Genomic DNA, 113,755 nt, shown 5'->3' on the forward strand with positions numbered 1-113,755 from the left:
GGTCGTCGGGCAAGCCGCAGGCGATCAGCGAGGCCGAAGCCGCGCGCATCCTGAACAGCAAGGAAGAGGCCGCGGCGCGTCCGAAGACGGAAATCCGCGTCGATTATGAAATCGGCGATCAGGTCAAGGTGCTCGAAGGCCCGTTCGCCAGCTTCAACGGCGTCGTCGAGGAACTCGACTTCGACAAGGCGCGCGTCAAGGTCAGCGTTTCGATCTTTGGTCGCGCCACGCCGGTCGAACTCGATTTCGAGCAGGTGGAACGGATGAAATAAGCGTCGTCCCCGCGCAGGCGGGGGCCATCGGCCGCGTTGCGCTATGCCGACGGCGGCCCCCGCCTGCGCGGGGCGACGGATCAGGGGCAGGCCGTCATATGAGTTCCCTTTCTCCCGACGCGATTCAGGCCCGCATCGAACGCGCGCGCGAAATCCAGGCCGCCTTTTCGCCCGAAAAGGTCGTCGCGGCGGTGACGCGGCTGTTCGACCTCGAACCCGTGCCGGGGCTGGAGGATGAGTTCACCTTTCCCGCCTTTGCCAAGCCGACGCGCCAGCGAATCTTTGGCGGCCAGGTGATCGCGCAGGCGCTCGTCGCGGCGGCGCGCACCGTCGAACCCGGCAAGGCGGCGCATTCGCTCCACGCCTATTTCCTGCGCGGCGGCGACGAGGCCAAGCCGCTCCATTTCCGCGTCCACCGCGATTTCGACGGGCGCAGCTTCGCCAACCGCCGCGTCGTGGTTCGACAGGATGGCAAGGTGATCTTCAACCTGACCGCATCCTTTCACGCGCCCGAGCCGGGCGCGATGCACCAGGCGCCGATGCCCGACCTGCTGCCGCCCGAACAATGCGCCGAGTTCGTCGAGAATATGGCCGCCGACCCCAATGTCAGCGACGCGCAGCTTGACCGCATGGCGCGGCTGCGGCCGTTCGAGATCCGCAGTTTCCGTCCGCCCTCGACCGAAAAGGCCACAGCACATTATCAATGGTATCGGCTCGCGGCGCCGATCGGCGACGATCCGCTGCTCCACCGCGCTTTCCTTGCCTATGCCTCCGACATGGGGCTGCTCTCCTCGTCGCTGTTGCCGCACGGTTTCACCTGGTCGACGCCGGGGCTGTTTTCGACCAGCCTCGACCATGCGATGTGGTTTCACGACGACATCCGCGTCGACGACTGGTTCGTCTATGTCATGGACAGCGACTGGACCGGCGGCAGCCGCGGCATCAATCGCGGGCTGATCTACCGCCGGGACGGCACGCTGATCGCCTCGGCGATGCAGGAAGGCCTGCTGCGCCTCACGCGGCCCGAAGGCGCGGCTGGCGGATAGGCAGCGATCGCGTCGGCGACCAATGCTTGCGTTTTCCAGCCATACCCGCTAACGGCGCCGCTTCGCATCAGACACGGGTGCGATTCCGCGCGGGAGGAGGGGTGATGCCCTCTGCTTGACCGCTTATTTTGAGCCCCGGACCCAGGTTCGGGGCGACAGAAAGAAAGGAGGCCGTCATGGCCAAGAAGATCAGCGGCTATATCAAGCTGCAAGTTCCGGCGGGGACCGCGAACCCCTCGCCGCCGCTCGGGCCGGCGCTCGGTCAGCGCGGCGTCAACATCATGGAGTTCTGCAAGGCGTTCAACGCGGCGACCGACGGGCTTGAAAAGGGCACGCCGACGCCGACGATCATCACCGTCTATGCCGACAAGAGCTTTTCCTTCGTCACCAAGACGCCCCCGGCGACCTACCTCATCAAGAAGGCGGCGAACCTGAAGTCGGGATCGAAGGAACCCGGCAAGATCAGCGGCGGCAAGATTGCGCGCTCGAAACTTGCCGAAATCGCCGAGATCAAGATGAAGGATCTCAACGCCAACGACATCGAACAGGCGACGAAGATCATCGAAGGCAGCGCCCGCTCGATGGGCCTCGAAGTGACGGAGGGCTGACCATGGCCAAGCTGACCAAGAAGCAGAAGGCCCTCGAGGGCAAGGTCGACAAGGCCAAGCTGCATGGCGTCGACGAAGCGATCAAGCTGGTGCGCGAACTGGCATCGGCCAAGTTCGACGAAACGCTGGAAATCGCGATGAACCTGGGCGTCGATCCGCGTCACGCCGACCAGATGGTCCGCGGCGTCGTCACGCTGCCCGCCGGCACCGGCAAGGATGTCAAGGTCGCGGTGTTCGCGCGCGGCGACAATGCCGAAAAGGCGCTGGCCGCCGGCGCCGACAAGGTTGGCGCCGAAGACCTGATGGAAGACATGCTCGCGGGCAACCTCGACTATGGCCGCGTCATCGCGACGCCGGACATGATGGGCATCGTCGGGCGCCTCGGCAAGACGCTGGGTCCGAAGGGGCTGATGCCGAACCCGAAGCTGGGCACGGTCACCCCGAACGTCGCCGAAGCCGTGAAGGCCGCCAAGGGCGGTCAGATCGAGTTCCGCGTCGAAAAGGTCGGCATCGTCCACGCCGGCCTCGGCAAGCTGTCGTTCGGCGAGGAAAAGCTGCGCCAGAACTTCGACGCCTTCGTCGACGCGATCGTCAAGGCGAAGCCGGCCGGCGCCAAGGGCAAATATGTCCGCAAGGTCGCGCTGTCGTCGTCGATGGGTCCCGGCGTGAAGGTCGATACGGCCGAACTGACCGGCGCCTGATCGAAGCGTATCGGATTTGGGGAAGGGCCGGGGGAAACTCCGGCCCTTTCCTTATGGCTGCCAGCCGACGGCGCTCAATAAATGCCGCTGGTCCCCGGCGTCGTGACGCGCACCGTCGTTTCGACCGTCGGGACGACCGGCGGCGCCACCGGCGCGATCACCGTTGCGGCCGGTCTGCCGGGCTTGGCGAAGCTTGCGACGACGGGTGCGTCGCGCTCGTACAGGTCGGCCAGCTTTTTCACACCGCCCTTGCCGTCGGGCACGACGGTCCAATAAGCGACATAGACGGGGAAGGGCTGGTCGAAACCGAAGCGCGTCGTCTTGCCGCTGGCGATGGCTTCGCCGAACTCCTCGGGGCTGCGACCTGCGAACATCACGGCCATCAGGCCCGAAAAGTGCAGCGCGCGTTCGGTGCGGATGCAGCCGTGGCTGAAGGCGCGCGCCGCGGCATTGAACGCTTCCTTGGACGGCGTATCGTGAAGATAGATGGCATGTTCGTTGAGCATTTCCATCTTCATCACGCCGAGCGCATTGTTCGGTCCCGGTTTCTGCACCACCGACAGCGTCTTGCCGCTGCCGGTCCAGGTATAGCCCTGCGCGCGCGCGGCCGCCGGGTTGCGCGCGATCGTCGCGCCGATGCCTTCGTTGATGATGCTGCGCGGCAGCGTCCAGTTCGGGTTGACGATGATGCCGGTCGCCATCGGGTTGAGCTGCGGCGTCGGGGTCGATTTCTTGCCGACGACGGCCTTGTGCGTCGCGATGACGGTGCCGCCATGGACGACGCGCGTCAGATATTCGGGGACATTGCTGACGACATAGCGTTCGCCAAGGTCACGCGGCATCCAGCGCCAGCGTTCCATATTGACGCGGATGGCGTTGGCGTCGGCGCTTGTCTTCGCCTTTTTCAGCGACGCCCTGAGCGCCGCGAAATCGGGATGGACGGGGTTCAGGCTCGCCAGCGTTTCGGGCACCGTCCCGGCGCCGAGCGCGGCGGTCAGAAGCGCGGGAAGCGGTTCGGTTTCACCATCGCTGTCGGTCATAAACCATTGTTTGCGCGCCGCATTGGGCGTGCGCCCGTCGCGCAGATGTGTGGCGAGCAGCAGGAAGGTATCGGTCGCGAGCTTGTCGAGCCGGGCCTGATCGTCGGCCAGGATCGCAGCGGCGAGCGCATCGGGATTATAATCTCTGGCGAACAGCCCTTCGTCGCCGACCCTTTCGATAAAGCTCAGCAGCGCGGTTGCATTCTCCTCCGTCCAGCTCGGCATTTCGATCTGCGCCGCGACGACCGGCGCGTCGTCGGTCACCTTGTCGGGCTGGAGGACGACCGAATCTTCCTTGACGTCGGTTTGCGCAAGCGCGGGGGCCGCGAGCAGGCCGAACGAAAGGAGGATGAGCGCAACGGGACGCGCGGCAAAGGGAGCGTTTCTGGCCATGGGCAAAGCCCATAGCCAAAAAGAAGCGCTGGCGAAAGGCGGCTACGGCACGGCTGACCGCAAGCCAGAAGCGCATTCGTCATTCCGGTGAAGGCCAGAGGCTCGACGGTGGAACCCCGGCCCGCGCAGGGGGCGACGGCCTGACCCTAGGCCGCGCCGCCCTCATCCTGCTTTGCCAGCCATTCTTCCAGCCATTTGATCGTATAGTCGCCGTGGATGACGTCGGGGTCGGCGAGCAGCGCCTGATGGAGCGGGATGTTCGTCTTGACGCCGCCGATCACCATTTCCTCAAGCGCGCGGCGCATCCGCATCATGCAGCTTTCGCGGCTGCGGCCATAGACGATCAGCTTGCCGATCATGCTGTCATAATAGGGCGGGATCGAATAGCCCGCGTAAAGCCCGCTATCGACGCGAACGTGCATCCCGCCCGCGGGATGATAGGCGGTGACCTTGCCGGGCGAGGGCAGGAAAGTGCGCGGATCCTCGGCATTGATGCGGCATTCGATCGCATGGCCGCGGAACTCCAGCTCGTCCTGCTTTACCGAAAGTCCGGCGCCGCCCGCGATGCGGATCTGTTCGCGCACCAGGTCGAAACCGGTGATCATCTCGGTCACCGGATGTTCGACCTGGATGCGCGTGTTCATCTCGATGAAGAAAAATTCGCCATTTTCCCAGAGGAACTCGATCGTGCCCGCACCGCGATAGCCCATCGCCGCCATCGCGTCGGCGCACACCTTGCCCATGCGGGCGCGTTCCTCGGCCGAAATCACCGGCGAGGGCGCTTCCTCGAGCACCTTCTGGTGACGGCGCTGGAGCGAGCAGTCGCGCTCGCCGAGGTGGATGGCATTGCCCCTGCCGTCGCCGAACACCTGGAACTCGATGTGGCGCGGGTTGCCCAGATATTTTTCCATGTAAACGGTCGGGTCACCGAATGCCGCAGCCGCTTCGGACGAAGCCTGACCCATCAGGCTTTCGAGGCTGTCCTCGTCGGGCACCACCTTCATGCCGCGTCCGCCGCCACCGGAGGCGGCCTTGATGAGCACGGGATAGCCGATGTCTTTGGCGAGCCGCTTCGTCTCGTCGTTGAATGTGACGGCGCCCGGCGAGCCCGGAACGACGGGAAGGCCCAGCGCGACCGCGGTGCGCTTTGCCTCGACCTTGTCGCCCATTGTGCGGATATGTTCGGGCTTGGGCCCGACAAAGATCATGTCATGCGCTTCGATGATCTCGGCGAAGCGTTCGTTTTCGGACAGGAAACCATAGCCCGGATGAATCGCGTCGGCGCCGGTGATCTCGGCGGCCGAGATGATCGCCGGAATGTTGAGATAGCTGTCCTTCGCCGCGGGCGGGCCGATGCACACCGCCTCGTCGGCGAGGCGGACGTGCATGGCATCGGTGTCGGCGGTCGAATGGACCGCGACCGTCCGAATGCCCATTTCGTGACAGGCACGGTGGATGCGCAGCGCAATCTCGCCGCGGTTGGCGATGAGCAGTTTTTCGATGGCCATGGGCGGACCTTATCCGATGGTGAACAGCGGCTGGTCGAACTCGACCGGCTGGCTGTTCTCGACATGCACGGCTTTCAACGTGCCCGCCGTCGGCGCGGTGATCGGGTTCATCACCTTCATCGCCTCGATAATCAGGATCGTGTCGCCTGCCTTCACAGCCGAGCCGACGGCGGCAAAGTTCGGCGCCCCCGGCTCCGGCGCAAGATAGGCGGTGCCGACCATCGGCGACTTGACCGCGTCGGCGAAGCTGTCGGCAGCGGGCGCTGCGGCAGCGGCGGCGGCAGCGGGCGCCGGAGCGGTGGCGGCGGCGGGCGCGGCTGCCGCGGACGGCGGCGCATAGGCGACGGGCGCGGCGGCGGCGGTCAGGTTGCGCGCGACGCGCACTTTGCGGTCGCCGTCTTCGACCTCGATTTCGCTCAGCTGCGTGTCGTCGAGCAATTCGGCGAGCGCGCGAACGAAAGCCGGATCGATGTTGATGCCATTGTCTTTATGGTCACCCATGAGATTTGTCCTGTTGTTGCGGCACCATTGCAAGGCGCCTGACCCCGTTTTTGACGCGTCCTATTGTCAGAGACGGGCGGCGGCGTCCAGCGCCAGCGTGTAGCTGTTTGCGCCATGCCCCGCAAAATGAGCCGCGGCCGCCATGCCGACATAGCTGATATGACGAAAGGGTTCGCGCTTTGCCGGGTCCGACAGATGCACCTCGATCACCGGCACCTTGATCGATTTGATCGCGTCGTGGATCGCAATCGACGTGTGCGTATAGCCTCCCGCGTTCAGCAGCACGGCCTTGGCGCCCGATATATAGGCTTCGTGCAGCCAGTCGATCAGCACGCCTTCATGGTTGGTCTGGCGGCATTCGACGCGCAGGCCCAGACCGGCCGCCTGCGCCTCCAGCCGGGCGTGAATATCGTTCAGCGTGTCATGGCCATAGATTTCGGGCTCGCGCGTGCCGAGCAGGTTGAGATTGGGGCCGGACAGGACGAAGACGGTGGGCAGGTCGGGCAAAGGCTTGGCTTTCGGTTGCTACGATGCGCACTCCCCCTATATGGGCTGCTTGGCAAAAGGCAAAGCGAGGCGCTTTCACGTGATTTCGGTCATCCTCAACGGCGAACCCCGGCAGGTGCGCGAGGGCAGCATCGCCGATTTGGTCGCGTCGCTGGGCCTTGATGTGATGAAAGTCGCGGTCGAACGCAATCGCGCGATCGTGCCGCGCTCGACGCTCGCCGACGTCGCGCTTGCCGAAGGCGATGCGCTGGAAATCGTTCATTTCGTGGGAGGCGGTTGAGTTGTCATCGGATCAATGGAGTGTCGCCGGGCGGACATTCACGTCGCGGCTGATCGTCGGCACCGGCAAGTACAAGGATTTCGAGCAGAATGCCGCCGCGGTCGCGGCGTCGGGGGCGGAAATCGTTACCGTCGCGGTGCGCCGCGTCAATGTGTCCGATCCGGCGGCGCCGATGCTGACCGACTATATCGACCCCAGGAAGATCACCTACCTTCCCAACACCGCAGGCTGTTTCAACGCCGACGACGCGATCCGCACGCTGCGCCTCGCGCGCGAGGCGGGGGGATGGGATCTGGTGAAGCTGGAGGTGCTCGGCGAGGCGAAGACGCTCTATCCGAACATGCGCGAGACGCTCGAGGCGACCGAGGTGCTCGCCAAGGAGGGTTTCCTGCCGATGGTCTATTGCGTCGACGACCCGATCGCGGCGAAGCAGCTTGAAGATGCGGGCGCGGTCGCGATCATGCCGCTGGGTGCGCCCATCGGGTCGGGCCTCGGCATCCAGAACCGCGTGACGATCCGCCTGATCGTCGAGGGCGCGTCGGTGCCGGTGCTCGTCGACGCCGGCGTCGGCACGGCGAGCGATGCTGCCGTGGCGATGGAACTCGGCTGCGACGGCGTGCTGATGAACACCGCGATTGCCGAAGCCAAAGACCCCGTGCGCATGGCGCGCGCGATGAAACTGGCGGTCGAGGCGGGGCGCGATGCCTATCTGGCGGGCCGGATGGGCCAGCGCCGCTATGCCGACCCGTCGAGCCCGCTGGCGGGGCTGATCTGATCGCAGAGTCGTTCATTCCGGCGGTTGCAGCAGACTGAGTTCGTTGGTCAGCTTGATCCGGTCGATCTGCGCCTTGAGCATGGCTATGTCGGCGTTGACCTGCGCCAGTTCGGCAGCGGCAAGCCGTTCCGCCGAATCGTCGCGCGCCGCTTCGATCAGGGCTTTTTGCTTGGTCAGCATATCGAGTTGATATTGCAGTTGTGCCAATTCCTCGGCGCGCGCGGCTGCGGCGGTCTCGCGGAGATATTTTTCGTCGGCGCGCCGCCGGTCCTCGCGCTTTTCGGTGTCGCTGCGCACTTGTTCGGCGATGTTCGCGGCGCTCGTCGCCAGCCGCGCAAGCGCGGCTTCCTTGGTTTCATATCGCTGCTTGTCGATCCGGCCGTCCTTGCGCAGTTCGACCGACAGCAGTTCATTTTCGAACGGACCGCTCGCGAACTTCAGAAAACGCAACGTACCGAGCTGGGGCACCCACAATGGTTCGTCCTTCAGCGCGGTTTTCCAGTCCGCGGACCCGGCAACACGATATTCGGCGACAAGGCTGGCGCGAACCGGCTCGCGAATCAAAAGGCCCTTGGCCGGCGCGCCGGATGGCAGACGGTAGGCGAGATTGGCGGCGGCGTCGGCGGACCGGCGCGTCTGAGTGACGGGGGCGAACCGCAGCCGGACGTCGATCGATTTCTGGAGGACCGCAATCACCGCTTCGCAATGCGCGTCGAGCGCCGCGTCATCGCCGACCAGGGTTGCAGGATCCAGCGGCACGCCGCTGATGCCATTCCAGGCGACAAGTTGAAAATTGGCGCAGAACTTTCGTAGCTTGCGCGAGGAATCCGAAAAGCGGACGTCGTGCTGGAGATCCTCTGCACGCGGCGTCGCCGACGAGGCGGCCGGCCAGCGAAGCTCGGTTTTCGCGCTGAGTGCGGCGGTTGCGTCGGCCAGCGTCGTCTGGGCGGTCTTGATCGCGGCAGCAAGCTGCTGCTGCTTCTGGACCTCCTGATACAGTCCGTCCATCATCGCCTTGTCGAACCGGCGGAACACCGCGAGTTCTTTCAGGCGCTCGACATGGGCGTTGACGGCATCGAGCTGGGCGTTCAGCCGTTCGAGATTGTCGGTTTCGACCTCAACCGCGGCCAGACGCTTCCGCGCCTCAGCCGAGCACCACAAGCGGATGGACTGCGAGCTTTCAAGCACATTTTTCCAGGGCGAGGACTCGCCGACCGCATCCAGCGGCACCGGGATGCCCGCGGTCGCCCCGGCAATCGCGATTCCGGTTCGCGCGACCGCCGACAGGATGTCGCCGGTTCGGTCGTCGGCGCTGGCGTTGAACGATTTGAGCGTGTCGAGATCGTCATATTTCTCGATCGCGAGCGAGGATGTCTTGAAAACCGAACTGAGCGCGGAGGGGTCGATCTCGAACCTTTCGCCTTCGACATAGGATTCCTTTGCGGTCGCCTTGACCGCGAACACAGGCGCGGCCGTCGCGTCGCAGGAGGAAAGCGACCGGGCGAGTTCCAGATCGAACTGGACCATCGGAAGGGCGTAGGAGGCGCCCTTCAACGCTTCGCCCTCTGCGGGCGCGGCAACGTCCTGCGTCCGAAAAGTCGCAACATGGGTACAGGCCGCAAGCGGCACGATCATGGCAGCGGGAATGAAATTGCGCATCGCCGACCCCCCTGAACAGGACAAGAAAGGAACTGTTTTTGCGATGCCCAGAGGCCGAGGGTGCCTGAACCGGCGCTGATTGCAACCGATATCGTTGCCACATTGGCACGAAACACGATCTGTCCCGGCGCGGCGTCGCCTGATCGTTGCCGACGGAACGATGGCAGCATGCGGGCGTTGCCTTATCAAGAGGTTGGTCGACAGCCTCTTGGAAAACAACGGAGAATTATCATGGGTGAACTCACCGAAAAAGCGAAAGGCCTGGCCAACGAAGCCGTGGGCAACGTCAAGCAGGCGATCGGCAAGGCGACAGACAATGAGCGCCTTCGTGCCGAGGGCGAATTGCAGGAGCGCAAGGGCGAAGCCCAGAATCTGAAGGGCAAGGTCAAGGGCGCGCTAGGCGACAAGGTCTGACGCGCGACCGTCCATATGCTTGAGAAGGCTCCGGGGCGCCGGTCCCCGGAGCCTTTTTCGCTTGAAGGAAAACCTATTTGCCGCCTGATGCCACCAGGTCGACGTCGGTCATCCCGCCGTCGCGGCGCAGCATCAGCACATAGGCCAGATCGCCCTTGGTGCCGCCGAGCATATGTTCGTTGCCGTTGACGCGGTGGTCGCTCGTATAGCCCGCGCGGATCGCCATGGTGTGATAATAATCGAGCACCGCCTGCATCGAGGCGGCGGTCTGGAAATTGACGACGCGCAGGTTGCACTTGCCGCCATCGACGCCCGCGGCTTCGCGCAGCGTCGCGCGCGGATAGATTTTGAATGCCGCGGGCAGGCGGTTTGCCCAGCCATTGCCATAGGTCAGCTTGGCATTGCAGCCGCCCTTTTGCTGGTCGCGCGCCAGCGCGCCGATGGTCACCGGGCGCGCCTGCGCCTCGCAGCCGTCACAGCCGGCTTCCAGCGGCAGCGCCTTGGGCGCGGAGAGCAGTTTGCCCGCCTTGAGCGCCGCGGCGGCCTCTGCCGCCGTCGCCGCCTTGCCGCCGGCAAGGCCGGGAACGCCGCCGTCGATTGGATGGTTACCGGGTCCGGCGGCGTTGCGATTCGATTGCCCCGCAAGCTTGGGGTCCACCATGATCCTGTCTTCGAGCGCGCCCCTGATCGCGGGATCGCCGCTCGCCGCGTCGCCGTCGAGCGGAGCGAGATCGGATTTGGCTTCGGGTTGGTCCCGGCACCCGCCGAGCGGCATCGCCGCCATCAGCAGCCCGGCGACCAGCCATTTTCCGCGCACCATCATCGCTAACACTCCCTTAATCTTTTCCCCGGATTGCCCGATCCTGGTTAAAAAGGGGCAAAGAAAATGCGTTAACAGGTAAGGCTTTATTAGCCAAAACCTGTCTCGGACCGAGACGTTTTCGGTGCGCAGCGAATGAGCCGCGAGGTTGCGACCGCCGCCTGGCGGTGGACGACGGCGGCGCGATAGACGGGATCGGTGACCATTTCCAGAAAGGCGCCGCTGTTCGGATATTCGGCGATAAACACCGCATCCCAGCGCTCGGTCGCGGGTCCGATCACCATCGCCTCCATCGTGCCTGTCCAGACGATATGGCCGCCGACACGGCGAAAGACCGGGGCGCTGTCGGCGCCATAATGGCGATAGGCCTCGGCGCCGGTCAGGCCTTGCCCCGCGAGCGGGTGATCGTCCGCATAGGCCGCCTTGTCGCGGAAGCGGACGAGGTTGAGCATGTGAATGACGGTATCGCGCGGCAGCGCCTTGAAGGCGTCGAACTGCACGCGTTCGGGATCGACATGCTGGTCGGTCACGGTCGGAACCCCTTTCGCTTGATACGCCAGGCGTCGGCACTTTGCGTCCAGGCATCGACAGGTGCGTCCTCAAAGGGCGCGGGGAGGCGGGTCGGTCCGCTGTTCATCGCCCCCAGCCGCATCGCCAGCGCCTGCGACCGCGTGTTCGCGGGGTCGATGCTGTGCATCAGTTCGGGCCATTTCAGAAACTCGACCGCAAAGTCGCACGCCGCGATACAGCCTTCAAAGGCATAGCCCTGACCGGCGAACTTCGCGCGCACGCCGTAACCGATTTCGGGCGCGGGCCACCCGTCCGGCTCCCAGGGGCCAAGGCGGCCGACCCATTCGCCGCTGGCGCGCTCGATCACCGAGAACATCGAAAAGCCGCGGATATGCCAGGCGCCGGCGAGCGTGCACCATTGACGCCAGGCGGCCGACCGCGGGCAGGCGCCGCCGATGAAGCGCATCGTCTCCTCTTCGGCGCACATCGCGGCAAAGGCGTCGAAATCCTCCGCCGCGGGCGGACGAAGAATCAATCGCTCGGTGACGAGCAGGGGGCCGTTCAGCATGACAATTCCCTTTCCCGCAGCGTTGGACGACGCTTGTGGGGCAAGAACGGTCGATGAACAAGACGCACATGCTTGAGGGCACCGGCGTTTAACCGGTGCCCTCGCCATCAACGTGTGCGGGTGGAGGGGTCTCAAACCCGCACGCGAGACGGTTTCTGTTCGTCAACGGCAGCGATATTTGTCGCGATCAATCTCGCGGCCGAGCAGCGCACCGCCTGCGGCGCCAAGCACGGTGCCGAGCAACTTGTCGCCGTCGCCCGCGATCTCGTGACCCGCGAGGCCGCCGACGGCGCCGCCGATCAACAGGCCAGTCGTGCCATTGTCCTTTCGGCAATAATAGCGACCGTCATTGCCGCGCCAGATGCGCGAATCCCGGCCAAGACGTTCGCCACGCGCATAATAGCGGCGATCCTTGCGCTTGCGGTGAAAGTCCGACGCCTGGTCGAACGCGTGATAACCCGGCGCCTTTGCCGGGGTGGTCACACCCGCATGGAGCGGCGTGGTGCCAAGGACACTGGCGGCGACGAATGCGCCCATCAGGCCTTTGCTCAAGATACGCATGACAAATCCTTTCCTGGTTCGGCGCCTTCACCCCGCAGGACGGGATCGGGCGCTTCGGGAAGGAAAACGAGCCAGGTCCGAATCCCGTTGCATGAACCAGAAACAACAAGATGAATCGACCGCATCCATCGACGAACCGAAAGCCCCTTGCCGCATCGGCGGCGGCGTGCGAGAACCCCGATCATGCTCAACATCGCTTCGCTCGCCATCGGGGTTATCGCGCTCATTCTGGCGGTTTTCGCTTTTATTCCGCTGCTCGGCTGGGCCAATTGGGTGATCGTGCCTTTCGCCGTGGTCGGCCTCGCGCTCGGCGCGATGTCGGACAAGACGAGCGGGCGGAACCTCAACATCGTGGTCGTCATCATCGGCGTCATCCGCCTGATGCTGGGCGGCGGCATCATCTGATCCTTTAGAAGCGCGGCGTCATGGCACAGGCAGCGGCCCCCGCGGGGAGCGATCAGGGCGGCCTGCCCTTTGCGATCGCCGCCTATGGCATCTGGGGATTTGTCCCGCTGTTCTTCAAGCTCGTCGACAGCGTCCCGCCGGTCGAAGTGCTGACGCAGCGGATCATCTGGTCGCTGCCGCTCTGTTTCCTCATCATGCTTTTCCGCCGCCAGATCGGCGAATATGCGGCCGCGCTGAAGCATTGGCGGACGCTGCGCCTGCTGCTCGCGAGTGCGCTGCTGATCGCGGTCAACTGGCTCGTCTATATCTATGCGATCTTCACCGACCATGTTCTTGCCGCCAGCCTTGGCTATTATCTCAATCCGCTCGTCAACGTGATGCTGGGCATGATCTTCCTCGGCGAACGGCTGTCGCGGATGCAGCTGCTCGCGGTGGTCATCGCGGGCATCGGCGTCGCGATCCTGCTCGCGGGCGCGCTCGATACGCTGTGGATCAGCCTGACGCTGGCCTTTTCCTTCGGCGTCTATGGTCTGCTGCGCAAGGTTGTGCCGGTAGGGTCGCTTCCCGGCCTGTCGGTCGAAACGACGGTGCTGCTGCTGCCGTCGCTCGCGCTGTCGGCCTGGTATATCGGCATCGGCGACGGTCGCGGCTTTGCTTCCGACATGTCGATCAGTCTGCTGCTGATGGCGGGCGGGGTAGTGACCGCGGTGCCGCTGCTGCTCTTTGCGACGGCGGCGCGGCGGATGAGCTACGCGGCGCTCGGCTTCGTGCAATATCTGGCGCCGACGATCCAGTTCCTGCTTAGTCTGTTCGTTTTCGGCGAGCCAATGAAAGCCGCCCAGCTTGCCTGTTTCGTGCTGATCTGGATCAGCATCGCGGTGTTCAGTTTCGACATGTGGCGCAAGATGCGCGCCGAGCGGATCGTGGCGGCCTGATCATCGTTGCCCCCTTGAAGGCGGGGGGCGCTGGATCAGACCAGCCGCCAGCCGATCGTTTCGCCCGCATGAAAGGGCACGACCTCGCCGATCCGGTCGGGGACGACGACGTCGGCGCGCTCGAGCATCACCGTGCCTTCGTTGAGCGGCAGGCCGTAGAAGCGCGGACCATGCTCGCTCGCGAACCCTTCAAAATTGGCCAGCGCGCCGTCCTGATCGAATGCCATTGCATAGCTTTCGAGCGCATAGGGCGCATTGAAAATGCCCGCGCAGCCGCACGACGCTTCCTTGGTGTGGACCGCGTGCGGCGCGCTGTCCGTGCCGAGAAAGAATTTGGGTGAGCCCGATGTCGCCGCGGCGCGCACCGCGAGCCGGTGATGCTCGCGCTTGGCGACGGGCAGGCAATAGGCATGCGGCCGGATGCCGCCGACAAGCATCGCGTTGCGATTGATGTGGAGATGCTGCGGCGTGATCGTCGCGGCGACATTGGCGGGCGCGTCGGCGACGAACTGCGCGGCCTCGGCGGTGGTGATATGTTCGAACACGATCTTGAGCGCGGGCAGCGCGCGCACCAGCGGTTCAAGCGTGCGGTCGATGAACACCGCCTCGCGGTCGAAGATATCGACGTGCGCGTCGGTGACCTCGCCGTGGATGAGCAGCGGCATGCCGATGTCCTGCATCCGTTCGAGCACACCCATGATGTTCGCGACGTCGGTGACGCCGTGCGCACTGCCCGTGGTCGCATGCGCGGGGTAGAGCTTGGCGGCGGTGAACACCCCCTCGGCATGGCCGCGCGCGATTTCGTCCGCGTCGGTGGCGTCGGTCAGATAGGCGACGATCAGCGGCGTGAAATCAAGCCCGGCGGGCACCGCGGCATTGATACGGTCGCGATAGGCGCGGCCTTGCTCGGCGGTGGTTACCGGCGGCGACAGGTTGGGCATGACGATCGCGCGCGCAAACTGGCGCGCGGTATAGGGCACGACATGGGCCAGCATCGCGCCGTCGCGCAGATGGACGTGCCAGTCGTCGGGGCGGCGGATTGTCAGGCGGTCGGTCATGTCATTCTCCCCCCTCTCCTTCAGGGGAGGGGCTTTAACTTGGTTCCCGCGCTCCCTATTGTCCGCGCATGGCTAACACAACCCTTGTGGACCGCGCGCTCATCCGTCTGTCGGGCGAGGACGTTCGCGGCTTCCTTCAGGGCCTTGTCACCAACGATGTGGCAGGCAATCTGCCTGTCTGGGCGGCGCTGCTGACGCCGCAGGGCAAGGCGCTGTTCGATTTCCTGATCTGGGCGGACGGAGAGGATCTGCTGATCGACTGCGAGCGCGACGCCGCGGATGACCTTGCGAGGCGGCTGACGCTCTATCGTCTGCGCCGCGCGATCACGATCGAGCGCGAACCCGATCTGTGCGTCCATTGGGCGCCCGACGGCGACCTTGGCGTCGTCGATCCGCGTCTGCCCGAACTCGGCCAGCGCTGGCTCGCTCCCGCGGCTGAAGGCGAGGGCGCCGACGCCGCGTGGCGCGCGCACCGACTGGCGCTCGGCGTCGCCGAGGGGCGCGGCGAGCTGGGCGACGGCACGACGCTATGGCTCGAATGCAATGCCGCCGAACTGAACGGCGTCAGCTTCGCCAAAGGCTGTTATGTCGGACAGGAAAATACCGCGCGGATGAACTGGCGGCAGAAAGTGAACCGGCGGATCGTCGTGCTGCCGCTGAGCGAGGCGGACGAGAAAAGGCAGGTGGTCGCCTATCCCGACCTTGGCTGGTCGGTCGAGCATCGGCGGATCGAGGCGATCGATCCCGCCACCGCGCCGGCGTGGATGCGCGAGGGTCTTCTCGCCAGTTCATGACAGGTGCAGCCACGGCTGCTATCATCGTGTCGATGCGCGCCCTGCTGATCTTGTCGGCGTTCGCCGCCGCTATCGCTTCCACCGCGCCGCTGGCCGCGGCGCCCGAATCGCTGCTGCCGACCGCAGACGAAGCGCCGCGTCCGCTCGCGCGGCTCGCGCCGCTTGCGGCCGATTCGCCGTGGACCCCGCGTTTCGCGGCGGCGGCGGACGAACTGGCGGCGGCGCTGCGCGCGCGCGACGAGGCGCGCTGGGCGCCGATGCTCGGCGGTCAGTGGCTCGCGCCCGCCGATCGCGCGCGGGTTCGCGCGATGCTTGCCGATCACGACAGCCCGTTCGGTGAAGCCTTGTGGGGCCGGACGCCCCCGTATCGCGCGATCTTCGGCTGGAGCGCCCCCGCTTCATTGAGCGCCGACGAGCGCGCGGCAATCGAGGCGGGGCAGGAGGCCGAGGCACTGGTGTGCTGGTCATCGCGCGGCGAAGGCGTGTGGCCGGTTACCGCATCCGAGGCCGACAACCGCCCCGGACGTCCCCACGCCTGTGTGCGCATCGCTTACAGCATTCGCGGCGAAACGCCCAGGTGGCGCGCCTTCATCGAACAGGGCGATGGTGCGCCTGCCCGTCCGACCGCGCGGCGCGACCCCGTTTAACCAATCCCCAACCCCTGTTTGCGACAATATGCCCATGATCGGGCGGTTTCTTGGTCTGGCGGTCGCCATCACGGCGGTGTCGGTCGGCGTGGCGAGTGTCGCCAGTCGTTCGGCGGGCGATGACGGCGCCGAAACGGCGGCCGTCGATTCGTCCGCCAATGGCAACTGGACGACCGAGCGCGGCAAGCGCGGCGGCTGGACGTCCGCGCCGGGGCCGGCTTCGTCCGGCGGCGAGGTGCGTCTCGCGCGGGCGGGCGATTCGCATTTCTATGCCGATACGCAAGTGGACGGCACCGATATACGGATGATGGTCGACAGCGGCGCGTCGGTCGTCGCGCTGACGCGGCGCGACGCCGAGGCGATCGGGATCGACGTTGACCGCCTGCCGATTGGCGGCATGGCGCGCACCGCGGGGGGCGATGTCCCGTTGCGCACGGTGATGCTGGACCGTGTCGAGGTTGAGGGGATTGCGGTGCGCGATGTCCGTGCTGCGGTAATCGACGCCGACATGGGCGTGTCGCTGCTCGGACAGAGTTTTTTGTCGAAGCTCGACGCGGTGAATGTCGAAGGCGACACGATGACGCTGCGCTGAGGCGCCCGTGCGACCTATTTCGCCGTCTTGTCGATCAGCACGGCCTGCTGCCAGCGGCTCGGTGCCTTGTCGGTGCGATGAATACATCCGGCCCAGCAGCAGGGGCGTTTTTTTCCTTCGTGCAATTCCTCGACGGTCCGCGCGATCCGGCGCGCGCGCGTCTTGTCCTGCCTGGCGTCGTCGACCCAGCAGATGAACTCGTTACGCCCCAGGGGAGTCAGCGCCTGCCACAGCGCCAGCGTCGATGGATCGGCGGTGATGGCCGCCTGCATATCCTCGCGCGCGTCGTGCACGGTGCCGTGAAGGAAGGCATGGGTCATGGCGCAAGGTCATAAGCCCGCCCCGCCGCCGGGTCAAACGACCGGGAGGGAGCGGCTTGCCATTTCCGCTGCTTTTCCCCACATCGGCGCCATGAACGCTCCCAATCCCCCGATGCGCGCGGCGATCGTGCCCGTCACCGCCTTTCAGCAGAATTGCACCTTGCTCTGGTGCACCGAAACCAACAAGGCGGCTTTCGTCGATCCCGGCGGCGACCTGCCCAAGCTGAAAGAGGCGGTGCGTCAGACGGGGGTGGAGGTCGAGAAGATCCTTGTCACCCATGGCCATATGGACCATTGCGGGCAGGCGGGGATGCTGGCGAAGGAACTGGGCGTACCGATCGAGGGCCCGCACGAGGACGACCGGTTCTGGATCGAACGTTTTGCCGAGGATGGCGCGCGTTTCGGCATGGTTGGCGAGCCTTTCGAGCCCGACCGCTGGCTGGTCGATGGCGACACGGTGACGGTCGGCAATCTGACGATCGACGTCATCCATTGCCCTGGACATACGCCGGGGCATGTCGTGTTCCATCATGCGCCGTCGAAGCTGGCGATCGTCGGCGACGTCATCTTTCAGGGTTCGATCGGGCGCACCGATTTTCCGCGCGGCAATCACCAGCAACTGCTCGCATCGATCACGCAGAAATTGTGGCCGCTCGGCGGCGACACGACCTTCCTGCCGGGGCATGGCGCGCACAGCAATTTTGCGCACGAACGCCGCACGAACCCGTTTGTAAGCGATATGGCTTTGAACAACTAGGTCGTCATCCCCGCCTTTGCCGGAATGACGGATGGCTAGCGAAAGTCGGCAGGGTCGAAGTGGGCAGCAAAGGCGGCCGCCAGTTTATGCGGCGTCAACGGATCGATGATCGGCAGGCGGCCCAGCCGACGGACCCCGCCGATTTGCGCGATGATCGCCTCGCTGTCCTCCACCGCGTCGCCGAGGAAGGCGAGCCCGTGGATAGGCACGCCGCGCGACCGGAGCGCCTCGATCGTCAGCAGGCTATGATTGATCGTGCCAAGACTGGTCCGCGCACAAAGGATCACCGGGATTTGCCAGCGCGCGAAAAGGTCGGCGTAAAGGGTCGCACGCGTGACGGGAACGAGCGCGCCGCCCGCCCCCTCTATGATAAGGTCGCCGGGCGGCGGGACGAGGGTTGCGACGTCGATCTCGACCCCGTCGATTTCGGCGGCGCGATGCGGCGATGCGGGGGTGACGAGGCGGTAGGCTTCGGGCAGGACGGGGACGCCCGCAAGGCGCCCGACGGTCGCGCTGTCGGTTTCTTCTTCAAGCCCCGATTGGATCGGCTTCCAGTAGGACGTGCCGGTCGCCTGCGCCAGAGCGGCGGAAAAGACGGTTTTTCCGATGCCCGTGTCGGTGCCGGTGACGACGAAGCGCGTCATGCGACGGCCATCGCGGTGGCGAGTGCGTCGGCCAAATCGTCGATATCGCCTTCATCGACGTTCAGCGTGATTGCGATGCGCAGGCGTGCGGTGCCTTGGGCGACGGTGGGTGGACGGATGCCGCGAATGTCGAAGCCTGCACGCTGAAGCTGGTCCGCGATGCGCATCGTGCGGTCGTTGTCGCCAATGATCACCGGCAGGATTTGCGTGCCGCTCGCCGGGATGCCCAGCGGGACAAGACGTTCAGCGGCATGGCGGACGCGTGCGTGGAGGCGCGCCTGACGCTCTGGCTCGTTCGCGACCGTCTCGATCGCCTGTCGGACCAGCCACGCGATCAGCGGCGACGGGGCGGTCGAAAAGATGAAAGGGCGCCCGCGGTTTATGAGGAAATCGCGGACGATTGCGGGCGCACAGAGCAGCGCGCCTTCGACGCCCAGTGCCTTGCCGCAGGTGTGCAGCGTGATAAGGTTGTCGCGGCGTGCAAGACCGTGCGACAGGCCCGCACCGCCGGGACCGAAGACGCCCGTTGCATGGGCTTCGTCGACGATGAGGATAGCGTCGTGACGGTCGGCAATGGTGGCGAGGTCCGTGAGCGGGGCGCGGTCGCCGTCCATCGAATAGAGGCTTTCAACCGCGATCCACGGTGTTCCGACGCCGCCGCCCGCGCGCCAGCGGACGATGATATCCTCGAACGCCTGCGCGTCATTGTGCGCGGCGGCGACATGGCCCGCACGGCCAAGCTTCATTCCGTCGTGCGCGCTCGCATGGATGAGTTCGTCGTGGACGACCAGGTCGCCGCGCTGCGGCAAGGTTGCAAAAAGTGCGGCATTGGCGGCGAATCCGGTCGCGAAAAACAGCGCCGCCTCGCTGTCGTAATGACGCGCGGCCTGCGCTTCGAGCGCTTCATGCTCTTCGTGATTGCCGCGCAGCAGCCGCGAGCCGCCCGATCCGACGGGGATGCCGCGTTCGATGCCCGCGGCAAGCGCGGCGCGCAGCGCGTCCGAGCTGGCGAGGCCCAGATAGTCGTTCGATGCGAAATCGCGCCCGGCGCGCGGCGCAAGGGCGCGGCGGCGGCCGTGGTCCGCGAGGGCGTCTAGATCCTTGCGTTGGGTGTCGAAGGGAATGGTGAATCTCGCGGCCATGTGGACCCCATGTCATACACCCCTCCTGTTCAGGCGAGGGGTTGGGGCGGGACATCGAAATCTTGCGCGAGGCCGATGGCCCCACCCGCTGCGACGAGCGGGCAAAGCCCGCAAGTCTCGCTGTCCCTCCCCCGAAGGGGAGGGGGTTTGAAGCTCGTCAGTTCTTCGCCTTGTCCACCAGCTTGTTCTTGGCGATCCACGGCATCATCGCGCGCAGCTTGGCGCCCGTCTGTTCGATCGGATGTGCGGCGGCGGCCTTGCGGCTCGCTTTCAGTTCGGGCTGGCCGGCCTGATTGTCGAGAACGAAATCCTTGACGAAGCGGCCCGACTGGATGTCGGCGAGGACGCGCTTCATTTCCTTCTTCGTTTCTTCGGTGATGATGCGCGGGCCGGTCTTGATATCGCCATATTCGGCGGTGTTGCTGATGGAATAGCGCATGTTCGCAATGCCGCCTTCATAGAGGAGGTCGACAATCAGCTTGGTTTCGTGGAGGCATTCGAAATAGGCCATTTCAGGGGCATAGCCCGCCTCGACCAGCGTTTCGAAACCCGCCTGGATCAGGTGGGTGATGCCGCCGCAGAGCACCGCCTGTTCGCCGAAAAGGTCGGTTTCGCATTCTTCCTTGAAGGTGGTTTCGATGATGCCGCTGCGGCCGCCACCCACTGCGGATGCGTAGGAGAGGGCGAGCGCCTTGGCATAGCCATTGCCCGACGCCCCCGGCCCCTGTGCTTCCTGCGCCACCGCGATCAGGCAGGGGACGCCGCCGCCCTTTTGATATTCGCTGCGCACCGTGTGGCCGGGGCCCTTGGGCGCGACCATGAACACGTCGATATCGGGGCGCGCTTCGATCAGGCCGAAGTGGATGTTGAGACCGTGCGCAAAGGCGAGCGCGGCGCCGGGCTTCATGTTGGGGCCGATGTCGTCGGCATAGATTTTCGCCTGATGTTCGTCGGGGGCGGCGATCATGATGACGTCGGCCCACGCGGCGGCCTCCTTGTTCGACATGACCGTGAAGCCCGCGGATTCGGCCTTTCTGGCAGTCGGCGAACCGGGACGAAGCGCGATCGCGATGTCCTTGACGCCGCTATCGCGCATATTCTGCGCGTGGGCGTGACCCTGGCTGCCATAGCCGACGATGGCGACCTTCTTGCCCTTGATAAGCTCCTGGTCGGCGTCGCGATCGTAATAAACCTGCATGTTCTTTCTTCCCCATAGTGCGTCCCCGCGAAGGCCGGGACCCATTTGATGTTGACTGGACCCCCGCCTTTGCGGGGAAACACGAAAGTGAAGCTAAAGCGCCTCCGGCCCGCGGGCGATGGCGACGACGCCGGTGCGGCCGACCTCGACCAGCCCGCATTCGCGCATCAAGGCGATGAAGCGGTCGACCTTGTCGCTCGTCCCGGTGATCTCGAAAATGAAGCTGGTCAGCGTCGTATCGACCACCTTGGCACGGAACACGTCGGCCATGCGCAGCGCCTCGATCCTTTTGTCGCCGGTCCCCGCGACCTTCACCAGCGCGATCTCGCGTTCGACGTGCGCGCCGCCGTCGGCCAGGTCGGTGACCGAGTGGACGGGAACGAGCCGGTCGAGCTGCGCGATGATCTGGTCGATTACCGCGGGCGGGCCGCTGGTGACGATGGTGATCCGCGACAGCGCATGATCGGCGCTGATGTCGGCGACGGTCAGGCTTTCGATATTATAGCCGCGCGCGGAGAAGAGACCGGTGATCTTGGCGAGAATGCCGGCTTCGTTGTCGACGGTGACGGCGAGCACGTGGCGCTCGCCCGCTTCGGTTTTGATTTTCATGGCGGTTACTCCGCCTCCCGCAAGCGGGAGGGGCTAGGGGTCGGGCGAGCGAAGCGAGCATGCGACGTGGAGAGGCCCACCCCGCTGCGACTAGCGAACAAGTTCGCAAGTCTCGCTGCCCCTCCCGCTTGCGGGAGGGGATGAAAAGCGTTCGGTTTCATCACACCAGCGCTTTCGCTTCGTCGTCCATCGTGCCGGTGATGTCGTTCGGCTGGAGGATCATGTCGGTGTGGGCGGCGCCCGACGGGATCATCGGGAAGCAGTTGGCCAGCTTGGCGACGCGGCAGTCGACGATCACCGGGCCGGGGGTTTCGATCATCTTCGCGATGCCGTCCTCTAGCTGGCCCAGCGTGTCGATCCTGATGCCGGTCCAGCCATAGGCATCGGCCAGCTTCACAAAATCGGGCAGGCTGTCCGAATAGCTGTTCGAATAGCGGCTTTCGTAGGTGAGTTCCTGCCACTGGCGGACCATTCCCATCCATTCATTGTTGAGGATGAAGATCTTCACCGGCAGCCGGTATTGGCTGACCGTGCCCATTTCCTGAATGTTCATCTGCAGGCTGGCTTCGCCCGCGATACAGATGACGAGGCGATCCGGGTTGGCGATTTGTGCCCCGACCGCGGCGGGGAAGCCATAGCCCATCGTGCCGAGCCCGCCGGATGTCAGCCAGCGGTTCGGCGCGAAGAAGCCGAAATGTTGCGCGGCCCACATCTGGTGCTGACCGACCTCGGTGGTGATGATCGGGTCCATCCCGCGCGTCGCGTCGAACAACGCCTTGACCGCGCGCTGCGGCATGATGTCGGCGTCGGTTTCCGTCTTTTCGGGGAAATCCAGACAGCGCGTCGCGCGCCATCCGTCGACGCGGCGCCACCATTCGCCAAGGTCGCGCGCCTTGTGGCCCTTGTCGCTCCACGCCGCGATCAGCGCGTCGAGCGCACGGCCCGCGTCGCCGACGATCGCGATATCGACGGGGACGATCTTGTTGATCGAACTGCGGTCGATGTCGATGTGAATCTTTTTTGAATCGGGCGAAAAAGCGTCGAGGCGACCGGTCACGCGGTCGTCGAAGCGCGCGCCGACCGCGATGATGAGATCGGCGCGGTTCATCGCCATATTGGCTTCGTATGTGCCGTGCATGCCGAGCATGCCGAGCCATTTGGGGTCATCGGCGGGAAAGGCGCCGAGCCCCATCAGGGTCGAGGTGATCGGCGCGCCGGTCAGCGACACAAGCTGGCGCAAGGCAGCACTCGCGTCGGGGCCGGAGTTGATCACGCCGCCGCCGGTATAGAAGATCGGACGTTCGGCCGCGGCAATCATCTCGATCGCCCGCGCGATGGCGTCGGCGTCGGGTTCGACCTGCGGACGATAGCTGTTGTGCTGGATGAACTCGGGCACATTGTAAGTGCCGGTCGCGACCTGCACATTTTTCGGAATGTCGATCACCACCGGTCCGGGGCGGCCGTGCGTCGCAATATAGAAGGCCTCGTGCAGGATCGGCCCCAGGCGGTCGGGGTCCATGACGAGATAATTATGCTTGGTGCAGTGCCGCGTGATGCCGACCGTGTCGCATTCCTGAAAGGCGTCGGTGCCGATCAGCGTCGTTGGCACCTGCCCGGTGAGCACGACCATCGGGATCGAATCGAGCAAAGCGTCGGTGATGCCGGTGACGGCGTTGGTCGCGCCGGGGCCGGAGGTGACGAGCACGACACCGGGCTTGCCGGTCGAGCGCGCATATCCTTCGGCCGCGTGGGTCGCGGCCTGTTCGTGGCGGACCAGAATGTGCTTGATCGTCGGGTGCTTGTAGAGCGCGTCATAGATGGGAAGCACCGCGCCGCCCGGATAGCCGAACACCGTATCGACGCCAAGGTCGACCAGCGCCTGAACCACCATGTCGGCACCGCTCATTTCCGTCACGACGAAACACCTTTCCACACAAAAACGCAGCGCTTGTGCGCTGCAACAGGGCTGCGGGCAATAGGTGCATGATTCTATCTTGTCAACACCGTATCACGTAATTTTGTTGCTAAACAATCGATGCTGTCGTTGTTTAATGACTCTGTGAAGCGTGACCAGCTTGTCGGGGGCTGGTGGCGGAACCAGGTGAACTGGCGCTTGGCATATTGGCGCGTCGCGGCCTGCGCGGCCGCCAGCGCCTCGTCGCGGCTCGCCGTGCCATCAAGAAAGGCCGCGATCTGCGGGACACCGATCGCGCGCATGACGGGAAGATCGGGGTGGAGGTCGCGGGTCAGCAGGGCTTCGACCTCTTCGATGGCGCCGCCCGCGAACATCTGACCAAGCCGCGCATCGCAGCGTTGCCGTAGCCATTCGCGCGGCGGCAGGAGGACCAATGGCGCAAGGACGACCTGGTCGGCAATGCCGCCCGCGCGTGCCTGCTGCCAGCTTGCCAGCGTGCGCCCTGTGGCGCGCACGACTTCGAGGGCGCGCGCGACGCGCGTGGCGTCGGCAGGGTTCAGACGCGCCGCCGCATCGGGATCGGCGACGGCCAGCGCCGCATGGGCTTCGGCCACGGACAGGGCGCGCACCGCGTCGCGGACCTCGGGTGCGATGGCGGGCACGGGCGCGATACCGTCAAGCAGGGTGCGTAGATAGAGGCCGGTCCCGCCGACCAGGATCGGAATGTTGCCGTCTGCATGCGTGTCGGCAATCGCATCGCGCGCTTCGGCGGCCCAGCGGGCGGCATTGTAAGCTTCGGCGCCATCGACATGACCGAACAGCCGATGCCCGACACCGCCCATCTCCTCGGCGGAGGGGCGGGCCGACAGAATGTGCAAATCGGCATAAATCTGGCTTGCATCGGCATTGATCACGACCGCGCCGCGGCCGCTTTCGGCAAGCTTTTTCGCAAGCGCGACCGCCAAAGCGCTCTTGCCGCTGGCGGTGGGTCCGGCGATAAGTGCGAGCGGGGGCCGCCCGTCGGCGCAAGGGAAAGAAGGAGATGCCATGTTCGTCGCGACCCTGATAGCAGCCGGAAAGCTGACCGACGAGGTGGTTCGCGAAGCGATCGACCGGCTCGACGCGACGGGGCACGATGTCGGTGCGCCGCACTGGCTCGACGAGCATGATGCGGCCGACATCGTCTTTCACGGCAGCCTGGTCAGCGCGCGCAAGGAACTGGCGTTGATGGACCATGGCGTCCTCGACATCGTCGTTCAGCCGCTGGGCGATCGCACCAAGAAGCTGATCGTTGCCGACATGGATTCGACGATGATCACCGTCGAGTGCATCGACGAGCTTGCCGATTATGCCGGGCTGAAGCCGCAGATTGCGGCGATCACCGCGCGGGCGATGAACGGCGAGCTCGATTTTCGCGCCGCGCTGGAGGAACGCGTCCGCCTGCTCGCGGGTATGGACGAGGCGGTGCTGGTCGAATGCCGCATGGAGCGCGTGAAACTGACGCGCGGCGCGCGGACGCTGGTTCAGACGATGAAGGCGCATGGGGCATTTTCGGTGCTGGTGTCGGGCGGCTTCATGCCCTTTGCCGGGCCGGTGGGCGAAGCCGTCGGCTTCGACAAGGTGGTCGCGAACGAGCTGGAAGTTGCGGGCGGCAAGCTTACCGGCAAGGTTCTTGAACCGATCGTCGACAGCAAGGCGAAGCTCGCGACGCTGAAGGCCGAGGCGGCGCGCCACGGCCTGCCGCTCGCCGAAACGCTTGCCGTGGGCGACGGTGCCAACGATATTCCGATGATGACCGCGGCGGGGCTCGGCATCGGCTATCATCCGCATCCAGCCGCCGCCGAAGCGGCAGCGGCGGTGATCCGGCATCACGACCTGACCGCCTTGCTGTGGGCTCAGGGCTATCCCCGGCGCAGTTGGGTGCTTGGATAAAAGGAACCCGGCCGATGGCCGGGCCGAGGAGGAGTTCCGCAAGCGGAGATCCAGCGGATCGGAACCTTATTCGGCGGGCGCCGCAGCGCGGCCGGTAACCATGCCTGTGGCCTTTGTGCCGTCGGCGCGCATCGGATCGTGGGCAACGTCACGGTCGTCGAAGGTCTTGGTCCAGGCGGCAAACTCCAGGCACACGCCATCGGGATCGAAGAAATAGACCGACCGCACAAAGACATCGTCGTTCATCTCGTCGGACGATTGCGTCGGTGAATTGTCGTGGTTGAGGATCCTGGTGACCTCGACGCCCTTGTCGACCAGCCGCTGATAATATTCATCGAAGCGTTCGGCGGGGACATTGATCGCGATATGGTTCATCGACCCGTGCGCCGAAACGAAGCTGCCCTTCGTTGGCAACGCGGCGGGGGCCGAAATGCCGGGCGCGGCTTCGGGCGCGTCGGGGAACCAGAAGAAGGCGAGGCTGTCGCCATTGCCCATGTCGAAAAAGAAATGCTGGCCGCGTCCCCCGGGCAAATCGATCGTCTTGGTCAGCGGCATGCCAAGGATGTCGCGATAAAAGGCGACCGTTTTCGCCATATCCTTGCACACGAGCGCGAGGTGGTTGACCCCGCAGAACTCGAATTCGCTGTTCGTTGCAGCCATCATCCATCTCCTTGATCGTTCGGCTTCTGGTGACGCTGGGGCGGCTTTTCATCCACGCGTGCCAGTCGATCGTCGGTCTTGTACCAGTATCGGCCTTAATCGTCAATTTAATTGACGATATATGCTGGCGCGCCGCCGCCGTTCAATCCTTCGCCGGGCGCGGCGCGCTCAGGAAGTCGGCGGCATTGAAGCCTTCGGGAGCGGCGATCTCGACGATCGGGTCTTCGCGCGCATCATATTCCATGCGCAGCGCGCGGGTTATCACCGCGTGCATGTCGTAAAGGCAGGTGATATAGGTGAACTCGAAAATCTGCTCATCGTCCCAGAAGGTCTTCAGCTTGTCGAACACCGCCAGCGGGACGCGCCCGCCCGCCTGGCTCAGACAATCGGCATAGGCGAGCACGGCGCGTTCCTGTTCGTTGTAGCAGTCGGCGACTTGCCAGTGCGCGATCGCCGCGATCTTCTCTTCGCTGACGCCAAGGCCGCGGAGCGACTTGCAATGCTGCGAGAAGACGAACTGGCTGCCCTTGACCCAGCCGGCGCGCGTCTGGCCGAGTTCGCGCAGCACCGGGTCGATCTTGCGCGCCGGGTGGCGATAGACGGCAAAGCCGTCGACCGCATGTTTGAAGATGTCGGGAGCGAGCGCGTAAACCGTCCACCAATCGCCTGGCGTGCCGGTCGCCGTGCCCGGTTCGGCGACAGGGTCGCGGTCGCCGAACAGGCGGTTGTAATAGGCCAGCACCGTATCGTCGGTGACGTCCGAACGGGGAACCTGACGCAGAACGGGCATGGGATACTCCTGAAAAATCCTGGGAACCTAAATCCTCGTCATCGCAAGGAGCCCAAGGCGATGCGACGATCCAGAGCACAGTAAACGGCCGTGCACTGCCTGGCCTATGGCAGCCATCGGCCCGCTTCGTTCGCCATGACGCGTGGTGAGGTCAAGCATGGGCGAACTTGCGAAACTCGGCGACGTGCGCGCTGTCGAAATATTCGTCGAGCCGCGTGATTCTGCCCTGCTCGACCGTGCAGATGATTGCGCAGGGCAGGCGGACAGGCGCGCCGTCATGAACCCGCCGTCCCTTCAGCACATGCTGCTGAACAAAACCGCCGGGAAAGACGTTGAGGCGGCGGTCGGCATATTCGCGATCGCTGATCCGGGCGACCATGCCGGTCAGCGTGGCGGCGGTCTGATCACGGGTGACGATCAACTCGTCGCTATTGTGCCAGATTTCGGCATCGGGAGTGAAGCTGTCGCGCATCGTGGCGATGTCGCCCGCCTCGATCGCGTCGAAAAAGCGCGTTGCCAGTCTGCGGATGTCGTCGAGGTCGATCATGGACTTCTCCTGCCCTCTATTCGGCGAAATCATTGTCGAGATGACGCGTCATCGCGAACTGCGCGATGCCTGCCGCGGCGGCAAAGGGCATCAGCGCCATCAGCGCCCAGCGCAGGCTCGCGTCGCCGAACTGGGGCCTCAGGACATCGCTGACCATGCCGGCGAAAAGCGGGCCGAGGCCAAGGCCGACGATGTTGAACATCAGCATCAGCAACGCGGCGGCCGTCGCGCGGCTGCGCGGTGGGGTCAGATTCTGCACAAGCGCGAGCGCCGGGGCAATATAGGCGGTGCACGCCGCCATCGGGATCAGCATCAGCGCGAGCGACGCCTGCCAGCTGTCGACGAGCAGCGCGGCGATGAAGGTCGGGACGAGCACCGCCGTCGCGCAGGCTGGAATCGTGCCATAGGCGCGCGCGGAGCCTTTGGCCCGGTGGCTGACGAGCCAGCCGCCGCCAAGGATGCCGATACCAAAGGTGATGCCCGCGGCGGGTGCGAACCAGGTCGCCATGGCCTCCAGCGGCATTTTTTGCGTGCGCATCAGAAAAGCGGGGATCCAGTTGAGCATCCCGTAACTGACGAAGGCGGCAAGCCCGCTGCCGATCATCACCACGCGCAGCGAGGGGCGGCGAACGAACATCGCGAGGCTCTGGCCGAAGGGTAGCGCCTTGTCGGCGGGCTTGAGCGTATCCATGGCGCCGCGCGTCGGCTCGCGAACCAGCCAGATGAGCAGGGGGGCGATCAGGATGCCGACGATGCCAATGACGACAAAGGCGTTTCGCCAGCCGATATTGGCGGCCGCCCAGGCACCGAATGCGGCGCCGACGAACACGCCGAAGGGGCCGTTACAGGTGAAGAGGCCGATCGCGAGCGGGCGCTGCGCGGGCGGATAATAGTCGGCGAGCACCGAAAGCGATGGCGCGGTGCCGCCGGCTTCGCCCGCGCCGACGCCAAACCGCATCAGTGCCAGTTGCCAGAAGGTCGATACCAGCCCGCACGCGGCGGTGAAACCGCTCCACACGACGCAGGCGATGCCGATCAGCCGGATGCGGTTCCAGCGGTCGGCGATCATCGCGACGGGCACGCCCATCGCGGCATAGAATAGCGCGAAGGCAAGGCCGGTCAGCAGGCCGAACTGCGTATCGCTGAAGTTCATGTCGGCACGGATCGGTTCAACAAGCACCGACAGGAGCTGGCGGTCGACGAAATTGATCGTGCCGACGATGAAAAGCATCACCAGCGCGACGTTGCGACGCAGCGCAAGGCCGCTGTCGGACGCTGCGGCGCCGGAAGAAACGGCGGTGGCCTCGGTCATCATATTCCCCAGATTGCGGCGTCCGTCAGGCAGGGAACGCGGCGCGCGGCGCCGATCCCTGGGCGGGTTCGGGCCGCGAACGCCGTTGGCCCATGGTCAGAAGCTCGCCCCCAGCGTCAGACCGAAGGTGCGCGGCGCGTTGTAGAAACGCTGGGTAAAGAATTGCGCGGTCGGCGTCAGCGCGGCCACATAGGTCTTGTCGGTCAGATTCTTGCCCCAGAGCATCGCCCGAAACCGTCCGTCGGCGCTTTCCCAGCCCACCGAGCCATCGACCAGCGTGAAATCGCCCGTCTTGCCGGCAAGATCGTTCGCGACGCTGGAATAATAGGTGCTGCGATAAAGCATCGCCGCGCGGAAACTCAAACGACCCGCGCTGCCAAGCGGGACGTCATATTCGGCCGAAAACTGGGTCTGCCATCGGGGCGCGCGCACGAGCTTCAGTCCCGTGAGATCGCGGTCGACGAGATAGGTGCCGTTGGGCAGCAGCGTGACGTTGCCGCAGGTCGATGTTGGCGGCGTTGCAAAGGCGGATGGACCGTCGATATCCGCGCAGAAATCGGTGTATTTCGCATCGAGATAGCCGATGTTCGCCGAAAGACGGAAAACCTGCGAAGGTTTCAGCGTGGCTTCGAGTTCAAGCCCTTTCGTGGTCGCCGACCCGATGTTGAGCTGCGCCGTTTCCTGCCCCGATGCGACGTTGGGATTGGGAAAGAAAACGCCGAACTCCAACTGTTTGAACTTGGTCACAAAGCCGGTAAGGTTGAGGCGAAGAAGATTGTCGAAAAAGTCGCCCTTGAATCCCGCTTCATAAAGGTCGGCGGTATTGTCCCGCGTCGGCCCCGCCGTGGTCGTCGTTGCCGATCGCGCGCCGAAACCGCCGCCCTTATACCCCTGGCTGAAACCCGCATAGACCATGACATCGTCGGTCAGACGATAATCGACGCCCGCCTTGAAGGTCATGCGATTGCGGTCATAACCGAGCTTGAACGCCCGCCCGACCGCAAAATTGGCATTGGCGATCTCCTCCATTTCGGCGAGCGATTTCACCGTCGCGCGGGTGTTGAAGAAGGCGGGCGAGAGCAGCGTGCCCGTCGGATCGCGGAAATAATCCTTCGATTCCCAGCTTTGCCGCACGCCAAAGGTCAGGTTCAGCCGGTCGGTCACACCATAGATGGCCTGCCCGAACAACGCCTTGGCGCTATTGTCCTGGGTCACGAAGTCCTGGCTGCCGAAGCGCAGGGTGGGCGCGAGCAGGACGGGAAGCGTCGGGAATGCCTGGGTGAGTTCGAAGCTCTGTTTCAGATAATAGCCGCCGAACACCAGGCTGAGCCGCGCCAAGGCGTCGTCGCGGTCGGAGAAATCGGATTGCAGGCGCAGTTCCTGACTGAACTGGCGGTGCGATTGCAGGCGAAAGGTCGGAAAGAAAAAGATTTCGGACTGGTCGAAGTCGCTGTCGTTGAAATCGTCGGTTTCGATATAGCCGGTGATCGACCTGGCCTGCCACGATCCCATGTCGAACCCGATATTGCCGATCAGGCCGAGCTGGTCGGTGTCATGGTCGGCGGGGAAATCGCGGCCGATCGTATAGGCGCCGTCGTCGGGCTCCTCGAAGCGGAACACCTGCCAGAGCAGCTGGTTGCGGTTGGGCGCGGCGTCGCCGCCGGGCGCGCTCGACCGGTCGCGGACGAGAAAGGCCTTGAGGTTCACGTCCAGCGTCTCGGTCGGCGTGAACACCACGGTGCCGCGCAGCGTCAGCCGGTCCTGCCCGCCGACCTTCTTGCCGTTCAGCCGGTTGGTGAAATAGCCGTCATAGGTTTCCTTGTTGAGCACCAGACGGACGCCCAACCGATCCTCGACAAGCGGCATGTCGAGCGCCGCGCGCGCGTCCATCCGGCCGTAGTTGCCGACGGTCACTTCGGCCTGCACGCCCCAGTCACGACCGGGGTTCTTGCTATAGGCGGCGATACCACCTGCAAGCGAGTTCTTGCCGAACGAGGTTCCCTGGGGGCCGCGCAGGACTTCGATCCGGTCAAGGTCGAAGGTGTCGAGCATCGTCGCCACCGGGCGCGTGATATAGACGCCGTCGATGGACACGCCGACCGGGCTCTCTTCGGTCGATTCGATCCCTTGTGCGCCGAGGCCGCGAATGAAGATCGCCGCCGAGTTGGAGAAGGTCGCAACCGGCTGGATGCTGATATTGGGAGTCGACGGCGCCAGATCGGTGATGTCGCGCGCGGCAATCTTGGTCAGCGTCTGCTCGCCGAAGGCCGAAATTGCTTGCGGCACGTCCTGCAACGATTCGTCGCGGAAACGGGCCGTTACGATGATTTCGTCATTGGCGGCCCCGGTTTCGTCGGTGCCGGATGGATCGAAACTGTCCTGCGCCACCGCCGGTGCGGCGCTCAAGAGCATCGCGAGCGGAGCCGCGCCGGATAACAGAAACTTGTTGCAAGCTTTCATGTTCACCCTCCCATAGAAGCTGTTGCTGCCGGTTTCTGGCGTGATGCCGTTCCGTCAATCTGATTGACCCTTAGTATACTAATTGTTTTATGCTTGTCCATAGGCAGGACGGAGATTCGTGGCATGACGACGGAAAATCGCACGGCGGCGCCGACCGCGCTGGCAAGCCGGTATCTGTGCACCGCCGAGTTCGAAGTGGGCGGCGGGATCATCGGGATCGGCGCGTCGCCATTCGGCGAGCAGCGCCTCGGCTACATCAGCGGCGGGCGCTTTTTCGGTCCGCAACTCAGCGGCATGGTCCTGCCGGGCGGTGGCAACTGGTCGCGCAGCGGACGGCTGGGAGAAAGCGCCTCGGTCGGAACCTTCGACGCGCGCGCGGTATGGCAGGCCGACGACGGCGCGCTCATCTATGTGAGCTATACCGGCCGCAGCCTCATTCCCGACGACGTACGCGCGACCTTTGCCGACCCGGCCGTGTCCGACGCGCCGCCCTCGCGCTATTATTTGCGCATCGCGCCGGTCTTTGAAACCGCGAGCGCGAAATATGGCTGGCTCAATGGGATGCTCGCGGTCGGGGTCGGCGAGCGAACCGATTTTGGCGTCCGTCATGTGATCCACGAGATATTGTGAACGAATGCCGCCTGTTTCGGGCAGCGATCGCGATGCGGGGGGCTGTCGGCCATGCCGGACGCGCGATGCGCTGTTCCCCAGTGCTTCAGGTCTCGCGGCCGAGCCAGCGTTTGAGCACATCGGCGCTATCCTGTCCGACGCCCAGCGGAGCAGGGCGGCGCACCCTGCCCGGCGTCGCCGACAGTTTCGGGAAAACGCCCTGCATGGTGATCTCTCCGAACTCGTCGTCGGCGACTGTCACCAGCGCCTCGCGCGCGGCGAAATGCGGATCGGCGAGCATGTCCTCGGCGTCGAACACGCGGCCGGCGGGCACGGCGGCTTCATCCATCTTGGCTTCCAGATCGGCGATGGTCAGCGTGCGCGTCCATTCGCCGATCAGTGCGTCAAGCTCTTCCTGCCGTGCGCCGCGGGCGCGGTGCGTGGCATAGCGTTCGTCGCTCGCAAGCTCGGGCCGCCCCATCGCCGCGGCAAGCCGGGCAAAAACCGCGTCCTGGTTGGCGCCGATCAGATATTCGCCATCCTTGCAGGGATAGACGTTCGACGGCGCGATGCCGGGCAGTGTCGATCCGGTGCGGCGCCGTTTGGCGCCGCTCGCCGAATAGTCCGACACGGTCGACTCCATCACCTGCAACACCGCTTCATAAAGCGCCGCATCGACGATCTGCCCCTCGCCGGTCTTGCTGCGGTGATGGAGCGCGGCGAGCGCGCCCAGGCATCCATAAGTCGCGGCAAGCGTGTCGCCGATCGACACGCCCATGCGGGCAGGCGGCCGGTCGGGATAGCCGACGATGCCGCGCCAGCCGCCCATCGCCTCGGCAATCCCGCCGAACCCCGCGCGCGCCGAATAGGGTCCGGTCTGACCATAGCCCGACACGCGCACGACGATGAGTCCGGGGTTGGTCTTGCGGAGTTGCTCAGGATCGAGGTTCCATTTTTCGATCGTTCCGGGGCGGAAGTTCTCGATAAGGATGTCGGCCCTCGCGATCAGGTCGCGGGCAAGCGCCTGACCGTCTTCAGACCGCAGGTCGCACGCGACCGAATATTTGTTGCGCGCGATGACCCTCCACCAGCTGGGCTTGTCGCCCTGGCCCCAGTGGCGCATCTGGTCGCCCGTCACGGGCGGTTCGAGCTTGACGATCTCGGCGCCCATGTCACCGAGCAACTGGCCGCAGAAGGGACCGGCGATCAGCTGCCCCATCTCGACCACCCTGATGCCTTCCAGCGCGCCCCCGCTGCCCGTCTCGCCCATATCGTTCCTTTCGCGGCCGGCTCTGACAGGGGCGGCCCATATCACCCATGGCCATCTTATACTTAGAATGCTATGTAATTTTCAACCTGCTAAATGACTCGCACGGGATCGAGGCCAGGATGTTGAAAAATCATGCCGTGGAAATCGTCGAGGTCGGCCCGCGCGACGGACTGCAGAATGAGGCGGCGATCGTCGCGACCGCCGACAAGCTGGCGCTGATCCGCCGCGCGATCGATTATGGCGTGCGCCGCATCGAAGTGACAAGCTTCGTCAATCCGAAAAAGGTGCCGCAACTCGCCGATGCCGAACAGCTTGTGGCGATGTTGCCCGATCGCGACGATGTGACCTTTATCGGCCTCGTCCTCAACCGCCGCGGCGCCGAACGGGCGGTCGCCACCGGGCGCATAGATGAACTTGGCGCCGTGTGCGTAACGAGCGACAGCTTCGGTATCCGCAATCAGGGGCAAAGCTCCGACGAATCGCTGGCCGCCGCGATGGAGATTGTCGCGCTGGCAAAAAAGGCCGGCCGCAGCGGCCAGATCACCATTGCAACCGCCTTCGGCTGTCCCATCGAAGGCCGGGTGGCGATCGGCCGCGTGGTCGAGCTGGCGAAGCGCGCGGCCGATGCGGAACCGCGCGAAATCGCGCTCGCCGACACGATCGGGGTCGGCGTTCCCGCGCAGGTCGCCGAGGTGGTCGGCCGCGTCCGCGAAGCAATCGGCGGCGTTCCGGTGCGCGTGCATTTCCACAACACGCGCGGCACGGGCATCGCGAATGTCTGGGCGGCGGTGCAGGAAGGTGTCGCGACGGTCGATGCGTCGCTCGGCGGCCTCGGCGGTTGCCCCTTTGCTCCCGGCGCGGCGGGCAATGTCGCGACCGAGGATGTCGTCTATATGCTCGAAAACAGCGGGATCGGGACGGGACTCGATTTGCCGCGGGCCGTGGACGCGGCCGGGTGGCTGACCGGCGTGATGAACCGGCCATTGCCCGCGATGGTCAGCCGGGCGCCCGCTTTTCCCTAAAGCGTCGCGATCAGCGCCATCACCACGCCGCCGACAACGAGGAACAGCCCCGCAATCTCGTGCCAGCGCACCGGTTCGCGCAGGTAGAAACGCGCAAAGCCGACGGTGAAAACAACCTCGACCTGGCCGACGACGCGAACCAGCGCTGCGGGTGCGGCGGCGAAACCGACATACCAGCAGGCCGAACCCAGCGCCGAAAGCAAGCCGACCTGCCCCGAATTGCGCCAGGTCCGAAAGACGGCGGCGAGCGTCGCGCGGTCGCGCACGGCAACCCAGAGCAGGTGCAAGCTCGTCTGGATCGCCATCACGGCGACGAGCGTGACCAGCGCCGACCCGATGAGGTCGACGCCCTCCAGCTCGGCGGTCGCGAGTTTGACCGCGATCGCCGCGAGCGCGAACATCGCCCCCGCACCGAGGCCGCAGAGCGCGGCGGGCTGGCCCAGCGCGCGGCAGACCTCGCCCGCCGAAACGCCGCGCCCGGCCAGCGCGAGCATGAGCACCCCCGCGACCCCGGCGACGATGCCGAACCAGGCGATCAGGGGCAGTCGTTCGCCGAGAAATAATGCCGTCACCAGCGCTGCCTGTATCGCCTCGGTCTTGGAAAAGGCCGTGCCGACGACAAAGCCGCGGTGCCCGAATGCCATGATGAGCAGGATTGTGCCCGCCATCTGCGTGATCGCCCCGGCGACAGCGAAGCCCGCAAAGACGTTGTCAAGGGTGGGCGCCGCATCGCCCTGCATCGCGAGCCAGGCCGCCGCGAAAAACAATGCGAAGGGCAGGCCGTAAAGATAGCGAACCAGCCCTGCGCCGCTGACGCTGAGTTCGGCGCGCAGCCGTTGCTGGAGCGCGGTGCGCCATGCCTGAAACACGCCGCCGAGCAGCGATGCGGGAAGCCAGATCGGATTCACCGTCCCGTCTCCTCTGCGCCTCGCGGCGCCGCTGTCCCGATTCGTCCTGCCTTGTGCATGGCGCCCCATGCAATAGTTTTATTTCTAAGTATATGGCGGCGCGAACGTCGGTGCGACCTGACACGCGCGTCAGCTAGACCCGCGCCGCGGACCGCGGCACAAGCGGGGCGGGAGACACAATGACCGATAGCATCATCCGCGCGCCCGCAACCGACGCGGCCATATTCTGACATGGCCACGCTGGACCTTCCGCTCAGCGACGAGCAGCGGGTGCTGCTCGAAAGCGTGCAGCGCTTTCTGGCCGACCATGCGCAGCCCGGCTGGCGCGCGTTGTCGGATGCGCTTGGGCTTGCCGGTCTGGCCGTGCCAGAGGCCGCTGGCGGCTTCGGCGGCGGCGCAATCGACATCGCGCTGGTGATCGCCGAACTCGGGCCGGCGCTGGCGGGCGCCGACTGGCTTTCGCACGTCGCCGCGACGATGATCCTCGGCGCCGTCGCGCCGACGCACCGGGCCTTGCCCGGCCTTGCGACCGGCGACCGCCGGATCGCGACCATCTGTGCCGCGTCGGCTGCGTCGATGCCGGTCTGCGACGCGGGCGCGGTGCGCGGCGGCGCGGCGCTCGTCGCGGGCGCGGCCAAAGCCGATTGGCTGCTGCTTGCCGATCCCGACGCACTGATGCTGATCGCCGCCGACCATGACAAGGTCGAACAGCGCCATCGTATCATGCATGACGGCAGCGTGACGGCCGATCTGAGCGTCGCGCTGAAATCCAATGATGCGGAACGGCTCGCGTCGGGCGACGCCGCGGTGTGCGCGGCAGATCTGGCGACCGATCTGATCCTTGCGGCGCGTTGCGCCGAAGCGGTCGGGCTGATGCAGCGGATGATCGCCGACAGCATCGACTATATGAGCCAGCGGCGGCAGTTCGGGGCGCCCATCGGGCATTTTCAGGCGTTGCGCCACCGCGCCGCCGACATGCAACTGGCGATGATGAAGGCGGCGGCGCTGACCGAGCAAGCAATTCTCGCCGTCGACAGGGCGCACGCCGATCGCGCGGCGGCAGTCAGCGCGGCGTGCATCGAAGTCGCCGACGCGGTGCGGGTCGTCGGGGAAAGCGCGGTGCAGATTCACGGCGCGATGGGATTGACCGAGGAACTTCGCCTTGGCGGCCATTTCAAGCGCGCGCTTGCCATCGTCGCGGCTTTCGGCGCGCGTGCCGGCCATCTGGCGCGTTCCGCGGCCGCCTAGCCCAGCAGCGTTCGCGCAATCAGGTCGCGCTGGATTTCGTTCGACCCGGCATAGATGGTCGCGGCGCGGTCGTTCAGATAGCGCGGCACCGCGACGGCCAGTTCTTCGGCCACTTGTCCGTCGGCCTCCGCCCACGCAGCCTGGCCCATGGCTTCGCATGCCAGTGCGTCGATGCGCTGCGCTGCCTCTGTCCCGAGGATCTTGAGCGCCGAGGCATAGAGCGCCGGACTGCCGCCGACCCCGCGCATGGCCTTGAGCTCGAGCGCTTGCAGCGCCCGCAGCGCCACGGCCTCGCGGTCGAACGCGGCGCGCAGCACCGGGTCGTGGCCGCCGAACGCGCGCAGCCGTTCGAGCCGCCCGATCAGGCCCGGCGCATATTTGCCCCCGCGTTCAAAGGTCAGCAGATGTTTCGCGACCGACCAGCCGGCATTTTCGGCACCCAACCGGTTCGCCTGCGGCACGCGGACCTCGTCGAAAAAGACCTGGTTGAACTCATGGTCGCCCGCTAGCGTGCGGATCGGTTCGACGCTGATTCCCGGCGTCGCCATGTCGAGCAGCAGGAAGCTGATCCCTGCCTGCGGCTTGCCTTCGGTCGAGGTGCGCACCAGCGCGAACATGCGGTTCGCGAAATGCGCGTGCGTCGTCCATATCTTTGACCCGTTAAGGACATAATCGTCCCCGTCGGGCACCGCGCGCAATTGCAGCGCGGCAAGGTCGGACCCCGCGGCGGGTTCCGAAAAACCCTGGCACCAATAATCCTCGCCCGACAGGATGCGCGGCAGATAATGGGCGCGCTGTTCGGCGCTGCCATAATGCATGATCACCGGCGCGACCATTTTGAGCCCCATCGGCGCGAGGTTCGGCGCACCCGCGCGCGCGCATTCGGCCGCAAAGATATAGCGCTCGATCTCGGTCCACCCCGGACCGCCGAACTCGGCGGGCCAGTCGGGCGCTGCCCAGCCCTTGCGATGCAGGATGCGTTGCCAGGGCAGCGAGATGGCGGGGTCGATGAAGACGCTCGTTGCGCGCGCCGCGCCGCGGCGGATGTCGTCGGGCAGGTTTTCGCGCAAAAAGGCCCGAACCTCGTCGCGAAAGGCCAGCAGCGCGGGGTCGTTGAACATGTCCATGCGCCCGGATTAGGACATCCTGCCGCGCGCCGCAAAGCTGGCACCCGCGTCAGGCCGCGCGCGCGCCGACATAGCCGAGTCCCGCGGCGATCTGAATCGACTGCGCGCGTCCGGTGGCGCCCAGCTTGCCGGCGGCATTGCGAAGGTGAAAGCGCACCGTCGACACCGACAGCGACAGGATGATACCGATCTCTGCGTCGGTCTTGCCTGCCGCGGCCCAGCGCAGACACTGGACCTCGCGCCGGGTCAGCGTCTGCGGCACCATGGCGTTGCGCGGGCGGCCGCGCGCTTCATTATGCGTGGCGACCAGGCGCAGCGCGAGCATGTGCAGCCGCGCGGCATGTTCATCGAACAGCGCCTCGACCCCCACCGGCTCGCGCGAGCACCAGAAGACCGCCCCGACCAGCCCGCGCGGCAGGTGAACGGGTGCGATGATCGCTTCGCCGAAATTGGGGGTGTTGCGGGCCTGCGAACAATCGACCGCGTCGAGCAGCGCGGTCGGTCGCCAGGTGCCAAGGCGCCCGTCGCTGTAATAAAAGGGCTCGGCAATCAACCGCGCCGCGGTCAGGAAAGCGACGTGCAGCGCCAGCTTGCGGTCGCGCCAATAGGCATAGTCGGGGCCGATCCAGCGAAAGCTGGTCTCGGCATAGGGACGTCCCTCGATATCGCTCATCGGTTCGGGGTCGCCAAGGTCGGCCTGCGCCGCCACATGGGGCAGGCCCAGCATATCGCCCGCTGTTTGCACCGCCGCGATCAGCCGCGGCATGTCGGCCCAGCATTCGGCCCTGCGATCGGTCACGCGTTCGGTCCTCCGCGCTTCATGGACAGCGGTTGAACCCTGCTCCGCGCACCGCGCGTCCCGGCATTGCGCCGCCATGTTCGCCGTCCTTCAGCACCTGTTTGCCGTTTACGAACACATCGCGCACGCCCACCGAATATTGGTGCGGCTTGTCAAAGGTCGAACGGTCGGCGACCGTCGCGGGATCAAACACGACGACATCGGCATAATAGCCGGGCTTCAGCGCGCCGCGATCCGTGATGCCCAGATTGGTCGCGGGCAGGGTGGTGAGCCGGTACACCGCCTGTTCGAGCGGGATCAGCTTTTCGTCGCGGACATAGCGTCCGAGCAGCCGTGCGAAATTGCCATAGGTGCGCGGGTGTGCGCCCGATTTCAGGAATACGCCCTCGGTCGCCTGCGACGCGGCATCGGACCCGAAGCTCATCCACGGCAGCCGGATCTGCTTGCGGACATTGTGCTCGGACATCAGGAAATAGACGGTGCCGACACGCGAGCCATCCTCGATGACGAGGTCCATCGCGGTCTCCTCCGGCGATTTGCCGCGCATCGCGGCAACCTCGGCGAGCGTCTTGCCGGTGAGCGGCTTCAATGCGTCGCGCTTGAACCCCGACAGGATCATCTTGTCGGCGCCGGCGCCGAAATAGAGATTTTCCCAGTCGCTGCCCGGCTTTTTCATTTCCGCGGCAACGCGCGCGCGGATCGCGGGGTCTTTCAGCCGCTCGATCCACGCCTCCAGCCCGCCCGCCTGCACCCAGGTCGGCATTGCGGCATCAAGCCCGGTCGCGCCGGCGGTATAGGTATACATGTCGGTCGTGATGCGCAGCCCTTCGGCGCGCGCATCCTCGATCTTCTTCACGATGGTATCGAGCTTGCCCCAGTTGTCGCGCCCCGCCATCTTGAGGTGATAGATTTCGGCAGGGGCGCCCGATCGGCGCGCGATCTCGATCAGTTCGTCGACGGCCTCCTCGATCCGGTCGCCTTCGGATCGCATATGGCTGATATACATGCCGCCGCACTTCGCCGCCTCGCTCGTCAGCGCGACAAGCTCGTCGGTTTCGGCATAGGAGCCGGGGGCATAGATGAGCGAGCTGCCGACGCCCATCGCGCCTTCGTTCATCGCCTGCCGCACCAGCGCGCGCATCCGGCCGAGCTGATCGGGCGTCGGATCGACATCGCCTTCGCCCAGTTCGTGCACGCGCACCGTCGCTGCGCCGACGAAGCTTGCGATATTGGTCGAAATGCCGCGCTGTTCGAGCCAGTCGAAATAGTCGCCGAGGCTCGTCCATGCGATCGCATATTTGATGTCGCCCTGCCGCGCCGTTTCCTGCGCCTTCATCGCCGCGTTCAGGGGACCCATCGACCAGCCTTCGCCCATCACCTCCAGCGTCACGCCCTGCCGGATGTTGCTCTGGCTTTTCGGATCGGCGATCAGCGATTCGGTGGCCCAGCTCAGCATGTTGATGAATCCCGGCGCCACCGCCATTCCCTGCGCCGACATTTCGCTTCTGGCCGACCCCGCAACCCGGCCCACCGCCACGATGCGATCATCCTTGATCGCGACATCGCCGACGATGGGCGGCCCACCAGACCCGTCGTAGATCGTCCCGCCGCGAATGATCACGTCATAGGCGGGCGGTTCGGCCGCGATCGGCGCTGCGAGCAGCATCGAACCGCTCAGCAGCAGGGCCGGGGTGAAGCGCCGGGGGATGGTCATCGTCTCTCCATCGGTTGGCGAGGCGCTGCCGCGAGCCGCCCGGCCGCCAACCCTTCCATTTCCTGTTTGACAATCGCCCGATCAGGATCATCAATTTGCATCGGCTTCCCTCTCGCTGACCCATTGGTAAGGGGGCGCCGGGCCTTTCGCAAGGCCGGGGCCCGCGCGCCGACAAAGGGGATCGACCCGTTTCATCCTTGATGCCGCCGATCACAGCGATTGGCATGGCCACATCCGCCGGTTCGTGGAGAATGATGTTGAAACCTGTCTCGATCCTGCTGGCCGCCGCAACCCTTGCCGCCTGTTCGACAGGCGACGACAAGCCAATGCCGTCCGAAGCGCCGCTGCACAGCCGGATGCTCGTGCTCGACGCCCACCTCGACACGCCGCTTCATTTCGGGCGTGCAGGGTGGAGCTTTGCTGATCGTCACACATTGGCGGACGATATGGTCCAGCTCGACATTCCGCGGATGAAGGACGGCCATCTCGATGGCGGCTTTTTCGTCATCTATACCAGGCAGGGGCCGCTGACGGCCAGGGGCTATGCCGACGCGCTCGCCTTTGCGCGGCGAAGGTCGGACCTGATCGACCGGACGCTCGCGAACCATCCCGGCGCGATTGCCGCCGCGCGCACCGCGGCGGATGCCGGCCGGCTGATGCGCGCGGGCAAGCTGGTCGCCTTCAAGTCGATGGAAAACAGCTATCCGATCGGCGAAGATCTGGCGCTGCTCGAAGAGTTTTATGCACGGGGCGTACGCATGGCGGGCCCGGTGCATTCGCGAACCAACCAGCTTGCCGACAGCGCGACAGGCGAGCCGCGCTGGAAGGGGCTGAGCCCGCTTGGCAAGCAATGGGTGGCCGAAATGAATCGCCTCGGCATCGTCATCGACGCGAGCCATGCATCCGATGCCGCCTTTGACCAGATGCTGGAGCTGTCGAAATATCCGATCATCCTTTCGCACTCCAGCCTGCGATCGGCCTACGACCATCCGCGCAACCTCGACGAAGCGCGGCTGAAAGCGCTTGCGGCGAAGGGCGGGGCGATGTGTATTTCGACGATCTTCATGTCCGAAATGAACATGACCCCGGCGCGCGGCGAACTGTTCGGGCAATATGAGCGGATCGGCACCATGACGCGCGCCGAGCAGGCCGAGCTGAACCGGAAATGGCGCGAACTCGACAGGCACGAGCCCTTGTGGGCGGCGGATTTCAAGGATTATATGAAGATGGTGCTGCGCGCGATCGAGGTGGCTGGCCCCGATCATATCTGCTTCGGCGCCGACTGGGACGGCGGCGGCGGGCTGAAAGGCATCGAGGACATCACTGCGCTGCCCAAGGTCACGGCCAGGCTGAAGCAGGCGGGATATTCCGACGCCGACATCGAAAAGATGTGGAGCGGCAATGTCCTGCGCATCCTGGCGGCGCAGGGCGGGTAGCGCGTGCCGGGTCGATGGCGGCCCCATATTCCCCGCCGCATATTCCATCGTCATCCCGGCCTTCGCCGGGATGACGGCATGGAATCAATAGCGATAATGGTCGGGCTTGAACGGGCCTTCGACCGGCACGCCGATATAGTCGGCCTGTTTCTGCGTGAGCCTGGTGAGCTTTACCCCCAGCTTTTCGAGGTGGAGTGCGGCGACCTTTTCGTCGAGATGCTTGGGAAGGACATAGACGTCATTCTTATACTGCTCGCTGCGCGTCCACAGTTCGATCTGCGCGAGCGTCTGGTTGGTGAAGCTTGCCGACATCACGAAACTCGGATGGCCCGTCGCGTTGCCCAGATTCACCAGGCGACCCTTCGACAGGATGATGATCTGCTTGCCGTCGGGAAACTCGACCAGGTCGACCTGCGGCTTCACTTCGGTCCATTTGTAATTGGCGAGCGCCGCGATCTGGATTTCGCTGTCGAAATGGCCGATGTTGCAGACGATCGCCATATTCTTCATCGCCGCCATATGTTCGGCGGTGATCACATCGGCGTTTCCGGTCGCGGTGACGAAGATGTCCGAGCGTTTGACGGCCTCGTCCATCGTCACGACCTCGAACCCCTCCATCGCCGCCTGCAAGGCACAGATCGGGTCGATTTCGGTGACGAGCACGCGCGCGCCACCGTTGCGGAGGCTCTGCGCGCTGCCCTTGCCGACATCGCCGAAGCCGGCGACGGTCGCGACCTTGCCCGCCAGCATCACGTCGGTGCCCCGGCGGATCGCGTCGACCAGCGATTCCTTGCAGCCGTAAAGATTGTCGAACTTCGACTTGGTGACGCTGTCGTTGACGTTGATCGCGGGGAAGGGCAGCTCGCCCCTCTTGGCGATGTGATAGAGCCGGTGGACGCCGGTGGTCGTTTCTTCCGACACGCCCTTGATCGCCTTGACCGTTCTGGTGAGATAGCCGGGCTTGGCGGCGATGAACGCTTTCAGCGCACGCTGCATCTCGACCTCTTCCTCATTTTCGGGCGCGGGCATCGTCTCGCCGGCTTCGAGCTTTGCGCCCCACAGCGCGAACATTGTCGCGTCGCCGCCATCGTCGAGGATCAGGTTCGCGGTCTGGCCGTCGCCGTCCTTTTCCCAGTCGAAGATGCGGCCGACATAGTCCCAATAGTCGGCGAGGCTTTCACCTTTCACCGCGAACACGGGCACGCCCGACGCGGCGATCGCGGCGGCGGCATGATCCTGTGTCGAAAAGATGTTGCAGGTGGCCCAGCGCACTTCGGCGCCAAGTGCGGTGAGCGTCTCGATCAATACCGCGGTCTGGATCGTCATGTGCAGCGATCCGGTGATGCGCGCGCCTTTCAGCGGCTGCGCCGCGCCATATTCGGCGCGCAGCGCCATCAGGCCCGGCATTTCGGTTTCAGCGATGTCGATTTCCTTGCGCCCGAAATCGGCAAGTCCGATGTCGGCAATCACATAATCGCGGGTGTCGGCGGCGAGAGTGGCCACGGGGGATTCTCCATATTGGCATGAACGACCGCAGGCGAGCGGCCACGAAAATCGTGTAATTTTCTTGCGCGCTCTAGCCGAAAGCGCGTCGCCGATCAAATATAAACTATTCTTTATATCGCAAGCGGGGTGCCGCCCGGCGATTGATGGCGGACATGCGATTCGGCGCGCGACAGGAAGGCCGCGCGTAAAAAAATCATTCCGGCCGCAATTGTGACAGTCCGCGCCGCACTTTTGTGACACGGAGTTGCAAAGTCCAAGATCATGAAAATCCGGACTTATAATGCGCCTTGCGATAAGCATAATGCGCTAATATGACAACAGTGTTACAAACCGCCGAAAACATTGACTTTTCCTGTCATGCGCGAGAAAATCGGCGAAAGTTTTCGGGGAGATAGTCGAGATGAAAAAAATCCTGCCGCCGCTGATCGCACTGGCTTTCGCAAGCCCGGCCGCGGCGCAATCCATCGTGGTCGTCACCGCGCCACAGACCGATTCGCAGGTGCTGCCGGTTGCTTATGCCGAGCTGAAGGCCGGCGAAAACCAGGCCGCAATCGACAAGCTGACCGGCGATTCCACGCTCGACAAGCGCGATCCGTCGCGCCTCATCAATCTTGGCACTGCCTATGCCCGGCTGGGCCGCACGGCCGAGGCCGCCGCCGCCTATGATGCGGCGATCGGCAGTCCGATCCGCTACGATGTCGAACTGGCGAACGGTCGCTATGTCGATTCGCGCTGGGCGGCGCGGATGGCGCTTGCCAATCTGGAACAGGGGCGCCCGCTGCTCGCGCTCGCCCGGTAACGATCATTGTCGCCCCCGCGCAGGCGGGGCCGCTGTCGACGCAGTGCAAGGCTTCAAGCCTCGCCGCCCTCGGTTGTCAGCAGGCGGGCGTCCACTCCCGCCTCGGCAAACGCCGCCTGCCAGCGCCTGGCGGGCGGCGTGTCGAACAACAAGGCGTCGCTGCCCGGCGTGACGTGCCAGCCGTGGCGCACCATTTCGCCCTCGAGCTGTCCCGGCGACCAGCCCGCATAACCCAGCGCGACGAGCCAGCGCGACGGGCCGCGGCCCTCGCCGATCGCGCGCAATATGTCGTGCGAACTCGACACCATCCAGCGATCGGCGACCTGCACCGCGCCTTCGCCGCCCCAGTCGCGGCTGTGGAGGACGAAACCGCGCGACGGTTCGACCGGACCACCCAGGAAAACCGGCTGGTCGAGTGGTGCCTGATGCGCGATTCCGACTTGGTCGAGCACTGCGCCGACGGTCATCCCCTCGATCGGGTCGGCGATGCCGATTCCCATCGCGCCGTCCTGGTCGTGGCTGATCATCGCGATCACCGAATGTTCAAAGCGGGGATCGCCGATTCCGGGCAGCGCGAGCAGCAGCTGGCCGGTGAACCAGGCGGGGGCGGTTTCCATCGCGCCATCATGCCGCGTGCGGACGGGGCGGTCCAGTAGCTTTGGGGCGGGACGGCGGTTCCGCGGTGGATTCGCGACCTTCCCCGCCTTCCGTTCGTGTCGAGCGAAGTCGAGACACAGATCGACACCGCGCCACGCCGAGGGGCATCTCGACTTCGCCCGATGCAGAACCGATTGTCTATGCTGTCATGTCCGCAACCGGTCGCAAGCGGTCAGTCCGTCCAAACTCCTGCCCACCCGCTTCGCCATCCTTGACTCCCGCAGCGCCCGCCCCAATGTCTCGCCGACCCGAATCCCCTCGATCGAAAAGGATGCCACGATGACGATCCAGCCCGGCGACAAGCTGCCCGACGCGACCTTTGTAAAGGTCACCGAAAATGGCCCCGAACAGGTCAGCAGCGCCGATTATTTCAAGGGCCGCAAGGTCGCGCTTTTCTCGGTCCCCGGCGCCTTCACCCCGACCTGTTCGGCGAAGCATCTGCCCGGATTCGTCGAAAAGGCGGACGAACTGAAAGCGAAGGGCGTCGACGAAATCGCCTGCACGGCGGTCAACGACGCCTTTGTGATGGGGGCATGGAGCAAGAGCGCCAATGCCGGCGACGCCGTGACGATGCTCGCCGACGGCAACGGCGCCTTTGCCGAAGCCGTGGGCCTGACCATGGACGGCACCGCCTTTGGCATGGGCAAGCGCGGCCAGCGCTTCTCGATGATCGTCAACGACGGCATTGTCGAACAGCTGAACGTCGAAGCGCCCGGCGAGTTCAAGGTGTCGAGCGCCGATCACATGCTGGAACAGCTCTGAGGATCGGGAGGGGTGGCGCGATAATATGCCGCCCCTTCGCTTCTTGTCATCCCGGACTTGATCCGGGATGATCCAGGAAGACCGATCAGGGGGGACCCTCTTTCCTTTTGTCACAATTTCGTGCAACAGCGTCGCGATGACATCCAGATCATCGCAAGAAACCGCCGATCCCGCCGCACGCGTCGACGCCATCATCGCCGAGCTTCAAACCGCGTTCCGCGCGTCGGTCGCCAACCTTAAATCCGCCATTGCCGCCTATGTTCGCGACCGCCGCCTGCCGCCCGCCGATGCCGCGGCAACGGGGCTGTTCGACTATCCCGCGATCCGCCTGACGACGACGGGCGAGCAGCGCGAGGGGCAGGCGGGGCATAATCTCTCCTTCGGCCGCTTCGAGCGCGCGGGCACCTTCGTCACCACGGTGACGCGCCCCGACCTGTTTGCCGATTATCTGCGCGAACAGCTGATGCTGCTTGCGCGCCATTATGACGTCGAGATCGAGGTGACGCGGACGGGGCAGCAGATTCCCTTTCCCTATGTGCTCGATGCCAGCGACGGTTCCGACATGGGCGGGGTCACCCCGCTCGAACTCGCGCGCCATTTTCCGACGACCGAACTCGCCGACATCGGCGACGAGCTCGCCGACGGACTGTTCGGGCTCGATCCGACCGAGCCGCAACCGCTCGCGCTATTCGATGCGCTGCGCACCGATTTCAGTCTCGCACGGCTGCGCCACTATACCGGCACCGCGCCCGAACATTTCCAGCGCTATATCCTCTTCACCAACTATCATCGCTATGTCGACGAATTCGTCGCCTGGGCGGGCGCGCAGGTGGGGCAGGGGCGCTATACCGCGCTCGCGGGCGCGGCGGGGCTCTATGTCGACCAGCCGGGAGTGAATGCGAGCGCGCTCGTCGCCGACAGCGCGTGGCGGCGGCACCAGATGCCCGCCTATCATTTGATCGCGCCCGACGGCGACGGCATCACGCTCGTCAACATCGGCGTCGGCCCGTCGAACGCCAAGACGATCTGCGACCATCTTGCCGTGCTGCGGCCCGAAGCCTGGCTGATGATCGGCCACTGCGGCGGGCTGCGCCCCAGCCAGCGGATCGGCGATTATGTGCTCGCGCACGCCTATTTGCGTGACGATCATATCCTCGACGGCGTGCTGCCGCCTGAAATCCCTATCCCGCCGATCGCCGAAGTGCAGCAGGCGCTGGCGAGCGCCGCCGAAAGCGTGTCGGGAACCAGCGGCGCCGACCTCAAGAAGCGGATGCGCACGGGCACCGTCGTCACCACCGACGACCGCAATTGGGAATTGCGCTACACCGACTCGGCGCTGCGCTTTTCGCAGTCGCGCGCGATCGGCATCGACATGGAAAGCGCCACCATCGCCGCGCAGGGCTATCGCTTCCGCGTGCCCTATGGCACCTTGCTGTGCGTCAGCGACAAGCCGCTCCACGGCGAGCTCAAGCTGCCCGGACAGGCGAACCGCTTTTACGAGGAAGCGATCGCCGCGCATCTCCAGATCGGCATCCGCGCGTGCGAAACGATGCGCGACGAAGGCGCCAAGCTGCACAGCCGCAAATTGCGTGCGTTCAACGAGCCGCCGTTCAGATGAGCGGCGGGGGCAACGAGCCGCCGTTCAGATGAGCGGCGGGGGCAACGAGCCGCCGTTTCGTTAACCATAACGCAAGCCTGTCATCATAATTTCACACGCGCTGCCGCTTTTCCCTTGCGGTGCGGCGACGGCATCGCCACCTTCTATTCCAAGGGGGCCGCTCTCCCCGGCCTGGTCCCCGCAAGGAGATAGACCCATGCCGTCCTTTTCGGAGAGCCTCGAAAAGACCCTGCATAACGCGCTGAAGGCCGCTTCGGAGCGTCACCATGAATATGCCACGCTCGAACATCTGCTGTTCGCGCTGATCGACGACGATCATGCCGCCGAAGTGATGCGGGCGTGCGGCGTCGCCCTCGGCGACCTGCAATCGGCCGTGGTTCATTATCTCGACACCGAACTCGACAGTTTGAAGGTCGAGGGCCACAGCGACCCTTCGCCGACGAGCGGTTTCCAGCGTGTCGTCCAGCGGGCGATCCTGCACGTCCAGTCGTCGGGCAAGGATGAGGTGACGGGCGCCAACGTCCTCGTCGCGCTTTTTTCGGAGCGCGAAAGCTATGCCGTCTATTTCCTTCAGCAGCAGGATCTGACGCGCCTCGATGCCGTCTCCTATTTGAGCCACGGCGTTGGCAAGGGCGGCAAGCCCGCTGCGCAGGCCGAACCGGAGGAAAAAGAGGAGGCGAAGGACAAGGACAGCGGCGGCAAGAACAAGAAGGAAACCGCGCTCGACCAGTTCACCGTCAACCTCAACGAAAAGGCAAAGACGGGCAAGGTCGACCCGCTGATCGGCCGCAGCGCCGAGGTCGACCGCACGATCCAGATCCTCTGCCGCCGCAGCAAGAACAACCCGCTCTATGTCGGCGATCCCGGCGTCGGCAAGACCGCGATCGCCGAAGGGCTCGCGCGCAAGATCGTCGAGGGCGACGTGCCCGAAGTGCTGTTGCCCGCGGTCATATATTCGCTCGACATGGGCGCGTTGCTTGCGGGCACGCGCTATCGCGGCGATTTCGAGGAGCGGCTGAAACAGGTCGTGACCGAACTCGAAGCCTTGCCCCACGCAATCCTGTTTATCGACGAGATCCATACGGTGATTGGCGCGGGCGCGACGTCGGGCGGCGCGATGGATGCGTCGAACCTCCTGAAACCCGCTTTGTCGGGCGGCGTGATCCGTTGCATCGGCTCGACGACCTACAAGGAGTTTCGCAATCATTTCGAAAAAGACCGCGCGCTGCTTCGCCGCTTCCAGAAGATCGACGTGATCGAGCCGAGCCTTGAGGACACCAAGAAGATCCTCGCGGGGCTGCGCGGCGCGTTCGAGGCGCATCACCAGGTGCGCTACACGCCCGACGCGATCAACGCCGCCGTCGACCTTTCGGCGCGCTACATCAACGACCGCAAGCTGCCCGACAAGGCGATCGACGTGATCGACGAGGTCGGCGCGATGCAGATGCTCGTCGCCCCGTCGAAGCGCAAGAAGACGATCACCGCGAAGGAGATCGAGGCGGTGATCGCGACGATGGCGCGCATCCCGCCCAAGTCGGTCTCGACCGACGACAAGGCGGTGCTCGCGAGCCTGGAGACCGACCTGAAGCGCGTCGTTTTCGGCCAGAACACGGCGATCGAGGTGCTGTCGTCGGCGATCAAGCTGTCGCGCGCAGGCCTTCGCGATCCCGAAAAGCCGATCGGCAATTATCTGTTCAGCGGTCCCACCGGGGTCGGCAAGACCGAAGTGGCGAAGCAGCTCGCGTCGATCATGGGCATCCCGCTCCAGCGCTTCGACATGAGCGAATATATGGAGCGCCACAGCGTCTCGCGTCTGATCGGGGCGCCGCCGGGCTATGTCGGTTACGATCAGGGCGGCCTGCTTACCGACGCGATCGACCAGAATCCGCATTGCGTGCTGCTGCTCGACGAGATCGAGAAGGCGCATCCCGACCTGTTCAACATCTTGCTTCAGGTGATGGATAATGGCCGTTTGACCGACCATCACGGCAAGACGGTCGATTTCCGCAACGTCATCCTCATCATGACGACCAATGCGGGCGCCAGCGACATGGCGCGCGAGTCGATCGGTTTCGGCCAGCAGACGCGCGAGGATGCGCAGGAAGAGGCGGTGAAGCGCATGTTCACTCCCGAGTTCCGCAACCGTCTCGATGCGATCGTGCCGTTTGGCTATCTGCCGCCAGAGGTCGTCGCGCGCGTTGTCGACAAGTTCATCCTCGAACTCGAATTGCAGCTTGCCGACCGCAACGTTCACATCCAGCTCGACGACGCGGCGCGCGAATGGCTGACCGGCAAGGGCTATGACAAACTCTATGGCGCGCGTCCGATGGGCCGGTTGATCCAGGAAAAGATCAAGCAGCCGCTCGCCGAGGAACTGCTCTTCGGCAAGCTGGTCCACGGCGGCGAGGTCAAGGTGAAGATGAAGACCGGCGAGGACGCCCATGTCGGCAATCCGCTGGCCTTTGAAATCACGCCTGCGGCGCCCAAGGGCGCCAAGGGCAAGGCGAAAGCCAGGCCGGCGAAGGCGACCGAATAGCGCGGCAGCGTTTCCGGCAGGATCGAAAGAAACAAGTATCCCCGCGAAGGCGGGGATACATCACCGACCGGTTCAAACTGGCACCGGCGGGACATGGGCGCGCGTCTTCGCGGGCCCGCACGCTTGTTTCAATGGGTCATGGTCAGGATCGTGGCGCTTACCCTGCCTCAGCCCGCAGCGCCTTGCGGTCGAGCTTGCCGATCATCGTCTTGGGCAGCGCGTCCCGCACCTCGACCGCGACCACCCGCTCATGCTTGCCGAGCTGCGGGTTGAGCCAGGCGGCGAGCGCGTCGCCGCTGATCTCGAACCCTTCCTCCAGCGTCACAAAGGCCTTGGGCGCCTCGCCGCGATAGGCGTCGGGCACGCCCAGCACGATCGCCTCCTTGACCGCGGGGTGCTCATAGAGATGCGCTTCGATCACGCTTGGATAGACTTTGAACCCGCCGACCGCGATCATGTCCTTCAGCCGGTCGACGATGCGGATATAGCCGCCGTCCTCGACCACCGCGACATCGCCGGTGCGCAGCCAGCCGTCGGCGGTGAAGCTGTCCTTGTCGGCGTCGGGGCGGTTCCAATAGCCCTGCATGACCTGCGGGCCTTTCACGGCCAGCTCGCCCGGCTCGCCTTCAGGAGCGTCCCTTGTCGGGTCTTCCTTGTCGAGCAGGCGGATGTGGGTTGCTGGCAAAGGCTGGCCGATCGTGCCGGGACGGACCGGGCCGTCATAGGGGTTGGTCGCGACGACCCCCGAACTTTCGGTCAGGCCATAGCCTTCGACCAGCGACGCGCCCGTTGCGGCGACGAACTTCTCGCGCAGCTCGGCGGGCATCGGCGCGCCGCCCGAGATGCACACGCGCAGCGAGGAAAAATCGGTGCGCGCCAGGTCGGGATGGTCGAGCAGCGCCTGATACATGGTCGGCACGCCGGGTAGCGCGGTCGTCTTTGTCCGGCCGATCGCCGCCAGCGCCTGCTTGGCGTCGAAACGCGGCAGCATGGTGATCGACCCGCCGTTGAGCACCGTGCGGTTGAGCACGCAGGTGTTGGCAAAGACGTGGAAGAAGGGGAGGACGCCGAGAATGCGGTCCTCCGCGTCATGGTCGGGGTCGATCGCATTCACCTGCCGCGCGTTGGCGGTCAGATTCTGATGCGTCAGTTTTGCGCCCTTCGGCGTCCCCGTCGTCCCGCCGGTATATTGGATCAGCGCGATGTCCTTTTCGGCATCAATGGCGACCGGTTCGGGCCGCCCGTCATTGTCGGTGAGCGCCGAGAAGCGAATGACACGCCGGTCGTTCGGCAGCGGCGCGACCTCGCGGCGCTTGAACAGGCGATAAAGCATCGCCTTGGTCCTGGGCAGACCGCCCGCGACCGAGCCGACGATCAGCCGCTTGAGGCTCGATCCGTCGAGCACTTTCAGCGCCGTCGGCAACAATGCCGCGGCGCTCAGCGTGAACAGCGTATCGGTGCCCGAATCCTCGACCTGCGCTTCCAGCTCGGCGACGGTATAGAGCGGCGAGAAGTTCACGACGGTCGCGCCCGCCATCAGCGCGCCATAATAGGCCGCGACATAATGGGGGACGTTGGGAAGGAAAAGTCCGATGCGGCTGCCCTTGCCCAGCCCCAGCTGCTGAAGTCCACGCGCGACGCGCGCCGCGCCGCGTGCGACCTCGGCATAGCCGAACTGCCGCCCCATGAAATCGAGCATCGGCGCGTCGCCTTTTCGCGCCACGCTCGCCGCGAGCATGTCGGGCAGCGACAGCGGCGCGAAGCTCTGGTCCCAGTCGGTGGGGTGACGATAATCGGTCGACCAGGAAAAGGGGCTGTCCATCGGGTGTGGCGATCCTATCGAGTGTTTTCTTACACTAAGGTCAGCAGGATGCGATTGGCAACCGCGCTTGCTTGCCGCGCGCCGCGGGGAAGGCTAGGCAGCGCAGATCGTCTTTGCACAGGGGCCTTGCCATGCCGCTATCGCGTTTCGCCATTCCGACTTTGCTCATTGCCTTTGCGCTCGCCGCGCCGACGGCTGCCCGGGACAAGGAATCGCCCGTGGCTCCGGCGCAGATCCGCGAACTCTATGCCTGTCGCGACATTACCGACGCCGCCCAGCGGCTCGCCTGCTTCGACCGCGAGGTCGGCGAACTCGCCGCAGCCGACGCGGCGCGCGAGATCAGCTTCACCGACCGCGAAACCGCGCGCAAGGCGCGCCGCGGCCTGTTCGGCTTTTCCTTTCCCAAACTCGGCGGCCTGTTCGGCGGCGACGAGGATGAGATCAGGGAGATCGAAACCACGATCCGTGCGGTCAGCATGAACCGGTCGGGCCTGTATACGCTGGTGATGGACGACGATGCGGTGTGGACGCAGATCGACACCACACGGTTGCCGCGTCAACCCAAGCCGGGACAGAAAGTGAAGATCAAGACCGCGAGCATGGGCAGCTATTTTGCGACGATCGACGGCGGCCGCACGATCCGCATGAAGCGCGACCGCTGATTGCGGCCGGACAGGGCGCGATGCACACGGGGCGGGATGGCGCACAGGATTCCCCTTCCGGGGCCGGATAGCCCGCCCTTCGTGCTGTTCGACGACGCGCGCGCCGACGGAGCGGTGGCGGCGCGGCTGTTCGTCGATCCGGTCGAGGTGCTGACCGCGGCAACGGCTGCCGACGTGCCCGCGTTGCTTGCGAAGCTGGAAGCCGCCGTGGCGCATGGCCTCTACGCCGCGGGCTTCCTTGCCTATGAGGCGGGGAAGGGGCTTGCGTCCGCCTGGCGCGGCGCGTTCGACGCGGCGCCCGGCGCCACGCCGCTTGGCTGGTTCGGCCTGTTCGCCAGGGTGCAGCGAATAGACGCCGGCGAGGTCGAGCGGCTGCTGCCCGATCCGGCATCGGCGTGGGTCGGCCGGGTGGCGCCGCGGATCGCGCGCGCCGACTATCTCGCCGCGGTCGAGGCGGTGCTCGCCTTTATCCGCGCGGGCGACATCTATCAGGCGAACCTGACCTTCCGCGCCGACGTGCCGGTGGCGGGCGACCCGCTGGCCGTTTATGCGCGGCTGCGGCGAACGGCGCGTGCAGGATATGGCGGCTTTATCTGGACGGGCGAACGGGCGATCGCGTCGCTTTCGCCCGAACTCTTCTTTGCGCTGCGCGGCCATGAGGTGATCGCGCGGCCGATGAAGGGGACCGCGGCACGGCACGCCGATGCCGCGGCCGATGTGGCGGCGGCGCGGGCGCTTGCCGACGACGCCAAGCAGCGCGCCGAAAATCTGATGATCGTCGACCTCATCCGCAACGATCTGTCGCGCGTTGCGGAGCCGGGTTCGGTCGCGGTGCCCGACCTGTTTCGCGTCGAAAGCTTCCCGACCATTCACCAGCTTGTATCCGATGTCGGCGCGCGCCTGCCCGCAGGTGCCGGGGCCGTCGACGTGCTGCGCGCCGCCTTTCCCTGCGGGTCGATCACCGGCGCGCCCAAGGTGCGCGCGATGGAAATCATCGACGCGCTGGAGGCCGAACCGCGCGATCTTTACACGGGGTCGATCGGCTTCATCGAGCCGGACGGCGATGCCGCGTTCAACGTCGCGATCCGTACGCTCGTCTTTCCGCCTGCCGATGCGCAAGGCGGGTTGCAGGACGCGGCGTCATGCGCCACGCTGGGCCTGGGATCGGGAATCGTCGCCGACAGCGTGCCGGGCGAGGAATGGCGCGAATGTCTGGCCAAGGGGGAATTTGTGGGCGCAGCGGGCGAGAGCTTCGACCTGATTGAAACCATGTTTTTTGATCCCGTGGACGGGATCCAGCGCCTTGAAGGGCATCTGGCGCGGATGAAGGCGAGCGCGGCGGCGCTCGGCTTTTCCTTTGATCGCCATGGCGCGCGCAACAGCCTGCAATCGGCGACCTTTCGCCTGCGCAGCACGGCGCGGGTGCGGATGCGGCTTGCGCCGTCGGGCGCGCTCGCGGTCGAAGTGTCGCCGCTGCCGCGCCTTTCCGATCTGCCGGTGCCCGTGGCGGTGCGCCCGGCGCCGATGCGGCCGGGCGATTTTCGCGTGGCGCACAAGACCAGCCTGCGCGCGCCTTATGATATTGCGCGGCGGAACAGCGGCGCCGCCGAAGTCGTGTTCGTCGACGAGCCGGGCTTTGTGACCGAAGGGAGCTGGAGCAACATTTTCGTCGAACGCGACGGCGTTCTGCTCACCCCGCCGCTCGCGCTCGGACTGCTTCCCGGCGTGCTGCGCGGCGAACTTATCGACAAGGGGCGCGCCGTCGAATCGCATTTGCGGCTTGCCGACCTCTCGGACGGCTTTTTTCTCGGCAACAGCCTGCGCGGCCTGGTGCCGGCGCGGCTCGCCGATCGTGCCGACAATGCGAATGGCTGAATCGCGCGTCGCATAGGAAATTATCGCGCCGCCGCCTTGCGATTCGCGAACGGACGCTTTAGGCGCGGCCGCGCGCAATTTTCTGTCAGTCCGCTCGCGAAGGAACGCCTCTCCATGTCGCTGAAGCCGCATATCTCCGCAGCCCTCGGGCGCATCCAGCCCTCCGCCACGCTCGCGATGACCGCGCGCGTCGCGAAGCTGAAGGCCGACGGCGTCGACGTCATCGGCCTGTCGGCCGGCGAGCCCGATTTCGACACGCCCGATTTCGTCAAGGAAGCGGCGATCGAGGCGATCCGCGCGGGACAGACCAAATATACGCTCGTTGACGGCACGGTGGCGCTCAAGGAAGCGATCCGCGGCAAGTTCCGCCGCGACAACGGCCTCGACTATGGGCTCGACCAGATCAGCGTCAATGTCGGCGGCAAGCACAGCTTGTTCAACGCGCTTGTCGCGACGGTGGACAAGGGCGACGAGGTCATCATTCCCGCGCCTTATTGGGTAAGCTATCCCGACATCGTCGCCTTTGCGGGCGGCACGCCCGTCTTTGTCGCCGCGTCGGCGGCCCAGCGTTACAAGATCACGCCCGAACAGCTCGACGCCGCGATCACGCCCAGGACGCGCTGGGTGATCTTCAACTCGCCGTCGAACCCGTCGGGCGCCGCCTATTCGCCCGAGGAACTCGACGCGATCGGCGAGGTGATCCGCCGCCATCCGCACGTCATGGTGATGACCGACGACATGTACGAACATGTCTGGTACGCCGATTTCGCCTTTGCGACGATCGCGCAGCGTTGTCCTGATCTGATCGACCGCATTCTCACCGTGAACGGCTGTTCCAAGGCTTATGCGATGACCGGCTGGCGTATCGGCTATGCGGGCGGCCCGGCCTGGCTTATCAAGGCGATGGGCAAGCTTCAGTCGCAGTCGACCTCGAATCCCTGTTCGATCGCGCAGGCCGCCGCCGTCGCCGCGCTTGGCGGGCCGCAGCAGTTCCTCGACGATCGCAACGCAGCGTTCCGCAAGCGCCGCGACATGGTCGTCGCGATGCTCAACGACGCGCCGGGGCTGAGCTGCCCCGTCCCCGACGGCGCCTTTTACGTCTATCCCGATGCTTCGGGCTGCATGGGCAAGAAAACCCCGTCGGGCCAGCTGATCGACAGCGACGAGGCGCTGATCGACTATTTCCTCGATTCGGCGCGCGTCGCCGCGGTGCATGGCGCGGCCTTCGGCCTGTCGCCCGCGTTCCGCGTTTCCTATGCGACCTCTGAAACGGTGCTGAAGGAAGCTTGCGTGCGCATCCAGCAGGCGTGCGCGGCGCTCAGCTGAAGGCGCATAGACTGTCTCCGGTCACCCCGGCGCAGGCCGGGATGACAAAGCAACGTGCGATATTTATACCGATCGGTCTTGAAATCGTTGCGGCGGCGTCTATTTGAACCTGAACCACGGTTAAGCGCCCGGTTCACCGGATGGTAAGCGATTGCGGCTACAGTGACTTCGCTCACTGCACGGATGATCGGGGCGCGTCATATCGTCGGTGTAACCAGGGCGGCCACGGCCGCGAAACAGATATAATGACACGAGGCTCCCATGCTCTCCATGCTCCGCTCCGACTGGTTTCTGACCATGCTCGCCGGCTTTGCGATCGGCGCGACCTATATCGTGCTGAGCCAGTCGGCGTTGCCAGTTGCTTCATAATGCCGTGGCGCGGCCGCCCGCTGCTGCGTGCGCTCATGGCGCTCGCCCCGGCGGCGCTGCTCGCGCAATGCGCGCCTGCGCAGGCCGAAAATGTCGTCAAGCTCCCCGCCGCGCTGATCGACCCCGCCGTGCCCGCGAAGCGAGCGACCGCGGTGCTCGCGGGCGGATGCTTCTGGGGCGTCGAGGGCGTCTTTGCGCATGTGAAGGGCGTGATTTCGGTCGAATCGGGCTATCATGGCGGCAGCGCCGCGACCGCCCGATACGAGTTGACGCACGACGGCACATCGGGCCACGCCGAGGCTGTCCGCATCGTCTATAATCCTTCGCAGGTCAGCTATGGCACCCTCCTGCGCATCCTCTTTTCGGTGATCGCCGACCCGACGCTCAAGGACCGGCAAGGCCCCGACGTCGGTTCGCAATATCGCGCCGCGATCGTCCCGCTCGACGCGATGCAGCGCCAGGTCGCGGCCGCCTATCTGGCGCAGATCGGCCGTGGCGGATATTTCGCCAGGCCGGTGATCGTGCCGATCGAGCGTTACAAGCGCTTCTATCGGGCCGAAGCGAACCACCAGGATTTCATGCGCCGCCATCCGCGCAACCCCTATATCGTCCGCTGGGATGCGCCCAAGCTGGCGGCGCTCAAACGGCTCTTCCCCGACAGGGTGCGCGCGACGCCCGCGCCTTGACGCGACGGCCCCCATGGTTCCACAATTGGTCGCGGCGAAAGAATCGTTCGTCGCAAATCGCTGGTCCGGCGCGGATCGCTGCGCGACCAAAAGGGCAACCAACGGGGTTGGGACATAGACAGGTCGCGTGCGCGGGGTTCGAATGAAGATTGAGTTTTCCGGCAGGCCGCTCCTCGCGATGGCGATGAGCGCCGCGGTGCTCGCCGGCTGCGTCAGCAGCGCCGCCGTCATCCCGCTACCGCGCGCGCAGGCGTCGGCCCCGCAGCAGCCGCAATCGCAGCCGCAGGCGGTTCGCGGGCCGTCCGGATCGGTGACGGTGCCGATCGGCCAGCCCGTTTCGTCGGCCATGCCGCGTCCCGCCGGACCGCTCGATCCCGGTTTTCGCCGTGCCCCCGCCGGATTGCAGGACCGTATCCATATGTTGTGGCGCGCCTTTCCGGGCAAGGCGGGACTCGCCGTGCAGCGGATCGACGGCGAATGGACCGTGTCGCAACGCGGCGGCGAGCTGTTTCCGCAGCAGAGCGTTTCGAAGCTGTGGGTCGCGCTGACCGTGCTCGACGCGGTCGATCAGGGGCGGATGACGCTCGATCAGCGCGTTCGGATCGGGCCGGAAGATCTGACGCTTTTCTATCAGCCGATCGCATCGCGCGTCCGCGCCGAAGGGTCGGTGACGATGAGCGTCCGCCAACTCATCGAGATTGCGATCACGCAGAGCGACAATACCGCAAATGACAGTCTGCTGCGCACCGTTGGCGGCCCCGACGCGGTGCGACGCTTCATTACGAAGAAGGATCTGGGCGCGATTCGCTTTGGTCCTGGCGAGCGGCTGCTCCAGGCGGGGACCGCGGGGCTGAAATGGCAGCAGGCCTATTCGGTGGGGAGCGCCTTTCAACAGGCGCGCGCCGCGCTGCCCGATGCGACGCGCCGCGCGGCGCGCAACGCCTATCTGGCCAATCCGCCCGATGGCGCCAGTCCGGCGGCGATCGCCAACGCGTTGACGCGGCTTGCGCGCGGCGCGTTGCTGTCGCCCGAATCGACCGAATATCTGCTGGGGGTGATGAGCCGGACCAAGAGCGGCCCGCGGCGCCTGAAGGCCGGGTTGCCCCCCGATTGGAAGTTCCTGCACAAAACGGGCACGGGACAGGATTACAAGGGTGCGACCGCGGGTTACAACGACGTCGGCATCGCTACCGCCCCGGATGGAACGCGCTATGCCATTGTCGTGCTGCTCGGCGACACGAGCGCGCCGGTGCCCGCGCGCATGGAATTGATGCAGGCCGTGTCGCGCGCCGTCGCCGAATATCACGGCAAATGACGCGGCGATGAAAAGCGCCATGCTTCCGGTCGCCGCGCTGGCATGTCTCCTGTCGGCATGCGCAACGCCCGAAGCGCGGCTGCGCACGGGGCTTAACAATGCCGGCCTGTCGAAAGCGATGTCGGCGTGCATGGCCGAACGCATGGTCGACCGGCTGTCGCTGCTCCAGCTCCGCCGCCTTGCCGCGCTCGGCAGCCTCAGGGACAAGCATATCACCGACTTGTCGCTATCGCAGTTCCTGCACAAGGTGCGCGCGCTCAAGGATGCCGAGATATTGGCGGTGTCGACCAGTTCGGCCGCGATCTGTGCGGTGCGCTAGCCCGTTGTCGCCGGGATAACGGAAGGGAAAGATGACCGGTTTCCCGCGAAAGAATCTCTTGGCGCGGCAGGGGTAGCCTTGCCGCGCAACTTGGCTTATGCGGCGCCAAACTTCACCCTCGTCACAGAGTCGAAAGGCCCGGCAGACCTCATGAACATTCACGAATATCAGGCGAAAGAACTGCTCGCGAAATTTGGCGTCGCGGTGCCCAAGGGCATCGCTGCGATGAGCGTCGAGGAAGCCGTTGCGGCGGCAAAGCAGCTTCCCGGTCCGCTCTATGTGGTGAAATCGCAGATCCACGCGGGCGGCCGCGGCAAGGGCAAGTTCAAGGAACTCGGCCCCGACGCCAAGGGCGGCGTGCGCCTCGCCAGGAGCATCGAGGAAGTCGAGAGTCATGCGAAGGAGATGCTCGGCAACACGCTGGTGACGATCCAGACCGGTGAAGCCGGCAAGCAGGTCAACCGGCTCTACATCACCGACGGCGCCGACATCAAAAAGGAATATTATCTCGCGCTGCTCGTCGATCGCGCTTCGAGCCGCATTGCCGTCGTCGCCTCGACCGAAGGCGGGATGGACATCGAAACCGTCGCGCACAACACGCCCGACAAGATCCACACGATCACCATCGACCCCGCAACGGGACTGATGCCGCACCACGGCCGCAGCGTCGCCGCGGCGCTGGAACTCGAAGGCGACCTTGCCAAGCAGGCGGCCAAGGTGCTCGCCGGGCTTTACGACGCCTTCCTTGCGACCGACGCCGAGCAGATCGAGATCAACCCGCTCGCCGTCTGCGACGGCCCGAACGGCGACGAGCTGCTCGTGCTCGACGCAAAGCTCGGCTTTGATGGCAATGCGATGTTCCGCCACAAGGACATCGCCGAGCTGCGCGACCTTACCGAAGAAGATCCGGCCGAGGTCGAGGCGTCGGAATATGACCTCGCCTATATCAAGCTCGACGGCAACATCGGCTGCATGGTGAACGGCGCGGGCCTGGCGATGGCGACGATGGACATCATCAAATTGAACGGCGCCTTCCCGGCGAACTTCCTGGACGTCGGCGGGGGTGCGAGCAAGGAAAAGGTCACTGCGGCGTTCAAGATCATCCTGAAAGACCCGGCGGTCGAGGGCATTCTCGTCAACATCTTCGGCGGCATCATGAAGTGCGACATCATCGCCGAGGGCATCGTCGCCGCGGCGAAGGAAGTGAATCTGTCGGTCCCGCTCGTCGTCCGGCTCGAAGGCACGAACGTCCAGCAGGGCAAGGACATCCTGGCCAATTCGGGCCTGCCGATCGTGGCGGCCAACGACCTGGGCGACGCGGCGAAAAAGATCGTCGCCGAGGTTGCCAAGGCGGCGTGATGGTCAGGCCCTCTCTCCTTCGGGAGAGGGGATAGCGGACCACTGGTTGACGTTTACGTAAACGCCAATTATGGCGCAGTGCACAATTTGCTTGAGAGGAGCTTTGAGCCCATGAAAATCCTCGTCCCCGTGAAGCGGGTGCTCGATTACAACGTCAAGCCGCGGGTGAAGGCCGACGGCACGGGCGTCGACCTCGCCAACGTCAAGATGTCGATGAACCCGTTCGACGAGATCGCGGTCGAAGAAGCGATCCGGTTGAAGGAAAAGGGTGTCGCGACCGAGATCGTCGCCGTTTCCGTCGGCCCGGCGAAGGCGCAGGAAACGCTGCGCACCGCGCTCGCGATGGGCGCCGACCGCGCGATCCTGGTCCAGACCGACGATGAGGTCGAGCCGCTGGCCATCGCCAAGATCCTCAAAGCCATCGCCGACGCCGAAACCCCCGGCCTTGTCATCCTCGGCAAGCAGGCGATCGATGGCGACAACAACCAGACCGGCCAGATGCTCGCTGCATTGACGGGTTGGGCGCAGGGCACCTTTGCCAGCGCGGTCCAGGTCGAGGGCGACCATGTCAACGTGACCCGCGAAGTCGACGGCGGGCTCGAAACTGTGAAGCTGAAGCTTCCCGCGATCGTCACCACCGACCTGCGCCTGAACGAGCCGCGCTATGCCAGCCTGCCGAACATCATGAAGGCGAAGTCGAAGCCGCTCGATACCAAGACGCCCGCCGATTACGGCGTCGACACCAGCCCGCGCGTCAAGACGCTCAGGGTTTCGGAACCGCCCGTCCGCTCGGCGGGCGTCAAGGTCGCCGATGTCGATGAACTGGTCGCCAAGCTCAAGGCGATGGGCGTCCACAGCTAATCTGCCCCCGTCAGTGTCGGGCGGAATCGAGACACTCATCGGGACAGCGCAAGGTCGAGCAGCATCTCGACGTCGCTCGATGCGAACGGCAAGGGATAAAGGATCAAGGTTATGAAAACTCTGGTTTGGGTCGAACATGACGGCAGCGCCGTCAAGGATGCCACGCTCGCCGCGGTGACCGCCGCGTCGAAGCTCGGCGAAGTCCACCTGCTCGTCGCGGGCGAGGGCGTCGATGGCGTCGCGAGGGCGGCGTCGGAAATCGCGGGCGTGGGCAAGGTCCATGTCGCCGACAATGCCGCCTTCGCGTACAACCTGCCCGAAAATGTGGCGCCGCTTGTCGCCGAGCTGATGGCGAGCCACGACGCGTTCGTCGCGCCCGCGACGACGACCGGCAAGAATATCGCCCCGCGCGTCGCCGCGCTGCTGGACGTCATGCAGATTTCGGACATTCTTTCGGTCGAAGGGCCCAAGAGCTTTACCCGTCCCATCTATGCCGGCAACGCCATCGCAACCGTCGAATCGTCGGACGCAAAGCTCGTCCTGACCGTGCGCGGCACCGCGTTTGAAAAGGCGGCGACGTCGGGCGGATCGGGCGTGGTCGAAGCCGTTTCGGCGGGCGGCGACGCGGGCATATCGAGCTTTGTCGGCGCCGAAATCGCCAAGTCGGAGCGCCCCGAACTCACGTCGGCCAAGGTGATCGTGTCGGGCGGCCGCGCGCTGGGGTCGAGCGAGAAATATGAAGAGGTCATCGTGCCGCTTGCCGACAAGCTCGGCGCCGCGCTCGGCGCCAGCCGCGCCGCGGTCGATGCCGGCTATGTCCCCAACGATTATCAGGTCGGCCAGACCGGCAAGATCGTCGCGCCGGAGGTTTATTTTGCCATTGGCATTTCGGGCGCGATTCAGCATCTTGCGGGCATGAAGGATTCGAAAACCATCGTCGCGATCAACAAGGATGAAGACGCGCCGATCTTTCAGGTCGCCGACCTCGGCCTTGTTGCTGACCTGTTCAGCGCGGTGCCCGAGCTTACGGCCAAGATCTGACGCGCCGCGCCATGGCCGGCCATCATCCTGGCGTGCCGGGCCTCGGTGATGCACCGTTCGACGCCGGTGGTCGCCGTTCGGCACGCCCAGGGGTCGGCCGCGAGTTCGATGACGACGACAATGGCGTCGGCGACGATCACGGCCGCGCGCTGGTGCTGGCCAGCGTTGCGCGCGATGCGCGGCTCAACAAGAAGTTTCTGCTGCTGATCACGCTGTCGGCGACGATCGCGACGCTCGGACTGTTGCAAAGCTCGGCGGCGGTCGTGATCGGGGCCATGCTCGTGTCGCCGCTGCTTGGCCCGATCATGGGCATCGGCTTTGGTCTTGCGACGCTCGAAAGCAACCTCATCAAGCGCTCGCTGGTAACGATGGCGGCGGGCATGGCGGTCGCGATCCTTGTCGCGATGTTCATCATCTGGCTGTCGCCGATCCGCGACGTCACGCCCGAACTGCGCGCGCGGACGCAGCCGACCCTGCTCGACCTGGGCGTCGCGGTCGTCGGCGGCATCGCGGGCGTCTATGCGATCATGCGCAAGCTGTCGGGGGTGATGGTCGGCGTGGCGATCGCGACGGCGCTGGTGCCGCCGCTCTCGACAATCGGCTTTGGCCTTGCCACGGGGCGTTTCGACTTCGCCGTCGGCGCGGCGCTGCTGTTCCTCACCAACACGCTCGCCATCGCCTTTGCCGCGACGGCGGTGGCGCGGTTCAACCGTTTCGGCCCGTCGCTGACGCCGCAGCATACGGCAATGCAGGTGGTGGGGATCGTCGTCACGCTGGGCATATTGTCGATCCCGCTTGCGCTCACGCTCAACAATCTGGCCGGCGAGGTGCGCGCGCGCTCGGTGGTGCAGGCCGAATTGCGGAGCCTGCTCGACGAAAGCGACCGCGTCGACAGCATGAATGTGCGCATGGAACGCGACGCTGTGGCGGTCGACGGCGTGGTGCTCGTCGATCGCTATGCCGCCAAACTCGACACCGAACTTGCGGCGCGTATCCGCAAGGCGCTCGACCGCGACGCGCGCGTCAGCATCGTCCAGCTCCGGCAACAGACCAACGCCGCGGTGCAGGTGGAGGAACAGTTCAACCGCCGCCTCGCGACGCTCGAACAACGCGAGGAGGATGCGCGCGCGATTCTCGCGGGTCTCACCGTCGGCGAACTCGTGCGCCGCGACCGTGTGCTGATCGACGCGCAGGCGCGCCGCGTCGTCGTCCAGCGCGACCGCGAGGCCGAGGGCGAACAGGTCGCCGCCGCGGTCGACCGCATCATGGCCGCGGTGCAGGCCATGCATCCGCGCTGGCTTGTCCAGAACGGCGACCTGACCGCCGCCGCGGCGCCCGATGCAAGCGCGTCGCAACCCGCGCGGCAAGCGCCCTAGACAGCCCGCCAGCGGCCCCGCGTCCGCGGGCCGGGTTCCTTGCGTATACGTATACCCTATGGCGGTCCGGCGCGATTGGTTTCAATTGCGAGGCTCAAGATGGGAAAGCCCACGCGTCGGAGAGGAGCTTCAGGGACATTCGCGTCCCCGGTCCGACACGCGGTCGTCACCGCCCGTCTGTGCCAGGGGAGCCTTTTATGACCATGCCGACCAGCCTTCGTCGCGGCGCCAGCGCCATCGCGATGGGCCTTGCCTTGACCGCCATCCTGCCCGTTGCCGCGATGGCGCAGGACGCCGATCCCGCCGAAGCGGGCGCCGATGAGGAGATCGTCGTTTCGGGTTTCCGCGCCAGTCTTGAAAGCGCCGTCGGCGCGAAGAAGGAGCGCGACCAGATCGTCGAATCGATTTCGGCCGAAGACATCGGCAAGCTGCCCGACGCCTCGATCGCCGAATCGATCGCGCGCCTGCCGGGCCTGACGTCGCAGCGCGTGTCGGGGCGGTCTAACTCGATCTCGATCCGCGGCTTCGCGCCCGACTTTTCGACGACGCTGCTCAACGGCCGCGAACAGACGTCGACCGGCGACAATCGCGCGGTCGAATATGACCAGTATCCCAGCGAAGTGATCAACCAGGTGCTCGTCTACAAGACCCCGATGGCGTCAATCGTCGGGCAGGGGCTTTCGGGCACCGTCGACCTGCGCACCATCCGCCCGCTCGAATATGGCAAGCGCGTCATCTCGATCGGCGCGCGCGGCAGCCTCGCCGACCTTGGCAAGCTCAACGCGGGGTCGAAAAAATATGGTTATCGCGTCAACGGCGTGTTCGTCGACCAGTTTGCGAACGATACATTGGGTGTCGCGTTGTCGGCGAGCTATGTCGACGAACCCTATCAGATCCAGGAGTTCAACGCCTGGGGCTATGCGGGCAATGGCACCGCTGCCAGCCCGGTGGTGATCGGCGGGTCGAAAAGCTATGCGACCTCGACCCAGCTCACGCGGCTTGGCCTGCAGGGCACGCTCCAGTGGCAGCCGCACCCCAATTTCACCTCGACGCTCGATGCCTTTTATTCCGATTTCAAGGATGACCAGATCAAGCGCGGGATCGAGCTGCCGCTCGCCTTTGGCGGCGCCGGGGTCAATGTCACCGACATCGACGATGGCGGCGAGTTTGTCTTTGCCCGCGCGGGCACGTTCACCAATGTCGAGGGCGTCGTGCGCAACGACGTGTTCGAACGCAACGCCAAGCTCTACAGCTTTGGCTGGAACAACCGCTGGGAAGGCGACGACGGCTGGAATGTCACCGCCGACATCAGCCTGTCAAAGACCGACCGCAACGAGCTGATCTTTGAAAGCAACGCCGGTACCGGTCGCGGCGGCGGCGTGGGCGCGGTCGACACCATCGGTTTCCGCAGCGACCGCAACGGCACCGTGTTCAGCCCGACGCTCAACTATGGCGATTATGGTCTGATCCAGCTCACCAGCCCGCTCGGCTGGGGCGGCGACCAGACGAGCGTCGACGGCCGCCGTATCCTGGGCGGTCAGGACGGCTATTACAACAACCGCATCATCGAGGACGAGCTGTGGCAATATCGCGTCGAAGTCGAACGCGAGCTCGAAGGCTTTTTCCGATCGGTCCAGTTCGGCGTCAATTACACCGATCGGTCGAAGAGCCTCGTTCCCGACGAAGCCTTTGTCGGGCTTGTCGCCAATACCGACGGGCTGACCAGCGTGCCGGTGCCCGAACAGTTCCGCCGGGGCACCACCAACCTCGAATATCTCGGGCTTGGCCCGGTCATCAGCTATGACCCGCGCGACCTGCTTGCCGCCGGTCTCTATCAGCTGGTGCCAAACCCCTATGGCGACGTGGTCGTAAAGGCATATGACGTCAGCGAAAAATTGATGACGACCTATGTTCAGGCGAACATCGACCACGAAATGGGGTCGTCGCTGCTGACCGGCAACATCGGCGTGCAGGCGATCTTCACCGACCAGAATTCGAACGGCGCGAGCGCGTCCTTCATCGGCACCAACCCCAACGGATCGCCCAATATCCAGGGCATTCCGCAGCGCCGCAGCAGCGACTATGTCGACGTGCTGCCCAGCCTGAACCTGTCGCTGCGCACGGCGAACGATTTCGTGATCCGTTTCAGCGCGGCGCGCGAAATCATCCGCCCGCGGCTCGACGACATGCGCGCCTCGCTGAGCTATGGGACGACGGTGGGCGATCCGGGCGGCATGACCTGTCCCCCCGGCCGCCTGTGCGCCGTCGTGCGCGGCGGAGCGGGCAACCCGGATCTGCGTCCCTGGCGCGCCAACGCCGTCGACCTGACGTTCGAGAAATATTTCGGGTCGAAGGGCTATCTGGCGCTCCAGCTCTTCTACAAGGATCTGAAGAGCTATATCTACAATCAGGACATCCCGTTCGACTTCACCGGCTATCCTATTGCGCCCGTGGGCAATGACGCGAACGGCAACCCGATCATCGTCAATTACATGGGCACCGTGAACGTGCCGATCAACGGCGAGGGCGGCGAACTCTATGGCGCAGAGGTTGCGGGCACGCTGCCCTTCGGCGAAATCGTCGGCGCGCTCGACGGCTTTGGCGTAACGGGCGGTGCCTCCTATACCAAGACGAAGATCGCGCCGACCCCCGGCGCGCCGGCCGAGGACATCCCCGGCTATTCGAAATGGGTCGCGAACGGCACCATCTTCTTCGAAAAATGGGGCTTCAACGCGCGCGCCAGCGCACGTTACCGGTCGAGTTTCGTTGGGGAACTGTCGGGCTTCGGCGGCAATCGTGTGCGCCGCCGTGCGCGGCCGGAGACGATCATCGACGCGCAGATCGGCTATGACTTCCAGCCGGGCAGCGCGCTCGAAGGCCTGTCTATCTTTGTTCAGGGGCAGAATCTGACTGACGAACCCTTCGTCACCGACGATCCGCGCGATGCGCGCGCGGTGATCGATTATCAGATTTATGGCCGCCGCTTCCTGGCGGGCGCGACCTTCAAATTCTGATCCATCCCGATGGGGGCGGCGGTGTCATGCCGCCCCCATCATCCTGTTGCGTAAAGAGGCGATGGCCGATCAAATGAGCCCCATGCGGATCATCATCATCGGCGGCGGGACGGCGGGCTGGATGGCCGCGGCCTGTTTCATCCGCTTCCTGCCTCCCGGTTGGTCGGTGACGCTGGTCGAATCGGACGCGATCGGCACCGTTGGCGTGGGCGAGGCGACGATCCCGCAGATTCGCCTGTTCAACCAGGCGCTCGGCATCGACGAGGACGAGTTCCTTACCGCGACGCAAGGCACGATCAAACTCGGCATCGAATTTACGGACTGGACGCGCCCCGGTCACCGCTACATGCACGCCTTTGGTGCGATCGGGCGCGGGCTCGGCCTGCTCGAGTTTCAGCATTATTGGCTCCGCGCGCGCGCGGCGGGGGTCGCGGGTGGGCTGGGCGCCTATTCGCTCAACGAAAGTGCGGCGCGCGCGCGGCGGATGCAGCGCGGCGCGCCGCGCACGTCGCCTCAGCTCGCCGAAATGCCCTATGCCTTTCATTTCGACGCCGCGCTTTACGCGGCCTATCTGCGTCGCCGCGCCGAGGCGGGCGGCGCGCAGCGGGTCGAGGGCAAGGTTGCCGACGTTCGCATGGCGGGCGATAGCGGGAACGTCGCCGGGATCACCCTGGATGATGGCCGCTGCATTGATGGCGACCTTTTCATCGACTGTTCGGGGTTCCGCGGTCTGCTGATCGAGGGCGCGCTCGCGACCGGTTATGACGACTGGTCGCACTGGCTGATCAACGACCGCGCGATCGCGGTGCCGTGCGCGCACGGTGACACGCCGCAGCTGCCATGGACCGGCGCCACCGCGCGCGACGCGGGCTGGCAATGGCGCATCCCGCTCCAGCACCGCATCGGCAACGGCTATGTCTATTCGTCGAACCATGTCGCCGACGAAGAGGCCGAGCGGACGCTGCTTGCCCATCTCGACGGCGCGCCGCAGGCGGAACCGAACCGGCTGCGCTTCGTCAGCGGCAAGCGGCGGAAGCTATGGAACCGCAACGTCGTCGCGCTCGGCCTCGCCAGCGGCTTCATGGAACCGCTCGAATCGACGAGCATCCACCTTGTCCAGTCGGGCATCTCGCGGCTTTTGAAGATGCTGCCCGTCGGCGCGGCCGACCCAGCGGTCGCCGCCGAATATAATCGCCAGAGCGATTTCGAATGGGAACGCATCCGCGACTTCATCATCCTGCATTTCAAGGCGACCGAGCGGCGCGACACGCCCTATTGGCGGGACCGCGCCGCGATGCCGATCCCCGATACGCTGGCGGCCAAAATCGAGCAGTTCCGCGCACAGGGGCTGATCTTTCGCGAGCATGAGGAATTGTTCACCGAATCGGGCTGGCTCCAGGTGCTTGTCGGGCAGGGGATCGAACCGCGCGCCTGGCACCCGCTTGCCCACGGGATCGGCGAGGGCGACCTTGCCAAATATATGGCGGGGATTTCGCTGATGATCGAACGCGAGGTGGCAGCAATGCAAAGCTATGACGATTTCCTTGCCGCGACGCGGCGGGCTGCGGAGGCCGCGGCGTGATGCGCCGTCTTGCCGCGCTGGCGCTGTTGCTTGCGCCGCTCCCCGCGGCCGCCGACGAGGCGGGGCTGCGCGCGCGTCCGGCGAGCGACGAGATCATCTATTTCGTCCTTCCCGACCGGTTTGAAAATGGCGATCCGGCGAACGATCGCGGCGGCCTTACGGGCGACCGCCTCGCCACCGGCTACGATCCCACGGACAAGGGCTTTTTCCACGGCGGCGACCTGGCGGGCCTGACGAAGCGGCTCGACTATATTCAGGGGCTCGGCGCCACGGCGATCTGGTTTGCGCCCATTTTCAAGAACAAGCCCGTGCAGGGTGCGCCGGGACAGGAAAGCGCGGGCTATCACGGCTATTGGGTGACTGATTTCACCCAGGTCGATCCGCATTTCGGCACCAATGCCGAGTTCAAGGCCTTTGTCGATGCGGCGCATGCGCGCGGGATGAAGGTCTATATGGACATCATCGCCAACCACACGGCCGACGTCATCACCTATAAAGAGGGCGCGGCCGAGGATTTCCGCTACCGCAGCCTTGCCGACTTTCCCTGGTCGCGCCGCGGCGGCATCGACGGTCCGGCGATCAATACCGGTTTTGCGGGCGACGAGGACGCGAGCATGGAGAATTGGGCACGGCTCACCGATCCCGCCTTCGCCTATACACCCGTGGTGCCGAAGGGCGAGGAGCAGGTCAAGGTGCCCGCCTGGCTCAACGATCCGATCTATTACCATAATCGCGGCAACAGCGACTGGGCCGGCGAATCCGCCCTTTATGGCGATTTTGCCGGACTCGACGACCTGGCCACCGAAGATCCGCGCGTCGTGCGGGGTTTCATCGACATATTCGGCCGCTGGATCGACGAATTCGGCATCGACGGCTTTCGCATCGACACCGCCAAACATGTGAACCCGGCGTTCTGGCGCGCCTTCGTTCCGGCGATGCAGGCGCGGGCGAAGGCACGCGGCATCCCCCATTTCCACATTTTCGGCGAAGTCTATATCGACGGGGTCGATCCGGGGTCGCTCGCCGCCTATACGCACAGCGCCGCGCTGCCTTCGGTGCTCGATTTCAGCTTTGCACGCGCGGTGATCGACAGCGTCAGCGGCACGAAGGGCACCGACCTGTTCGCGCGCCTGTTCGACGGCGATGTGCTTTACAAGGGCGGCGCCGAGGCCGCGCTTCAGCTGCCGACCTTTCTCGGCAATCACGACATGGGGCGCTTCGCGATGTTCGTGAAGCAGGCGAACCCGCAAGCGGACGATGCCGAACTGCTCGCGCGCACGATGCTCGGCCATTCGATGCTGATGACGCTGCGCGGGGTGCCGACCATCTATTATGGCGACGAACAGGGCTTCGTGTCCGACGGCCACGACCAGCTCGCGCGCGAGGACATGTTCGCGTCAAAGGTAGCCGTTTATAACGACAACGACCTGATCGGCACCGACGCGACCACCGCCGACGCCAATTTCGACACCGCGCACCCGCTCTACCGCCATATCGCGACGCTCGCGGCGATCCGCCGGAGCAACCCGGCGCTGATGCGCGGCGCGACCAGGCTGCGTGCCTTTTCCGACAAGCCCGGTCTGCTCGCGGTTTCGCGATTCGACCCGGTCACGGGGCGCGAGGTGGTGCTCGCCTATAATACGTCTGCGGCGCCATTGTCGGCGACCATTGCCGTGGATATGAAAAGCGCGGCCTTTACCGCGCTCCATGGTGATTGTCCGGCGCGCGCCGCGGCGCCGGGCAGCCTCCGCCTCTCTCTCCCCGCCTTCGGCACGCTCGTCTGCCAGGCCAGCGAATAAGCGACCATCGCGTGACACCCAACCAGCCCCTCGTTCAGGACCAGCCCGAAGCCGTCGCGGACGCCGATACGCCGTGGTGGAAGGGCGCGGCGATCTATCAGGTCTATCCGCGCAGTTTTGCCGATTCGAACGGCGACGGCGTCGGCGATCTCGCCGGGATCACCGCGCGGCTCGACCATATCGCCTCGCTTGGCGTCGATGCGATCTGGCTCTCGCCCTTCTACCCCTCGCCGATGGACGATTTCGGCTATGACATTGCGGACTATTGCGGTGTCGACCCGATCTTCGGCACGCTTGCCGATTTCGATGCGCTGGTGGCGCGCGCGCACGCGCTGGGGCTGAAGGTCACGACCGACCTCGTTTTTGCGCACACCTCCGATCAGCACGCCTGGTTCGCCGAAAGCCGCGCGAGCAGGGACAATGACCGCGCCGACTGGTATGTCTGGGCCGACGCGCGGGCGGACGGCTCGCCGCCGACCAACTGGCAGTCGGTGTTCGGCGGCCCGGCGTGGACGTGGGACGCGCGGCGCGGCCAATATTATATGCATAATTTCCTGAGCTCGCAGCCGCAGCTTAACGTCCATAACCGCCATGTGCAGGATGCGCTGCTCGATGTCGTGCGCTTCTGGCTCGATCGCGGCGTCGACGGCTTTCGCATCGACGCGATCAATTTCGCGATGCACGACCCCGAATTGCGCGACAATCCGCCGGCGCCGCCGTCGAACAAGGTGCGCACGCGCCCCTTCGATTTTCAGCAGAAAATCTATAACCAGTCGCACCCCGACATCGTGATCTTCCTCGAACGCATCCGCGCGCTCACCGACGGGCGCGAAGGGCGCTTTACCGTCGCCGAGGTCGGCGGCGACGATGCGATGCGCGAAATGAAGCTGTTCACCGCGGGCGATCGCCGGCTGAACAGCGCCTATGGCTTCGACTTTCTCTATGCCGACCGGCTGACGCCGCAACTGGTGCGCGAAGCGGCCGAGGCCTGGCCCGACGCGCCGGGGGTCGGCTGGCCGAGCTGGGCGTTCGAAAATCACGACGCGCCGCGCGCGGTGTCGCGCTGGACGCCCGACGGCGTCGACCGCGGCGCCTTTGCGCGCGTCAAGATGGCGCTGCTCTGCGCGCTGCGCGGCAATATCATCCTCTATAATGGCGAGGAATTGGGGCTCGACCAGGTCGATATTCCCTTTGATCAGGTCAAGGACCCCGAAGCGCGCAAGAACTGGCCGCTCACCCTGTCGCGCGATGGCGCACGCACCCCGCTGCCCTGGACGGCGGCGGCGGCGAATGCGGGTTTTTCGGACGCCGACCCGTGGTTGCCGCTTGGTCCCGCGCACCGCGACCTGGCCGTCGACCGGCAAAATGATGATCCGGCGTCGCTGCTCAACCTCACGCGGCGACTCGTTGCGCTGCGCGCCGCGCACCCTGCGCTGCGCCTGGGTGGCAACGCGAACTGGGTGGCCGATGGCGATCTGCTCGCTTTCGACCGTGTCGCCGACGACCAGCGCATTCGCTGCCTCTTCAACCTGGGTGGCGGCACGACCGACATATCGGCGCTCGCGAGTGGCGGCACGCCGCTCATCGCGCTGGGTGGCGCCGACACGGTGCATTTGCCGCCATGTGGCGCGCTCTGGCTCAAAATGGAAGGATGATCATGCTTCGTCTCGCACCCCTCGCTCTTTTCGCCGCCGCCGCGGTGCCCGCCACCGCACAGCAGGCGCCCGCGCCGATCACCGCGACATCCCCCGACGGCAGCCTCGTTCTGACCGTTACGACCGACAATGATGCGCGCCCCACCTGGTCGCTGTCGCGGCGGGGCAAACTGCTCATCGCGCCGTCGAAACTGGGGTTCATCATGACCGATCGCGTCGGTCTTCAGCGTGGTTTCAAGATCGAGGGCAGCGAAACGGCGAGCGCCGATACCCGCTGGGAACAGCCATGGGGCGAGCGCCGCTTCGTGCGCGACCATCATAATGAGCTGCTCGTCCGTTTCCGCCAGCATGAAAGCTGGGGCGGCCATGCGATGAACCTGCGCTTTCGCCTGTTCGACGACGGCATCGGCTTTCGTTACGAGCTGCCGGAGCAGGAGGGCCTGAAAACCGCAAAGATCGCCGACGAGATCACCGAGTTCGACATCGCGCCCGAAGGGACGGCGTGGTGGATCGTGGGCGGCGAGTGGAACCGCTACGAACAGGTTTATCAGCAGACGCCGATCGACGCGGTATCGACCGCGCACACGCCGATCACGATGCGCCTCGCCGACGGCACGCACCTTGCCTTTCACGAAGCCGCGCTCGTCGACTATGCCGCCATGTGGCTGAAGCGGATCGAAGGGCGCAAGTTCCGCGCGACACTCTCGCCCTCGTCGCGCGGCCCGCGTGTCGTTCGCGACCTGCCGTTCGCGACACCGTGGCGGACGATCCGCATCACCGACGACGCCGCGGGGCTGGTTGAAAGCGACCTTGAACTCAACCTCAACGAACCCAACAAACTGGGTGATGTGAGCTGGGTCAAGCCGATGAAATATATCGGCATCTGGTGGGGCATGATCCGCGGCCCGTGGAGCTGGGCCGAGGGGCCGAACCATGGCGCGACAACCGAACGCACCAAGCAATATATCGACTTCGCCGCCAGGCACGGCTTTGGCGGCGTGCTCGTCGAGGGCTGGAACAAGGGCTGGAACAGCAACTGGTTCGGCCATGGCGACGAATACAGCTTTACCGAAGCCTATCCCGATTTCGACCTGAAAGCCGTCACCGACTATGCCCGCAAGAAAGGCGTGACCTTGATCGGCCACCACGAAACCGGCGGCAATATCGCGGTCTATGAAGCGCAACTTGAAGAAGCGATGAAGCTGTACGGCAAGCTGGGCGTCAAGGCGGTCAAAACGGGCTATGTCGCCGACGCGGGCGGCATCATCGCGCCGGGCGCGGCGCCGGGCGAAAAGGTGATGGAATGGCACGACGGCCAGCGCCAGGTCCAACACCACCAGAAAGTCGTCGAGACGGCGGCGAAATACAAGGTCGCGGTGAACCCGCACGAACCGGTGAAGGATACGGGCCTTCGCCGCACCTGGCCCAACTGGATCGCGCGCGAGGGCGCCCGCGGCATGGAATATAATGCCTGGGGCGCCTTCGCCAACGGTCCCGACCATGAACCCACGCTCGTCTACACGCGGATGCTGTCGGGACCGATGGACTATACGCCGGGAGTATTCAGCCTGAAGGGGGCTGATGATGTGCCGATGACATCGACGCTCGCGAAGCAGCTTGGCCTTTATCTTGCCATCTATTCACCGCTCCAGATGGTGGCTGACTTTATCGAAAACCTCGAAGCGCATCCGCGCGAGCTGGCTTTCGTCAAGCAGGTGCCGACCGACTGGGCGGAAAGCCGCCTGATCGCGGGCGCGGTGGGCGATTATGCGATCTTTGCGCGCAAGGACCGGGCGAGCGCCGACTGGTATGTCGGCGGTGTCAACGATGGCACGCAGCGCACGCTGACGCTCAGCTTCGATTTTCTGGAACCCGGCAAGACCTATACGGCGACGATCTGGAAGGACGGCGAGGGCGCGACTTATCTGACCGATGCGCGCCGCAACATCGCCTATGACACGGTCAGGGTGAAAAAGGGCGACACCTACAAGCTGTGGCTCGCCCCCGGCGGCGGCGCGGCGATGCGGATCGCGCCGGACCGGTAAGACGCCGGGCCGACAAGGCGGCGCAGGGCCACTGCGTCCCTCCATGGCGTCATCCCGGCGAAGGCTCGAATCCCGCTCTCTCGCGCCCCGAAGCAATGGCGAGGGTCCGGTCATCGCCGGGGCGACGATCCAGTCAGCATCGGGATACTGACCCTGATTCTGAGGCGGATACGCGTCGGCCCGCTTCCACCCCATTGACTCGGCAATATATTGGCATAGTTAATGTCATATCTCTTGGGGGTGGGGGTGATGGCACTATGCTGGAGGACCACTAGAGCGCGTCGCTTGGTCGGGTTGCGGCGTGCTGCCGTCATCGCGCTCGCGTGCCTGTTGGGGACCGCAACGGGTCAGGCGCAACCGCGATCCGGGCCGCCGCGTCAGCCCAATATCGTGATCTTCCTCGCCGACGACTGGGGCTTTTCGGACGTCGGTGCCTTTGGTTCCGAAATCGCGACGCCGCATATCGACGCGCTGGCGCACGCAGGGATGCGCTTTTCCAACTTCCACGTCGCGGGTTCCTGCTCGCCGACGCGCGCGATGCTTCAGACCGGGGTGATGAACCACCGCAACGGCCTCGGCAACATGCCCGAAACGATCCCCGACGCGCATCGGGGCAAGCCGGGCTATGACACGGTGATGAACCTGCGCGTCGTGACGATCGCGCAACTGATGAAGGCGGCGGGATACCGCACCTACCTCACCGGCAAATGGCATCTGGGCGCCGATGCGAAGCGCCTGCCGCACGCGCGCGGATATGACCGCGCGTTCAGCCTTGCCGATGCCGGCGCCGACAATTTCGAGCAAAGGCCGATCGAGGGGCTGTACGACAAGGCGAACTGGACCGAGAACGGCAAGCCCGCGACCTTGCCCAGGGATTATTATTCGTCGGCCTTCGTCGTCGAAAAGATGATCGAATATATCGAATCGGATCGCGCGAGCGGCAAACCCTTCTTCGCTTCGGTCAACTTCCTTGCCAATCATATCCCGGTGCAGGCGCCCGACAGCGACATCGCGCGCTATGCGGCGATGTACAGGGAGGGGTGGACGGCGCTGCGCGCGGCTCGGGCGCGGCGCGCGGCGGCGCTTGGCATCGTGCCCGCGGGCGCGCCGATGGTGACGATGCCGACGACGCGCGACTGGCAGAAGCTGGACGACGACGAGCGTGCGGCGGCGGTGCGCGTGATGCAGGCCTATGCCGGCATGGCGACCGCGATGGACCGCGAGATCGGCCGACTGGTCGCGCACCTCAAGACCAGGGGCGATTACGACAATACGATCTTTGTCTTTCTGTCCGACAATGGCGCCGAACCGACCGATCCGTTCAGCTCGTTCCGCAACCGGCTGTTCCTGGGGATGCAATATGACCTTGCGACCGACAATATCGGGCGGCGGGGCAGTTTTTCGGCGATCGGAGCCAGCTGGGCGAGCGCGGCGGCGTCGCCTTTATCGGGTTATAAGTTCAGCGCGACCGAAGGCGGGCTGCGCGTCCCGCTGATCATCGCCTGGCCGGGGCATGGCGCGATTCAAGCGGGCGCGATCAGCGACGGGCTGGCGCATGTCACCGACCTTTTGCCCACGCTTGCCGAGCTGGCCGACGTGCCGCTGCACGATGGGCGATGGCAGGGGCGAAGCGTCGAGCCGATCACGGGGCGCAGCCTGGTGCCGATGCTGAAGGGGGGTGCGGGAAGCGTCCATGGCGACGCGCCGCTCGGTTATGAATTGTCGGGCAATGCCGCGCTGTTCCGCGGCGATTACAAGCTGGTGCGCAACCTGCCGCCGACCGGCGACGGCAAATGGCGGCTCTACGACCTCAGCACCGATCCCGGCGAAACGCGCGACCTGTCGGCGGCGATGCCCGATCGATTCGCCGCGATGATGGCCGACTACCGCGCCTATGCAAAGGCGAATGGCGTGCTCGACATGCCCGCGGGCTATACGGCCGACGAGCAGATCAACCGTTATGCGTGGGAGCAGCAGGGGCGCAAACGCGCGATCACGGCCGCGCTGTGGCTGGGCGGCGGGTTGATGGTGCTGGCGTTGCTGGTCTGGGGCTGGCGGCGGCGACGGGCGCGGGGGTAGGCTTTTTTGGGATGTCGGCCGAGCGATAATCGGGGTGGCCGAAATCATTGCCGGCTTTGCGGTGGGCAGCCGTCGTGGCGCAAGCAAGCCGCGCGCCTTCAGGGAGGGGCCTTATGGCAGCAACCGGTCGCTTCCCGCCATTCCCGTCGTTGCTTGCGGCGCGGGCCTATTCCTTCGGCGGCGGGCGCGCCGTGTCGATCAGGCGAAAGCCGATATGGTCGGTGCCCAGGCTGCGTTCCTGGAACTGGCGTGCGGCCGGGCGATAGCGTGCGCAATAATTGGCGGCGCACAAAAAGCTGCCGCCCTTGATGACATTGCGTTCGCTGTCCGCCGCGCTCGTCGTCCATTCCCAGACATTGCCGATCAGGTCGTGGACGCCATGCGCATCCGCCGGAAAACAGGCGACCGGCGCGCGCCCGGTAAAGCCATCGGTGCCAAGGTCGCGAACGGGAAAGCTGCCCTGATAAAAATTGGCGCGCGGCTTGCCGTCCTTGCCGACGGGACCATCGCGGTCGGCGCCGCCGGTCGCCGCGGCGAGTTCCCATTGCTCCTCGCTTGGCAGCGCCTTGCCCTTCCATTTGGCGAAGGCGAGCGCGTCCTCAAACCCTATCTGCACGACCGGATCGCGGTCGCGCCCGTCGATGTTCGTCGCGGGTCCCGCGGGGTGGCGCCACTCGGCGCCGACGACCCAGCGCCACCAGTTCGGGTTGCCGTCGGTCGGGGCGGTAAAGACCGCCGAGCCGGGGACGAGCATGTCGGGCGGCGCGCCGGGGATCGGCGGCGGGTCTTGCTCGGCGAGCGTCTTGTAACCCGTCGCACGGACGAACTCCGCGAAATCGGCGTTGGTCACCTCGTGCGTCGCCATCCAGAAGCCCGCGACGGTCACCTGGCGCGGTGGCCCCTCTTCGGGCAGCCGCGCGTCGGCGCCCATGGTGAAGGTGGCGCCGGGGATCCAGACATATTCCTGTGCCGGCATCGCGGGACATTCGGGGGACTTGGCCTGGGCCAGCGGCGGCGCGGCCTCGTCGCCGCACGCGGCGAGCGTGCCCGGCAGAAGCAGCGCAAGCAGCATGGCGGCGCGGGTCATTCGTCGGCCACCGTCGCCAGCAGCGCCTCGACCATATGCCCGATCACTTCGCCCGCGTCCTCTGCGGGCAGGCCCTGGTCGTGACGCAGCGTGCGCCATGTGTGAAAGGAGAGCGTAGCGCACAGCGCCTCGACGGTGATGCGGTCGGTCAGCACGGGACCGGGGAGCAGGCGCAGGATCAGTTCGCGTTCGATCATCACGACGCGGCTATATTGCCCCATCAGAAAGGGCGACTGATAGCGCTTGATGTTCGCGGCGAGGCGGAAGGGCAAAGTCGTTTCAAAGACGCGGATACGGCGGCGGACGAGCTCGCGGACATTGGCGCGCCACGGCTGGTCGGGATAGGGCGCCATGATGATCGGCATCACGCGGTCGGTAACCGTCGCGGTGATCTCGGAATAGAGCGCGTCCATATCGTCGAAATGGCGGAATACGGTGCGCAGGCCGATGCCCGCTTCCTCGGCGACGCGCGCCGCGCTCGGCGACAAATCGCCCGCGACGATCAATTCCATCATCGCCTCGACGATGCGCTTGTGGCTCGACCGGCTCCGCGCGCGGCGCCCGTCGATCCGCTCGGCGCCGCTGCGCGCCGCTTCCGATTTCCTCAGCCCGGTCGTCATTGCGTTCCTCGCTGGCCCAGCGCGCCGCCGACGTCAAACGATCTTGCGCGTCGGCGATTATAATGACACATATAGTGTCAATAGTTTCATGGCAAGCCGAAGCCGCGGGCGAAAGGGATGGGCATGGCGAAAAAATGGGTCGTTCTGGGCACCCTGACGCTGGCAGCGGTGGGCGCCTATTGGGCTTATGACGCGAACAAATACCGTATCCCCGGCATCGTGCAGGACTGGCGCGACCCGGTGCAACCGAACCGGCAGGTCGCGTGGCAACAAGGGCCGACGGCGCCGCCGGAGGGCGAGCGGCCGCCGAACATCATCCTGATCGTCGCCGACGACCTTGGCTATAACGACATCAGCCTGAATGGCGGCGGCGTTGCGGGGATCGTCCAGACGCCGAATATCGACGCGCTGGCGCGCGAAGGGGTCCATTTCACCACCGCCTATGCCGCGAACGCGACCTGCTCGCCTTCGCGCGCGGCGATGATGACGGGGCGCTATCCAACGCGCTTTGGGTTCGAGTTCACCGCCGTGCCGATCGAGTTCGCCGAAAATCTGGCGCATGGCGAGGGTGTCGGGCCGCACCGGGCGATCTTTCACGACGAACTGGTGACCCCCGACATTCCGCCCTATCCCCAGATGGGCGTTCCGGCAAGCGAGGTGACGATTGCCGAGGCGGTGAAGGCGGCGGGCTATCACACGCTTCACATCGGCAAATGGCATCTGGGCGAAGCGCCCGAGCTTCAGCCGCAGCGCCAAGGTTTCGACGAAAGCCTCGCGGTGCTCGCGGGCGCGGCGATGTTCCTGCCGGAGGACGATTCCGATGCGGTCAACGCCAAGCTGCCGTGGGATCCGATCGACCGTTTCCTCTGGGCGAACCTGCGCCATGCGGTCACCTTCAACGGCAGCCAGCGCTTCGCCGCAAAGGGGCATATGACCGATTATTTCGCCGACGAGGCGATCAGGGCGATCGAGGCGAACCGCAATCGGCCTTTCTTCCTCTATCTGGCCTTCACCGCGCCGCACACGCCGCTTCAGGCGACGCGCGCCGATTATGACAGGCTCGCCGCGATCAAGGACCACAAGACGCGCGTTTATGGCGCGATGATCGCGCAGATGGACCGGCGGATCGGCGACGTGATGGCCAAGCTGAAAGAGGCCGGGATCGACGACAATACACTCGTCATCTTCACCAGCGACAATGGCGGCGCCTGGTATAACGGGATGCCAAAGCTCAACGCCCCGTTTCGCGGCTGGAAGGCGACTTTTTTCGAGGGCGGCCTGCGCGCACCCCTGTTCATGCGCTGGCCCGCGCGCATTGCGCCGGGGACCGTGCGCGCCGATGTGACCGGGCATCTCGACATCTTTGCCACCATCGCGGCGGCGGCGGGCGCGGCACTGCCCGAAGGCCGGACGATCGACAGCGAGAATATATTGGCCGGACCCGCGCGGCGGCCTGCGATGTTCTGGCGCTCGGGCGATTATCGCGCGGTGCGCGCGGGCGACTGGAAATTGCAGCTGACCAGGCGGCCCGAACGCGCGCGCCTCTATAACCTGGCCGCCGATCCGACCGAGCGGATCGACCTGTCGGCGCGCGAACCGGCCCGCGTCGCCGCGCTGCGCGCGATGATCGAAGCGCAGAATAAGGACATGGCCAGGCCGATCTGGCCGGGGCTGGTCGAAGGGCCGGTGCGCATCGACGTGCCGCTGAACGCGCCGTGGCGGGATGGGCAGGATTATATCTATTGGACCAACTGATCGCTACGTCCAACCGGAACGCTTCTGGCTGAATCGTCATCCCGGCCATCGCCGGGATGACGGGCGGCTGGGTTGCGTTGCGGTTCGCCCGATGCGCCGCTGGAGCGGCGAGCGTCTAATCAGGGCCATCGTCCCGTTCGCTCGACACCAACGGAGATGAAGCCTTGCCCATTCGGCGCAAGACGCTCTAGGCGCTTGTGAAACATCGCCGCTGCGCGTTAAGGGGCGGGGATGGCACGGCGACCGGGGTCCAATGGCGGCGGCAACGCGCGCCCGACGATGGCGGACATCGCGAACGAACTCGGCCTGGCCAAGATCACCGTGTCGCGCGCGCTGTCGAACCCGGCGAGCGTCAAGGAAAGCACGCGGCGGCTGGTCCGCGAGACCGCCGAGCGCATGGGATACCGGCTCAACGTATCGGCGCGGAACCTGCGGCAACAGCGCACGCGCACGATCGCGGTGGTGATCGAAATGACGCCGTCGCACGAACGGTTGATGAGCGAGCCTTACCCGCTGCTGCTGCTGGGCGGCATCCTGCAGGAACTGACCGCAGCGGGGCAGAATATGGTGCTGACGACGATTGACCTGTTCATTGCGGCGCCACCGTCCGCCGACGGGGTGATCCTGCTGGGGCAGGGGGTGCACGACGATGCCGCCGCGATGGTCGAGGCGACGGGGCTGCCCTATGTCGTGTGGGGCGCCGCACACGGCCCGCCGGAGCGCATCGTCGTCGGCAGCGACAATCGCGAGGGCGGGCGGCTCGCCGCAGAGCATCTGCTCGGCCGCGGTCGCCAAAGGCTCCTGTTCCTCGGCGATGCCGAACATGGCGAGGCCGAGGACCGGCTGCGCGGGTTCGAGGCGCGCGTCGCGACGTCGGACGCGGCGATCGTCGGCAATATCCCCTGCGCCTTCACCCTCGCTGCGGGACGCGCGGCGGTGGGGCCGCTGCTCGATGCACGGGGGCTCGATTTCGACGGCATTTTTGCGGCAAGCGACGCGATCGCCATGGGCGCGATCGAGGCGTTGCAGGCGCGCGGGCATAACGTGCCGGGCGACGTCTCGGTCGTCGGGTTCGACGATTCGCCGGGTGCCGCGCTCTTCTCTCCGCCGCTTACGAGCATCCGGCAGGACTGGGCGTTCGGCGGCGAGTTGCTGGCACAGAAGGTGCTCGCCAAGGTGGCGGGCCAGCCCGTCGAGTCGCGCGCGATGCCGGTGTCGTTGGTCACGCGCGAAAGCTGAAACAAGGGGATTTTTCGGGTTGCAGATACGGCTTTCCCGCAAAATGGTATCGATACCTTGACATCGATACCATTTTGCGGGAAAGCAACGCCAAGAACGAAGGTCCGTGTCGCCTTCGTCATGGGTGAGGATCGGGTGGCGAGCAGCGGACAGTTTCTGGAATCGATGCGGCTCGTCCGGCGCGGCGCGGCGCCGGACGACGCGAGCGCGCGGGCGCTGTTCGCGCTCGCCAACGGGCTGGTCGGGGTCGAGGGCGTAGCCGATGAATGCGCTGCGGCGCCCTGCGCCTATCTGCCCGATGCCTATATCCGCCGCCCGATCAGCTACCATGAAAGCTTCCCCGGCTATGCCAGCGCGACCGACACGCGCATCGCCTGTCCCAGCCCGGTGCTGCTGCGGCTCGAAATCGACGGGCGGTCGGTCGATTTCGCCGCCGCCGAGCTGCTCGACAGCGAAAGCGTGCTCGATCTGGCGAGCGGGCAGTTGCAGCGCCGCGCGCGCTGGCGGTTCGCCGACGGGCGAACGCTGGAGATTGCCGCCGCGCGGATCGTGCCGCTGGACGGTGGCGCGATCGTCGCCTCGCGCCTGCATATCCGCCCGGTCGATTTCGGCGGCGCCATTGCGGTGTCGCTGACCTATGGTTTCGACAGCGCCGCGCTTCATAAAGGCGACGCCGACGATCCGCGCATTTCGGGGCGCCTGCGTGCCGCGTGGTGCATCACGCCCCCCCTGCCGGGTGACGCCCCTTCCGTCACTCGCTTCGCGCAGGACGTCGTCGAGCTTGCCTATCGCCAGCATGTCGCCTGTCCCGGCGCGACGGTCGCCGTGACCGGAACGGGGCATGTCGTGCGCGGCGAGCTGGGTGTCGGCGACGCCCTGACGATCGACCGGGTGGTCGCGCTGGCCGCGGCCCGCGGCCGCCCGGTCGATATCGCCGCGCTGAACGATGGTGCGGCGGATTTCGACAGCATTGCCGGGCGCCAGCGCGCAGCGGTGCGGAAGCTGTGGGACGCCGCCGATCTTGCGATCGACGGCGACGGCGGACTCGCCGCCGCGCTGCGCTTTGACCTGTTCCAGCTCCACCAGTCGGCCAGCCGCGATGCCAACCACAGCATCGGCGCCAAGGGGCTGACCGGCGAGGGTTATGAGGGCCATTATTTCTGGGACGCCGAAACCTTCATGCTGCCGGTGCTGGCGTTGCAGGCGCCGGAAAAGGCGCGGACGCTGATCGCCTATCGGATCGGCAAACTGGGCGCGGCGCGCGCCCATGCCCGCGCGATCGGCCATCGGCAGGGTGCGCTCTATCCATGGCGGACGATCGGCGGCGACGAATGTTCATCGCATTATCCGACGGGATCGGCGCAATATCACATCAATGGCGACATCGCCTATGCGCTCGCGCTTTACGTGGCGGCGACGGGCGATGAGGCTTTGCGCGCCGAGGCGGCGGAGATGCTGTTCGAGACGGCGCGCATCTGGATGGAGATTGGCGCCTTTGATTCGCGGCGCGGCGGCGCCTTCTGCATCCATGGCGTCACCGGGCCCGACGAATATTCGGCGCTGGTCGACAATGATTTTTACACCAACGCGATCGCGCGCCGCCATCTGTCCTATGCCGCCGAGACCGCCGACTGGCTGCGCGCGCGCGGCGATCTGGCGGCGGTGGCGGACCGGATCGGGCTCGAAGCGGCGGAGGTCGCCGAATGGCGCCGCGCCGCCGCGGCGATGTGGCTGCCCGTCGATTCCGAACGCGGCATCAACCCGCAGGACGATGCCTTCCTTGGCCGCCCCGAACTGCCGGGGCTGGCGGCGCGGGACGGCCACGGCCCGCTGCTCATGCGCTATCACCCGATGATCCTGTTTCGCCACCAGGTCGCGAAACAGGGCAATGTCGTGCAGGCGATGGCGATGGACCTCGTCGCCATCCCGCTCGCGCTGCAGCGGCGCAATCTCGACTATTATGCGCGCGTCACGACGCATGATTCGACGCTGTCGTCGGTGTCGTTCGCCATCGCCGCGGCGCGGCTGGGCGACGAGGCCGCGGCGATGGATTTCATGCGCGAATGTGCGTTCGTCGATCTTGAGGATCGCCACGGAAACACGTCGCACGGGCTGCACATGGCAGCACTCGCGGGCAGCTGGCTGGTGCTGGCACAGGGATGGGGCGGGCTGCGCCTCGACGGCGCGCTGCCCGCCTTTCGACCGCAGCTTCCGGCGGGGTGGACGGGCTACCGCTTCCGTCTGCAATGGCGCGGCAGCACGGTCGAGGTCGCGGTCGATGCTGCGGGGGCGACCTATCGCCTGCTGTCGGGCGCGCCGCTCGACCTTACCGACCATGGCCGCGCGCTGACGGTCGGCGCCGAGCGCCGGTTCGCTCCGCGCCCGGCGTTGAAGGGCGTGATCTTCGACCTCGACGGCGTGCTCACCGACACGGCGGAGGATCATTATCAGGCGTGGCAGGCGCTCGCCGACGCGCACGGACTGCGCTTCGATCGCGAGGCGAACCATGCGCTAAAGGGCGTCGATCGCGCCGGATCGCTGCGGCTGATCCTCCAACATTCGGGCACGGCGGTCGAGCCGTCGAAGTTCGACGCGATGCTGGCGGAAAAGAACGCCGCCTATGTCGCGCGGCTCCGCGGCTATACACCCTCCAATCTGTTCGACGGGGTGGAGCGACTGTTCGCCGACCTGCGCGCGGCGGGGCTGAAAATCGGCCTCGCCTCGGCCAGCCGTAACGCGCGCGACGTCGTGGCCCGGCTCGGCATCGCCGATGCGTTCGATTTCATCGCCGATGCGGGCGCGGTCGCGAACCCCAAGCCCGCGCCCGACATTTTCCTGGCCTGTGCCGATGGCATGGGCCTGTCCCCGGACCAGTGCATCGGAGTCGAAGATGCACGCGCCGGAATAGCGGCCATCCATGCGGCGGGCATGGTGGCCATAGGCATCGGGTCTGAAGAGGCGCTGCCCGATGCCGACGTCCACGTCCCCGCCATCGGCGACCTCACGCTTGGCCAGATCCTGTCGGCAGAACAGGAAAGGGCCGCGCGCGGGCGCCGGACAAGCAGAACAGCCAATGCGGAGGATATGCCATGTTGAAGACCACCCACCTGCTGTCGTCGATCGCGCTGTTTGCGCTGCCGGTGGCTGCGCACGCCCAGGAAGCGCCTCTCGACGATTCGGTCCCCGCCGACGAGGAAATCGTCGTCACCGGCACCGCCGGCGGCGGCATCAGCCGCCAGGACGCGGCGTTCGCGATCACCAACATCAATGCCGAGGCGATCGAGCGCGCGGCGCCGAACAGCACCGCCGACCTGTTCAAGGTCATCCCCGGCGTGTCGGCCGAAAGTTCGGGTGGCCAGAATGGCGCCAACATCTTCGTGCGCGGCTATCCGTCGGGCGGCGACGCCGAATTCGTCACGCTGACGGTGCAGGGCGTGCCCTTCTTCTCGCCGCCGACCTTGTCCTTCCTCGAAAACACGCAGCTGATCCGCATCGACGAGACGATCGCGCGCGTCGAGGCAGTGCGCGGCGGCACCGGCGCGCTGTTCGGCAACGGCCAGCCCGGCCTGACCGTCAACTTCGTCCAGAAAGAGGGCGGGCGCGATTTCGAGGGACTGGTGAAGGCCAGCATCACCGATTATGGCGACCTGCGCGGCGACATGCTCCTGTCGGGGCCGCTCGGCGAGTCGACCAGCTTCATGGTCGGCGGCTATTATGCGAGCGGCAACGGCATTCGTGACCCGCGCTTCACCGCCGAAAAGGGCGGACAGATCACCGCCAACGTCCGGCACGACATGGACCGCGGCTCGATCCTCGTCTTTGCGCGCTACCTCAACGATCGCGGCCAGTGGCTGTTGCCTATTCCGGTGGTCCGCGACGGCGACAAGGTGCGCCGGTTCGGCAATATCGACCCCGGCACCGGCGTGCTTGCGGGTCCGGAGACGCGATTGAGCCTGCTGCCCGACGGCACGCGCGCCGACCTTGCCGATGGGCGCGGCGCCGACCTCATCAACCTCGGCACCAATTTCGACTATGAGATCGGCGACGGGCTGCAGCTGCGCTATCGTGCAAGCTATTTGAAGGGCGATGCCGACACGACGGGCCTTGTCCCCGCGAGCACCGCGACAAGCGCCGACGCCTATGCCGCCTCGCTCGGCAGCACGATCGGCAGCCTCACCTATGTCAACGGGGGGCAGGCGGTCGCGGGCAGCCAGCAGGTGATCCGCGCGGGCACCTGGATCGTGCGCAAGCAGATCGAGGATTTCACCAACGACCTTGCGGTCGAATGGGACAGCGGGAACAACAAGTTCACCGTCGGCGCCTATTATTCGGACTTTTCGTCGAACGACCAGTGGAACCTTGGCAACGTCCAGTTGCTCACCGCCGAAACGAACGCCCGGCTGCTCAACCTCGTCCTCGCGAACGGGCAGGTCGCGACCGACCGCGGTTTCACCCAGGGTTCCTTCTTCAACGTCAACGCCGCCTATGACGGGCGCGAATATGCCTTCTATGCGGTCGACGAGTTTCAGCTGACGCCCGAACTGCGGCTCGACGCGGGCGTCCGTTACCAGCATTACAGGGCGAGCGGGACGCTGGAGAATAATGACTTCGGCGTGAACGTCGACGGCGATCCCGACACGCTTTATGACAACGGGACCGCGGTGCTCAACGGCACCTTCCGCAACATCGCCTATAAAAAGGGTGCATGGTCGTGGACGATCGGGGCCAACTACGACCTCTCTTCGTCGGTCGGCGTCTATGCACGCTACAACCGCGGCAACACCAACCCCTTTTTCGATAATCTGCGCGACGGGATTTTCGTTTCGCCGCGCGTCGACAATTATGAAGGCGGGGTGAAGGTCCGCACCGACCTCGTGTCGCTTTACGCGACGCTGTTCCACACGCGGTTCAAGGGGTTGTCCACGACGGTCATCACCAACGGCGCGCCGATCGCGTCGGTCGGCGGCGCGCGCAGCACGGGGATCGAGCTCGAAGGGCAGATCCGCCCGGTCGACAATTTTTCGGTCGCCTTTTCGGGCACCTGGCTCGACGCGAAATATCGGAACTTCTTCACCGATGGCGGGGCGACCGACCTGTCGGGCAACCGGGTGCAGCGCCAGCCCAAGTGGCAGTGGCGCGTCACCCCGGCCTATGACATTCCGTTCGGAAACGATGGCAAGGTCTCGCTCTATTCGACCTTCACCTATGTCGGCGACCGTTTCTCGGACACCGCGAACGTCCAGACGCTGCCCAATTATTTCAAGATCGACGCCGGGATCAGCGTTGATGTGAACCGGGCATTGAGCTTTGCGGTGACCGCGGACAATCTGACCGACGAGGTCGGGCTGACCGAAGGCGATCCGCGCCAGCTCGGCGGCGGGAGCCAGGTCGTCAACGCCCGCCCGATCCTCGGTCGCTCGTTCCGCTTCAGCGCGGCGTATCGCTTCTGAGTTCATCCCTCCCTGGGTGGCCGCAGCCTCTTTGCGGCCACCCCTCTTTTGGGGGGAGCAATGTCCCTTCCTCCCCCCCTTGATGGGGGAGGAGGAAGCGATCCCCGGACCAAGTCCGGGGCGCAGCAGAGGGGGGTGGGCTCTCGGCCTGCGACGATCGTGCAAGGGCACAACGCCACCCCCAATCCACCTTCGCCTGGTCGCTCCGCGACAAGGCTGTGTCTCCTTCGCCCGTCAAGGGCAAGGACTTGGTCGATCTTTCGGCCGTGACTAAGGACATGCCATGGCCCGCACTCGATTGATCGCTGCGCTGATCCTGACCTATGTCGCCTTTGCGATGCTGCTCAACAGCGTCGGGACGGTGATCCTTCAGTCGATTTCGAGCTTCGGCGTCAGCAAGCCGCAGGCGAGCACACTCGAAGGGTTCAAGGACATCACCATCGCGCTCGTGTCGTTTGCAACGGCGAGTTATCTGGCGCGGATCGGCCTTCGCACCGCGCTGATCGGTGCGCTGCTGCTGGCCATCGCGGGCTGCCTGGTGATGCCGATGCTTGGCAGTTTCGGCGCGGCGCAGCTCCATTTCGCGATGGTCGGCGCTGCGTTTGCCGTCGCCAAGGTCGCGGTCTATTCGATGATCGGCTTCGTCACTGCCGGGCCGCGCCAGCACGCCAGCCTGACCAGCCTGATCGAAGGCATGTTCATGGTGGGGGTGCTCGCCTCCTATTGGGTGTTCAGCGCCTTCATCGACCCCACCGGGCTGCGCTGGCTGAACGCTTATTGGGTGCTCGCGGGCATCGTCGCGCTGGCGCTCGCGCTGCTGCTCTCGGCGCGCGTCGACGAAGCGCCGGCGGGCGAGGAGCCCGCGGTGCCCGATGCGGCGCCCTTCCTTGCGATGCTGCGCCTCGCGGCGCTGCCGCTCGTGCTGGTTTTCGTGCTCTGCGCCTTTGTCTTCGTCGTCATCGAACAGGGGATCGGCACCTGGCTGCCGACCTTCAACAACGAGGTGCTGCACCTGCCCGCGCAGATGAGCGTGCAGGCGGCGAGCCTGTTCGCGGCGTGCATCGCACTCGGGCGCTTCGGCGCGGGGGCGGTGATGGCGCGTTTCGACTGGTATCCGGTGCTGAACGCCTGCCTGATCCTGCTCGCGGCGCTGATCATCCTCGTCCTGCCGCTCGCCGACGGGCTGTCGCCGCGGCCGATCGCGGGATGGCGCGACGCGCCCGTCGCGGCCTTTCTGTTCCCGCTCATCGGCTTTGCGCTCGCGCCCATCTATCCCACGATTATCTCGGCGATGCTGAGTGCGATGCCCGGCCGCCAGCACCCGCCGCTGATGGGGCTGGTCGTCGTCTTTTCGGCGCTCGGCGGCACGACCGGGTCGGTCATCACCGGCCAGCTTTTCGCGCATCTCGACGGGCGCACCGCCTTCACGCTGATGCTCGTGCCGACGGCGATCCTCGGCATCGGCCTCTATCTGCTGCGGCGGCAGATCGGGGCAAGCGATACCGCGAGGTAATTGGCGGCGGCACGCGGCTGTGGCAGGGGGCGGCTGACATTGCCGACGGAGACATCATGCGCACCCTGCTCCTTTCGCTCGCCCTGTTCGCCCCCTTCGCGTCGGTCGCCGCCGAGGACCGGGTCATCGACACCCATGTCCATCTGTGGAACGGCGCCGAATCGGTTGCCGACTATCGCGCCAAGCTGAAAGCCGCGGGGCTTTCGGTCGAACGGTTCGGCGCGATGTGGTTCGGCGGCCCCAATCAGGCGCGCGCGGGCAATCCCGCCGACATCAGCGCCCGCAACGACGCGCTGATCGCGCTCGCCAAAGACCATCCCGACATGATCCCGATCGCGACCGTCCACCCCTATGACGGCGAGGCTGCACTGGCCGAAGTGACGCGCGTGGCGGGGCGCGGGGTCAAGATACTGAAAATCCATCCGCACACGCAGGGATTCGACGCCGCCGACCCCCGCGTGCTCGCGCTGGTCCAACATGCCGGCGCGGCGGGGATGGTCGTGTTGCTCGACAACGGCGGCATCGTGCCCGCCGACAATGAAAAGCTGTTCAACCTCGCGCTCGCGGCGCCGAAGACGCGGTTCATCCTTGCGCATATGGGCGGGCTGGGGTTTCGCTTCTGGAACATCCTGGCACTCGCGCGCACGGCCGAGGGGTTGTTCGGCGAGAATATCTATTTCGACATTTCGGCGAGCGTCATCCTGGCCGCCGATTCGCCGATCGAGGACGAATATGTCTGGACGATCCGTAATGTCGGTATCGACCAGGTGCTGATCGCGTCGGATTATCCGCAGATTTCGCTCGCGAAGACGCTCGATGCGCTCGACAAGCTGGACCTGACCGAAGAGGAACGCGCGAAGATCCGCTCGGGCAACGCGAAGCGGCTGCTGGGACTCTAGGACGCGATGCCCCGTCCCCGACATCGAGACGTGGGAGAGCGGGCGACGGGGCGAGCGCGCTTAAGCAGGGCGCGGATTGCGCGGAGCTGAACGATCCGGCCTAAGTTTCGAAAATCTTCGTATAAAGCATCGCCATTTCTTCGGCATCGGGGACGCGCGGATTGTTTGCCGGTGAACCCGATGCCGCCGCCTGCGCGCACATCGTCGGGACGAGCGCGTCCCAGCGCGCCGGGTCGATGCCCCATGCGGCGGGGCCCGGCACCTCCAGTTCGCGGTTGAGCGCCGCCAGCTCCTCGACCAGCCGCGCCACCGCCGCCTGATCGCCCTCGGCATCTTCCGCGACGCCCATCGCGCGCGCGCAGTCGGCGTAGCGGGGAAGCGCGGCCGGCGCCGACCAGGCGGTGACCGTCGGCAGCAGCATCGCGTTCGACAGGCCGTGGGGCACATGGAAGTGCGCGCCGATCGGCCGGCTCATCCCGTGGACGAGCGCGACCGAGCTGTTGGAGAAAGCCATCCCCGCCTGCGTCGCACCCAGCATCATCGCCTCGCGCGCCGCGGTGTCCATCGGGTCGGCGCATACGCGGCGCAGGTTCGGCGCGATCGCGCGCATCGCGAGCAGCGCCATGCCGTCGCTGAACGGATTGGCGCGGCGCGAGACATAGGCTTCGATCGCATGTGTCAGCGAATCGATCCCGGTATCGGCGGTAAGCCGCTTCGGTTTGGTAAAGGTCAGCTCATAATCGACGAGCGCCGCGACGGGCAGATAGGCGAGGCCGGGGCAGAGCATCTTTTCGTCGGTCGCATCGTCGGTGATGATCGTGAAGCGCGTCGCTTCCGAGCCCGTGCCGGCGGTCGTCGGGATCGCGATCACCGGCAGGCCGGGTATGTCCTGAACATGCGGCGCCTTGTAATCGGCCATCGCGCCGCCGTGGGCGGCGAGCAGCGCGATCGCCTTGGCGCTGTCGAGCGGGCTGCCGCCGCCGAAACCGACGACGCAATCGTGACGGCCTTGCTTGAGGAACGTCACACCCCTGTCGATCGAGACGGTCGTGGGGTCGGGCACGGTGTCGGCGAACACGCGCGCGCTGATTCCGGCCGCTGCAAGAAGGCCGGTCAGTTCGTCGACGCGGCCGCTGCGCAGCAGCCAGGCGTCGGTGACGATCAGCGGGCGCGACAGTCCCAAAGCATCGAGCACCTCGGCGAGCTGTTTCGATGCACCGCCGCCGATGCGGAGGATGCGGGGAAGGGCAATGGGCGCGATGCTCAACGGACGATCTCCTGACAAGGCGGTCTTACGTCGTGGCGCGCAGGGCTGAAATCCCTATTGTGCGCGCTTGCCGATCGTCCGTGCGAAGAGGTCGAGCGCGGCCGTGATCGCGGCGCGATGGACAGCGGCGGGTCTGCGCTGGTGCGCGCAGAAGGGGAGCGGGTCCGGCGACCCCGCGGCGCAGGTGGCCAGGAAATCATAGTGCCCGGCGTCCGGCACGATCTGATGATGCGCGCGGGGCAGCCGCGCCGCGGCGACGAGGCCATTGGTGGTGCCGGGCGCCACATGGTCGGCGCCGCCGAGGATGAAGCGCGCCTCGGCGTCGATGGTGGCGAGGCTGGCGGGATCGAACGCCTGCACGATCGCGGGTGCCATGACGAGCAGCGCGCGGATGCGGGGGTGCGGCCGCGCGGCGGCAGCCTGCGCCAGCCGGGCGCGGGCCGGGGCACTGTCCAGAATCGCCAGCACGTCTTTGATGGGGACCGCATATTCGATCTGCGGGCGGCAGACGCCGTCGTCGGGGTTGGCTGCGCAGAAGCGGCGCAGCCGTTCCGGTTCGACGCGCGCGCCCGCGAGCGCGAGCGTGGTGAAGCCGCCCGCCGAGAAGCCTGCTGCGGCGACGCGGTCGGGGTCAAGCAGCGGGCCTAGCTCGGCGTCGGCGGCGACATGGTCATAGGCACGTCGCAGATCGCCGGGGCGTTCAAAGAAAAGCGCGGCGCCCGCCCTGGTCATCGGGTCGAGCCCGTTGTTGCCGGGATGGTCGACGCCAATCACGACATAACCCGCCTCGGCCATTGCGGCGGCGAACCAGCCCATCGCGACCGCTGCGCCGCCGAAGCCGTGCGAAAGGAGGATGACGCCGCGGCGTCCGCGGGCGGCAGGGGGCGCATCGCGCGCGGCGGGCGGCGCGGTTCCGGCACTGTCATCGCTTGCGGCAGGATACCAGACGGTGATGCGCAGCCGCGTGCTGCCATCGGCGCTGCGTATCGCCGCCGGCGGATGATCGGCAATCATCAACCGCTGTCCGATCACGGGCTCGGCCCGCGTCGCCGGGGCAGCGCACAGCAGCAGAAACAGGACAGCGAGGCACAGCGGTGCGCGAAGCCCGATCATCACCCGTCCTTTCTCAGCGCGCACCCTTGACCATTTTTGCCCCGTCGATCGATTACCTGGCGCGTCATGGCGCGGTCAAATAAGGTTGAGCGCCGCGGCGCGGCACGCCGCCATCGCCGGACTGGCGCACCCCATCGTAGCCGCGATGCCGCGCAACCGCCGCTCGACCTCCGCTTCGGCCAGCGCGAGCCTTTGTCCGATCCCGTCGATCGAATAGCCGGCCGCGAAAAAAGCGAGCATGTCGCGGTCGACCGCTGCGAGGCGGGCCGGATCGTTGACCGGCAGCGCGGGCGTGCCCAGCCGGGCAAGCCGGTCGAGCAGCGCGGTTGCGACAAGGGTGACGGCGGTGCGCGTTGCAAGGTCGGTATCGATCGGCCCGGCCCAGGACGACAGCGCGCGCACCGAGCCGTCGCCCATCTGAACCGGCATGACAAAGCCATCGGCGATCTGGAAATCCCGTGCCTCGTCGAGGATGCGGCGCTGGAGCGGCGAAAGCAGGGCAAGCGGGATGTCGCTCCAGAAAAAGCCGGCCGATGCGGCGGCGGTGGCGCGGATCAGATAGTCATGGTTGCGATAGCCGTTCACTTCATTGTGACGAAGCCATCCGATCGCGGGGCGCCCGTCGGCGTCGCGCGTCACTTCCCAGCCATGGGGGCCGCGCCGCAGCGTGCCGGTCATAAAGTGGGCGATCCCATTCGCCGCAAGGAAGCGCGCGGCAATGTCGACGGCGGCCGCGGCGTCGCGGGCACCCGCAATCGCCACCGCGGTCTCGAAGGCGGCCAGAGCCAGCGATGCGGCTTTGGCGGCGGTGGCCGCTGCGGCGGCCGGAGCGATCGTCGGTGCAAATCCCGCGGCGAGCAGCATCGCGTTGCGTTCGGCGGGGGCCAGCGCGAGCGCATCGGCGATACGCGCGACCATGACGGCGCTCGGGCGCGCGCGGCCCTTTTCAAGAAAGCCAAGGTGGCGCGGCGAAATGCCCATGTCGAGCGCCAGGTTCATCTGCGAACGTCCGTCGCGTTTGCGATGCTGGCGCAGCAGCGCGGGAAAGCCGGTCGGGCCCGGGCGGTCGGCGGCAGGGGAAAGCAAGGATGCCATGGCGCTGCACTTCGTCGTCGGTCGGAACGCGCTTCCCAGCCTAATTTGGGATCGGCAATATATCCAGCGCCATGCGAAACATTATTACGCCTACCTGCGAGGTAGTCGACCGGAACGCGCTTGGGCCGCATAGGCGGCACCCATGACCAGCCGCCTCGGGCCCATGCTGAAGGCCATTCGCGAACGCGCGGGCATCGCGCAACTCGAACTTTCGCTGCGCATGAATGTATCGCAACGACATGTCAGTTTCGTCGAAAGCGGCCGGTCGCGACCGAGTCGCGATCTGCTTGAAGCATGGCTGGGTGAAGCGGACGCGCCGCCGTCGCTGCGCAATGCGGTGCTGCTGGCGGCGGGCTATGCGCCCGCATCGCCCGACGTTTCGCCGCGTGACCCCAGGCTGGCGGTCGCGATCGCGGCGCTCGACCGCACGCTCGACCTGCACGAACCCTATCCCGGCCTGGTTTTCGATGCCGACTGGCAGGCGCATCTCACCAACCGCAGCGCGCGGCGGCTGATGCGACTGAACCTGCCCGATTTCGTTGCCGCGCTCGATGATCTGTCGCTGGGGTTCAGCATGATCGACGCGCTGATCCACCCCGGCGGCATGTTCCGCTTTATGCGCGATCCGTGGATCGGCGGCGGCGCGCTGCTTGACCAGTTGCGCCGCGAGCAATGGGTGCGCCCCGCGCTCGAGCCGCGCGCCGACCGCGTCGAAGCCTCGATGATCGAACGCTTCGGTCCGCGCCCGTCGCAGCCCGCGATGCCCTCGGCCGATCCCTATCTGAACCTCGTTTTCGACACGCCGCAGGGAGTGATGCGCTTTTTCACGATTCAGAGCGTCTTTGCCCTGCCTCAGGATGTCACGCTGGCGTCGCTGCGCATGGAGCTCTGGTTTCCATCCGACGAGCCGACGCGCGCCGCGATGAAGGCGCTCGCGAGCAGCGAGGCAGCCCCCGGCGAGCCTCCGGTCACCGCGAAACCATAAAGCCGGATATCGCCCCGATCGGGTGAGATGGTGCGGTCGAGAAGACTCGAACTTCCACGGCCTTTCGGCCACAACGACCTCAACGTTGCGCGTCTACCAGTTCCGCCACGACCGCACATCATGATGGTCCGGACGGGTCCGGCACCAGGTAGGAGCGCGCGCCTAGCAAAGCTTGCGGGGCGATGCAAGCGAGCTTCGCCGCTTTTATTTCTGCGCCCGCGAAGGCGCGATGCCCGCCACCACGGCGCCTGTCATCGAACCGACTCCGAAACGTCACCTAACTGTCACCGCTTTGGCGTCAGACCGTCATCGAATCACCCTAGTGGCGGCCTCACCGGGGACGAGGGGCAGTTTCGCTCGCCCGCGGCATGTTTTTCATCAGGGGCGCCGCTCAACGCATTTTGGGGCGCACACCGGGAACGGAGATTTTCATGGCGGCTTTCGCACGCATTCGTATGGTCATGCTCAGCGGCGTGGCCTGTTCCATTCTGGCCGCTTGCGGCGCTGACGGCGTTGCCTCGCCGGGCGAAGGCGTGATCGTCGTCCCCGCACCGACCCCGACTCCCACGCCGACCCCCACGCCGACTCCGACGCCCACCGGCGTGACGCCGGCCGCAAGCTGTCCGACGATCGCCGGCGCCGACCAGCTGACCGACCTCGGCACGATCACCGGCAATGAAGGCACCTGGCGAAACTGCGGCTTCCCCGCGCGTTTCAACTCGACCACCGCGATCCCGAAGGTCGCGGGCGTCATCTATTCGCTGCCCGGCCGCGTCGACGTCGGCACCGACCAGGGTGCCACTGAAGATGCCAGCGACCCGGCCGACGTTACGCTGACGATCGATCCGGGCGTCACCATCTTTGGTGCGACGGGCGTGTCATTCCTTGCCGTCAATCGCGGCAACAAGATCGACGCGGTCGGCACCCCGACGCAGCCGATCGTTTTCACCGGCCGCGGCAACGTCGTCGGCAGCGCAACCGACGACACGTCGCAGCTGTGGGGCGGCGTCGTCCTGCTCGGCCGCGCACCGGTCACCGACTGCCTCGCGCCCGCTGCGACCCCCGGCACGGCGGCGTGCGAACGCAACACCGAAGGCGCGACGAACGCCCTTTATGGCGGCGCCACCCCGAACGATAATTCGGGCCGCATGTCCTATGTCCAGATTCGCTATTCGGGCTTTGTCCTGTCGGCGAACAGCGAGCTGCAGGGTCTCACGCCGTCGGGTGTCGGGTCGGGCACGCAGATCGACCATATCCAGATCCACAACAGCTCGGACGACGGTGCCGAAGTGTTCGGTGGCCGCGTCAACATGAAGCATCTGATCATCACCGGCGCCGAAGATGACAGCCTCGACACCGACGTCGGCTATCAGGGCAACATCCAATATGTCATCGGCGTCCAGCGCGCCGGCGGTGCGGTTGGCGACTCGATGATGGAGATCGACTCGGACGGCAACGAGGACACGACGCCGCGCCAGCGCGTCGCCCTGTCGAACTTTACCTATATCCAGCGCAACAATGCGGCGGGTAACGGTGCGGCGATCCGCATCCGCGGCGGCGCCGACTACACCTTTGCCAACGGACTGATCGTCGCGCCGGGCATCCGCTGTCTGCGCATCGACAGCGCGACGACGACGCGCGCGGCCAACCCGGCGCTGGACGATCAGGGTCCGCCGCGCTTCCATTCGGTGTCGCTCCAGTGCAACAGCACGCCGTTCCGCGGTTCGAACGGCGTCACCGACGCCGAAGTCCAGGCCATCTTTGAGGCCGGCACCAACAACCGGTCGAACTATGTGCCCAGCCTGACCAACCTGTTCGTCAACGGCGCCACCGAAACCGGCTTCACGCCCTTCAACGCCAAGACGTTGGACGCCTTCTTCGACACGACCGCCTATGTCGGCGCCGTCCGCGACGCCAACGACACCTGGTATCGGGGTTGGACCTGCAATTCGGCGACGGCGAACTTCGGCACGTCAAGCGGCAGCTGCACCGGCATCCCGACGACCTGATCGCCCGCGATCGAATCTGGGGAGCGGGCTGCCACACCGGTCGGCCCGCTCCCTTCTTGACAATATCCCTGGGGACATAATCCATGACCAAGCGGCCGATCTTCGCCAGCCTGCTCCTCCTTAGCACCGCTCTTGTCGCCCCTGCCGCGCTTGCGCAGGACGGCAGCGCCGAACCGGCACCGGCCGCGGCCGACGAGCCCGTCGCCGATGAGGCTGCGCAGGACGAGGAGGCCGATGTTTCGATCCCCGGCGGCGCCGACGCCGAAATCGTCGTTACGGGTCGTTTCACCCCCAATGTCGTGCGTGCGACGCCCGAAGTCGTGTCGGTGTTGTCGTCGGCCGACATCGCGCGGACGGGCGAGGGCGACATTGCCGGTTCGCTCCAGCGCGTCACCGGCCTGTCGGTCGTCGGCAACGGTTTCGTCTATGTGCGCGGCCTTGGTGATCGCTATTCGCTCGCGCTGCTCAACGGATCGCCGCTGCCCAGCCCCGAACCGCTGAAGCGCGTCGTTCCGCTCGACCTATTCCCGTCGAACGTCATCGATTCGACGCTGGTGCAGAAAAGCTATTCGGCGAACTTCCCCGGCGAGTTCGGGGGCGGCGTCATCAACCTTACGACCAAGTCGACCCCGCGCGAAACCTTCCTGACCTTTTCGGGCGGCATCGGCTGGGACAGCGAGACGACGAACGAGCTTGGCTACACCTATTATGGCAGCGACACCGACTGGACGGGCTTCGACGACGGCACGCGCGACGTGCCGCCGCTGTTGAAGGCTGCCTTTGCCAGCGGCAAGCCGATCCTCGAGGGCGCCGATTTCACGCAGGACGACCTCGAAGCGATCCAGATGGAGCTGGTCAACGCCGAGACGAGCCTGCTTCAGCAGAACGACCATATCCCGGTTAACTGGTCGGCGGGCATCACCGGCGGCACGACGATCGCGCTGCCCGACGGCGAGCTTGGCATCATCGCGACGATGGGGATCAGCAACAAGTGGCGCACGCGCGACACGCTGCAACAGACTTCGCTGAACCGGGATCTGTCGGGCGATCCGCAGACGAGCTTCAACCGCGTCATCACCGACAACCGCATCGTCGTGAACGGCCTGCTCGGCCTTGGGCTCGAGCTTGGCGATCACAAGTTCCGCTGGACCAATTTGTTCATCCGCGACACGCTGAAGCAGGCGCGCCTCGGTCTTGGTGCCGACCGCAACCAGTCCGAACGCGACATTCTGGAGCAGGACACGGCGTGGTATGAGCGCCAGCTCATCAACACGCAGCTTGTCGCTGAGTTCGATTTCGACCGGCTTCAGCTCGACCTGCGCGGCGGCTATGCCAATTCGCAGCGCGAGGCGCCCTATGAACGCGGCTTCACCTATGTCCGCACCAATCTGCCGACCGCACAGGATCCCACCGGCGACAAGTTCGTCAACGATCTGGGGGGCAACCGCGGCGACGCGACGATCGCCTTTTCAGACCTGAACGAGGATCTGTGGTCGGGCGGCGTCGATCTGTCCTATGAACTGGCACCGCGCATCACCGCGACGGTCGGCTATGCCTATAGCGACACCAGCCGCACCGCCGTGCGGCGCGCCTTTCAGTTCCGCGGATCGAACCTGCCGGTCGAGGTCACGCAGCTGCGCCCCGACTATCTCCTCTCCGACGCGACGATCCAGCTTTACGACATCTCGCTGCTCGAAACCTCGGCGCAGGACGGGACTGCGGCGTTCGATGCGGCGCTGACGACGCACGCGGGCTATGCCCAGGTGCAGGCCGAGATCATTCCGGGGGTCAACGTCAACGCGGGCGTCCGTTACGAGGATGGCAATCAGACGGTGAGCCCGGTCGACCTGTTCAACACGGGCAGCAGCGCGATCGTCGCGACGAACCTGAAAAATGATTACTGGCTGCCCGCGGTCACGCTGACCTGGGAAGTCGCCCCCGACATGCAGCTGCGCCTCAACGGATCGAAGACGATCGCCCGGCCGCAGTTCCGCGAGCTGATTGCGCAGGTCTATCAGGACCCCGAATCGAACCGCGAGTTCCGCGGCAACCCGTCGCTGACCGACAGCGAGCTGTGGAACGCCGAGCTGCGGTACGAATGGTATTTCGATCGCGACCAGCGGTTCACGCTGGCCGGCTTCTACAAGTCGATCGACCGGCCGATCGAAACCTTCACCTCGATCAGCACCGACTCGGTCGCCAACTCGAGCTTTGCCAATGCGCCAAAGGCGACGCTTTACGGCGCCGAGGTCGAAGTGCAGAAATATTTCGCGCTTGATACGATGTCGGACGCGCCGTTCTGGCAGAGCCGCCGTCTCGTGCTGATCGGCAACTATACCTATACCAAATCCGAGCTGAAGGTTGGCGCCGATGATACGACGGTGATCAACGGCGTCACGCTCGACGCTGCCGACTTCTTCTTCGACGGGTCGCCGCTGACCGGCCAGTCGGATCATATCGTCAATTTCCAGATCGGGATCGAGGATCAGGACAGGCTGTCGCAGCAGACGATACTCGTCACCTATTCAAGCCCGCGCGTCACCAGCCGCGGTCCGTCGCAGCAGCCCGACATTCGCGAAAAGCCGGGCATTTCGGTCGATTTTGTGGCGCGGCAGGGCGTGACCCTGCTCAACAGGGAAATCGAGCTGAAGTTCGAGGCGCGCAACCTGACGGGGCGCACCTATAAGGAAGTGCAGGAAGCGGGCGATAATCGCATCTTCCTCAACCGTTACAAGCTGGGCCGGACCTTCTCGCTCAGCGCGTCGTTGAAGTTCTGACAGCGAGATGGCTCCTCCCCGCAAGGGGAGGAGCCATCGCGGCCTTGACGGACTCGCCCGGCCGACAAAAAACTGTAATCTTCCCGTCAACTGATTGTCACCAATCGCCCCTAGGCGATTCGCGAGGCACAGCGCATCAGTTGGGGGACAGGTAGATTTTCATGGCGACGCTGATGTCCCGATCGGCCGTTCGGTTGCCGCGCGCGCTGCCATCATGGCTGCGCGCGCGCGGCCGTTCGCCGCGTGCGGTCTGGCCGCAGCTGCTGGTCGGTCTGCTCGGCGCGCTGCTCGTGTGGCAGGCGGTGCGGCTCTTGTGGGTGCTGCTGACGCCCGTATCGCCGCTCGGCGCGTGGCAGCCGCAGGCGGCGGTGATTGCGCCGCCCGCCGAACGACGCGCGTTGTTCGCCAGTCTCGATCCCTTTTTTCGCGGCGCGGCGCAGGGGCCGGCGGCGGCGACCGTCACCTCGGCTGGCCTTACCCTCTTTGGCATCAATCTGAACGAAGCGACGGGTGGCGGTTCGGCGATCATCGCAGGCGAGGACGGCGTGCAGGCGAGCTATGCCGTCGGCGACGAAATCGCGCCGGGACTGAAGCTCGCGGGCGTCGCGTTTGACCATGTGCTGCTCGACCGCGGCGGCGCGCGCGAAAGCCTGTTCCTCGACCAGAGCGGTGCGGCGCCGGTCGCCACCCCCGCGACACCGCTGCCCGCGCCGACGGCCGAGGTTGGCGCGGCGACGAGCGGCGAACTGACCGCCGCGGCGATCAAGGCCGGGGTCGCTTTCGCGCCGCGAACCGAGAACGGCCGCGTCACGGGCATCGTCGTCCAGCCGCAGGGCGACGGCGCGACCTTCCGCGCTGCGGGGCTGCGGCCGGGCGACGTCATCCGGGCGGTGGGCGGCCGCCCGGTCGGATCGGCGAGCGATGCCGCCGCACTCGCCAACCAGCTTGTGCCGGGCGCGCGCATCGCGCTCGAAGTCGAACGCGGCGCCAGCGTCGTCCCCGTCGCCATCTTCCTTTCGAAGCAATAGGTATTATGCGTCTCAAACTGTCCCTGATGCTCGCCGCCGCGCTCGTTTCCGCAAGCCCCGCGCCGGCGATCGCGCAATATACGCTGAACGTGCGCGACGCCGACATTCGCGCTTTCATCCAGGATGCGGCGCGGATCACCGGGCGCACCTTCGTCATCGACGGGCGCGTCAACGGCAAGGTGTCGGTCGTCACCGACCGGCCGCTGTCACGCAGCGAATATTTCGAGATATTCCTTGCGACCCTGCGCTCGAACGGTCTTGTCGCGGTGCCGGGACCGAACGGCGCCTACCGCGTGCAGCCAATCGACGGCGCCGCAGCGCAGCCGGGCCGCATCGGCAGCGGCGGCGCGGCGCAGAACCAGTTCGTCACCGAAATCATCCGCCTGCGCCATATCGACGCGGTCGCCGCGGTCGAAACGCTGCGCCCGCTGGTCAGCGCGCAGGGATCGCTTACCGCCAACCGCAACGCCAACAGCCTGGTGGTCGCCGACTTCGCCGACAATATCCGCCGCATCCGCGCGCTCGCCGCAAGCATCGACCGCGACAGTTCGACCAGCCAGATCGTCACGCTCAAAAATGCCGGCGCGCGTGAGATCGCGGCGGCGCTTCAGGCGCTGGTCCCCGCGGCGGGCGAGGGCGCGCGCGCGCCCGTCGCGATCGTGCCGATCGACAGCAGCAATGCGATTGCACTGCGCGGCGACCAGGCGCTTGTGACGCGCTTCGTCGCAATGGCGAAAGAGCTTGACGCCAAGGCGGCGGGCGGCACCGAGCTGCGTGTATACTGGCTGGAACATGCCAATGCCGAAACGCTGCTGCCGACGTTGCAACAGCTTATCGGCGGCGGCAGCGATCCGGCGCAAAAGGCGGGATTGCCGCCTGCATCATCATCATCGTCTTCCGATGGCGGCAACAATGCCGCGCCGACCGCCGCGCCGTCCGCGCCCGCCTCGACCGGCGCCGGGGGCAGCGGCAGCATATCGACGCGCGGCCCGGCGATCGTCACGCGCTATGAAGGCGCCAACGCGATCATCGTCGCGGCAAACAGCGAAGTGCAGCGGATGCTCGGCGAACTGATCCGCCAGCTCGATGCGCGGCGCCAGCAGGTTCTGGTCGAGGCGATCGTCGTCGAAATCGGCGACGATGCGGCAAAGCGGCTCGGCGTCCAGTTCCTGCTCGGCGGCAAGAATATCCCCTTCGTCGCGACCAGCTACAGCAACGCCTCGCCCAATATCCTGACCCTGGGTGGCGCCTATGCCTCGACACAAATCACCGAGGAAACGACGACCACCGACGGCACCACCGTCGTCACCCAGACGACGAGCGCGCTCGGCGACGCCTTGCAGGAAGCGGCGGCGGCGCAGCTGCTTTCGGCGACCGGCGGCTTTGCCGGTTTTGCGGGCGACATCGGCAAAAACACGATCTTCGGCGCGATCATCAATGCGGTGAAATCGGATACGACGTCGAACCTGCTCGCCACGCCGCATATCGTGACGCTGGACAATCAGCCCGCCAAGTTCCTTGTCGGACAGGATGTGCCGATCACCACCGGCGAAAAGCTGGGCGACAATTTCGAAAACGCCTTTCGCACCGTTCAGCGCGAAGAGGTCGGCATCAAGCTGGAAGTGACGCCGCAGGTCAATGGCGCGGGCGAAGTGAAGATGTTCCTGCGCCAGGAAGTGTCGAGCGTCGCGGGTCCGGTGTCCTCGCGCAACAGCGACCTCATCCTCAACAAGCGGTCGTTCGAAACGGTGCTGACGGTCGACGACGGCGAAATCCTTGCGATCGGCGGACTGCTCAACGATGATGAGCGTCGGACGATCGAACGCATCCCGCTTTTGAGCGATATTCCGCTGCTCGGCGAACTATTCAAATCGCGCAGCCGCACGCGGTCGAAAACCAATCTGATGGTCTTCATCCGCCCGACGATCCTGAAAAGCCGTGCGGACAATGCCGCGCTGACCGCGCGCCGCTATGGCTATATCCGCAATTTCCAGCTCGAACGAAACCCCGACGTCGAACCTGCGATCGATACGCTGGTGCGCGATTATATGGGGACGACGCCGCCGTCGCCGCCGACCCCGGACGACGTCACCGTCGGCCCGGTCGATCTGCCCGCGCTGCGCGGCGCGGACGGCGCGGTGATCCAGACCGACGTGCCGCCATCGGTTTCCGAAGCCCCCGTCCCTCCCGCCGGAGACGTTCCGTGAGCGACAGCGAACCGGCCGCGCCCGCGACGGCGCCGGTCGACATCCCCTATGGCTTTGCGCGCGCACACGGCGTCGTCATCGCGCCGGGCGACGATGGCGTCTGGCTGGCGACCTTGCGCGAAGGCAGCGATCCGGCGGTGCTGATCGAGGTCAAGCGTTACCTTGCGCAACCGCTGCGCGTCGCGACTGCCGATGCCGCCGATTTCGACCGGCTGCTTTCGGACCATTATGCGGTCGACAGTTCGGCGGCGGCGATGGCGGGGTCGGTCGGCGGCGACGGGCTCGACCTCGGCATCCCCAGCGCCGAGGACCTGCTCGACAGCGCCGACGACGCCCCCGCGATCCGCCTGATCAACGCCATCATCGCCGAAGCGGTGCGGCAGGGGGTCAGCGACATCCATATCGAACCCTATGAAAGCGGGCTGGTCGTGCGGATGCGCGCCGACGGCGTGCTGCGCGAGCATCTGCGGATGCCGCCGCATGTCGCGCCGGTCGTCGTCAGCCGCATCAAGGTGATGGCACGGCTCGACATCGCCGAGCGCCGCGTGCCCCAGGATGGGCGTATCGCGCTGACGCTGGCGGGCAAAGCGATCGACGTGCGTGTTTCGACGCTGCCGAGCCGCGCGGGCGAGCGCGTCGTGATGCGCATCCTCGACAAGGAGGCCGCCGGGATCGACTTCGACATACTCGGCCTGTCGGGCGAGGCGGACCGGATCTTGCGCGAGGCGCTGGCCGAACCCAATGGCATCATCCTTGTCACCGGGCCGACCGGATCGGGCAAGACGACGACGCTCTATGCGGCATTGAAGCAGTTGAACGATGGCCAGCGCAACATCCTGACCGTCGAAGACCCGGTCGAATATGCCGTCGACGGCGTCGGGCAAACGCAGGTGAATGCCAAGGTCGGGCTCGATTTCGCCGCCGGACTGCGCGCGATCCTGCGCCAGGATCCCGATGTGGTGATGGTCGGCGAAATCCGCGACCGCGAGACCGCCGACATTGCGGTGCAGGCCTCGCTCACCGGCCACCTTGTCCTCTCGACCGTCCACACCAACGATGCGGTGGGGGCGATCACGCGCCTGAAAGATTTGAAGGTCGAACCCTTCCTGCTCGCCTCGACCCTGCGCGCGGTGATCGCGCAGCGGCTGGTCCGCAAGCTGTGCGACCAGTGCCGCGAGCCGGTGCAGGCCGACAACAGCATCGCCGCGATGCTGGGGCTCGACATCGGTACCGTCATCTGGCGGCCGAAGGGGTGCGAGGCGTGCGGCGGCACCGGGTTCAAGGGCCGCATCGGCGTGTTCGAGGCGATCAAGGTCGACGAGACGGTGCGCCGCTATATCTATGCCGGCGGCGATGAAGCGATGATCGCAAAGCACGCCTTTCTGAAATCGCCGACGCTGGCGTCCGCGGCGCGGGCGATGGTCGCGAAGGGGCTGACGACCGCCGAGGAAGCGATCCGCGTCGCGCGGCGCGAGGATGTCGATGCCTGATTATCGCTATGTGGCGATCGATCCCGCAGGCCGCGAACGCAAGGGGCGGCTGACCGCCGCGAACGACGATGCCGCGCGCGCCAGCCTGATCGCGCGCAGGTTCCACATTGTTGCGGTCGAGATGGCGGGAACGAAGGCGACGTCGGGCCGCTCGCTTTTCGCCTTTCGCAAGGACCGTCTCGGCCGCAAGGAGCTGGCGCTGTTCACGCGGCAACTCGCGACGCTCGCCGAAGTCGCGCCGCTCGAAGAGGCGCTGCGCACCTTGACGCGCCAGAGCGAGGCCGAAAGCGCGCGCGCGGTGATCGGCGATGTCCACGCCGGGCTGCTCGAAGGGCGCCGCCTTGCCGATGCAATGGCGCGCCAGCCGACGAGTTTCCCGCCGCTCTATCGCGCGATGGTCGCGGCGGGTGAAACGACGGGCAGCCTGACGGTGATCCTCGCACGGCTTGCCGACCTGCTCGAACGTCAGGCCGAGGTGCGCGGCAAGCTCATCGCCGCGCTCGCTTACCCGATCGTGCTCGCGGTGGTCGCGATCGGCGTTGTCGCGGCGCTGATGATCTTCGTCGTCCCGCGCGTCGTCGAACAATTCACCGACACCGGCCAGCAATTGCCCTTTCTGACGCGCGCGGTGATCGGCGTATCCAGCTTTGCCGCGAACTGGTGGTGGCTGATCGCGCTGCTGATGGTTGCCGCGGCGTTCGGCTGGGTCGCGGCGATGCGGCGGCCGACGTTCAAGGCGCGCGTCGATGCGCGGCTCTTGCGCCTGCCGCTGCTCGGCCGCCTGCTCCGCGATCTTTACGCCGCGCGCTTTGCGCGCACGCTCGCGACGATGGTGTCGAGCCGCCTGCCGCTGGTCGAAGGGCTGCGGCTGACCTTGCCGACGATCCGCAACGCCGCGCTGGCGGGTGCGACCGCGACGATCGTCGATCAGGTGCGCGCGGGCGGCAGCCTGTCGGCGGCTCTCCGCGATGCCGGGGTCTTTCCGCCGCTGCTTGTCTATATGACCGCAAGCGGCGAGAGCGCCGGGCGGCTCGAGGTGATGCTCGAACGCGCGGCCGATTATCTGGAACGTGAGTTCGACCGGTTCACCGCCGCGTCGATGGCGCTTCTCGAACCTGTCATAATTGTCGTTATGGGGTCATGCGTGGCTCTCATCATCCTCGCCATTCTGCTGCCGATCCTTCAGTTGCAGAATCTAGCCGGACTGTAATAAATGTCGCTGATGCAGCTTTTCCTTCGCCTGATGCTCGACACCTCCTTTTCGGGAGCGCGTCGCCCGCGGGTTATCGGTCGCCGAAAAAAGGGCGAGCGCGGGTTCACGCTGACCGAGTTGATGGTCGTCATCTTCATCATCGGCCTGCTTGCGACGGTGGTGATGATCAACGTCCTGCCCAGCCAGGACCGCGCGATGGTGACGAAGGCCAAGGCCGACATCGCGACGCTCGAAAACGCGCTCGAACAATATCGGCTCGACAATCTGGCCTATCCGCCCTCGACCGACGGGCTGAACGCACTGGTCACCGCCCCGCCGTCGCTGGCGCAGCCCGAACGCTATCGCCGCGGCGGCTATATCAAGAAACTGCCCGAAGATCCGTGGGGCCGCCCCTATAATTATCAGGCGCCCGGTCCGAACGGCAAGGCGTTCGACATCTGGTCGCTCGGCGCCGACGGTGCGCCCGGCGGGACCGACGAAAATGCGGACATTCGCAGCGACGGCTGAAGCCCGCGCCCGCGCGCGCCCCGACGCCAACGGATTCACGCTGGTTGAACTGATGGTGGTGCTCGCGATCCTTGCGCTCGCGGCGACCGCGGTGGTGCTGACGATTCCCGGCGAGGAGCGCAGCGTGCGCAGCGAGGCCGACCGGCTCGCCGCGCGCCTCGCCGCCGCGCGCGACGTCGCGGTGATCGAGGGGCGCAGCGTCGCGGTCCGCTTTGCGCCGTCGGGTTACGGCTTTGAACGCCGGATCGCGGGCGAATGGCAGCCCCTGCCCGGCCGCCCCTTTGAACAGCGGAGCTGGCCCGCCGAGGTGTCCTTTTCGGCCGAAGGCGGGCAGGCGGTCGCGCGCATCCTGTTCGACCGCGTGGGGGCCAGCCCGACGCCGCAGGCGGTGATTCTGTCGGGCGGCGATGCGCGCGAGATCGTCCGCGTGTCGGCGATGGGGGAGGTCAGCCGTGAGCGCTGACGTGCCGCATCGGGGCGAAGGCGGCTTTACCCTGCTCGAAATGCTGGTGGCGCTCAGCATCATCAGCATCGCCGCGCTGACGCTGGTGCGGCTCGACGCTTATGCGGTGCGCACCGCGGGCGACCTTGATGTCAGCACCGTCGCGGGCATCGTCGCACAGAATCGCGCGGTCGAGCTGTGGACCGACCCCGCGCCGCCGACGATCGGCAACAGCGCGATTGGCGTCGCCAACGCCGGGCGCAACTGGCGCATCGACCAGCGTGTGACGAAAACCGCCGACGCCGCGCTGCTGCGGATCGACCTGCTCGTCCGTCCCGAAGGGGGCGGCGGGCAGGCGGCGCTGACGATCATCCGGCCGGCGCGATGAACGATCAGCGCGGATTCACCCTGGTCGAGATGCTCGTGGCGTTGTCGCTGTTCGCGGCGATCGCGGCGATGGGCGTCGGCTTGCTTCGCAGCAGCATCGACACGCAGGATGCGGTGCAGGAGCGGCTGAAGGGCATGAGCGGGATGAACCGTGCGCGCGCGGTGATGGCGAATGATCTGGCGCAGGCGGTCCAGCGCCCGACGCGCGGGCCGGCGGGCGAGGCGGTGCCGGCGTTCGTCGGGACTGCCACCGGCTTTGCCTTTGTCCACGCGGGCGCGGCGGCATTGGACGGCAGCCGGCGGCCCGCGGTCGAACGTGTCGGCTATGCGCTTGTCGGCAGCGAATGGCGGCGCGCGACGCAGCCAATGCTCGACGGAACGGCGCTGGGCGATGGCGACCGGCTGCTGGACGCGGTCGCCGCGGCGCGGGTGCGCTATCGCGACGAGGCGGGGAACTGGGGCGAGAGCTGGACGTCGGAGCCGGGCGACCGCCTGCCGCGCGCGGTCGAGCTGCGCATCAGCCGCGCGGGCCGCGCGCCGCTGACGATGCTGTTTCTCACCGCGCCGACCTTGCTGCCGCCGCCAGCAATCGCGGGGGCGGCGCCATGAAGCCTTCGCCGGGCGAACGCGGCGCGGCCTTGCTCAGCGTCCTGCTGCTCGTTGCCGTGATGGCGGTGATCGCGGCGACCGCGCTCGACCGGCTGACGCTGGCAACGCGGATCGCGGGCAGCGCGGCGACGGTCGATCAGGGACGTGCCTACAGCTTCGCCGCCGAACAGATTGCGCTTCGCCGCGTCGCCGATCTGGTCGGGCGCGATCCGGCGAAACTGACGCTGGCGGGCGATTGGCTGGGGCGCGATTTCGTGCTGCCCTTGCCCGGCGGCGAAGGCCGCGCGCGGCTGACCGACGCGAATAATTGCTTCAACCTCAACAGCCTGGTCGCCGAAACGGTGCCGGGGCGCCTGACGCAGCGCATGGGGGCGCAGCAGCAATTCGCCGCGCTGATGACCCTGCTCGGCATCGAGGACGGCGAAGCGCAAGCGATCGCGGGTGCCGCCGCCGACTGGATCGACAGCGACAGCAACGAAGGACGGCTCGGCGCCGAGGATAATGTGTATCGGTCGCTGCCCGGCGCCTATCTGCCCGCGAACCGCAAGATGGCGCATGTCAGCGAGCTGCGCGCGGTGCGCGGGGTCAGCGCCAAAATCTATGCGCGGCTCTTGCCATGGGTTTGCGCGCTGCCGTCGACTGACCCGGTAAGGCTCAACGTCAACACGCTCGCCGCCGGGCAGGCGCCGCTCGTTGCGATGCTGTGGCCGGGGGAAATCGACGTGGCAACCGCGCGGGCGGCGCTAGCCGCGCGCCCCGCGGGCGGCTATGGCAGCAGCGTGCGATTCTGGGAGGCGCCGGCGTTCGATCGCCGCAAGCCGCCGACCGATGTCGCCGAGCAGGCGGCGGTGACCAGCCGCTGGCTGGTGCTGACGACCAATGTGACGATGGGGGACGGGTTTTTGACGGCAGTTTCACTCATCGACGCCAATGGCGGCGCGCCGTCGGCCGGCATGGCCCCGCCCGTGATCGTGCGCCGCGACTGGGGCGAGAGCGACTGACGTGACGCGCACCCTGCTGATCTGGCTGCCCCCCGTGGCGGCGCTTGCGAACGACGATGCCGCCCCCGCCGCGTGGCTGCGCGTCGACGACGGCCTTGTCGTCGACAGCGGGCAGGATGATGGCTGGGTCGCCGATTGGGAAAAGCGGGGCGACGACGGCCCCGACGACCGGCTGGTCGCGCTGGCGCCCGCCTGCGACGTCCCGCTGCGCTGGCACCATTATCCCGACGCGGCCCCGGCTCAGGCCGCTGCCGCAGCGCGGATCGACGCGCTGAAGGACAGTCTGGGCGATGCGGCGGGGCTGCATGTCGTCGCCGGACAGCCCGCCGAGATGGGGCAAACGGTGCCCGTGGCGGTGACGACCCATGCGGCGATGACGGGCTGGACCGGCTGGCTGGCCGCGCGCGGGTTGAGCGCGGCGGCGATCATTCCGGCTGCGGCCGCGGTGCCGCCCCCCGAAGCCGACAGCCTGTGGGCGGCCGAACTGGGCGGTGAGCGGATCATCCGGTCGGCCGACCGCGCCTGGGCGTCGGACCCCGAACTCGATCCGCTGATCGCGGGCAATCACGATGTCGCGCCGCTCGATGCCGAAACGATGCGCGACGCGCTGCTGCTCACGCTCGCGGCGCCGCCGCTCGACCTGTTGAGCGGCGCGTGGAAGCCGAAGCGCCGCTGGGCAGTCGATCCGGCGATGTTGCGGCGCGCGAAACAGCTGGCGATCGCGCTGGTCGTGGTGAGCGCTGCGGTGCCGCTTGTTTACGCGCTGCGCCTGTCGGCCGACACGAGCCGCGCCGACGAGGCGGTGGTCGCCATGGCGAAAAAAGCGGGGGTGACCGCGTCCGATGCCAGCGCGGCGGAAACCGAAATCGACCGTCGGCTTGCCGCGGCGGGGGGCGGGCCGCTCGCCTTTTCGGTGCCCGCTTCGGCGCTGTACGACGCGATGCGCGATGCGCCGGGCGTGTCGCTGAAAACCCTGTCGCACCGCACCGACGGCACGCTGACGACGACGCTCGCGGCGCCGCGCGTCGATGACATCAACCAGGTGCTGCTGGCGCTGCAGGCGCGCGGCTATCGCATCACCGCACAGCCGATGGCGGGCACCGACGGGCAGCAGATGGCCAATATCACGATCCGGGCGGTGCCATGACCGACAGGCTGAAAAACTGGTGGACCGGATTGTCGGGGCGCGAACGCTGGCTGGTCGGCATCGCCGCGGTGCTGGCGCTGGGCGTGCTTGGTTGGGGAATCGCGCGGCCCGCCGTTGCCGTCTTCATCGACCTGGAAAGCCGCCACCGCGCCGCGATCGAGCGCGAGGGGCGGGTCGCGGCGAAGGTCGCGCTGCTCGGTGCGCGCCCCGCGAAATCGGTCGCGGCGGGCGTGGACGCGGGCGCTATCGACCAGTTTCTTCAGCAGTCGGCGGGGGAGATCGGGCTGACGCTCGACCGCAACGAAGCGCGCGGCGCCAATCAGGCGACGATTGCCATCGCCACGGCAAAGGCGCCGGTGCTCACCGACTGGCTCGCCGCGCTCGAAGCGCAGGGCTTCATCATCGACCAGCTGACGATCACCCCCGCCGCGGACGGCACCGTCGGGATGACGGCGGAACTCCGAAAGGGCGGACGATGAACGCGCGGCGGATATGGATCGTCGCGGCGGCGCTGCTTGCGCTCGTCCTGCTTGTCGCGACCTTTCCGATGCGCCTCGCGCTCGGCTGGTCGGGCGCAAGCGATGCCGGCGTGTCGGCGCGCGCGGTGCGCGGGTCGGTGTGGTCGGCCGAGCTGGTCGACGCTCGGCTCGGCGCGCTGCCGCTCGGCACGGTGCGCGCCAGCCTGTCGCCGCTGGCGCTGCTCACCGGCGAAACCGAACTCGCTTTCGAACGCAGCGACGACCGGCTCGGCGCGCTTGCGGGGCGGCTGCACGGCAGCAATCCGCGCGGCATGTCCGACGTCAGCGGGACGAGCGCGTTGGCGAGCGGGCTGGGCCTGATCCCGGTCGATACGATCCGCTTCGACGGTGCGACGGTGCGGTTCAACGATGCCGGCAAATGTGTCAGCGCGGGCGGGCGGATTCAGCTGATGGTTGCCGCGCCGATTGCGGGGCTTGACCTGTCGCGCGGCCTTTCCGGGCCGCTGCGCTGTGCGAATGGGCGCGCCCAGGCAGCGCTTGCCAGCCAGTCGGGGATGGAGCGGCTGACGATCGGCTTTGACGGTGGCGGCGCGTGGGTTGCGCGACTGGCGATCAATGTCGACCGCGATCCGGCGATGGCGGCGGCGCTCGCAGCGCGGGGCTTCCGTGCCGGACCGGGCGGGTTCGTGCTGGCGACATCGGGCCGCTTCTGACGTGGCGATCCTCGATGCCTTGCCCTTCGGCACGGGCATCCTTCTGGCCGGGCTGATCGGGCTGCTGCTTGGCAGTTTCATTGCCACGCTGGTGCTGCGCTGGCCCGCCGGGCGTTCGCTGCGCGGGCGTTCGCAATGCGACGGCTGCGGACGGGCACTCGGCGTGCGCGATCTGGTGCCGATCCTGTCGGCGTTATTGTCGCGTGGGCGGTGCCGGACGTGCGGCGCGGCGATCGACCCGTTTCATGGCCGGGTGGAGCTGGCATCGGCGCTGATCGGCGCCGCGGCACTGGCGCTGTTGCCTGGCACGGCGGGCTGGCTTTGGGCGCTGTTCGGCTGGCTGCTGCTGCCGCTCGCGCTGCTCGATGCGCGGCATTTCTGGCTGCCCGACCGGCTGACGCTGGTTCTGGCCGTCGCGGGGCTGTTGTTCGCGGGGCCGATGCTCGGCACGTCGCTGGTCGATCGCTGGATCGGGGCGCTGGCTGGGGGTGGCGCGCTGGCGCTGCTCGCCTGGCTCTATGCGCGGGCGCGACGACGGGACGGCATGGGCGGCGGCGACCCCAAACTCGCCGCAGCGATCGGCGCATGGCTCGGCTGGCAGACCCTGCCGCTGATGCTGCTGCTCGCCAGCCTGAGCGGGATCGTCGGGGCGCTGGCCCTTCAGCGAAAAGGGGACCGGCCGCTCGGCGAGCGGCGAGTCCCCTTCGGTGCATTTCTGGGCGGCGCCGCCTTTGCCACGGTTCCGCTCTGGCCGCTGCTGGTTCAGTTTCAGCTGCGCTGAAACTGGCCAGTGCCCTTCTCTGACGGGGTCGGAGAAAATCAACGCCCGATAACGACGGTCACCGCGCGGCGGTTCTGCGCCCAGGCTTCCTCGTTCGACCCGATCGCCGCGGGGCGCTCCTTGCCATAGCTGATGACGCTGATGCGCGAGGGATCGATGCCGAGCGAGGCGAGGTAGTTTTTCGCCGCATTGGCGCGGCGTTCGCCGAGCGCGATATTATAGTCGCGCGTGCCGCGTTCGTCGGCGTGACCCTCCAGCGTGACGCGCACCGCGGGATTGCGCTGCAGCCATTGCGCCTGGCTTTGCAGCGTCGCCTGATCCTGCGCATCGACATTATACTGGTCGAAGTCGAAAAAGATGCGGTCGGATGTGACATTGGCAACGAAGTCTTCCTGCGATCCCGGAACGACGCCGGTGCCCGTGTCGACGCCCGTATCGGTCCCGGTGCCTTCGGGCGCGGGGGGCAGCGTGTCGGGGGCCTTTTTTGCGCAGGCGCCAACAGCAAGCATGGTGATCGCCGCGATCATCGCGGTGCTTTTGCGTATCGTCATGTCTTCTGTCCTCTTGTTCTGGTGGAAAAAACCTTCGGGAGCGCATTTTTTGCGCGGTCGCGACGCGATAGTTGAACCCGATGGAGGCCCTTTGGTTCCTTGCTTGTCAAGGCAGCACCGGGCCCCAGCTGGGGTCCGATCCGTCCTGCGGGGTCGGCAGGCGGCGCAGGTTCACGCCGGTCAGGTCGACCTGCCACAGGCTGGATTTGCCCTCGCGCCCCGGCGTGGTGCGAAAGAACTGGATGACGCGGCCGTTCGGCGACCAGGTCGGCGCCTCGTCCTGCCAGCTGTTCGTCAGCATCCGCACCCCGCCGCCCGATGGCGTCATCACGCCGATGCGGAACTCGCCGCCGCCCATGCGGGTGAAGGCGATCAGGTCGCCGCGCGGCGACCATTCGGGTGTGGCATAGCGTCCGCCGCCAAAGCTGATCCGCTGCTGGTTCGATCCGTCGATGTTCATCACATAAAGCTGCTGGCTGCCCGACCGATCGCTTTCAAAGACAATCTTGCGCCCGTCGGGCGAGAAGCTGCCGCCGACGTCGATGCCGGGCGCGGTGGTCAGCCGCACCGGCGTGCCGCCGTTGGCCGAAATGCGATAGATGTCGGTATTGCCGCCGACCGCCATCGAATAAAGGATCTGCGTCCCGTCGGGCGACCAGCGCGGCGCGAAGGTGGCGTTCGCGCTTTCGGTCACCAGCTTCTGCGTCCCCGACGCGACGTCATAGATGAACACGCGGACGCGGTTGTTGAGGTAGGAGACGTAGACGATTTTCTTGTAATCGGGCGAGAAGCGCGGGCTGATCGCCAGCGCCTGGCCGTTGGTGATGAAGCGGTGGTTGCCGCCATCCGAATCCATGATTGCGAGCCGCTTGATGCGGTTCCCCTTCGGCCCGCTTTCGGCGATATAGGCGACGCGGCTGTCAAAGAATGGCGCCTCGCCCGACAGGCGCGAATAAATGGCGTCGGCGCATTTATGCGCGGCGCGGCGCCAGTCGGCGGGCTGGATCTCGAACCCCTTGCGCACCAGTTCGCTGCCGAGCGCGGTGTCATAAAGATAACAGCCGACGATCAGGCTGCCGTTCGATCCGGCATCGACGAAACCGTGGACGACATTTTCGGCGCCGCGCGCCTGCCACTCGCCAAAGCGGGGGGCCTGCACTTCGGCGCGGGTGATCGCGCGGACGCCGTTGGGGCCGATCGGTTCAAAAAGTCCGCTGCGTTCAAGGTCGGCGGCGATGACGTCGGCAAGCTGGCGGCCGAGGCTGTCAGTGCGCAGACCCGCGACGGTCTGCACCGATGCGGTGGCGAAGGGCGGGATGCCGATAACGGTGCGCTCTTGCGACAGCGTGCCCTCGATCGTTTCGCGCGGTTCGGTCTGCGTCACCGCGGGCGGCGTCGGCGCGGTCTGCGCCAGCGCCGGCGCGCTGGTCAGCAGCAGGGCGAACGATAGGCTGATCGGGCGGAGGAACATGGTGCTTACCTCTTGATGAAATCGAGCGTGTAATTCTGCCAGAAGCTGTAATTTTCCTCGGGCAGGTCGAAGGGCGCGGCGAGTTCGACCGCGCGTTTGGCGCATTCCTGGTGCCGCTGGATCTGGAAGCGGTTGCTGTCATTCTCGCCAGTCGTGGTGACGCTGGTGAACCCAGCGAGCGCGCCCGATTGGGTCAGGCGGAACTTCACGACGGTCTTGAGCTGGTCGACATCGACGCCCGACACGCGGCAGCCGTTCCAGCGCGGGGCGACTGCGGCCTTGATGCTGACGTCGATCGACCGGCGCACTTCGGCCGCGGTTGCGGCGGCGGGGGCGCCCCTGGTCGATGGCGATTTGGGCTGCGATTTCGACAGCCCCTCGGCAATGCCGTCAAGCCGACCGGTCGGGCGGGCGGGGCTGTCCTTGGCTGGCGGCGCCTTGGGCGCGGCCTTGGGCTGTGCCTTTTTGGTGGCGGGGGGCTGTTTCGGCGGCGCTGTTTTCGGCCGCGCGACCTGTTTGGGGGTCGGCGCGGGCGTCGGGCGCACGACGGGTTCGGGCAGCGGCGGCGCGGGCATCGGATCGGGCGCGGCAATGTCGACCATATCCTCGTCGCCCAGCCGCGCTGCGGGGGGCGTGTCGGCGATCACCGGCGCGGTCGATTGCACCGCGGTCTCGGCGATCAGGTCGACCTCCATCGGCGGATTGTCGAAACGGCGTTCGCCCGCGGTCCACTGGACCGATAGCAGGCCGATGACGACGACATGCGCGGCCACCGCGATGGCAAAGCCGCGCCTTTCATTCCCCCGATTTGTGCCTGCTGCGGCCATGGTGTCAGCCTATCGACCGCTATCTGAACCGTCGGTGACCGCGGCATCGGCGGCTGGCGGCGGTGCGTCTTCCGATGCCTCGGCCCCCGTGGTTACCAATGCGATGCGTGTCAGCCCCGCGCGGTTCAGTTCGCCCATCACGCGCATCACGCGGCCATAATCGAGCCCCTTGTCGGCGCGCAGCATGATCTGGCGCGGGCGCCCCGCATCTTCGTTCGCGCGCGCGATCGCGTCGAGCCGCGCCGGAAGCTCGGCCTCGGGGACGACCTCGTCGCCGATATAAAGGGTGTCGTCGGCGTTTATCGACAGCTGCACCGGCTCCTGCTCTTCGGTCTCGACCGGCTTGGCGCGGCTTTCGGGCAGGTCGATCGGGACGGCGGAGGCAAGCAAAGGCGCGGTAATCATGAAGATGATGAGCAGCACCAGCATCACGTCGACGAGCGGCGTGACGTTGATCTCCGACATCGGCGCGCGGCGGTGGCCGCGCCCGCGCCGTCCGCCGACACCGCCCGCAGGTCCGGTCATCGCCATCAGGCCTCGACCTCCAGTTCGCGGCTAAAGGTCGCGTGCAGCCCGTCGGCGAAGCGGCCGAGCCGCGATTCGAGCCGGTTCAGGCGCTGCGAAAAGGCGTTGTAGGCGATCACCGCGGGGATGGCGGCGAACAGGCCGATCGCCGTCGCGAACAAGGCTTCGGCGATACCCGGCGCGACGACGGCGAGGCTGCTGTTATTCTCCGCCGCGATCGCGGTGAAGCTGCGCATGATTCCCCACACCGTGCCGAAAAGCCCGACGAAGGGCGCGACCGAACCGATCGTCGCGAGCGTGCCGATCTTTTCGGCCAGCCGGTCGACCTCGCCTGCGATCGCGCTGTTCATTGCGATGCCGAGCCGTTCGCGCGTGCCTTCGCGGTCGATCAGCTTGCCCTTGGTCGAACGGCGCCATTCGCTGATCCCCGCGCTCAGCACCTTGGCGCTCGGCAGTTCCTCGGCGCCATTCTTGTCGAAAAAGCGGTCGATATTGTCGGCGCGCCAGAAATCGCGCTCGAACCGGTCCGACGCGCGCATCAGCTTGCCGACGCCGCGGCCGTGGGAAAAGATCACCGCCCAGACATAGATGGAGGCGGCGAGCAGGCCTATCATCACCGCCTTGACGATGATGTCGGCCTGAAGGAACAGGGCGACGGGGGACAGGGTGGCCGCATCGGCGGCCAGCGAGATATTGTCTAGCAAGGGATAGTGTCTCCATTCATGATCGCGGTGAAGCGCTGCACCCATTCGGCGGGCTGCCGCCGCGGCCGACCGCCGGGCGCCAGAAAGGCCGCCGTGACCTGCCCTTCGGTCAATGTCTCGCCGCTTAACGTGTCATTTGAGCGAAGGATGCGCTGGGCGATCACCACGCTCGCGCCGCGAACGGCTTTGACGGTGCTGACGACGAGCAGATCGTCGTCGAGCTTGGCGGGGCTGCGGTATTTGATCGCAAGGTCGGTGACCGCCCACGCGCCTTCGCCGCCTTCCATCGCCGCGCGCTGGTCGATCCCCGCAAGGCGCAGCATGTCCGACCGCGCGCGCTCCATATAGCGCAGATAATTGGCGTGATAGACGATGCCGGACAGGTCGGTGTCCTCGAAATAGACACGCGCCCGGTAACGATGTTCGGCCCCCACAAAGGCGCCGGGGATGAAGGGGGGTGGGGCATTGACCATCGTTTCGACCGATAGCCGCGCTTCGACTCGTCGCAAAGCCCTGATCAACGCTTCGTCGCGGTCGGGGGCCGGTTGGTGGAGGGCGCGGCCCTATTTTCCCGGGTCGAACAAGCCGTCCTGCGCCCCCGCGGGCGGATTGAGCCCCAGATGCTTCCACGCGCTTGGGTTGAGCGTCCGACCGCGTGCGGTGCGGGCGATCAGGCCGATTTGCAGCAAATATGGTTCGATCACATCCTCGATGGTGTCGCGCGGCTCCGAAAGCCCCGCTGCGAGCGTTTCGACGCCGACCGGGCCTCCGCGATAAATGTCCGCGATCATGGTCAGGTAGCGCCGGTCCATCGCGTCAAGACCAAGCGCGTCCACTTCGAGGCGGCTGAGCGCCGCATCGGCGGCGCGGGCGTCGACGACCGCGTGCCCCGCGACCGTTGCAAAGTCGCGCACGCGGCGGAGCAGCCGCCCGGCGATGCGCGGCGTTCCGCGCGACCGCCGCGCGATTTCGAGCGCGCCGTCGGGCGCGATCGGCAATGACAACAGGCGCGCGGCGCGGCCGATCACCTGTTCGAGTTCGGCATGGGAGTAAAAGTTCAATCGCACCGGAATGCCGAAGCGGTCGCGCAGCGGCGTCGTCAACAGCCCCTGCCGCGTCGTCGCGCCGACGAGGGTGAATCTGGGAAGGTCGATGCGAACCGAACGCGCCGACGGCCCTTCGCCGATCATGATGTCGAGCGCGCGATCCTCCATCGCCGGATAAAGGATTTCCTCGACCGCGGGCGACAGGCGGTGGATCTCGTCGATGAACAGGACGTCGCCGTCCTCCAGATTGGTGAGCAGCGCGGCAAGATCACCGGCCTTGGCAATCACCGGGCCGCTGGTCGAACGGAAGCCGACGCCCAGCTCGCGCGCGACGATCTGCGCCAGCGTCGTCTTGCCCAGCCCCGGCGGGCCAAAGAAAAGCACATGGTCAAGCGCGTCGCCGCGCGCCTTTGCTGCCTCGATAAAGATGCGCAGATTCTCCCGCGCTGCCGCCTGGCCGACGAACTCGGCAAGCGTCCTGGGCCGCAGCGCCGCGTCGGCGTCCTCGGGGGTGCGGATGGGGGTGGTGAGATCGGTCACGGTTTCGCCTTATACCTTCTCCCTTCCAGGGAGAAGGATCGGCAGTCCCGCCGCTGAATGCGACCAGGCGACGTTGGATGACAGGCGGCGGCGGTGTGGCCGCTGTCACCGGTATACTGCCACATCGTCGCATTCGCTTCGCCCTCGATACGCACCTCGGCCGCGGGGAAACGGACCTGGGTGGCAAAGGGGCTGTCGCTCC

At 66.0% G+C, this 113,755-nt stretch carries 103 protein-coding genes and 1 tRNA gene (2 of these 104 only partly in view); 60 read left to right on the forward strand and 44 right to left on the reverse strand.

Annotation, left to right across the window (positions count from 1 at the left end; all coding sequences use genetic code 11):
- From nusG to rplA, 4 genes are all read left to right on the forward strand, one after another.
- A protein-coding gene (nusG, locus tag HUW43_RS14710) for a transcription termination/antitermination protein NusG (RefSeq protein ID WP_011541737.1) crosses the window boundary here: on the forward strand, positions 1-272 show its 3' portion. Its footprint begins 265 nt before the window's first position; only the last 272 of its 537 coding nucleotides appear in the window; its start codon lies off the left edge, out of view; it ends in the stop codon at positions 270-272.
- 98 nt (positions 273-370) lie between these two features.
- Entirely contained in the window at positions 371-1,318 is a 948-nt protein-coding gene (locus HUW43_RS14715; protein WP_188238103.1) for an acyl-CoA thioesterase, read from the forward strand.
- Between the two features lie 176 nt (positions 1,319-1,494).
- Positions 1,495-1,926, forward strand: a complete 432-nt coding sequence (gene rplK, locus HUW43_RS14720) for a 50S ribosomal protein L11 (protein ID WP_011541735.1) — start codon at positions 1,495-1,497, stop codon at positions 1,924-1,926.
- A gap of 2 nt (positions 1,927-1,928) precedes the next feature.
- The gene (rplA, locus tag HUW43_RS14725; RefSeq protein ID WP_188238104.1) at positions 1,929-2,627 is read left to right on the forward strand and encodes a 50S ribosomal protein L1; all 699 of its coding nucleotides are present in this window, start codon (positions 1,929-1,931) and stop codon (positions 2,625-2,627) included.
- A gap of 74 nt (positions 2,628-2,701) precedes the next feature.
- Here rplA and HUW43_RS14730 read toward each other — a convergent pair whose 3' ends face one another.
- The 4 genes from HUW43_RS14730 to HUW43_RS14745 all read right to left on the reverse strand — a co-directional run bounded on the left by HUW43_RS14730 (position 2,702) and on the right by HUW43_RS14745 (position 6,576).
- Positions 2,702-4,060, reverse strand: coding sequence for a L,D-transpeptidase family protein (locus HUW43_RS14730; RefSeq protein WP_223181565.1), 1,359 nt, complete (start codon positions 4,058-4,060; stop codon positions 2,702-2,704).
- A 146-nt stretch (positions 4,061-4,206) separates the two neighbouring features.
- Complete coding sequence (gene accC, locus HUW43_RS14735) at positions 4,207-5,568, reverse strand: acetyl-CoA carboxylase biotin carboxylase subunit (RefSeq protein WP_188238105.1); 1,362 nt, start codon at positions 5,566-5,568, stop codon at positions 4,207-4,209.
- Positions 5,569-5,577: 9 nt separating this feature from the next.
- Positions 5,578-6,069: an acetyl-CoA carboxylase biotin carboxyl carrier protein gene (gene accB, locus HUW43_RS14740; protein ID WP_188238106.1), complete on the reverse strand. Its 492-nt coding sequence runs from the start codon at positions 6,067-6,069 to the stop codon at positions 5,578-5,580.
- A gap of 66 nt (positions 6,070-6,135) precedes the next feature.
- Positions 6,136-6,576: a type II 3-dehydroquinate dehydratase gene (locus HUW43_RS14745; RefSeq protein ID WP_188238107.1), complete on the reverse strand. Its 441-nt coding sequence runs from the start codon at positions 6,574-6,576 to the stop codon at positions 6,136-6,138.
- 79 nt (positions 6,577-6,655) lie between these two features.
- Here HUW43_RS14745 and thiS point away from each other — a divergent pair, with 79 nt between their 5' ends.
- Positions 6,656-6,856 carry a sulfur carrier protein ThiS gene (gene thiS / locus HUW43_RS14750; protein WP_317450873.1) on the forward strand — a complete coding sequence of 67 codons (201 nt, stop codon included), beginning with the start codon at positions 6,656-6,658 and terminating at the stop codon, positions 6,854-6,856.
- Positions 6,819-7,631: a bifunctional sulfur carrier protein/thiazole synthase protein gene (locus HUW43_RS14755; protein WP_223181566.1), complete on the forward strand. Its 813-nt coding sequence runs from the start codon at positions 6,819-6,821 to the stop codon at positions 7,629-7,631. The genes thiS and HUW43_RS14755 overlap by 38 nt, the downstream gene beginning before the upstream one ends.
- 12 nt (positions 7,632-7,643) lie before the next feature.
- On the opposite strand, the gene HUW43_RS14760 is transcribed toward HUW43_RS14755, so the two are convergent.
- Positions 7,644-9,290 (reverse strand): hypothetical protein, encoded by a 1,647-nt coding sequence (locus HUW43_RS14760; RefSeq protein ID WP_188238109.1) that lies wholly within the window; start codon positions 9,288-9,290, stop codon positions 7,644-7,646.
- A gap of 231 nt (positions 9,291-9,521) precedes the next feature.
- Here HUW43_RS14760 and HUW43_RS14765 point away from each other — a divergent pair, with 231 nt between their 5' ends.
- Positions 9,522-9,704, forward strand: a complete 183-nt coding sequence (locus HUW43_RS14765; protein ID WP_188238245.1) for a CsbD family protein — start codon at positions 9,522-9,524, stop codon at positions 9,702-9,704.
- Between the two features lie 73 nt (positions 9,705-9,777).
- Here HUW43_RS14765 and HUW43_RS14770 read toward each other — a convergent pair whose 3' ends face one another.
- The 4 genes from HUW43_RS14770 to HUW43_RS14785 form a co-directional block, all read right to left on the reverse strand.
- Positions 9,778-10,527 carry a hypothetical protein gene (locus HUW43_RS14770; RefSeq protein WP_188238110.1) on the reverse strand — a complete coding sequence of 250 codons (750 nt, stop codon included), beginning with the start codon at positions 10,525-10,527 and terminating at the stop codon, positions 9,778-9,780.
- Between the two features lie 86 nt (positions 10,528-10,613).
- Positions 10,614-11,054, reverse strand: coding sequence for a DUF1330 domain-containing protein (locus HUW43_RS14775; protein WP_188238111.1), 441 nt, complete (start codon positions 11,052-11,054; stop codon positions 10,614-10,616).
- A complete protein-coding gene (locus tag HUW43_RS14780; RefSeq protein WP_188238112.1) occupies positions 11,051-11,602 on the reverse strand; it encodes a GNAT family N-acetyltransferase in 552 nt (183 codons plus the stop codon). The genes HUW43_RS14775 and HUW43_RS14780 overlap by 4 nt, the downstream gene beginning before the upstream one ends.
- Positions 11,603-11,764: 162 nt before the next feature.
- The gene (locus HUW43_RS14785; RefSeq protein WP_188238113.1) at positions 11,765-12,163 is read right to left on the reverse strand and encodes a glycine zipper 2TM domain-containing protein; all 399 of its coding nucleotides are present in this window, start codon (positions 12,161-12,163) and stop codon (positions 11,765-11,767) included.
- Positions 12,164-12,346: 183 nt separating this feature from the next.
- Here HUW43_RS14785 and HUW43_RS14790 point away from each other — a divergent pair, with 183 nt between their 5' ends.
- Together HUW43_RS14790 and rarD are read left to right on the forward strand one after the other, a co-directional pair.
- Entirely contained in the window at positions 12,347-12,568 is a 222-nt protein-coding gene (locus HUW43_RS14790; RefSeq protein WP_120219739.1) for a hypothetical protein, read from the forward strand.
- Positions 12,569-12,588: 20 nt separating this feature from the next.
- Positions 12,589-13,503 (forward strand): EamA family transporter RarD, encoded by a 915-nt coding sequence (gene rarD, locus HUW43_RS14795; protein WP_188238114.1) that lies wholly within the window; start codon positions 12,589-12,591, stop codon positions 13,501-13,503.
- 35 nt (positions 13,504-13,538) lie between these two features.
- On the opposite strand, the gene pyrC is transcribed toward rarD, so the two are convergent.
- Positions 13,539-14,561 (reverse strand): dihydroorotase, encoded by a 1,023-nt coding sequence (gene pyrC / locus HUW43_RS14800; protein ID WP_188238115.1) that lies wholly within the window; start codon positions 14,559-14,561, stop codon positions 13,539-13,541.
- A gap of 68 nt (positions 14,562-14,629) precedes the next feature.
- Here pyrC and HUW43_RS14805 point away from each other — a divergent pair, with 68 nt between their 5' ends.
- From HUW43_RS14805 to HUW43_RS14815, 3 genes are read left to right on the forward strand one after another with little or no spacing between them, the layout of a single operon-like run.
- A complete protein-coding gene (locus HUW43_RS14805; RefSeq protein ID WP_188238116.1) occupies positions 14,630-15,355 on the forward strand; it encodes a YgfZ/GcvT domain-containing protein in 726 nt (241 codons plus the stop codon).
- On the forward strand, positions 15,352-16,002 hold the full coding sequence (locus HUW43_RS14810) for a hypothetical protein (RefSeq protein WP_188238117.1): 651 nt from the start codon (positions 15,352-15,354) through the stop codon (positions 16,000-16,002). The genes HUW43_RS14805 and HUW43_RS14810 overlap by 4 nt, the downstream gene beginning before the upstream one ends.
- 34 nt (positions 16,003-16,036) lie before the next feature.
- Entirely contained in the window at positions 16,037-16,594 is a 558-nt protein-coding gene (locus HUW43_RS14815) for a TIGR02281 family clan AA aspartic protease (RefSeq protein ID WP_188238118.1), read from the forward strand.
- Between the two features lie 14 nt (positions 16,595-16,608).
- Here the strand turns inward: HUW43_RS14815 and HUW43_RS14820 are convergent, their stop codons facing one another.
- The gene (locus HUW43_RS14820) at positions 16,609-16,914 is read right to left on the reverse strand and encodes a YdeI/OmpD-associated family protein (RefSeq protein ID WP_188238119.1); all 306 of its coding nucleotides are present in this window, start codon (positions 16,912-16,914) and stop codon (positions 16,609-16,611) included.
- A 91-nt stretch (positions 16,915-17,005) separates the two neighbouring features.
- Here HUW43_RS14820 and HUW43_RS14825 point away from each other — a divergent pair, with 91 nt between their 5' ends.
- Entirely contained in the window at positions 17,006-17,671 is a 666-nt protein-coding gene (locus HUW43_RS14825; protein ID WP_317450874.1) for an MBL fold metallo-hydrolase, read from the forward strand.
- Positions 17,672-17,706: 35 nt separating this feature from the next.
- Here HUW43_RS14825 and bioD read toward each other — a convergent pair whose 3' ends face one another.
- The 6 genes from bioD to miaA all read right to left on the reverse strand — a co-directional run bounded on the left by bioD (position 17,707) and on the right by miaA (position 24,228).
- Positions 17,707-18,315, reverse strand: a complete 609-nt coding sequence (gene bioD, locus HUW43_RS14830) for a dethiobiotin synthase (RefSeq protein WP_188238120.1) — start codon at positions 18,313-18,315, stop codon at positions 17,707-17,709.
- Positions 18,312-19,457, reverse strand: coding sequence for an 8-amino-7-oxononanoate synthase (locus HUW43_RS14835; protein ID WP_188238121.1), 1,146 nt, complete (start codon positions 19,455-19,457; stop codon positions 18,312-18,314). The genes bioD and HUW43_RS14835 overlap by 4 nt, the downstream gene beginning before the upstream one ends.
- Before the next feature lie 157 nt (positions 19,458-19,614).
- Positions 19,615-20,655, reverse strand: coding sequence for a ketol-acid reductoisomerase (ilvC, locus tag HUW43_RS14840; RefSeq protein ID WP_188238122.1), 1,041 nt, complete (start codon positions 20,653-20,655; stop codon positions 19,615-19,617).
- A gap of 93 nt (positions 20,656-20,748) precedes the next feature.
- Positions 20,749-21,264 carry an acetolactate synthase small subunit gene (ilvN, locus tag HUW43_RS14845; protein ID WP_188238123.1) on the reverse strand — a complete coding sequence of 172 codons (516 nt, stop codon included), beginning with the start codon at positions 21,262-21,264 and terminating at the stop codon, positions 20,749-20,751.
- A 160-nt stretch (positions 21,265-21,424) separates the two neighbouring features.
- A complete protein-coding gene (gene ilvB / locus HUW43_RS14850; RefSeq protein WP_188238124.1) occupies positions 21,425-23,179 on the reverse strand; it encodes a biosynthetic-type acetolactate synthase large subunit in 1,755 nt (584 codons plus the stop codon).
- Positions 23,180-23,253: 74 nt separating this feature from the next.
- A complete protein-coding gene (miaA, locus tag HUW43_RS14855) occupies positions 23,254-24,228 on the reverse strand; it encodes a tRNA (adenosine(37)-N6)-dimethylallyltransferase MiaA (RefSeq protein WP_188238125.1) in 975 nt (324 codons plus the stop codon).
- Here miaA and serB point away from each other — a divergent pair.
- The gene (gene serB, locus HUW43_RS14860; RefSeq protein ID WP_188238126.1) at positions 24,227-25,111 is read left to right on the forward strand and encodes a phosphoserine phosphatase SerB; all 885 of its coding nucleotides are present in this window, start codon (positions 24,227-24,229) and stop codon (positions 25,109-25,111) included. The two genes, miaA and serB, sit on opposite strands and share 2 nt — an antisense overlap.
- A 66-nt stretch (positions 25,112-25,177) precedes the next feature.
- Here serB and HUW43_RS14865 read toward each other — a convergent pair whose 3' ends face one another.
- The 5 genes from HUW43_RS14865 to HUW43_RS14885 form a co-directional block, all read right to left on the reverse strand.
- Positions 25,178-25,771, reverse strand: coding sequence for a VOC family protein (locus HUW43_RS14865; protein ID WP_223181567.1), 594 nt, complete (start codon positions 25,769-25,771; stop codon positions 25,178-25,180).
- 142 nt (positions 25,772-25,913) lie between these two features.
- Positions 25,914-26,561, reverse strand: coding sequence for a carboxymuconolactone decarboxylase family protein (locus HUW43_RS14870; protein WP_188238128.1), 648 nt, complete (start codon positions 26,559-26,561; stop codon positions 25,914-25,916).
- Positions 26,562-26,712: 151 nt separating this feature from the next.
- Positions 26,713-27,108, reverse strand: coding sequence for a nuclear transport factor 2 family protein (locus HUW43_RS14875; protein WP_188238129.1), 396 nt, complete (start codon positions 27,106-27,108; stop codon positions 26,713-26,715).
- Positions 27,109-27,124: 16 nt separating this feature from the next.
- Positions 27,125-28,420, reverse strand: coding sequence for a spinster family MFS transporter (locus HUW43_RS14880; RefSeq protein WP_188238130.1), 1,296 nt, complete (start codon positions 28,418-28,420; stop codon positions 27,125-27,127).
- A gap of 96 nt (positions 28,421-28,516) precedes the next feature.
- Positions 28,517-30,880 (reverse strand): TonB-dependent receptor, encoded by a 2,364-nt coding sequence (locus tag HUW43_RS14885; protein WP_188238131.1) that lies wholly within the window; start codon positions 30,878-30,880, stop codon positions 28,517-28,519.
- Positions 30,881-31,003: 123 nt separating this feature from the next.
- Between HUW43_RS14885 and HUW43_RS14890 the strand changes: the two genes are divergently transcribed.
- Positions 31,004-31,510 carry a DUF3237 domain-containing protein gene (locus tag HUW43_RS14890; protein ID WP_188238132.1) on the forward strand — a complete coding sequence of 169 codons (507 nt, stop codon included), beginning with the start codon at positions 31,004-31,006 and terminating at the stop codon, positions 31,508-31,510.
- 85 nt (positions 31,511-31,595) lie between these two features.
- On the opposite strand, the gene HUW43_RS14895 is transcribed toward HUW43_RS14890, so the two are convergent.
- On the reverse strand, positions 31,596-32,759 hold the full coding sequence (locus tag HUW43_RS14895) for a CaiB/BaiF CoA transferase family protein (RefSeq protein ID WP_188238133.1): 1,164 nt from the start codon (positions 32,757-32,759) through the stop codon (positions 31,596-31,598).
- Between the two features lie 119 nt (positions 32,760-32,878).
- On the opposite strand from HUW43_RS14895, the gene HUW43_RS14900 reads away from it, so the two are divergent.
- Entirely contained in the window at positions 32,879-33,781 is a 903-nt protein-coding gene (locus tag HUW43_RS14900) for a hydroxymethylglutaryl-CoA lyase (RefSeq protein WP_188238134.1), read from the forward strand.
- Here the strand turns inward: HUW43_RS14900 and HUW43_RS14905 are convergent.
- Positions 33,778-34,689: a DMT family transporter gene (locus HUW43_RS14905; RefSeq protein WP_317450875.1), complete on the reverse strand. Its 912-nt coding sequence runs from the start codon at positions 34,687-34,689 to the stop codon at positions 33,778-33,780. The two genes, HUW43_RS14900 and HUW43_RS14905, sit on opposite strands and share 4 nt — an antisense overlap.
- A gap of 231 nt (positions 34,690-34,920) precedes the next feature.
- Here HUW43_RS14905 and HUW43_RS14910 point away from each other — a divergent pair, with 231 nt between their 5' ends.
- Positions 34,921-35,937 carry an acyl-CoA dehydrogenase gene (locus HUW43_RS14910; RefSeq protein ID WP_188238136.1) on the forward strand — a complete coding sequence of 339 codons (1,017 nt, stop codon included), beginning with the start codon at positions 34,921-34,923 and terminating at the stop codon, positions 35,935-35,937.
- Here HUW43_RS14910 and HUW43_RS14915 read toward each other — a convergent pair.
- Genes HUW43_RS14915 through HUW43_RS14925 form a run of 3 tightly spaced genes read right to left on the reverse strand, consistent with a single transcriptional unit; the run spans position 35,934 to position 39,577 of the window.
- Positions 35,934-37,064, reverse strand: coding sequence for an acyl-CoA dehydrogenase family protein (locus HUW43_RS14915; RefSeq protein ID WP_188238137.1), 1,131 nt, complete (start codon positions 37,062-37,064; stop codon positions 35,934-35,936). The two genes, HUW43_RS14910 and HUW43_RS14915, sit on opposite strands and share 4 nt — an antisense overlap.
- 49 nt (positions 37,065-37,113) lie before the next feature.
- Positions 37,114-37,863 (reverse strand): helix-turn-helix transcriptional regulator, encoded by a 750-nt coding sequence (locus HUW43_RS14920; protein WP_188238138.1) that lies wholly within the window; start codon positions 37,861-37,863, stop codon positions 37,114-37,116.
- 19 nt (positions 37,864-37,882) lie between these two features.
- Positions 37,883-39,577, reverse strand: coding sequence for an N-acyl-D-amino-acid deacylase family protein (locus HUW43_RS14925; RefSeq protein WP_188238139.1), 1,695 nt, complete (start codon positions 39,575-39,577; stop codon positions 37,883-37,885).
- Between the two features lie 257 nt (positions 39,578-39,834).
- Here HUW43_RS14925 and HUW43_RS14930 point away from each other — a divergent pair, with 257 nt between their 5' ends.
- Positions 39,835-41,013: a dipeptidase gene (locus tag HUW43_RS14930; protein WP_411157954.1), complete on the forward strand. Its 1,179-nt coding sequence runs from the start codon at positions 39,835-39,837 to the stop codon at positions 41,011-41,013.
- A gap of 84 nt (positions 41,014-41,097) precedes the next feature.
- Here the strand turns inward: HUW43_RS14930 and ahcY are convergent, their stop codons facing one another.
- Positions 41,098-42,516, reverse strand: coding sequence for an adenosylhomocysteinase (gene ahcY, locus HUW43_RS14935; RefSeq protein ID WP_188238140.1), 1,419 nt, complete (start codon positions 42,514-42,516; stop codon positions 41,098-41,100).
- 403 nt (positions 42,517-42,919) lie between these two features.
- On the opposite strand from ahcY, the gene HUW43_RS14940 reads away from it, so the two are divergent.
- Positions 42,920-43,318 (forward strand): hypothetical protein, encoded by a 399-nt coding sequence (locus tag HUW43_RS14940; RefSeq protein WP_188238141.1) that lies wholly within the window; start codon positions 42,920-42,922, stop codon positions 43,316-43,318.
- A gap of 53 nt (positions 43,319-43,371) precedes the next feature.
- Here the strand turns inward: HUW43_RS14940 and HUW43_RS14945 are convergent, their stop codons facing one another.
- Positions 43,372-43,935: a YqgE/AlgH family protein gene (locus HUW43_RS14945; RefSeq protein WP_188238142.1), complete on the reverse strand. Its 564-nt coding sequence runs from the start codon at positions 43,933-43,935 to the stop codon at positions 43,372-43,374.
- A 319-nt stretch (positions 43,936-44,254) separates the two neighbouring features.
- On the opposite strand from HUW43_RS14945, the gene HUW43_RS14950 reads away from it, so the two are divergent.
- From HUW43_RS14950 to clpA, 3 genes are all read left to right on the forward strand, one after another.
- The gene (locus HUW43_RS14950) at positions 44,255-44,737 is read left to right on the forward strand and encodes a peroxiredoxin (protein ID WP_188238143.1); all 483 of its coding nucleotides are present in this window, start codon (positions 44,255-44,257) and stop codon (positions 44,735-44,737) included.
- Positions 44,738-44,873: 136 nt separating this feature from the next.
- On the forward strand, positions 44,874-46,355 hold the full coding sequence (locus HUW43_RS14955; RefSeq protein WP_188238144.1) for an AMP nucleosidase: 1,482 nt from the start codon (positions 44,874-44,876) through the stop codon (positions 46,353-46,355).
- Positions 46,356-46,551: 196 nt separating this feature from the next.
- On the forward strand, positions 46,552-48,891 hold the full coding sequence (clpA, locus tag HUW43_RS14960; protein ID WP_188238145.1) for an ATP-dependent Clp protease ATP-binding subunit ClpA: 2,340 nt from the start codon (positions 46,552-46,554) through the stop codon (positions 48,889-48,891).
- 157 nt (positions 48,892-49,048) lie between these two features.
- On the opposite strand, the gene HUW43_RS14965 is transcribed toward clpA, so the two are convergent.
- A complete protein-coding gene (locus HUW43_RS14965; protein WP_188238146.1) occupies positions 49,049-50,713 on the reverse strand; it encodes a long-chain-fatty-acid--CoA ligase in 1,665 nt (554 codons plus the stop codon).
- A gap of 131 nt (positions 50,714-50,844) precedes the next feature.
- Here HUW43_RS14965 and HUW43_RS14970 point away from each other — a divergent pair, with 131 nt between their 5' ends.
- The 16 genes from HUW43_RS14970 to HUW43_RS15045 all read left to right on the forward strand — a co-directional run bounded on the left by HUW43_RS14970 (position 50,845) and on the right by HUW43_RS15045 (position 74,076).
- Positions 50,845-51,375 (forward strand): hypothetical protein, encoded by a 531-nt coding sequence (locus HUW43_RS14970; protein ID WP_188238147.1) that lies wholly within the window; start codon positions 50,845-50,847, stop codon positions 51,373-51,375.
- Between the two features lie 36 nt (positions 51,376-51,411).
- Complete coding sequence (pabB, locus tag HUW43_RS14975) at positions 51,412-53,250, forward strand: aminodeoxychorismate synthase component I (protein WP_188238148.1); 1,839 nt, start codon at positions 51,412-51,414, stop codon at positions 53,248-53,250.
- Positions 53,251-53,364: 114 nt separating this feature from the next.
- On the forward strand, positions 53,365-54,576 hold the full coding sequence (locus tag HUW43_RS14980; RefSeq protein WP_188238149.1) for a pyridoxal phosphate-dependent aminotransferase: 1,212 nt from the start codon (positions 53,365-53,367) through the stop codon (positions 54,574-54,576).
- Positions 54,577-54,944: 368 nt separating this feature from the next.
- A complete protein-coding gene (msrA, locus tag HUW43_RS14985) occupies positions 54,945-55,631 on the forward strand; it encodes a peptide-methionine (S)-S-oxide reductase MsrA (protein ID WP_188238150.1) in 687 nt (228 codons plus the stop codon).
- 142 nt (positions 55,632-55,773) lie between these two features.
- Entirely contained in the window at positions 55,774-56,946 is a 1,173-nt protein-coding gene (gene bla / locus HUW43_RS14990; protein ID WP_188238151.1) for a class A beta-lactamase, read from the forward strand.
- 7 nt (positions 56,947-56,953) lie between these two features.
- Complete coding sequence (locus HUW43_RS14995) at positions 56,954-57,265, forward strand: hypothetical protein (RefSeq protein ID WP_223181568.1); 312 nt, start codon at positions 56,954-56,956, stop codon at positions 57,263-57,265.
- A 150-nt stretch (positions 57,266-57,415) separates the two neighbouring features.
- Positions 57,416-58,624, forward strand: coding sequence for an ADP-forming succinate--CoA ligase subunit beta (sucC, locus tag HUW43_RS15000; protein ID WP_188238152.1), 1,209 nt, complete (start codon positions 57,416-57,418; stop codon positions 58,622-58,624).
- A gap of 111 nt (positions 58,625-58,735) precedes the next feature.
- Positions 58,736-59,485, forward strand: coding sequence for an electron transfer flavoprotein subunit beta/FixA family protein (locus HUW43_RS15005; protein ID WP_188238153.1), 750 nt, complete (start codon positions 58,736-58,738; stop codon positions 59,483-59,485).
- Between the two features lie 111 nt (positions 59,486-59,596).
- The gene (locus HUW43_RS15010) at positions 59,597-60,526 is read left to right on the forward strand and encodes an electron transfer flavoprotein subunit alpha/FixB family protein (protein ID WP_188238154.1); all 930 of its coding nucleotides are present in this window, start codon (positions 59,597-59,599) and stop codon (positions 60,524-60,526) included.
- An 11-nt stretch (positions 60,527-60,537) separates the two neighbouring features.
- Positions 60,538-61,902 carry a DUF389 domain-containing protein gene (locus HUW43_RS15015; RefSeq protein ID WP_188238155.1) on the forward strand — a complete coding sequence of 455 codons (1,365 nt, stop codon included), beginning with the start codon at positions 60,538-60,540 and terminating at the stop codon, positions 61,900-61,902.
- A gap of 197 nt (positions 61,903-62,099) precedes the next feature.
- A complete protein-coding gene (locus HUW43_RS15020) occupies positions 62,100-64,916 on the forward strand; it encodes a TonB-dependent receptor (RefSeq protein ID WP_188238156.1) in 2,817 nt (938 codons plus the stop codon).
- A 73-nt stretch (positions 64,917-64,989) separates the two neighbouring features.
- On the forward strand, positions 64,990-66,498 hold the full coding sequence (locus HUW43_RS15025) for a tryptophan halogenase family protein (RefSeq protein ID WP_188238249.1): 1,509 nt from the start codon (positions 64,990-64,992) through the stop codon (positions 66,496-66,498).
- On the forward strand, positions 66,498-68,297 hold the full coding sequence (locus tag HUW43_RS15030) for an alpha-amylase family glycosyl hydrolase (RefSeq protein ID WP_188238250.1): 1,800 nt from the start codon (positions 66,498-66,500) through the stop codon (positions 68,295-68,297). The genes HUW43_RS15025 and HUW43_RS15030 overlap by 1 nt, the downstream gene beginning before the upstream one ends.
- Positions 68,298-68,308: 11 nt before the next feature.
- Complete coding sequence (locus HUW43_RS15035; protein WP_188238157.1) at positions 68,309-69,952, forward strand: alpha-amylase family glycosyl hydrolase; 1,644 nt, start codon at positions 68,309-68,311, stop codon at positions 69,950-69,952.
- A 2-nt stretch (positions 69,953-69,954) separates the two neighbouring features.
- Complete coding sequence (locus HUW43_RS15040) at positions 69,955-71,997, forward strand: glycoside hydrolase family 97 protein (RefSeq protein ID WP_188238158.1); 2,043 nt, start codon at positions 69,955-69,957, stop codon at positions 71,995-71,997.
- A 330-nt stretch (positions 71,998-72,327) separates the two neighbouring features.
- On the forward strand, positions 72,328-74,076 hold the full coding sequence (locus HUW43_RS15045) for an arylsulfatase (protein ID WP_223181569.1): 1,749 nt from the start codon (positions 72,328-72,330) through the stop codon (positions 74,074-74,076).
- Between the two features lie 166 nt (positions 74,077-74,242).
- Here HUW43_RS15045 and HUW43_RS15050 read toward each other — a convergent pair whose 3' ends face one another.
- A complete protein-coding gene (locus tag HUW43_RS15050; RefSeq protein ID WP_188238159.1) occupies positions 74,243-75,163 on the reverse strand; it encodes a formylglycine-generating enzyme family protein in 921 nt (306 codons plus the stop codon).
- Positions 75,160-75,783, reverse strand: coding sequence for a TetR/AcrR family transcriptional regulator (locus tag HUW43_RS15055; protein ID WP_188238160.1), 624 nt, complete (start codon positions 75,781-75,783; stop codon positions 75,160-75,162). Before HUW43_RS15055 ends, HUW43_RS15050 begins: the two co-directional genes overlap by 4 nt.
- Before the next feature lie 123 nt (positions 75,784-75,906).
- Here HUW43_RS15055 and HUW43_RS15060 point away from each other — a divergent pair, with 123 nt between their 5' ends.
- The 6 genes from HUW43_RS15060 to HUW43_RS15085 all read left to right on the forward strand — a co-directional run bounded on the left by HUW43_RS15060 (position 75,907) and on the right by HUW43_RS15085 (position 86,639).
- On the forward strand, positions 75,907-77,538 hold the full coding sequence (locus HUW43_RS15060) for a sulfatase-like hydrolase/transferase (protein ID WP_188238161.1): 1,632 nt from the start codon (positions 75,907-75,909) through the stop codon (positions 77,536-77,538).
- Between the two features lie 231 nt (positions 77,539-77,769).
- The gene (locus tag HUW43_RS15065; RefSeq protein WP_188238162.1) at positions 77,770-78,777 is read left to right on the forward strand and encodes a LacI family DNA-binding transcriptional regulator; all 1,008 of its coding nucleotides are present in this window, start codon (positions 77,770-77,772) and stop codon (positions 78,775-78,777) included.
- Between the two features lie 120 nt (positions 78,778-78,897).
- The gene (gene pgmB, locus HUW43_RS15070) at positions 78,898-81,873 is read left to right on the forward strand and encodes a beta-phosphoglucomutase (RefSeq protein ID WP_223181570.1); all 2,976 of its coding nucleotides are present in this window, start codon (positions 78,898-78,900) and stop codon (positions 81,871-81,873) included.
- On the forward strand, positions 81,867-84,227 hold the full coding sequence (locus tag HUW43_RS15075) for a TonB-dependent siderophore receptor (RefSeq protein WP_188238163.1): 2,361 nt from the start codon (positions 81,867-81,869) through the stop codon (positions 84,225-84,227). Before pgmB ends, HUW43_RS15075 begins: the two co-directional genes overlap by 7 nt.
- Positions 84,228-84,510: 283 nt before the next feature.
- Positions 84,511-85,740, forward strand: coding sequence for an MFS transporter (locus HUW43_RS15080; protein ID WP_188238164.1), 1,230 nt, complete (start codon positions 84,511-84,513; stop codon positions 85,738-85,740).
- Between the two features lie 56 nt (positions 85,741-85,796).
- Positions 85,797-86,639: an amidohydrolase family protein gene (locus tag HUW43_RS15085; protein ID WP_188238165.1), complete on the forward strand. Its 843-nt coding sequence runs from the start codon at positions 85,797-85,799 to the stop codon at positions 86,637-86,639.
- Positions 86,640-86,739: 100 nt separating this feature from the next.
- Here the strand turns inward: HUW43_RS15085 and HUW43_RS15090 are convergent, their stop codons facing one another.
- The 3 genes from HUW43_RS15090 to HUW43_RS15100 all read right to left on the reverse strand — a co-directional run bounded on the left by HUW43_RS15090 (position 86,740) and on the right by HUW43_RS15100 (position 90,114).
- Positions 86,740-87,906 (reverse strand): iron-containing alcohol dehydrogenase, encoded by a 1,167-nt coding sequence (locus HUW43_RS15090; protein ID WP_223181571.1) that lies wholly within the window; start codon positions 87,904-87,906, stop codon positions 86,740-86,742.
- A 54-nt stretch (positions 87,907-87,960) separates the two neighbouring features.
- Positions 87,961-89,019 carry an alpha/beta hydrolase family protein gene (locus HUW43_RS15095; RefSeq protein WP_188238166.1) on the reverse strand — a complete coding sequence of 353 codons (1,059 nt, stop codon included), beginning with the start codon at positions 89,017-89,019 and terminating at the stop codon, positions 87,961-87,963.
- Positions 89,020-89,094: 75 nt separating this feature from the next.
- Positions 89,095-90,114, reverse strand: coding sequence for an autoinducer binding domain-containing protein (locus HUW43_RS15100; RefSeq protein ID WP_188238167.1), 1,020 nt, complete (start codon positions 90,112-90,114; stop codon positions 89,095-89,097).
- Positions 90,115-90,256: 142 nt separating this feature from the next.
- Here HUW43_RS15100 and HUW43_RS15105 point away from each other — a divergent pair, with 142 nt between their 5' ends.
- Positions 90,257-91,099, forward strand: coding sequence for a helix-turn-helix domain-containing protein (locus HUW43_RS15105; RefSeq protein ID WP_188238168.1), 843 nt, complete (start codon positions 90,257-90,259; stop codon positions 91,097-91,099).
- Between the two features lie 28 nt (positions 91,100-91,127).
- Here the strand turns inward: HUW43_RS15105 and HUW43_RS15110 are convergent.
- Positions 91,128-91,214 (reverse strand) — tRNA-Leu (locus HUW43_RS15110).
- A 316-nt stretch (positions 91,215-91,530) separates the two neighbouring features.
- Here HUW43_RS15110 and HUW43_RS15115 point away from each other — a divergent pair.
- The 15 genes from HUW43_RS15115 (at position 91,531) to HUW43_RS15185 (ending at position 107,889) form a co-directional block, all read left to right on the forward strand.
- Entirely contained in the window at positions 91,531-93,108 is a 1,578-nt protein-coding gene (locus HUW43_RS15115) for a hypothetical protein (protein WP_188238169.1), read from the forward strand.
- Positions 93,109-93,191: 83 nt separating this feature from the next.
- Complete coding sequence (locus tag HUW43_RS15120; protein ID WP_188238170.1) at positions 93,192-95,885, forward strand: TonB-dependent receptor domain-containing protein; 2,694 nt, start codon at positions 93,192-93,194, stop codon at positions 95,883-95,885.
- Between the two features lie 161 nt (positions 95,886-96,046).
- Positions 96,047-96,913: a type II secretion system protein N gene (locus tag HUW43_RS15125; RefSeq protein ID WP_188238171.1), complete on the forward strand. Its 867-nt coding sequence runs from the start codon at positions 96,047-96,049 to the stop codon at positions 96,911-96,913.
- A gap of 5 nt (positions 96,914-96,918) precedes the next feature.
- Positions 96,919-99,120, forward strand: a complete 2,202-nt coding sequence (gspD, locus tag HUW43_RS15130; RefSeq protein WP_188238172.1) for a type II secretion system secretin GspD — start codon at positions 96,919-96,921, stop codon at positions 99,118-99,120.
- Positions 99,117-100,610: a GspE/PulE family protein gene (locus HUW43_RS15135; protein WP_188238173.1), complete on the forward strand. Its 1,494-nt coding sequence runs from the start codon at positions 99,117-99,119 to the stop codon at positions 100,608-100,610. The genes gspD and HUW43_RS15135 overlap by 4 nt, the downstream gene beginning before the upstream one ends.
- Positions 100,603-101,820, forward strand: coding sequence for a type II secretion system inner membrane protein GspF (gspF, locus tag HUW43_RS15140; RefSeq protein ID WP_188238174.1), 1,218 nt, complete (start codon positions 100,603-100,605; stop codon positions 101,818-101,820). Before HUW43_RS15135 ends, gspF begins: the two co-directional genes overlap by 8 nt.
- Before the next feature lie 3 nt (positions 101,821-101,823).
- Entirely contained in the window at positions 101,824-102,330 is a 507-nt protein-coding gene (gene gspG / locus HUW43_RS15145) for a type II secretion system major pseudopilin GspG (RefSeq protein ID WP_188238175.1), read from the forward strand.
- Positions 102,305-102,793 carry a GspH/FimT family pseudopilin gene (locus HUW43_RS15150; RefSeq protein WP_188238176.1) on the forward strand — a complete coding sequence of 163 codons (489 nt, stop codon included), beginning with the start codon at positions 102,305-102,307 and terminating at the stop codon, positions 102,791-102,793. The genes gspG and HUW43_RS15150 overlap by 26 nt, the downstream gene beginning before the upstream one ends.
- Positions 102,783-103,160 carry a type II secretion system minor pseudopilin GspI gene (gene gspI, locus HUW43_RS15155; RefSeq protein WP_188238177.1) on the forward strand — a complete coding sequence of 126 codons (378 nt, stop codon included), beginning with the start codon at positions 102,783-102,785 and terminating at the stop codon, positions 103,158-103,160. Before HUW43_RS15150 ends, gspI begins: the two co-directional genes overlap by 11 nt.
- Positions 103,157-103,768 carry a type II secretion system minor pseudopilin GspJ gene (gene gspJ, locus HUW43_RS15160; RefSeq protein WP_188238178.1) on the forward strand — a complete coding sequence of 204 codons (612 nt, stop codon included), beginning with the start codon at positions 103,157-103,159 and terminating at the stop codon, positions 103,766-103,768. Before gspI ends, gspJ begins: the two co-directional genes overlap by 4 nt.
- The gene (gene gspK / locus HUW43_RS15165) at positions 103,765-104,769 is read left to right on the forward strand and encodes a type II secretion system minor pseudopilin GspK (RefSeq protein WP_188238179.1); all 1,005 of its coding nucleotides are present in this window, start codon (positions 103,765-103,767) and stop codon (positions 104,767-104,769) included. The genes gspJ and gspK overlap by 4 nt, the downstream gene beginning before the upstream one ends.
- 1 nt (position 104,770) lies before the next feature.
- A complete protein-coding gene (gene gspL / locus HUW43_RS15170) occupies positions 104,771-105,916 on the forward strand; it encodes a type II secretion system protein GspL (RefSeq protein ID WP_317450876.1) in 1,146 nt (381 codons plus the stop codon).
- The gene (gene gspM / locus HUW43_RS15175) at positions 105,913-106,395 is read left to right on the forward strand and encodes a type II secretion system protein GspM (RefSeq protein ID WP_188238180.1); all 483 of its coding nucleotides are present in this window, start codon (positions 105,913-105,915) and stop codon (positions 106,393-106,395) included. The genes gspL and gspM overlap by 4 nt, the downstream gene beginning before the upstream one ends.
- Positions 106,392-107,108: a type II secretion system protein N gene (gene gspN, locus HUW43_RS15180; RefSeq protein ID WP_188238181.1), complete on the forward strand. Its 717-nt coding sequence runs from the start codon at positions 106,392-106,394 to the stop codon at positions 107,106-107,108. Before gspM ends, gspN begins: the two co-directional genes overlap by 4 nt.
- A gap of 7 nt (positions 107,109-107,115) precedes the next feature.
- On the forward strand, positions 107,116-107,889 hold the full coding sequence (locus HUW43_RS15185; RefSeq protein WP_411157955.1) for a prepilin peptidase: 774 nt from the start codon (positions 107,116-107,118) through the stop codon (positions 107,887-107,889).
- 38 nt (positions 107,890-107,927) lie between these two features.
- Here the strand turns inward: HUW43_RS15185 and pal are convergent, their stop codons facing one another.
- The 8 genes from pal to HUW43_RS15225 form a co-directional block, all read right to left on the reverse strand.
- Positions 107,928-108,440 (reverse strand): peptidoglycan-associated lipoprotein Pal, encoded by a 513-nt coding sequence (pal, locus tag HUW43_RS15190; RefSeq protein ID WP_188238183.1) that lies wholly within the window; start codon positions 108,438-108,440, stop codon positions 107,928-107,930.
- Between the two features lie 106 nt (positions 108,441-108,546).
- A complete protein-coding gene (tolB, locus tag HUW43_RS15195; protein ID WP_188238184.1) occupies positions 108,547-109,911 on the reverse strand; it encodes a Tol-Pal system beta propeller repeat protein TolB in 1,365 nt (454 codons plus the stop codon).
- A gap of 5 nt (positions 109,912-109,916) precedes the next feature.
- Positions 109,917-110,684, reverse strand: a complete 768-nt coding sequence (locus HUW43_RS15200) for a hypothetical protein (protein WP_317450878.1) — start codon at positions 110,682-110,684, stop codon at positions 109,917-109,919.
- A gap of 63 nt (positions 110,685-110,747) precedes the next feature.
- Positions 110,748-111,269, reverse strand: a complete 522-nt coding sequence (tolR, locus tag HUW43_RS15205) for a protein TolR (RefSeq protein WP_188238186.1) — start codon at positions 111,267-111,269, stop codon at positions 110,748-110,750.
- A complete protein-coding gene (tolQ, locus tag HUW43_RS15210) occupies positions 111,269-111,967 on the reverse strand; it encodes a protein TolQ (protein ID WP_188238187.1) in 699 nt (232 codons plus the stop codon). The genes tolR and tolQ overlap by 1 nt, the downstream gene beginning before the upstream one ends.
- Positions 111,961-112,440, reverse strand: coding sequence for a YbgC/FadM family acyl-CoA thioesterase (locus tag HUW43_RS15215; protein ID WP_188238188.1), 480 nt, complete (start codon positions 112,438-112,440; stop codon positions 111,961-111,963). The genes tolQ and HUW43_RS15215 overlap by 7 nt, the downstream gene beginning before the upstream one ends.
- Positions 112,441-112,530: 90 nt before the next feature.
- A complete protein-coding gene (gene ruvB / locus HUW43_RS15220) occupies positions 112,531-113,553 on the reverse strand; it encodes a Holliday junction branch migration DNA helicase RuvB (RefSeq protein ID WP_188238189.1) in 1,023 nt (340 codons plus the stop codon).
- Positions 113,550-113,755, reverse strand: the 3' portion of a protein-coding gene (locus HUW43_RS15225; protein WP_223181573.1) for a hypothetical protein. The gene runs 109 nt beyond the window's last position; 206 of the gene's 315 nt are visible here — the last part of the coding sequence; its start codon lies beyond the right edge, outside the window; the stop codon is at positions 113,550-113,552. The genes ruvB and HUW43_RS15225 overlap by 4 nt, the downstream gene beginning before the upstream one ends.

Source organism: Sphingopyxis sp. LK2115, from assembly GCF_014595975.1.
Taxonomy (GTDB): domain Bacteria; phylum Pseudomonadota; class Alphaproteobacteria; order Sphingomonadales; family Sphingomonadaceae; genus Sphingopyxis.

What these genes read in the sequence shown, in the direction of transcription:
- gspM (WP_188238180.1), top strand. Translation starts at nt 105,913, where the DNA reads ATGACCGACAGGCTGAAAAACTGGTGGACCGGATTGTCGGGGCGCGAA.
- tolR (WP_188238186.1), bottom strand. Translation starts at nt 111,269, where the DNA reads ATGGCGATGACCGGACCTGCGGGCGGTGTCGGCGGACGGCGCGGGCGC.
- accB (WP_188238106.1), bottom strand. Translation starts at nt 6,069, where the DNA reads ATGGGTGACCATAAAGACAATGGCATCAACATCGATCCGGCTTTCGTT.
- HUW43_RS14870 (WP_188238128.1), bottom strand. Translation starts at nt 26,561, where the DNA reads ATGCCCGTTCTGCGTCAGGTTCCCCGTTCGGACGTCACCGACGATACG.
- rarD (WP_188238114.1), top strand. Translation starts at nt 12,589, where the DNA reads ATGGCACAGGCAGCGGCCCCCGCGGGGAGCGATCAGGGCGGCCTGCCC.
- HUW43_RS15055 (WP_188238160.1), bottom strand. Translation starts at nt 75,783, where the DNA reads ATGACGACCGGGCTGAGGAAATCGGAAGCGGCGCGCAGCGGCGCCGAG.
- HUW43_RS14760 (WP_188238109.1), bottom strand. Translation starts at nt 9,290, where the DNA reads ATGCGCAATTTCATTCCCGCTGCCATGATCGTGCCGCTTGCGGCCTGT.
- pabB (WP_188238148.1), top strand. Translation starts at nt 51,412, where the DNA reads ATGGCGCACAGGATTCCCCTTCCGGGGCCGGATAGCCCGCCCTTCGTG.
- HUW43_RS15105 (WP_188238168.1), top strand. Translation starts at nt 90,257, where the DNA reads ATGACCAGCCGCCTCGGGCCCATGCTGAAGGCCATTCGCGAACGCGCG.
- HUW43_RS15080 (WP_188238164.1), top strand. Translation starts at nt 84,511, where the DNA reads ATGGCCCGCACTCGATTGATCGCTGCGCTGATCCTGACCTATGTCGCC.
- sucC (WP_188238152.1), top strand. Translation starts at nt 57,416, where the DNA reads ATGAACATTCACGAATATCAGGCGAAAGAACTGCTCGCGAAATTTGGC.
- gspJ (WP_188238178.1), top strand. Translation starts at nt 103,157, where the DNA reads ATGAACGATCAGCGCGGATTCACCCTGGTCGAGATGCTCGTGGCGTTG.
- HUW43_RS14730 (WP_223181565.1), bottom strand. Translation starts at nt 4,060, where the DNA reads ATGGCCAGAAACGCTCCCTTTGCCGCGCGTCCCGTTGCGCTCATCCTC.
- bla (WP_188238151.1), top strand. Translation starts at nt 55,774, where the DNA reads ATGAAGATTGAGTTTTCCGGCAGGCCGCTCCTCGCGATGGCGATGAGC.
- HUW43_RS14810 (WP_188238117.1), top strand. Translation starts at nt 15,352, where the DNA reads ATGACAGGTGCAGCCACGGCTGCTATCATCGTGTCGATGCGCGCCCTG.
- tolB (WP_188238184.1), bottom strand. Translation starts at nt 109,911, where the DNA reads ATGTTCCTCCGCCCGATCAGCCTATCGTTCGCCCTGCTGCTGACCAGC.
- ilvN (WP_188238123.1), bottom strand. Translation starts at nt 21,264, where the DNA reads ATGAAAATCAAAACCGAAGCGGGCGAGCGCCACGTGCTCGCCGTCACC.
- HUW43_RS14995 (WP_223181568.1), top strand. Translation starts at nt 56,954, where the DNA reads ATGAAAAGCGCCATGCTTCCGGTCGCCGCGCTGGCATGTCTCCTGTCG.
- HUW43_RS14940 (WP_188238141.1), top strand. Translation starts at nt 42,920, where the DNA reads ATGAAAAAAATCCTGCCGCCGCTGATCGCACTGGCTTTCGCAAGCCCG.
- HUW43_RS14780 (WP_188238112.1), bottom strand. Translation starts at nt 11,602, where the DNA reads ATGCTGAACGGCCCCCTGCTCGTCACCGAGCGATTGATTCTTCGTCCG.
- miaA (WP_188238125.1), bottom strand. Translation starts at nt 24,228, where the DNA reads ATGGCATCTCCTTCTTTCCCTTGCGCCGACGGGCGGCCCCCGCTCGCA.
- HUW43_RS14835 (WP_188238121.1), bottom strand. Translation starts at nt 19,457, where the DNA reads ATGGCCGCGAGATTCACCATTCCCTTCGACACCCAACGCAAGGATCTA.
- HUW43_RS14805 (WP_188238116.1), top strand. Translation starts at nt 14,630, where the DNA reads ATGGCTAACACAACCCTTGTGGACCGCGCGCTCATCCGTCTGTCGGGC.
- msrA (WP_188238150.1), top strand. Translation starts at nt 54,945, where the DNA reads ATGCCGTGGCGCGGCCGCCCGCTGCTGCGTGCGCTCATGGCGCTCGCC.
- gspK (WP_188238179.1), top strand. Translation starts at nt 103,765, where the DNA reads ATGAAGCCTTCGCCGGGCGAACGCGGCGCGGCCTTGCTCAGCGTCCTG.
- HUW43_RS15060 (WP_188238161.1), top strand. Translation starts at nt 75,907, where the DNA reads ATGGCGAAAAAATGGGTCGTTCTGGGCACCCTGACGCTGGCAGCGGTG.
- HUW43_RS14895 (WP_188238133.1), bottom strand. Translation starts at nt 32,759, where the DNA reads ATGGGCGAGACGGGCAGCGGGGGCGCGCTGGAAGGCATCAGGGTGGTC.
- bioD (WP_188238120.1), bottom strand. Translation starts at nt 18,315, where the DNA reads ATGACGCGCTTCGTCGTCACCGGCACCGACACGGGCATCGGAAAAACC.
- HUW43_RS14890 (WP_188238132.1), top strand. Translation starts at nt 31,004, where the DNA reads ATGACGACGGAAAATCGCACGGCGGCGCCGACCGCGCTGGCAAGCCGG.
- rplK (WP_011541735.1), top strand. Translation starts at nt 1,495, where the DNA reads ATGGCCAAGAAGATCAGCGGCTATATCAAGCTGCAAGTTCCGGCGGGG.
- HUW43_RS15030 (WP_188238250.1), top strand. Translation starts at nt 66,498, where the DNA reads ATGCGCCGTCTTGCCGCGCTGGCGCTGTTGCTTGCGCCGCTCCCCGCG.
- HUW43_RS15095 (WP_188238166.1), bottom strand. Translation starts at nt 89,019, where the DNA reads ATGATCGGGCTTCGCGCACCGCTGTGCCTCGCTGTCCTGTTTCTGCTG.
- HUW43_RS14880 (WP_188238130.1), bottom strand. Translation starts at nt 28,420, where the DNA reads ATGACCGAGGCCACCGCCGTTTCTTCCGGCGCCGCAGCGTCCGACAGC.
- HUW43_RS14945 (WP_188238142.1), bottom strand. Translation starts at nt 43,935, where the DNA reads ATGGAAACCGCCCCCGCCTGGTTCACCGGCCAGCTGCTGCTCGCGCTG.
- HUW43_RS14955 (WP_188238144.1), top strand. Translation starts at nt 44,874, where the DNA reads ATGACATCCAGATCATCGCAAGAAACCGCCGATCCCGCCGCACGCGTC.
- HUW43_RS14765 (WP_188238245.1), top strand. Translation starts at nt 9,522, where the DNA reads ATGGGTGAACTCACCGAAAAAGCGAAAGGCCTGGCCAACGAAGCCGTG.
- HUW43_RS14965 (WP_188238146.1), bottom strand. Translation starts at nt 50,713, where the DNA reads ATGGACAGCCCCTTTTCCTGGTCGACCGATTATCGTCACCCCACCGAC.
- HUW43_RS14815 (WP_188238118.1), top strand. Translation starts at nt 16,037, where the DNA reads ATGATCGGGCGGTTTCTTGGTCTGGCGGTCGCCATCACGGCGGTGTCG.
- ilvC (WP_188238122.1), bottom strand. Translation starts at nt 20,655, where the DNA reads ATGCAGGTTTATTACGATCGCGACGCCGACCAGGAGCTTATCAAGGGC.
- HUW43_RS14915 (WP_188238137.1), bottom strand. Translation starts at nt 37,064, where the DNA reads ATGGACATGTTCAACGACCCCGCGCTGCTGGCCTTTCGCGACGAGGTT.
- HUW43_RS14785 (WP_188238113.1), bottom strand. Translation starts at nt 12,163, where the DNA reads ATGCGTATCTTGAGCAAAGGCCTGATGGGCGCATTCGTCGCCGCCAGT.
- accC (WP_188238105.1), bottom strand. Translation starts at nt 5,568, where the DNA reads ATGGCCATCGAAAAACTGCTCATCGCCAACCGCGGCGAGATTGCGCTG.
- HUW43_RS14865 (WP_223181567.1), bottom strand. Translation starts at nt 25,771, where the DNA reads ATGGCTGCAACGAACAGCGAATTCGAGTTCTGCGGGGTCAACCACCTC.
- serB (WP_188238126.1), top strand. Translation starts at nt 24,227, where the DNA reads ATGTTCGTCGCGACCCTGATAGCAGCCGGAAAGCTGACCGACGAGGTG.
- HUW43_RS14755 (WP_223181566.1), top strand. Translation starts at nt 6,819, where the DNA reads ATGCGCTGGAAATCGTTCATTTCGTGGGAGGCGGTTGAGTTGTCATCG.
- HUW43_RS15215 (WP_188238188.1), bottom strand. Translation starts at nt 112,440, where the DNA reads ATGGTCAATGCCCCACCCCCCTTCATCCCCGGCGCCTTTGTGGGGGCC.
- clpA (WP_188238145.1), top strand. Translation starts at nt 46,552, where the DNA reads ATGCCGTCCTTTTCGGAGAGCCTCGAAAAGACCCTGCATAACGCGCTG.
- HUW43_RS15050 (WP_188238159.1), bottom strand. Translation starts at nt 75,163, where the DNA reads ATGACCCGCGCCGCCATGCTGCTTGCGCTGCTTCTGCCGGGCACGCTC.
- HUW43_RS15120 (WP_188238170.1), top strand. Translation starts at nt 93,192, where the DNA reads ATGACCAAGCGGCCGATCTTCGCCAGCCTGCTCCTCCTTAGCACCGCT.
- HUW43_RS14925 (WP_188238139.1), bottom strand. Translation starts at nt 39,577, where the DNA reads ATGACCATCCCCCGGCGCTTCACCCCGGCCCTGCTGCTGAGCGGTTCG.
- HUW43_RS14820 (WP_188238119.1), bottom strand. Translation starts at nt 16,914, where the DNA reads ATGACCCATGCCTTCCTTCACGGCACCGTGCACGACGCGCGCGAGGAT.
- HUW43_RS15115 (WP_188238169.1), top strand. Translation starts at nt 91,531, where the DNA reads ATGGCGGCTTTCGCACGCATTCGTATGGTCATGCTCAGCGGCGTGGCC.
- pyrC (WP_188238115.1), bottom strand. Translation starts at nt 14,561, where the DNA reads ATGACCGACCGCCTGACAATCCGCCGCCCCGACGACTGGCACGTCCAT.
- HUW43_RS14885 (WP_188238131.1), bottom strand. Translation starts at nt 30,880, where the DNA reads ATGAAAGCTTGCAACAAGTTTCTGTTATCCGGCGCGGCTCCGCTCGCG.
- HUW43_RS14715 (WP_188238103.1), top strand. Translation starts at nt 371, where the DNA reads ATGAGTTCCCTTTCTCCCGACGCGATTCAGGCCCGCATCGAACGCGCG.
- HUW43_RS15005 (WP_188238153.1), top strand. Translation starts at nt 58,736, where the DNA reads ATGAAAATCCTCGTCCCCGTGAAGCGGGTGCTCGATTACAACGTCAAG.
- HUW43_RS15100 (WP_188238167.1), bottom strand. Translation starts at nt 90,114, where the DNA reads ATGGCATCCTTGCTTTCCCCTGCCGCCGACCGCCCGGGCCCGACCGGC.
- HUW43_RS14770 (WP_188238110.1), bottom strand. Translation starts at nt 10,527, where the DNA reads ATGATGGTGCGCGGAAAATGGCTGGTCGCCGGGCTGCTGATGGCGGCG.
- HUW43_RS14900 (WP_188238134.1), top strand. Translation starts at nt 32,879, where the DNA reads ATGTTGAAAAATCATGCCGTGGAAATCGTCGAGGTCGGCCCGCGCGAC.
- HUW43_RS15040 (WP_188238158.1), top strand. Translation starts at nt 69,955, where the DNA reads ATGCTTCGTCTCGCACCCCTCGCTCTTTTCGCCGCCGCCGCGGTGCCC.
- HUW43_RS15065 (WP_188238162.1), top strand. Translation starts at nt 77,770, where the DNA reads ATGGCACGGCGACCGGGGTCCAATGGCGGCGGCAACGCGCGCCCGACG.
- HUW43_RS15150 (WP_188238176.1), top strand. Translation starts at nt 102,305, where the DNA reads ATGCGGACATTCGCAGCGACGGCTGAAGCCCGCGCCCGCGCGCGCCCC.
- pgmB (WP_223181570.1), top strand. Translation starts at nt 78,898, where the DNA reads ATGGGTGAGGATCGGGTGGCGAGCAGCGGACAGTTTCTGGAATCGATG.
- HUW43_RS15010 (WP_188238154.1), top strand. Translation starts at nt 59,597, where the DNA reads ATGAAAACTCTGGTTTGGGTCGAACATGACGGCAGCGCCGTCAAGGAT.
- HUW43_RS14875 (WP_188238129.1), bottom strand. Translation starts at nt 27,108, where the DNA reads ATGATCGACCTCGACGACATCCGCAGACTGGCAACGCGCTTTTTCGAC.
- gspG (WP_188238175.1), top strand. Translation starts at nt 101,824, where the DNA reads ATGTCGCTGATGCAGCTTTTCCTTCGCCTGATGCTCGACACCTCCTTT.
- rplA (WP_188238104.1), top strand. Translation starts at nt 1,929, where the DNA reads ATGGCCAAGCTGACCAAGAAGCAGAAGGCCCTCGAGGGCAAGGTCGAC.
- HUW43_RS15085 (WP_188238165.1), top strand. Translation starts at nt 85,797, where the DNA reads ATGCGCACCCTGCTCCTTTCGCTCGCCCTGTTCGCCCCCTTCGCGTCG.
- gspD (WP_188238172.1), top strand. Translation starts at nt 96,919, where the DNA reads ATGCGTCTCAAACTGTCCCTGATGCTCGCCGCCGCGCTCGTTTCCGCA.
- HUW43_RS14825 (WP_317450874.1), top strand. Translation starts at nt 17,006, where the DNA reads ATGAACGCTCCCAATCCCCCGATGCGCGCGGCGATCGTGCCCGTCACC.
- HUW43_RS15075 (WP_188238163.1), top strand. Translation starts at nt 81,867, where the DNA reads ATGTTGAAGACCACCCACCTGCTGTCGTCGATCGCGCTGTTTGCGCTG.
- pal (WP_188238183.1), bottom strand. Translation starts at nt 108,440, where the DNA reads ATGACGATACGCAAAAGCACCGCGATGATCGCGGCGATCACCATGCTT.
- HUW43_RS15125 (WP_188238171.1), top strand. Translation starts at nt 96,047, where the DNA reads ATGGCGACGCTGATGTCCCGATCGGCCGTTCGGTTGCCGCGCGCGCTG.
- HUW43_RS14950 (WP_188238143.1), top strand. Translation starts at nt 44,255, where the DNA reads ATGACGATCCAGCCCGGCGACAAGCTGCCCGACGCGACCTTTGTAAAG.
- HUW43_RS15025 (WP_188238249.1), top strand. Translation starts at nt 64,990, where the DNA reads ATGAGCCCCATGCGGATCATCATCATCGGCGGCGGGACGGCGGGCTGG.
- HUW43_RS14970 (WP_188238147.1), top strand. Translation starts at nt 50,845, where the DNA reads ATGCCGCTATCGCGTTTCGCCATTCCGACTTTGCTCATTGCCTTTGCG.
- HUW43_RS15020 (WP_188238156.1), top strand. Translation starts at nt 62,100, where the DNA reads ATGACCATGCCGACCAGCCTTCGTCGCGGCGCCAGCGCCATCGCGATG.
- HUW43_RS14980 (WP_188238149.1), top strand. Translation starts at nt 53,365, where the DNA reads ATGTCGCTGAAGCCGCATATCTCCGCAGCCCTCGGGCGCATCCAGCCC.
- gspN (WP_188238181.1), top strand. Translation starts at nt 106,392, where the DNA reads ATGAACGCGCGGCGGATATGGATCGTCGCGGCGGCGCTGCTTGCGCTC.
- HUW43_RS14910 (WP_188238136.1), top strand. Translation starts at nt 34,921, where the DNA reads ATGGCCACGCTGGACCTTCCGCTCAGCGACGAGCAGCGGGTGCTGCTC.
- HUW43_RS14790 (WP_120219739.1), top strand. Translation starts at nt 12,347, where the DNA reads ATGCTCAACATCGCTTCGCTCGCCATCGGGGTTATCGCGCTCATTCTG.
- HUW43_RS15015 (WP_188238155.1), top strand. Translation starts at nt 60,538, where the DNA reads ATGGCCGGCCATCATCCTGGCGTGCCGGGCCTCGGTGATGCACCGTTC.
- gspF (WP_188238174.1), top strand. Translation starts at nt 100,603, where the DNA reads ATGCCTGATTATCGCTATGTGGCGATCGATCCCGCAGGCCGCGAACGC.